104 protein-coding genes, 1 tRNA gene, 1 other RNA gene and 2 pseudogenes (2 of these 108 only partly in view) are annotated in these 113,125 nt (G+C 63.1%); 47 read left to right on the top strand and 61 right to left on the bottom strand.

What is annotated here, in order from left to right; genetic code table 11:
* On the bottom strand, window positions 1-169 hold the 5' portion of the coding sequence (locus tag NKJ91_RS08250; protein WP_023676929.1) for a Flp family type IVb pilin. It extends 2 nt beyond the left edge of the window; 169 of the gene's 171 nt are visible here — the first part of the coding sequence; its start codon is at window positions 167-169; its stop codon straddles the left edge of the window (only 1 of its three bases is visible, at window position 1).
* Between the two features lie 343 nt (window positions 170-512).
* Here NKJ91_RS08250 and NKJ91_RS08245 point away from each other — a divergent pair, with 343 nt between their 5' ends.
* The 3 genes from NKJ91_RS08245 (at window position 513) to NKJ91_RS08235 (ending at window position 2,299) form a co-directional block, all read left to right on the top strand.
* Complete coding sequence (locus NKJ91_RS08245; protein WP_352455128.1) at window positions 513-935, top strand: pilus assembly protein N-terminal domain-containing protein; 423 nt, start codon at window positions 513-515, stop codon at window positions 933-935.
* Between the two features lie 152 nt (window positions 936-1,087).
* Window positions 1,088-1,648 carry a TadE/TadG family type IV pilus assembly protein gene (locus NKJ91_RS08240; protein ID WP_352455127.1) on the top strand — a complete coding sequence of 187 codons (561 nt, stop codon included), beginning with the start codon at window positions 1,088-1,090 and terminating at the stop codon, window positions 1,646-1,648.
* 30 nt (window positions 1,649-1,678) lie between these two features.
* On the top strand, window positions 1,679-2,299 hold the full coding sequence (locus NKJ91_RS08235; RefSeq protein ID WP_023676926.1) for a TadE/TadG family type IV pilus assembly protein: 621 nt from the start codon (window positions 1,679-1,681) through the stop codon (window positions 2,297-2,299).
* Window positions 2,300-2,402: 103 nt separating this feature from the next.
* On the opposite strand, the pseudogene NKJ91_RS33795 reads toward NKJ91_RS08235, so the two are convergent.
* A pseudogene (locus NKJ91_RS33795) lies at window positions 2,403-2,531 on the bottom strand (phosphate/phosphite/phosphonate ABC transporter substrate-binding protein); the annotation flags it as partial.
* 160 nt (window positions 2,532-2,691) lie between these two features.
* Here NKJ91_RS33795 and NKJ91_RS08230 point away from each other — a divergent pair.
* The 9 genes and pseudogenes from NKJ91_RS08230 to NKJ91_RS08190 all read left to right on the top strand — a co-directional run bounded on the left by NKJ91_RS08230 (window position 2,692) and on the right by NKJ91_RS08190 (window position 12,241).
* The gene (locus tag NKJ91_RS08230; RefSeq protein ID WP_352455126.1) at window positions 2,692-3,930 is read left to right on the top strand and encodes a phosphopentomutase; all 1,239 of its coding nucleotides are present in this window, start codon (window positions 2,692-2,694) and stop codon (window positions 3,928-3,930) included.
* Window positions 3,923-4,813: a bifunctional DNA-formamidopyrimidine glycosylase/DNA-(apurinic or apyrimidinic site) lyase gene (gene mutM / locus NKJ91_RS08225; protein ID WP_023676924.1), complete on the top strand. Its 891-nt coding sequence runs from the start codon at window positions 3,923-3,925 to the stop codon at window positions 4,811-4,813. Before NKJ91_RS08230 ends, mutM begins: the two co-directional genes overlap by 8 nt.
* 24 nt (window positions 4,814-4,837) lie before the next feature.
* Entirely contained in the window at window positions 4,838-5,611 is a 774-nt protein-coding gene (locus NKJ91_RS08220) for an enoyl-CoA hydratase (RefSeq protein WP_352455125.1), read from the top strand.
* A gap of 161 nt (window positions 5,612-5,772) precedes the next feature.
* On the top strand, window positions 5,773-6,039 hold the full coding sequence (gene rpsT, locus NKJ91_RS08215; RefSeq protein ID WP_023676922.1) for a 30S ribosomal protein S20: 267 nt from the start codon (window positions 5,773-5,775) through the stop codon (window positions 6,037-6,039).
* Window positions 6,040-6,953: 914 nt separating this feature from the next.
* Window positions 6,954-8,426, top strand: a complete 1,473-nt coding sequence (gene dnaA / locus NKJ91_RS08210) for a chromosomal replication initiator protein DnaA (protein ID WP_023676921.1) — start codon at window positions 6,954-6,956, stop codon at window positions 8,424-8,426.
* Window positions 8,427-8,625: 199 nt separating this feature from the next.
* Window positions 8,626-9,744 (top strand): DNA polymerase III subunit beta, encoded by a 1,119-nt coding sequence (dnaN, locus tag NKJ91_RS08205; protein WP_023676920.1) that lies wholly within the window; start codon window positions 8,626-8,628, stop codon window positions 9,742-9,744.
* 26 nt (window positions 9,745-9,770) lie between these two features.
* Window positions 9,771-10,919, top strand: a complete 1,149-nt coding sequence (recF, locus tag NKJ91_RS08200) for a DNA replication/repair protein RecF (protein WP_352455124.1) — start codon at window positions 9,771-9,773, stop codon at window positions 10,917-10,919.
* Window positions 10,920-10,995: 76 nt separating this feature from the next.
* Window positions 10,996-11,757, top strand: a complete 762-nt coding sequence (locus NKJ91_RS08195) for a molybdopterin-synthase adenylyltransferase MoeB (protein ID WP_352455123.1) — start codon at window positions 10,996-10,998, stop codon at window positions 11,755-11,757.
* Window positions 11,754-12,241, top strand: a pseudogene (locus NKJ91_RS08190) (GNAT family N-acetyltransferase). The gene NKJ91_RS08195 and the pseudogene NKJ91_RS08190 overlap by 4 nt, the downstream one beginning before the upstream one ends.
* Window positions 12,242-12,305: 64 nt before the next feature.
* On the opposite strand, the gene NKJ91_RS08185 reads toward NKJ91_RS08190, so the two are convergent.
* Window positions 12,306-13,307 carry a 2-hydroxyacid dehydrogenase gene (locus tag NKJ91_RS08185; protein ID WP_352455122.1) on the bottom strand — a complete coding sequence of 334 codons (1,002 nt, stop codon included), beginning with the start codon at window positions 13,305-13,307 and terminating at the stop codon, window positions 12,306-12,308.
* Window positions 13,308-13,463: 156 nt separating this feature from the next.
* Here NKJ91_RS08185 and NKJ91_RS08180 point away from each other — a divergent pair, with 156 nt between their 5' ends.
* On the top strand, window positions 13,464-14,021 hold the full coding sequence (locus tag NKJ91_RS08180; RefSeq protein ID WP_023676915.1) for an SH3 domain-containing protein: 558 nt from the start codon (window positions 13,464-13,466) through the stop codon (window positions 14,019-14,021).
* 82 nt (window positions 14,022-14,103) lie between these two features.
* On the opposite strand, the gene NKJ91_RS08175 is transcribed toward NKJ91_RS08180, so the two are convergent.
* Entirely contained in the window at window positions 14,104-14,463 is a 360-nt protein-coding gene (locus tag NKJ91_RS08175) for a DUF4260 domain-containing protein (RefSeq protein WP_023676914.1), read from the bottom strand.
* A gap of 10 nt (window positions 14,464-14,473) precedes the next feature.
* Window positions 14,474-14,905, bottom strand: coding sequence for an iron response transcriptional regulator IrrA (irrA, locus tag NKJ91_RS08170; RefSeq protein WP_023676913.1), 432 nt, complete (start codon window positions 14,903-14,905; stop codon window positions 14,474-14,476).
* Between the two features lie 240 nt (window positions 14,906-15,145).
* Here irrA and fabA point away from each other — a divergent pair, with 240 nt between their 5' ends.
* From fabA to fabI, 3 genes are all read left to right on the top strand, one after another.
* The gene (gene fabA / locus NKJ91_RS08165; protein WP_023676912.1) at window positions 15,146-15,664 is read left to right on the top strand and encodes a 3-hydroxyacyl-[acyl-carrier-protein] dehydratase FabA; all 519 of its coding nucleotides are present in this window, start codon (window positions 15,146-15,148) and stop codon (window positions 15,662-15,664) included.
* A 123-nt stretch (window positions 15,665-15,787) separates the two neighbouring features.
* Window positions 15,788-17,008: a beta-ketoacyl-ACP synthase I gene (fabB, locus tag NKJ91_RS08160; RefSeq protein ID WP_023676911.1), complete on the top strand. Its 1,221-nt coding sequence runs from the start codon at window positions 15,788-15,790 to the stop codon at window positions 17,006-17,008.
* Between the two features lie 13 nt (window positions 17,009-17,021).
* Window positions 17,022-17,834 carry an enoyl-ACP reductase FabI gene (fabI, locus tag NKJ91_RS08155; protein WP_023676910.1) on the top strand — a complete coding sequence of 271 codons (813 nt, stop codon included), beginning with the start codon at window positions 17,022-17,024 and terminating at the stop codon, window positions 17,832-17,834.
* A gap of 36 nt (window positions 17,835-17,870) precedes the next feature.
* Here fabI and NKJ91_RS08150 read toward each other — a convergent pair whose 3' ends face one another.
* The 10 genes from NKJ91_RS08150 to rimP form a co-directional block, all read right to left on the bottom strand.
* Window positions 17,871-18,884: a class I SAM-dependent methyltransferase gene (locus NKJ91_RS08150; RefSeq protein ID WP_352455121.1), complete on the bottom strand. Its 1,014-nt coding sequence runs from the start codon at window positions 18,882-18,884 to the stop codon at window positions 17,871-17,873.
* Window positions 18,885-18,973: 89 nt separating this feature from the next.
* The gene (gene pnp / locus NKJ91_RS08145) at window positions 18,974-21,121 is read right to left on the bottom strand and encodes a polyribonucleotide nucleotidyltransferase (RefSeq protein WP_352455120.1); all 2,148 of its coding nucleotides are present in this window, start codon (window positions 21,119-21,121) and stop codon (window positions 18,974-18,976) included.
* A 418-nt stretch (window positions 21,122-21,539) separates the two neighbouring features.
* Window positions 21,540-21,851: a 30S ribosomal protein S15 gene (gene rpsO, locus NKJ91_RS08140; RefSeq protein ID WP_280940423.1), complete on the bottom strand. Its 312-nt coding sequence runs from the start codon at window positions 21,849-21,851 to the stop codon at window positions 21,540-21,542.
* Window positions 21,852-21,991: 140 nt separating this feature from the next.
* On the bottom strand, window positions 21,992-23,086 hold the full coding sequence (corA, locus tag NKJ91_RS08135; protein ID WP_352455119.1) for a magnesium/cobalt transporter CorA: 1,095 nt from the start codon (window positions 23,084-23,086) through the stop codon (window positions 21,992-21,994).
* 133 nt (window positions 23,087-23,219) lie between these two features.
* On the bottom strand, window positions 23,220-24,173 hold the full coding sequence (truB, locus tag NKJ91_RS08130) for a tRNA pseudouridine(55) synthase TruB (RefSeq protein ID WP_352455118.1): 954 nt from the start codon (window positions 24,171-24,173) through the stop codon (window positions 23,220-23,222).
* Entirely contained in the window at window positions 24,173-24,598 is a 426-nt protein-coding gene (rbfA, locus tag NKJ91_RS08125; protein WP_023676904.1) for a 30S ribosome-binding factor RbfA, read from the bottom strand. The genes truB and rbfA overlap by 1 nt, the downstream gene beginning before the upstream one ends.
* 123 nt (window positions 24,599-24,721) lie before the next feature.
* The gene (gene infB, locus NKJ91_RS08120; RefSeq protein ID WP_352455117.1) at window positions 24,722-27,289 is read right to left on the bottom strand and encodes a translation initiation factor IF-2; all 2,568 of its coding nucleotides are present in this window, start codon (window positions 27,287-27,289) and stop codon (window positions 24,722-24,724) included.
* Window positions 27,286-27,936: an RNA-binding protein gene (locus NKJ91_RS08115; protein ID WP_352455116.1), complete on the bottom strand. Its 651-nt coding sequence runs from the start codon at window positions 27,934-27,936 to the stop codon at window positions 27,286-27,288. The genes infB and NKJ91_RS08115 overlap by 4 nt, the downstream gene beginning before the upstream one ends.
* A 38-nt stretch (window positions 27,937-27,974) precedes the next feature.
* Window positions 27,975-29,570, bottom strand: a complete 1,596-nt coding sequence (nusA, locus tag NKJ91_RS08110) for a transcription termination factor NusA (RefSeq protein WP_023676901.1) — start codon at window positions 29,568-29,570, stop codon at window positions 27,975-27,977.
* Window positions 29,571-29,617: 47 nt separating this feature from the next.
* A complete protein-coding gene (gene rimP, locus NKJ91_RS08105) occupies window positions 29,618-30,250 on the bottom strand; it encodes a ribosome maturation factor RimP (RefSeq protein ID WP_352455115.1) in 633 nt (210 codons plus the stop codon).
* Window positions 30,251-30,497: 247 nt separating this feature from the next.
* On the opposite strand from rimP, the gene NKJ91_RS08100 reads away from it, so the two are divergent.
* A complete protein-coding gene (locus NKJ91_RS08100) occupies window positions 30,498-30,695 on the top strand; it encodes a hypothetical protein (RefSeq protein ID WP_352455155.1) in 198 nt (65 codons plus the stop codon).
* Between the two features lie 60 nt (window positions 30,696-30,755).
* Here NKJ91_RS08100 and trmB read toward each other — a convergent pair whose 3' ends face one another.
* From trmB to NKJ91_RS08010, 18 genes are all read right to left on the bottom strand, one after another.
* On the bottom strand, window positions 30,756-31,457 hold the full coding sequence (gene trmB / locus NKJ91_RS08095) for a tRNA (guanine(46)-N(7))-methyltransferase TrmB (RefSeq protein ID WP_352455114.1): 702 nt from the start codon (window positions 31,455-31,457) through the stop codon (window positions 30,756-30,758).
* 11 nt (window positions 31,458-31,468) lie between these two features.
* Entirely contained in the window at window positions 31,469-32,758 is a 1,290-nt protein-coding gene (gene metK / locus NKJ91_RS08090; RefSeq protein WP_023676896.1) for a methionine adenosyltransferase, read from the bottom strand.
* 330 nt (window positions 32,759-33,088) lie between these two features.
* Complete coding sequence (locus NKJ91_RS08085; protein WP_023676895.1) at window positions 33,089-33,508, bottom strand: helix-turn-helix domain-containing protein; 420 nt, start codon at window positions 33,506-33,508, stop codon at window positions 33,089-33,091.
* Between the two features lie 137 nt (window positions 33,509-33,645).
* Complete coding sequence (gene lnt / locus NKJ91_RS08080; RefSeq protein ID WP_352455113.1) at window positions 33,646-35,232, bottom strand: apolipoprotein N-acyltransferase; 1,587 nt, start codon at window positions 35,230-35,232, stop codon at window positions 33,646-33,648.
* Between the two features lie 110 nt (window positions 35,233-35,342).
* Window positions 35,343-35,579 (bottom strand): VOC family protein, encoded by a 237-nt coding sequence (locus NKJ91_RS08075; protein ID WP_352455112.1) that lies wholly within the window; start codon window positions 35,577-35,579, stop codon window positions 35,343-35,345.
* Between the two features lie 88 nt (window positions 35,580-35,667).
* Window positions 35,668-36,741 carry a hemolysin family protein gene (locus tag NKJ91_RS08070; protein WP_352448597.1) on the bottom strand — a complete coding sequence of 358 codons (1,074 nt, stop codon included), beginning with the start codon at window positions 36,739-36,741 and terminating at the stop codon, window positions 35,668-35,670.
* 28 nt (window positions 36,742-36,769) lie between these two features.
* The gene (gene ybeY, locus NKJ91_RS08065; RefSeq protein WP_352448596.1) at window positions 36,770-37,267 is read right to left on the bottom strand and encodes an rRNA maturation RNase YbeY; all 498 of its coding nucleotides are present in this window, start codon (window positions 37,265-37,267) and stop codon (window positions 36,770-36,772) included.
* Between the two features lie 17 nt (window positions 37,268-37,284).
* Entirely contained in the window at window positions 37,285-38,334 is a 1,050-nt protein-coding gene (locus tag NKJ91_RS08060; RefSeq protein WP_352455111.1) for a PhoH family protein, read from the bottom strand.
* A 26-nt stretch (window positions 38,335-38,360) separates the two neighbouring features.
* On the bottom strand, window positions 38,361-39,770 hold the full coding sequence (gene miaB / locus NKJ91_RS08055; RefSeq protein WP_352455110.1) for a tRNA (N6-isopentenyl adenosine(37)-C2)-methylthiotransferase MiaB: 1,410 nt from the start codon (window positions 39,768-39,770) through the stop codon (window positions 38,361-38,363).
* 63 nt (window positions 39,771-39,833) lie between these two features.
* Entirely contained in the window at window positions 39,834-40,634 is an 801-nt protein-coding gene (olsA, locus tag NKJ91_RS08050) for a lyso-ornithine lipid O-acyltransferase (RefSeq protein WP_352455109.1), read from the bottom strand.
* 21 nt (window positions 40,635-40,655) lie between these two features.
* Window positions 40,656-41,150, bottom strand: coding sequence for a ribosomal protein S18-alanine N-acetyltransferase (gene rimI / locus NKJ91_RS08045; protein WP_023676888.1), 495 nt, complete (start codon window positions 41,148-41,150; stop codon window positions 40,656-40,658).
* Window positions 41,150-41,902 carry a tRNA (adenosine(37)-N6)-threonylcarbamoyltransferase complex dimerization subunit type 1 TsaB gene (tsaB, locus tag NKJ91_RS08040; protein ID WP_352455108.1) on the bottom strand — a complete coding sequence of 251 codons (753 nt, stop codon included), beginning with the start codon at window positions 41,900-41,902 and terminating at the stop codon, window positions 41,150-41,152. Before tsaB ends, rimI begins: the two co-directional genes overlap by 1 nt.
* 160 nt (window positions 41,903-42,062) lie before the next feature.
* A complete protein-coding gene (locus NKJ91_RS08035; protein ID WP_352455107.1) occupies window positions 42,063-43,169 on the bottom strand; it encodes a DUF1513 domain-containing protein in 1,107 nt (368 codons plus the stop codon).
* Between the two features lie 2 nt (window positions 43,170-43,171).
* Window positions 43,172-44,245 (bottom strand): imelysin family protein, encoded by a 1,074-nt coding sequence (locus NKJ91_RS08030; protein WP_352455106.1) that lies wholly within the window; start codon window positions 44,243-44,245, stop codon window positions 43,172-43,174.
* On the bottom strand, window positions 44,245-45,852 hold the full coding sequence (locus NKJ91_RS08025; RefSeq protein ID WP_352455105.1) for a di-heme oxidoreductase family protein: 1,608 nt from the start codon (window positions 45,850-45,852) through the stop codon (window positions 44,245-44,247). The genes NKJ91_RS08030 and NKJ91_RS08025 overlap by 1 nt, the downstream gene beginning before the upstream one ends.
* Window positions 45,853-45,864: 12 nt before the next feature.
* On the bottom strand, window positions 45,865-46,350 hold the full coding sequence (gene bfr, locus NKJ91_RS08020) for a bacterioferritin (protein WP_023676883.1): 486 nt from the start codon (window positions 46,348-46,350) through the stop codon (window positions 45,865-45,867).
* On the bottom strand, window positions 46,316-46,627 hold the full coding sequence (locus NKJ91_RS08015; RefSeq protein WP_023676882.1) for a (2Fe-2S)-binding protein: 312 nt from the start codon (window positions 46,625-46,627) through the stop codon (window positions 46,316-46,318). The genes bfr and NKJ91_RS08015 overlap by 35 nt, the downstream gene beginning before the upstream one ends.
* A gap of 56 nt (window positions 46,628-46,683) precedes the next feature.
* Complete coding sequence (locus NKJ91_RS08010; protein ID WP_502903561.1) at window positions 46,684-47,976, bottom strand: imelysin family protein; 1,293 nt, start codon at window positions 47,974-47,976, stop codon at window positions 46,684-46,686.
* Between the two features lie 423 nt (window positions 47,977-48,399).
* Here NKJ91_RS08010 and NKJ91_RS08005 point away from each other — a divergent pair, with 423 nt between their 5' ends.
* Both NKJ91_RS08005 and NKJ91_RS08000 read left to right on the top strand, forming a co-directional pair.
* The gene (locus NKJ91_RS08005) at window positions 48,400-49,653 is read left to right on the top strand and encodes an NAD(P)/FAD-dependent oxidoreductase (RefSeq protein ID WP_352455104.1); all 1,254 of its coding nucleotides are present in this window, start codon (window positions 48,400-48,402) and stop codon (window positions 49,651-49,653) included.
* A 117-nt stretch (window positions 49,654-49,770) separates the two neighbouring features.
* On the top strand, window positions 49,771-50,373 hold the full coding sequence (locus NKJ91_RS08000; RefSeq protein WP_352455103.1) for a sulfotransferase family protein: 603 nt from the start codon (window positions 49,771-49,773) through the stop codon (window positions 50,371-50,373).
* A gap of 63 nt (window positions 50,374-50,436) precedes the next feature.
* On the opposite strand, the gene NKJ91_RS07995 is transcribed toward NKJ91_RS08000, so the two are convergent.
* A complete protein-coding gene (locus NKJ91_RS07995) occupies window positions 50,437-51,714 on the bottom strand; it encodes a 4-aminobutyrate--2-oxoglutarate transaminase (protein WP_352455102.1) in 1,278 nt (425 codons plus the stop codon).
* 343 nt (window positions 51,715-52,057) lie between these two features.
* Here NKJ91_RS07995 and NKJ91_RS07990 point away from each other — a divergent pair, with 343 nt between their 5' ends.
* Genes NKJ91_RS07990 through NKJ91_RS07980 form a run of 3 tightly spaced genes read left to right on the top strand, consistent with a single transcriptional unit; the run spans window position 52,058 to window position 57,281 of the window.
* A complete protein-coding gene (locus tag NKJ91_RS07990; protein ID WP_352455101.1) occupies window positions 52,058-53,104 on the top strand; it encodes an efflux RND transporter periplasmic adaptor subunit in 1,047 nt (348 codons plus the stop codon).
* Window positions 53,101-54,189 carry an efflux RND transporter periplasmic adaptor subunit gene (locus NKJ91_RS07985; protein WP_352455100.1) on the top strand — a complete coding sequence of 363 codons (1,089 nt, stop codon included), beginning with the start codon at window positions 53,101-53,103 and terminating at the stop codon, window positions 54,187-54,189. The genes NKJ91_RS07990 and NKJ91_RS07985 overlap by 4 nt, the downstream gene beginning before the upstream one ends.
* Window positions 54,186-57,281, top strand: coding sequence for an efflux RND transporter permease subunit (locus NKJ91_RS07980; protein WP_352455099.1), 3,096 nt, complete (start codon window positions 54,186-54,188; stop codon window positions 57,279-57,281). The genes NKJ91_RS07985 and NKJ91_RS07980 overlap by 4 nt, the downstream gene beginning before the upstream one ends.
* An 82-nt stretch (window positions 57,282-57,363) precedes the next feature.
* Here NKJ91_RS07980 and NKJ91_RS07975 read toward each other — a convergent pair whose 3' ends face one another.
* From NKJ91_RS07975 to ffs, 11 genes are all read right to left on the bottom strand, one after another.
* On the bottom strand, window positions 57,364-58,110 hold the full coding sequence (locus NKJ91_RS07975; RefSeq protein ID WP_352455098.1) for an ABC transporter ATP-binding protein: 747 nt from the start codon (window positions 58,108-58,110) through the stop codon (window positions 57,364-57,366).
* Window positions 58,107-58,940 (bottom strand): ABC transporter ATP-binding protein, encoded by an 834-nt coding sequence (locus NKJ91_RS07970; protein ID WP_352455097.1) that lies wholly within the window; start codon window positions 58,938-58,940, stop codon window positions 58,107-58,109. The genes NKJ91_RS07975 and NKJ91_RS07970 overlap by 4 nt, the downstream gene beginning before the upstream one ends.
* Before the next feature lie 10 nt (window positions 58,941-58,950).
* Window positions 58,951-59,871 (bottom strand): nickel transporter permease, encoded by a 921-nt coding sequence (nikC, locus tag NKJ91_RS07965; protein WP_352455096.1) that lies wholly within the window; start codon window positions 59,869-59,871, stop codon window positions 58,951-58,953.
* 13 nt (window positions 59,872-59,884) lie between these two features.
* Window positions 59,885-60,952, bottom strand: a complete 1,068-nt coding sequence (locus NKJ91_RS07960; protein ID WP_023676874.1) for an ABC transporter permease — start codon at window positions 60,950-60,952, stop codon at window positions 59,885-59,887.
* A gap of 31 nt (window positions 60,953-60,983) precedes the next feature.
* Window positions 60,984-62,627: an ABC transporter substrate-binding protein gene (locus NKJ91_RS07955; RefSeq protein ID WP_352455095.1), complete on the bottom strand. Its 1,644-nt coding sequence runs from the start codon at window positions 62,625-62,627 to the stop codon at window positions 60,984-60,986.
* A gap of 201 nt (window positions 62,628-62,828) precedes the next feature.
* On the bottom strand, window positions 62,829-64,094 hold the full coding sequence (locus NKJ91_RS07950; protein WP_352455094.1) for a lytic murein transglycosylase: 1,266 nt from the start codon (window positions 64,092-64,094) through the stop codon (window positions 62,829-62,831).
* Between the two features lie 178 nt (window positions 64,095-64,272).
* The gene (gene recR / locus NKJ91_RS07945) at window positions 64,273-64,878 is read right to left on the bottom strand and encodes a recombination mediator RecR (protein WP_352448580.1); all 606 of its coding nucleotides are present in this window, start codon (window positions 64,876-64,878) and stop codon (window positions 64,273-64,275) included.
* Between the two features lie 245 nt (window positions 64,879-65,123).
* Complete coding sequence (locus NKJ91_RS07940) at window positions 65,124-66,062, bottom strand: cell wall hydrolase (RefSeq protein ID WP_352455093.1); 939 nt, start codon at window positions 66,060-66,062, stop codon at window positions 65,124-65,126.
* Window positions 66,063-66,351: 289 nt separating this feature from the next.
* On the bottom strand, window positions 66,352-66,675 hold the full coding sequence (locus tag NKJ91_RS07935) for a YbaB/EbfC family nucleoid-associated protein (protein ID WP_023676870.1): 324 nt from the start codon (window positions 66,673-66,675) through the stop codon (window positions 66,352-66,354).
* Between the two features lie 32 nt (window positions 66,676-66,707).
* Window positions 66,708-68,546 (bottom strand): DNA polymerase III subunit gamma/tau, encoded by a 1,839-nt coding sequence (locus tag NKJ91_RS07930; RefSeq protein ID WP_352455092.1) that lies wholly within the window; start codon window positions 68,544-68,546, stop codon window positions 66,708-66,710.
* A 104-nt stretch (window positions 68,547-68,650) separates the two neighbouring features.
* Window positions 68,651-68,747: signal recognition particle sRNA small type (gene ffs, locus NKJ91_RS07925), an RNA gene on the bottom strand.
* Between the two features lie 358 nt (window positions 68,748-69,105).
* Here ffs and NKJ91_RS07920 point away from each other — a divergent pair.
* From NKJ91_RS07920 to NKJ91_RS07910, 3 genes are read left to right on the top strand one after another with little or no spacing between them, the layout of a single operon-like run.
* A complete protein-coding gene (locus tag NKJ91_RS07920; protein ID WP_352448577.1) occupies window positions 69,106-69,525 on the top strand; it encodes an HIT family protein in 420 nt (139 codons plus the stop codon).
* Window positions 69,526-69,563: 38 nt separating this feature from the next.
* On the top strand, window positions 69,564-70,505 hold the full coding sequence (gene nudC, locus NKJ91_RS07915; protein WP_352448576.1) for an NAD(+) diphosphatase: 942 nt from the start codon (window positions 69,564-69,566) through the stop codon (window positions 70,503-70,505).
* Between the two features lie 25 nt (window positions 70,506-70,530).
* On the top strand, window positions 70,531-70,833 hold the full coding sequence (locus tag NKJ91_RS07910; RefSeq protein WP_023676866.1) for a Dabb family protein: 303 nt from the start codon (window positions 70,531-70,533) through the stop codon (window positions 70,831-70,833).
* 25 nt (window positions 70,834-70,858) lie between these two features.
* On the opposite strand, the gene NKJ91_RS07905 is transcribed toward NKJ91_RS07910, so the two are convergent.
* From NKJ91_RS07905 to NKJ91_RS07875, 7 genes are all read right to left on the bottom strand, one after another.
* Complete coding sequence (locus tag NKJ91_RS07905) at window positions 70,859-71,800, bottom strand: 2-hydroxyacid dehydrogenase (protein ID WP_352455091.1); 942 nt, start codon at window positions 71,798-71,800, stop codon at window positions 70,859-70,861.
* A 95-nt stretch (window positions 71,801-71,895) separates the two neighbouring features.
* The gene (locus tag NKJ91_RS07900) at window positions 71,896-73,527 is read right to left on the bottom strand and encodes an ABC transporter ATP-binding protein (RefSeq protein ID WP_352455090.1); all 1,632 of its coding nucleotides are present in this window, start codon (window positions 73,525-73,527) and stop codon (window positions 71,896-71,898) included.
* The gene (locus NKJ91_RS07895; protein ID WP_352455089.1) at window positions 73,524-74,663 is read right to left on the bottom strand and encodes an ABC transporter permease; all 1,140 of its coding nucleotides are present in this window, start codon (window positions 74,661-74,663) and stop codon (window positions 73,524-73,526) included. Before NKJ91_RS07895 ends, NKJ91_RS07900 begins: the two co-directional genes overlap by 4 nt.
* Window positions 74,663-75,757: a microcin C ABC transporter permease YejB gene (locus tag NKJ91_RS07890; RefSeq protein WP_352455088.1), complete on the bottom strand. Its 1,095-nt coding sequence runs from the start codon at window positions 75,755-75,757 to the stop codon at window positions 74,663-74,665. The genes NKJ91_RS07895 and NKJ91_RS07890 overlap by 1 nt, the downstream gene beginning before the upstream one ends.
* A 30-nt stretch (window positions 75,758-75,787) precedes the next feature.
* The gene (locus tag NKJ91_RS07885; RefSeq protein WP_352455087.1) at window positions 75,788-77,656 is read right to left on the bottom strand and encodes an extracellular solute-binding protein; all 1,869 of its coding nucleotides are present in this window, start codon (window positions 77,654-77,656) and stop codon (window positions 75,788-75,790) included.
* A complete protein-coding gene (locus tag NKJ91_RS07880; RefSeq protein ID WP_352455086.1) occupies window positions 77,656-79,542 on the bottom strand; it encodes an extracellular solute-binding protein in 1,887 nt (628 codons plus the stop codon). Before NKJ91_RS07880 ends, NKJ91_RS07885 begins: the two co-directional genes overlap by 1 nt.
* 175 nt (window positions 79,543-79,717) lie before the next feature.
* Window positions 79,718-80,377, bottom strand: a complete 660-nt coding sequence (locus NKJ91_RS07875; protein WP_352455085.1) for a c-type cytochrome — start codon at window positions 80,375-80,377, stop codon at window positions 79,718-79,720.
* Window positions 80,378-80,569: 192 nt separating this feature from the next.
* Here NKJ91_RS07875 and NKJ91_RS07870 point away from each other — a divergent pair, with 192 nt between their 5' ends.
* A complete protein-coding gene (locus NKJ91_RS07870) occupies window positions 80,570-81,298 on the top strand; it encodes a 3-deoxy-manno-octulosonate cytidylyltransferase (RefSeq protein WP_352455084.1) in 729 nt (242 codons plus the stop codon).
* A gap of 33 nt (window positions 81,299-81,331) precedes the next feature.
* Window positions 81,332-82,195 (top strand): prephenate dehydratase, encoded by an 864-nt coding sequence (locus NKJ91_RS07865; RefSeq protein WP_352455083.1) that lies wholly within the window; start codon window positions 81,332-81,334, stop codon window positions 82,193-82,195.
* 7 nt (window positions 82,196-82,202) lie between these two features.
* On the opposite strand, the gene NKJ91_RS07860 is transcribed toward NKJ91_RS07865, so the two are convergent.
* Together NKJ91_RS07860 and NKJ91_RS07855 are read right to left on the bottom strand one after the other, a co-directional pair.
* A complete protein-coding gene (locus NKJ91_RS07860; RefSeq protein WP_352455082.1) occupies window positions 82,203-82,559 on the bottom strand; it encodes a hypothetical protein in 357 nt (118 codons plus the stop codon).
* A gap of 55 nt (window positions 82,560-82,614) precedes the next feature.
* Window positions 82,615-83,559: a class I SAM-dependent methyltransferase gene (locus NKJ91_RS07855; protein ID WP_352455081.1), complete on the bottom strand. Its 945-nt coding sequence runs from the start codon at window positions 83,557-83,559 to the stop codon at window positions 82,615-82,617.
* Between the two features lie 107 nt (window positions 83,560-83,666).
* Between NKJ91_RS07855 and NKJ91_RS07850 the strand changes: the two genes are divergently transcribed.
* Window positions 83,667-84,677, top strand: a complete 1,011-nt coding sequence (locus tag NKJ91_RS07850; RefSeq protein ID WP_352455080.1) for a ligase-associated DNA damage response exonuclease — start codon at window positions 83,667-83,669, stop codon at window positions 84,675-84,677.
* A gap of 238 nt (window positions 84,678-84,915) precedes the next feature.
* Window positions 84,916-86,517: a cisplatin damage response ATP-dependent DNA ligase gene (locus tag NKJ91_RS07845; RefSeq protein WP_352455079.1), complete on the top strand. Its 1,602-nt coding sequence runs from the start codon at window positions 84,916-84,918 to the stop codon at window positions 86,515-86,517.
* Between the two features lie 102 nt (window positions 86,518-86,619).
* On the opposite strand, the gene NKJ91_RS07840 is transcribed toward NKJ91_RS07845, so the two are convergent.
* Window positions 86,620-87,783 carry a hypothetical protein gene (locus tag NKJ91_RS07840; RefSeq protein ID WP_023676850.1) on the bottom strand — a complete coding sequence of 388 codons (1,164 nt, stop codon included), beginning with the start codon at window positions 87,781-87,783 and terminating at the stop codon, window positions 86,620-86,622.
* A gap of 350 nt (window positions 87,784-88,133) precedes the next feature.
* Between NKJ91_RS07840 and NKJ91_RS07835 the strand changes: the two genes are divergently transcribed.
* Window positions 88,134-88,209: transfer RNA gene (locus NKJ91_RS07835), tRNA-Thr, on the top strand.
* Between the two features lie 36 nt (window positions 88,210-88,245).
* Here NKJ91_RS07835 and NKJ91_RS07830 read toward each other — a convergent pair.
* From NKJ91_RS07830 to NKJ91_RS07810, 5 genes are all read right to left on the bottom strand, one after another.
* Window positions 88,246-89,841 carry an indolepyruvate oxidoreductase subunit beta family protein gene (locus NKJ91_RS07830; protein ID WP_352455078.1) on the bottom strand — a complete coding sequence of 532 codons (1,596 nt, stop codon included), beginning with the start codon at window positions 89,839-89,841 and terminating at the stop codon, window positions 88,246-88,248.
* Window positions 89,834-91,987 (bottom strand): thiamine pyrophosphate-dependent enzyme, encoded by a 2,154-nt coding sequence (locus NKJ91_RS07825; RefSeq protein WP_352455077.1) that lies wholly within the window; start codon window positions 91,985-91,987, stop codon window positions 89,834-89,836. The genes NKJ91_RS07830 and NKJ91_RS07825 overlap by 8 nt, the downstream gene beginning before the upstream one ends.
* 42 nt (window positions 91,988-92,029) lie before the next feature.
* Complete coding sequence (locus NKJ91_RS07820; protein ID WP_352455076.1) at window positions 92,030-92,509, bottom strand: MarR family winged helix-turn-helix transcriptional regulator; 480 nt, start codon at window positions 92,507-92,509, stop codon at window positions 92,030-92,032.
* Window positions 92,509-94,080 carry a phytoene desaturase family protein gene (locus NKJ91_RS07815; RefSeq protein WP_352455075.1) on the bottom strand — a complete coding sequence of 524 codons (1,572 nt, stop codon included), beginning with the start codon at window positions 94,078-94,080 and terminating at the stop codon, window positions 92,509-92,511. The genes NKJ91_RS07820 and NKJ91_RS07815 overlap by 1 nt, the downstream gene beginning before the upstream one ends.
* 149 nt (window positions 94,081-94,229) lie before the next feature.
* Window positions 94,230-95,021: a cyclase family protein gene (locus NKJ91_RS07810; protein WP_023676844.1), complete on the bottom strand. Its 792-nt coding sequence runs from the start codon at window positions 95,019-95,021 to the stop codon at window positions 94,230-94,232.
* A 117-nt stretch (window positions 95,022-95,138) separates the two neighbouring features.
* Between NKJ91_RS07810 and NKJ91_RS07805 the strand changes: the two genes are divergently transcribed.
* From NKJ91_RS07805 to NKJ91_RS07730, 16 genes are all read left to right on the top strand, one after another.
* Window positions 95,139-96,713 (top strand): phytoene desaturase family protein, encoded by a 1,575-nt coding sequence (locus NKJ91_RS07805; protein ID WP_352455074.1) that lies wholly within the window; start codon window positions 95,139-95,141, stop codon window positions 96,711-96,713.
* Between the two features lie 107 nt (window positions 96,714-96,820).
* On the top strand, window positions 96,821-98,347 hold the full coding sequence (locus NKJ91_RS07800) for an ABC transporter substrate-binding protein (protein WP_352455073.1): 1,527 nt from the start codon (window positions 96,821-96,823) through the stop codon (window positions 98,345-98,347).
* 206 nt (window positions 98,348-98,553) lie between these two features.
* On the top strand, window positions 98,554-99,561 hold the full coding sequence (locus NKJ91_RS07795; RefSeq protein ID WP_352455072.1) for an ABC transporter permease: 1,008 nt from the start codon (window positions 98,554-98,556) through the stop codon (window positions 99,559-99,561).
* Window positions 99,554-100,402 (top strand): ABC transporter permease, encoded by an 849-nt coding sequence (locus NKJ91_RS07790; protein ID WP_352455071.1) that lies wholly within the window; start codon window positions 99,554-99,556, stop codon window positions 100,400-100,402. The genes NKJ91_RS07795 and NKJ91_RS07790 overlap by 8 nt, the downstream gene beginning before the upstream one ends.
* Complete coding sequence (locus NKJ91_RS07785) at window positions 100,399-101,289, top strand: ABC transporter ATP-binding protein (RefSeq protein WP_352455070.1); 891 nt, start codon at window positions 100,399-100,401, stop codon at window positions 101,287-101,289. The genes NKJ91_RS07790 and NKJ91_RS07785 overlap by 4 nt, the downstream gene beginning before the upstream one ends.
* Complete coding sequence (locus NKJ91_RS07780) at window positions 101,282-102,112, top strand: ATP-binding cassette domain-containing protein (protein ID WP_352455069.1); 831 nt, start codon at window positions 101,282-101,284, stop codon at window positions 102,110-102,112. The genes NKJ91_RS07785 and NKJ91_RS07780 overlap by 8 nt, the downstream gene beginning before the upstream one ends.
* An 80-nt stretch (window positions 102,113-102,192) precedes the next feature.
* Entirely contained in the window at window positions 102,193-102,792 is a 600-nt protein-coding gene (locus NKJ91_RS07775; protein WP_352455068.1) for a VOC family protein, read from the top strand.
* Between the two features lie 143 nt (window positions 102,793-102,935).
* The gene (locus NKJ91_RS07770; RefSeq protein ID WP_352455067.1) at window positions 102,936-105,230 is read left to right on the top strand and encodes a bifunctional salicylyl-CoA 5-hydroxylase/oxidoreductase; all 2,295 of its coding nucleotides are present in this window, start codon (window positions 102,936-102,938) and stop codon (window positions 105,228-105,230) included.
* Window positions 105,227-106,000 (top strand): SDR family NAD(P)-dependent oxidoreductase, encoded by a 774-nt coding sequence (locus NKJ91_RS07765; RefSeq protein ID WP_352455066.1) that lies wholly within the window; start codon window positions 105,227-105,229, stop codon window positions 105,998-106,000. The genes NKJ91_RS07770 and NKJ91_RS07765 overlap by 4 nt, the downstream gene beginning before the upstream one ends.
* Window positions 105,994-106,464, top strand: coding sequence for a MarR family winged helix-turn-helix transcriptional regulator (locus tag NKJ91_RS07760; protein ID WP_023676834.1), 471 nt, complete (start codon window positions 105,994-105,996; stop codon window positions 106,462-106,464). Before NKJ91_RS07765 ends, NKJ91_RS07760 begins: the two co-directional genes overlap by 7 nt.
* Window positions 106,461-107,273 (top strand): enoyl-CoA hydratase family protein, encoded by an 813-nt coding sequence (locus tag NKJ91_RS07755; protein WP_352455065.1) that lies wholly within the window; start codon window positions 106,461-106,463, stop codon window positions 107,271-107,273. Before NKJ91_RS07760 ends, NKJ91_RS07755 begins: the two co-directional genes overlap by 4 nt.
* A gap of 224 nt (window positions 107,274-107,497) precedes the next feature.
* Window positions 107,498-108,646, top strand: coding sequence for an acyl-CoA dehydrogenase family protein (locus NKJ91_RS07750; RefSeq protein ID WP_352455064.1), 1,149 nt, complete (start codon window positions 107,498-107,500; stop codon window positions 108,644-108,646).
* Window positions 108,647-108,718: 72 nt separating this feature from the next.
* Window positions 108,719-109,114, top strand: coding sequence for a RidA family protein (locus NKJ91_RS07745; RefSeq protein ID WP_023676831.1), 396 nt, complete (start codon window positions 108,719-108,721; stop codon window positions 109,112-109,114).
* 178 nt (window positions 109,115-109,292) lie between these two features.
* Window positions 109,293-110,084 (top strand): ABC transporter substrate-binding protein, encoded by a 792-nt coding sequence (locus NKJ91_RS07740; RefSeq protein ID WP_352455062.1) that lies wholly within the window; start codon window positions 109,293-109,295, stop codon window positions 110,082-110,084.
* A gap of 109 nt (window positions 110,085-110,193) precedes the next feature.
* Window positions 110,194-110,868, top strand: a complete 675-nt coding sequence (locus NKJ91_RS07735) for an amino acid ABC transporter permease (RefSeq protein WP_292656040.1) — start codon at window positions 110,194-110,196, stop codon at window positions 110,866-110,868.
* Between the two features lie 30 nt (window positions 110,869-110,898).
* Window positions 110,899-112,191, top strand: coding sequence for a cysteine desulfurase-like protein (locus NKJ91_RS07730; protein WP_352455061.1), 1,293 nt, complete (start codon window positions 110,899-110,901; stop codon window positions 112,189-112,191).
* On the opposite strand, the gene NKJ91_RS07725 is transcribed toward NKJ91_RS07730, so the two are convergent.
* On the bottom strand, window positions 112,122-112,994 hold the full coding sequence (locus NKJ91_RS07725) for an NAD(P)H-dependent oxidoreductase (protein WP_352455060.1): 873 nt from the start codon (window positions 112,992-112,994) through the stop codon (window positions 112,122-112,124). The genes NKJ91_RS07730 and NKJ91_RS07725 overlap by 70 nt on opposite strands.
* A gap of 93 nt (window positions 112,995-113,087) precedes the next feature.
* Between NKJ91_RS07725 and NKJ91_RS07720 the strand changes: the two genes are divergently transcribed.
* Window positions 113,088-113,125, top strand: the beginning of a protein-coding gene (locus tag NKJ91_RS07720; RefSeq protein ID WP_352455059.1) for a LysR family transcriptional regulator. The gene runs 883 nt beyond the window's last position; 38 of the gene's 921 nt are visible here — the first part of the coding sequence; the start codon lies at window positions 113,088-113,090; the stop codon falls past the right edge of the window.

Below are 113,125 nucleotides of genomic sequence, written 5' to 3'. Positions count from 1 at the left end.
AGCTACCGTTCACCTTAGTGGAGATGGCGGTGAACTTGGCGTTCAGCGAGTTGCCGAGCTGGCCGGCGCCGACCATGATGGCGAGTGCGATAAGAGCGGCGATCAGACCGTATTCGATAGCGGTCGCGCCGGATTCGTCCTTCACAAAACGTGCGATGAGGTTAGACATTCGAGCTCCTACTCCAATTGTTACAGCACTTCCGTCAACTTCTCTTGGTGGCTGATCGGATACTGCGAATCTAAGGAGAAGCTGTTTCAATCGGCTTAATAAACAGGCTTACCGATTCCTTTCCCGCTTCGACGACATTGCGTGGTTAACCCAGAACTAAAATACCCGCCGCTAGGCCCCCGGGCTGACAAAAGGCGCAAAAGGCGCAATTCGGCAAAGACGTTCCAGCCGTGCCGGCTAGGCCCAATGCCGGTTCCGGCTTGATCCTGAACTCCAGCCGCTTAACGGTTGGTTCACCAATCTCGTTCATCTTCCGTTGAACAGTTTGCCAGGGGGCGCCTCAATGGCCGGGCCGAGATCATCATTTCCAGTTGCCGTGCTTTTTGCCGCAGCGGCTTTCGCCTTTCCAGCCAAGGCCGGCGCCGGCATCGAGGTGACGATGAACCAGGCAAAGATCATCAAATTGTCGCGCGCCGCCGATACGATTGTCGTCGGCAATCCGGCGATCGCCGACGCCTCCGTGCAGGACGCATCGACGATCGTACTGACCGGCAAGGGATTTGGCGTCACCAATCTCGTCGTCCTCGATCAGGAGGGCAATCCGATCGTCGATGAGCAAATAACCGTCGTGCGCCAGGCAGCGTCGTCGGTGCGCATCTATCGGCGTTCCGAAGTACAGACCATGTCCTGCGCGCCATATTGCGAAAGCTCGTATAAGAGCGATGCCGAGAAGGCCTCTGAAGCCGAAATGAGTGCCGGGCATTAGCTAGCCGACGTGTCCGCCTTTGGCGGGAACGTGCTTCGGTTATCGCCGGGTTAAGGCCTTCCCGTTGAATTTAACGGTCATTCCAACCGGACTTCAATCGGTTCCGACTAAGGGTGGGACCGATACAGAAGCGGCATCGGCGGGCAGAGGACATGAACAAGGCAGGACGAGCAGGCTCTCCAAGACGGTTTTTGGGCGACCGCCGCGGAAGCACGGCGATCGAATTCGCCATGCTTGCAATTCCTTTCGCGCTTCTTGTCTTCGCCATCCTGGAGAGCTGCATTTCTTTTGCCGCACAGGAAGTGATGGCAAACGCAACCGACGACATCGCGCGCCAACTGCGTACCGGCCAACTAAGACCGGCCGATGTGTCCGGCACCAAGCTGCGGGATATGATCTGCACCAAATTGGAGATCATGGTCGCCAAGACCTGTCCCGGATTGCTGGTGGACTTGCGCGAATATCCGACCTTCGCCGATGCGGCGCTGGCCGGTTTCAAGATCCAGGATGGCGACGTCGTGCTGACCAAGGGCACGAGCACACAGACCTTCACCGTCGCACCTGGCCTGGCGGAGTCGAGAAACATGCTGCGTGTTTTTTACAAATGGCCGGTGATGACCGACTTCATGGCCAAATCGATGGCCAACCTGAAGGACGGCAAAACGCTGCATTTTGCTTCGATCACTTGGCAGAACGAGCCGTTCGACAACTGAACCACGTAGTCGCTTGAAAAGGGCAAAGCCATGATTCGTGCGGGGGCACAGCTGGGCATCGCAGGGATTTGTACAAGAGCAGTCCGACTTTGCTCGGACCGCCGCGGTATTGCGGCTGTCGAGTTTGCCCTCATCGTGCCTGTCTTGTTGATCATGTACTTTATGACAATGGAGGCCTCGCAAGCCATCGAGACCAGCAAGAAGGTCAGCCGCATCGGCAGCATGGTAGCGGACCTCGTCACGCAGCAGCAGACCGTCAAGGCGGCCGATGTCGATGCCATCATGGCGATCGGCAGTTCCACGCTCCAGCCCTACAACCGCTCGAAACCGAAGATCATTATCACGGCGATACAGGTGACGAACGAGACGACGCCGAAAGTCCTGGTCGTGTGGTCGCGCAAACTGGTCGATGGCGTCTCTAGCGTCGACGCGGTCAAGGATTCCACCACAACGGTCCCGAGCGCGCTCAAGATCAAAGGCACGTTCCTCATTCGGGTCGAAAGCGATCTCGCCTACAAGCCAATCATCACCTGGTCGGCGGACGGCCAAAGCCGGTTCGGGTTGAGCTCGGTCTTCAATTCGATATCGATGGCGGAAACTTATTATCTGCGGCCGCGCAGGAGCCCGACCATTCCGTGCAGCGATTGCTGACGCCTGAAGCCCGCTAACCGGTCTGTTTGCTATTGCTTGCGACCGCGGGCCGAGACTAGACGCACGATGGCTGCAGCCAGCACATAGTCCCTCGGACCGGCAACGGTTCGGCGACGATACCGATACGGAACGTTCCGATAACATCGCGCCAATCGGCTCGCGCCAGGTTTGTGCAAGACGCATCCAGCAGCAAAGCCAGTACGGCGGCGAATGCTGTCAGGGCAAGCCTCATGCGAGCTCCGCGCCGCGCATTTCCATCCGCAGATCGACCATGCCGCGATTCGTCTCTCCGGGACCAGCACGCCAAGCCGTGCTGTTTGGGTTTCCGAATTGCCAATGGCGGCGCGGAACCCTATGTCTGAGCCAACACACAGGCAATGATGAACCTTTCGATGGCACGCGCCTTCCTTTTTGTCCTCGACTCCTTCGGCATCGGCGGCGCGGCCGATGCCGAACGTTATGGCGACACCGGCTCTAATACGTTCGCACACATCGCGCGGGCCTGCGCAGAAGGCCGCGCCGATCGCGAAGGCCTGCGTGCCGGACCCCTTCTTGTACCAAACATGCTCGCGCTCGGCCTCGGCCAGGCCGCGGCAACGGCGACGGGTTTCAGGTTCGAGAATGGCAGTGCCCCGCTTAGCGCCGCCTTTCACGGCGCGGCCCAAGAGGTTTCGAGCGGCAAGGACACGCCATCGGGCCATTGGGAAATAGCCGGCCTGCCGGTCCGTTTCGACTGGGGTTACTTCCCAGACAAGATTCCCGCCTTTCCGGCCGAGTTGACCGAAGCAATGGTGCGTGAAGGGAAGGTGCCTGGCATCCTCGGCAATTGCCATGCTCCGGGCACCGAGATTATCGAACGGTTCGGCGAAGACCATATCCGCACCGGCAAGCCGATCTGCTACACCTCGATCGACTCCGTCCTGCAGATCGCCGCGCATGAGGTTCATTTCGGCGTGGAACGGCTTTACGAGTTCTGCAAAGTGGTGCGCAGGCTCATCGATCCGCTGAATATCGGCCGCGTCATCGCGCGGCCGTTTATCGGTGAAACCGCCGCCACGTTCGAGCGAACGCATAATCGTCGCGACTATGCCGTACCGCCGCCGGAACCGACGCTGCTCGACCGGCTGACGGCGCGCGGCAGCCGGGTTATCGCGATCGGCAAGATCGGCGACATTTTCGCCCATCGGGGGATCTCGGAAGTCCGCAAGGCTGCCGGCAACATGGCGATGTTCGACAAAACGCTTGGTGCCATGGAAGACGCCCGCGACGGCGACCTCGTCTTCGCGAACTTTGTCGACTTCGACACCGAGTTCGGGCATCGGCGCGACGTTGCGGGGTATGCCGCCGCACTCGAAGCTTTCGACCGGCGCCTGCCCGAGGCATTCGCACGGCTGAGGCCAGGCGATCTGCTCATTTTGACCGCCGATCACGGCAACGATCCGACGTGGCGCGGCACCGACCACACGCGCGAGCGTATTCCGATTATCGGGACACGGCCGGGTTTCAAAGGCGCAGACATCGGACTGAGGACAACATTTGCCGACATTGGCGAAACCGTGGCCGAACATCTCGGGCTGGCGCGCGGCCGTCACGGCACCTCCTTCCATGCCACGATAGGTGGCCATGCCTGAGCTGCCGGAGGTAGAGACAGTCAGGCGCGGTCTGCAGCCGGCCCTTGAAGGTGCCCGCATTGTCGGTGTCGAGGCACGCCGGCCGGATTTGCGGTTTCCGTTCCCCGAGAGATTTTCGGAGCGGCTGACCGGCAAGACGATTGCGGCGCTCGGCCGCCGTGCCAAATATCTGACAATGCACATGGACAACGGCCCGGTTCTGATCTGCCATCTCGGCATGTCGGGTTCGTTTCGCATCGAAACGGCCGACGAGAGCGCAACGCCCGGCGCGTTCCACCACGAACGTTCGAAAAACAATGCTCACGATCACGTCGTCTTCGACATCGCATCCCCTGCCGGCGTCCGCTCTCGCGTGATCTTCAACGACCCGCGCCGCTTCGGGTTCATGCTGTTTTCGGAAGGCGAGCCCGACATGCATCCGATGCTGGCGGGATTAGGCGTCGAGCCTACAGGCAACGCACTGGACGGCGCGCTGCTCGCTTCGTTGCTGAAAGGTCGCAAGTCACCGCTGAAAGCGGCACTTCTGGACCAGAGGCTGATTGCCGGGCTAGGCAATATCTACGTCTCGGAAGCGCTTTGGCGGGCCGGCCTGTCGCCGCTGCGCGAAGCGGGCACCCTCGCGAGAGCCGGCAAGAAAGCCAAAGAGCAGAGCGAACGCCTGGCCGAAGCAATCCGCTCGGTCGTCGCCGATGCGATCGCCGCCGGCGGCTCGTCGTTGCGCGATTATATGCAGACCGATGGATCGCTGGGCTACTTCCAGCATTCCTTCGCGGTTTACGATCGCGAGGGGGAAGCCTGCTCCAAGCCTGGTTGTGGCGGCCACATCGAGCGTATCGTGCAAAGCGGTCGTTCGACTTTCCACTGCCGGGCCTGTCAGGCTTGAACCAGAAGCGAGGAGGAGCAAAGCATGGGCTATGAAACCATCATCGTCGAAACCCGCGGCAAGGTCGGGCTGATTACGCTGAACCGGCCGCAGGCGCTCAACGCGCTGAATTCACAAGTGCTGGCGGAACTGGTCGCGTCGGTGAATAGCATGGGCGCCAATGCCGACATCGGCGCCATGGTCATCACTGGTTCGGAAAAGGCTTTCGCGGCAGGTGCCGATATCAAGGAAATGCAGTCCATCTCCTATGTGGATGCCTATCTGCAGGATTTCTTCGTCGGCTGGGAAGAATTTACGCGGGCACGAAAGCCGATCATCGCGGCGGTGGCGGGCTATGCGCTGGGGGGCGGCTGCGAACTGGCGATGATGTGCGACTTCATCATCGCCGCCGACACCGCCAAATTTGGCCAACCCGAGATCACGCTGGGCGTCATGCCCGGCATGGGCGGATCGCAGCGCCTGACCCGCTTTGTCGGCAAGTCGAAGGCGATGGATATGTGCCTGACGGGTCGAATGATGGACGCAGCCGAGGCCGAGCGTTCCGGCCTTGTCTCGCGCGTGGTGCCAGCCGGCGAGTTGATCGAGGAAGCGCTTAAGGCAGCGTCCAAGATGGCTGGTTTTTCCTTGCCGTCGGTGATGATGGCAAAGGAGGCCGTCAACCGCGCCTATGAGACGACGCTCACCGAGGGTCTGCGGTTCGAGCGCCGGCTGTTTCATTCGCTGTTTGCGCTGGATGACCAGAAGGAAGGCATGGCGGCCTTCACCGGCAAGCGGAAGCCGAATTTCACGAACCGATGAGATGACGAAGGCGCCGGTCAAAAAGAAAGCGCTGCAGCGTTGACGCGCCGGAAAAGCTGAACTATAAGCCGCACCAATCGAGGCGGCCCTGTGGCTGCCCGTTTGTTTTTTTGCGCCCTGCGGTATCCCGCAAGCGCCCACCAGATCAGAAGAGAGGCACCATGGCCAATACCTCCTCGGCCAAAAAGGCAACGCGCAAGATCGCCCGTCGCGCAGCGATCAACAAGAACCGCCGCTCCCGCGTCCGGACCTACATCCGCCAGGTCGAAGAGGCGCTCGCGGCTGGCGACAAGGCGGCCGCACAGGCTGCCTTCAAGGTGGCCGAGCCGGAATTGATGCGCGCCGCGACCAAGGGCGTGGTGCACAAGAACACGGCATCGCGCAAGGTGTCGCGGTTGGCCCAACGGGTCAAGGTGCTGTCAGCCTGATATATCCATTCCTGAACTGCGCTTCTTCAAACCCGGCCAATCGCGCCGGGTTTTTTCGTTTGCCGGCAAGTACTTAAAAGAAAGCCCGCAAAATGGCGCTCCGCGAGCATTTCAACGTTCGAAATGCTTTGCCGGCATATACATGCCCGCTCATATTCGGAGCCTCCGAAACCGCCAATACGAAAATTTCCGAGCGTCACAGATTACCGTTTCTTTTCAGAAGCTTACCGATGGTGATCCACAGCTTGTTCACATCAGCTGCGGCCGATAGGCGGCAATTGGCTGTCAAGTGAATTATTTCAGAAAATTTCGCATTGTGTGGCCTTTTTCACATTCGCCGGAAAAGGGTTTGAATCACAATGGCTTTGTCAAAATCAACTGTTGCAGCATGGCGTTCGAAACGTCCCTTGCTAGTCAGATTCCTTAAAAATCCGTTAGGGGTGGCCTTGCCCTATCCACAGCGATTTCGGTAATGTCTGTCCATCGAAGGGACGGGCCCTTGGCCCTTGACCAGCCTGAAACCGGCCAGCTCAATTTGGCAGAGTTTACACCGCGGATTCAACTCCGCGGACGGGGTTGGTTTGTCTTTTCGATACGGTAGGGGACTGGCGTAATTGTACATGGCAGGTCGACGGTGCGCCGGCGGTTTTTCGCCGGACGGCATTTTGTTGCCCTGACATGACCAAAGCGGATCGGCTCTTCGGCGCCGGACCGACAACGAGGCGATTCATCAGCCGGCGGCGGCGATGGTGTCGCAGCGAAGACACGGTCGCCGGAAACATGGATGCAGGAGGCGCATCCCCGGCGGAAAACAGGTACAAGAGACAAGGAACTCGATCATGCAGAGCGGCGGCATCGAAAGGGAGCTTACAGGCGACCTCCCATTTCCTGGAACGTTAATCGGAAGGAACGACATGGCGGCTTCCAATGAAGCTGAACAGAAGTTCGATCGGGTCAAGGCCCAGTTGAAGGCGCGTCTGGGAACCGAGGTCTATTCGAGCTGGTTCGGGCGCATGAAGGTCGCTGAATCCTCTAAGGGCATTGTCCGCATCTCAGTGCCAACCGCATTCCTGCGTTCATGGATCAACGGCCACTATCTCGATCTCATCACCGAGTTGTGGAAGCACGAGGATCCGGAGATCCTCAAGATCGAGATAGTGGTTCGCACCGCCACACGGCAGGGCCGCAACAGCGTCGAGCCAGAAGTGGCCCCGGCGCGCAAGATGACCAGGCAGACGCAAACCGCGCTCTCTGCGGGCACGGCGAGCCCCAGCAGGGTCGAACGGGTCCCGGTACCCCGCCCGGGGATGCCGGCAGAAACCGAGTTCCGGCACAATGTTCTCGGTTCGCCACTCGATCCACGCTATACTTTCACCTCCTTCATCGAAGGACCATCGAACCGAGTGGCTTTTGCCGCCGCCAAGGCGGTCGCGGAATCGCAGTCGAGCGCGGTGCGTTTCAATCCGCTCTTTCTTCACGCGACGGTCGGGCTGGGCAAAACGCACCTGTTGCAGGCGATCGCCGCAGAATCGCTGAAGCAGAATCCGAAATCGCGGGTCGTCTATCTGACGGCTGAGTATTTCATGTGGCGGTTCGCCACCGCGATCCGCGACAACAACGCACTGACGCTGAAAGAACAGCTGCGCGACATCGACCTCCTCATCATCGACGACATGCAGTTCCTGCAGGGCAAGTCGATCCAGCACGAATTCTGCCATTTGATCAACATGCTGCTCGACAGCGCCAAGCAAGTGGTGGTCGCTGCCGACCGGCCGCCGTCGGAATTGGAGTCGCTGGAGCCACGCGTCCGCTCGCGCCTCAACGGCGGCGTCGCGCTGGAAATGTCAGCCCCGGATTTCGCCATGCGTATCGGTATGCTCAAGCTCAGGCTTGCCACCGCCAAGCTCGATGATGCGTCGCTCGATATTTCCGAAGAGATCCTCAACCACGTCGCCCGCACTGTGACCGGCAGCGGACGCGAGCTCGAAGGTGCCTTCAACCAGCTTTTGTTTCGTCAATCCTTCGAACCGCAGATCACCATCGACCGCATCGACGAGATCCTTGGCCACATCTATCGTTCGGGCGAACCCAAGCGGGTGCGTATCGAGGACATCCAGCGCATCGTCGCGCGCCACTACAACGTGTCGAAGACCGAACTTCTGTCCAACCGGCGCACACGCACCATCGTCAAGCCACGGCAGGTCGCCATGTATCTGTCGAAGGTGATGACGCCGCGCTCGCTGCCGGAGATCGGGCGGCGGTTCGGCGGTCGTGACCATACGACCGTGCTGCATGCGGTGCGCAAGATCGAGGATCTTTCCGGTGCCGACAACACACTGGCGCAGGAACTCGAATTGCTGAGAAGGCTGATCAACGACCAGGCCTGACGGCCCGAAAAACGCCGGCTCGCCGACTCCGGCCTTTTTATCCCCAGAAAGCCCGTGCAGCCGGTCCGAACCGGTGGCGCGGGCTTGCGTTTGCCGGGTTTTTCCTGTCAGTTTACGCAGATTCTGAGCCTGTTCAGACCTTTCGCGGGGCGCCGCTTGCCGGAGACCCGTTCATTCATTCAAGCGAGCCTGTTTCGTCATGCGTGTTATCCTGGAACGGTCAAATCTCCTGAAGTCGCTCAACCATGTTCACCGCGTGGTCGAGCGGCGCAATACCATTCCGATCCTGTCGAACGTGCTGCTCAGCGCCGAGGGGGCCAGCCTTGAAATGAAGGCGACCGACCTCGACCTGGAGGTGACCGAAGCAACGCCGGCAAAGGTCGAACGTGGCGGGGCGACGACGGTCCCGGCACATCTGCTCTACGACATCGTGCGCAAGCTTGCCGACGGCGCGGAGGTGGCGCTGAAGACCGACGAAGACGGCAACGCCATGACGGTGACGTCGGGGCGCTCGAGCTTCCGCCTGCAATGCCTGCCGCAGTCCGACTTTCCCGAGCTTTCAGCCGGGTCGTTCTCGCATATTTTCCGGCTCGATTCCGTCGGACTAAAGGGCCTCATCGAAAAGACCCAGTTCGCCATCTCGACCGAGGAGACGCGCTATTATCTGAACGGCATTTATCTGCACACGCACGAGGCCGGCGGCAAGCTGAAGCTGCGCTCTGTCGCGACCGACGGCCACCGGCTGGCGCGCGCCGAGATCGATGCGCCGGCAGGCTCTGAGGGCATGCCTGGCGTCATAATCCCGCGAAAGACGGTCAGCGAGCTGCAAAAGCTGGTCGACGATCCCGATGTTGCAGTCACTACCGAGTTGTCCGACACCAAGATCCGTTTCACCATCGGCAGCGTTATCTTGACCTCCAAGCTGATCGACGGCACTTTCCCGGACTACCAGCGCGTCATTCCGACCGGCAACGACAAGAAGCTGATTATCGATCGCCAGAGTTTCGCCGCTGCCGTCGATCGCGTTTCGACCATTTCGTCCGAACGCGGCCGGGCGGTGAAGCTTTCGATCGCCGAAGGGCAGGTCACGCTTGCGGTCAACAACCCGGATTCGGGCAGTGCCACCGAGGAACTGGCGGCCGACTATTCGTCCGATCCGATCGAAATCGGCTTCAACGCCAAATACCTGCTCGACGTTGCCGCGCAACTGACCGGCACGGAGGCGAAGTTCATGCTGGCGGATGCCGGTTCCCCGACGCTGATCCACGACATGGCCGACGAGACCGCGCTCTACGTGCTGATGCCGATGCGGGTCTAGGGCCCGAACGGGGCCATCTTGCTGTCGTGACCAGATCTGCAAAACCGCAGCAGACGCACATAAGTAAGCTCACACTTACGAATTTCCGCAACTATGCGGCGTTGGCAATAGACCTTGATCCCGGCGCTGTCGTTTTCTCCGGCGACAATGGCGCCGGCAAGACCAATCTGCTTGAAGCGATCTCGCTGCTCACGCCGGGCCGCGGCCTGCGCCGCGCACCCTATTCCGAGGTGGCGCGCGAAGGCGGCGACGGTGGGTTTGCGCTGCATGCCCGGCTTGACGGGCCGGAAGGCCAGGTCGAGATCGGTACCGGAATATCGGGCAGCGACGGCGAAGCCGGCCGGCGGGTGCGGATCAACGGCGCGACGGCACGCTCAGCCGAAGACATGCTGGAATGGCTGCGCGTGGTCTGGCTGACACCGGCCATGGACGGCCTGTTCCCCGGGCCGGCTGCCGACCGCCGGCGCTTCCTAGACCGGCTGGTGCTGGCGATCGATCCTGGCCACGGCCAGCGCGCGCTTGACTATGAAAAGGCAATGCGCGGCCGCAACAGACTGCTCGCCGACGGTTCACGCGACGGTGCCTGGTTCGATGCGATCGAGATGCAAATGGCCGAGACCGGCGTGGCGATTGCCGCGGCGCGTGCCGAACTGGTGCGCCTGCTCGCCGCCATGATCGACCGGCTGCCCGGCGACGGACCGTTTCCGCAAGCCGACATCGGCATCTCTGGCGAACTGGAAGGCGAACTCGGTATTTTGCCGGCCGTCGACGTAGAGGAACGGTTCCGTCGTGCGCTTGCCCAGGGGCGCGACCGCGACCGCACCGCCGGACGCACGCTCGACGGCCCGCACCGTTCCGACCTCGTGGTGCGCCACCGGCCCAAGGCGATGCCGGCCGAGCTCTGTTCGACCGGCGAGCAGAAGGCGCTGCTGGTCGGCATTGTCTTGTCGCATGCGCGGCTAACCGGCGAGATGTCGGGCATGACACCGATCCTGCTGCTCGACGAGATCGCCGCCCATCTCGACGGCGGTCGACGGGCGGCCTTGTTCTCGATCCTGGAGGAACTAAACTGCCAGGCCTTCATGACCGGGACCGATGCCGCGTTGTTTGACAGCCTCAAGGGACGCGCGCAATTCCTGACCGTCGATCACGGCACGGTCAGGCCGACCATTTGAACTTGGTTCATGGCGCACTTCTGAGCGGCATGCATTGATACCTGACAAGCTTTTTCCTCCGCTATATGGTCCGGCGATGATCACAGCCGCCCTCACCGATGAAGAGCTCGAACGCTACGCCCGCCACATCGTGCTGCCCGAGATCGGCGGCGCCGGCCAGCAGCGGCTGAAGCGGGCGCGGGTGCTCGTCATTGGCGCCGGCGGATTGGGTGCGCCGGTGCTCGAATATCTCGCCGCCGCAGGGATTGGCACTCTCGGTATCGTCGACGACGACATCGTTTCGCTTTCCAACCTGCAACGACAAGTGATCCACGCCACGGGCGATGTCGGGGTGGCGAAAACCGACAGCGCCAGAGCGGCGATCATCCGCATCAATCCAAACGTCGTCGTGGAAGAGCACAATTTCAGGCTGACCGTGGACAACGCCCCTACCCTCATTGCCCGTTATGACATCATCGTTGACGGCTCCGACAATTTCGAGACACGCTACGCGGTGGCCGACGCCTGCGCCGCGGAAAGCCGGCCGCTCGTGCATGCCGCCGTTGGCCGCTTCGACGGCTCGGTCACCGTACTGAAGCCATTCGAAACCGGCCCGGACGGCAAGTTGAACCCAAGCTACCGCGATCTCTTTCCCGAGGCGCCGCCGCCGGGACTGGTGCCATCCTGCGCGGTGGCCGGCATTGTCGGCGCGCTGACCGGGGTCATCGGCACGCTGCAAGCCATGGAAGCGATCAAGCTGATCACCGGGATTGGCGAGCCGCTGGTCGGACGACTGCTGCTCTACGATGCGCTGGCGGCACGCTTCGACACGATCCGCTACAAGCGAACCAGCCCGTGAGCCTGCCTGCCGACGTTTCCATCGTGCAGCTTGCGGCCGATTTCGACCGTTGGGACGAGGTGCTGGCGCTGGTCATGCGCGCCTTCGCCTTTATGGACGGGGTTATTGACCCGCCGTCCTCGGTGCATCGGCTCACCGTTGAAAATCTCAGGGCTAGAGCGCTGGAGGAAACAGCATTCCTGGCGCTGAAGGAAACGAGATCGTCGGTTGCGTCTTCATCCTGAAGCGCGCAGACGAGCTCTATGTTGGAAAGCTCGCGGTCGAGCCGGTTCTTCAGGGACAAGGCATTGGAAAACAGCTGATGCAGGCCGTCGAAGATCTTGCCCGCAGCCACAACAGGACCGCCATCGAGCTCCAGACGCGGGTCGAGCTGACCGGAAATCACGCAGCCTTTGCCCGCCTCGGTTTTCGTGAAACCGAACGGACAGCGCACAAGGGCTACGACCGGCCGACCTCAATCACCATGCGCAAGGCGTTTTCGTAAGCCAAAGCTATCCAACGACGAACGCGCGGTTGCCGCGGCAAGACCGTGCCGGCGTGACGGCAGGTCACGCCCTCAACGGCAGCACGCGGTCGGGCGGGCGATGACCATCGAAGAAGGCGCGGATATTGATGATCACCTTCTCGCCCATGTCGACACGGCCTTCGAGCGTCGCCGAACCCATATGCGGCAACAGCACGACCTTGCCTTTGTGGGCAAGCTTCAGCAGCTTGCTGTTCAGCGCCGGCTCGTGCTCGTAGACGTCGAGGCCGGCGCCAGCGATCTTGCCGTCATGGATGAGCTTGACCAGCGATTCCTCATCGATGATATCGCCGCGCGCGGTGTTGACTATGTAAGCTGACGGTTGCAGAAGCGCCAGCCGCCGTGCCGAAAGCAGGTGGAAGGTTGCCGGTGTCGATGGACAATTGACCGAGATAATGTCCATGCGGGCGAGCATCTGGTCAAGGCTTTCCCAATACGTCGCTTCCAACTCGTCCTCGATTGCCGGCAGTACGCGGTGGCGGTTGTGGTAGTGGATCGAGAGGCCAAACGCCTTGGCGCGCCTGGCGACAGCGGTGCCGATGCGACCCATGCCGACAATGCCGAGCCGTTTGCCCCAAATGCGCCGGCCGAGCATCCAGGTCGGCGACCAGCCCGCCCATTTCTTATCGCCGGTCAGCACGTTGGCGCCTTCGGCCAGCCGCCGCGGTACGGCCAGCATCAGCGCCATGGTCATGTCGGCCGTATCTTCGGTCAACACGTTCGGCGTGTTGGTGACGGTGATGCCTTTCTTGGCCGCTGCCGCAACGTCGATCTTGTCGACGCCATTACCGAAGTTGGCGATCAGCTTGAGGTTGTCGCCGGCCTGGGCAATCAGCGCCGCGTCGATATTGTCGGTCACAGTCGGCACCAGCACGTCGGCCTCCTTGACCGCCGCCACCAGTTCCGGCTGCGTCATCGGCCTGTCCTCCACATTCAAGCGGGCGTCGAACAACTCGCGCATGCGGGTCTCGACTACGTCGGGCAACTTGCGCGTGATGACGACGAGGGGCTTCTTTTTGCCTGTCATTGTTTCCTCGAACCCGATCTCGTTGAGACCTCTTTAACCAAGAACGGCGAAACTGAGAGCCGATCGCGGTACCGTCATCCATGTAACAAGCGGTTCCGCCGAAGACAAAGAAAAATGGGCGCGAAGGCCGATGGGCGGGCGCCGAAAGGAACGAAAGTGTCTGGTTTCGCGTCGCTCCGCCTGACCCTCAGTGCAGCATTCCTCGGCGCTCTCATCCATAGCCCACTGGTGATGGCGCAAAGTGCCGCCGCACCCGCCCAGAGCGTCACGCTCGGACCAAGCGGCTTGCCGCTGCCGCGCTTCGTCAGCCTGAAATCCGGCCGCGTCAACTCGCGCGTTGGGCCGGGCGTCAATTATTCCGTCGACTGGATGTATATGAAGCCAGGCCTGCCGATGGAGATCATCCAGGAGTTCGATACGTGGCGCCGTGTGCGTGATGCCGACGGCTCGGAAGGCTGGATCAATCAGTCGCTGCTTTCGGGCCGTCGCACGGCGATCGTCGCCCCCTGGCAGCGCGGCAAGGACGCTCGCGTCAACCTCCTCGACGACCCGGCAAAAGATGCAGGCGTCATTGCGATCCTCGAACCGGGGGTGATGGGCACAATCAAGTCCTGCGATGGCCAATGGTGCGAAATGACCTTCGACGGCCATACCGGCTGGCTCGCTCAGTCGCTCGTCTGGGGTGCCTATCCCGGCGAAAAGGTCAAGAACTGACCTTTCCGAACCGGAGGTCGGGCCAGCGCTGCAAGCACCGGATCCGGCATTTTGTTTCGCTGATCTTCGGTTCGGGGATGGTTTAGCGGCCGATGCGGCCGAGATGGGTATCCTGGAAACTGCTCGACAGCTTCAAACCATAGCCCAGAGCGCGGTCGATGGCGATGTGGGCGATCCAGATCAGCGCAACAGCTATCGCCATTGCATTGTCAAAGACGCTGCCGACAAGCGCCAGCAGAACGGGCAAGATCAGTATGTGCAAGGCGTTGTAGGCGACGGCCCCGACGCGCGGCCCGGCCATGTAACCCAGCATCGACAGGTCGGGCGCCAGAATGAGCACGGCAAACAGCCACCAGGAAACACCGGCGATTGCATAGAAGACAAGAGCCGCCACCGCGACGGCGACCCATTCGAGCCGGAGCGTCAAATCCAGGAATTTCATAAGGCGCCGGTCAGTCGCAGCGTTTCGGACGCAGTCTCACCACGATATCGACATTGGCGATCTCCATGCCCTCCGGCGGTTCCGGCAGGTTGGAAACCGTCACCGGGCCGCTGTCGATATCGAAGATCCTGTTTTCGCCCTCGATATAGAAATGATGGTGATCGGAGGTGTTGGTGTCGAAATAAGTCTTCGATCCCTCGACGGCAAGGATGCGGAGAAGACCGGCCTGGGTAAACTGGTGCAGAGCATTGTAGACGGTGGCCAGAGACACCGGCACGCCGGCGGCAAGCGCCTCCTCGTGCAGTTCCTCGGCCGAAAGATGGCGGTCGCCCTTGGCGAAAAGCAGATCGGCCAGCGCGATGCGCTGGCGTGTCGGCCTCAGACCGGCCTCGCGAACCCGCTTGTCCACAGCGACATTATCCTTCCGGCAACCCAGATCCATCTATCCGTCGCGCTCACAGTTCCGCCTCAGACAGGTCCAAAATGGCAGAAATTGAGCATCTGCCGAAACTGGACGTGTCCTGACATATATTCTGTCGACCGAATGCGATCAATAGCGCGCATTGACCCGGGCAGACGGGCAGGTTAAGCGCAAGCGCCGGTTTCCGGCCTGAAACAGATTGTGTTAGGAAACCACCGACAAGGGCGCCTATCGCCCGGGACGATCACGGGGACGAGATTGATGGCGGGTTCGAAATCCAGCTACGGTTACGAGGAATTGCTTGCCTGCGCCCGCGGCGAGCTGTTCGGACCGGGAAATGCGCAGCTGCCCTATCCGCCGATGCTGATGTTCGACCGCATCACCGAGATCAGCGAGACCGGCGGTGCGTTCGACAAGGGTTTCATCCGCGCGGAATTCGATATCAAGCCGGATTTGTGGTTTTTCGCCTGCCATTTCATCGGTAATCCGATCATGCCAGGATGCCTAGGCCTGGACGCCATGTGGCAGTTGACGGGGTTCTATCTCGGATGGCTCGGTGAACCCGGCAAGGGGATGGCGCTGTCGACCGGTGAGGTGAGGTTCAAAGGCATGGTCACGCCTTCGGTCAAGAAGGTGGAGTATGGCGTCGACTTCAAGCGAGTGATGCGCGGTCGGCTTGTGCTTGGCATCGCCGATGGCTGGCTGAAGGCAGATGGCGAGCCCATATACGCGGCAACGGATCTGAAGGTCGGTCTGTCCAAGCAATCGGCCGCCGTCTGAACGAAGACCCTACAGTACGACGTCTTGGACGTCTGATGAACGCTGTAGCACTTTTAATTTTGCGCATGGTTCCATTCCGGAAATTGATTTCAGGTTCGGGGTCCGCGCTGGAAGGAGTTGCGAATGAGACGGGTCGTAGTCACAGGTCTCGGCATCGTGTCGTCGATAGGCAACAATGCCAACGAGGTGCAGACCTCGCTGCACGATGCCAGGTCCGGCATCAGCTTCTCCGACTCTTTCGCCGAGCATGGCTTCCGTTGCCGGGTGTGGGGTGCGCCGACGCTGGACCCATCGGGCATGATCGACCGTCGCGCCATGCGCTTCCTGTCGCAGGGTGCTGCCTGGAACCATGTCGCAATGGACCAGGCGATCGCAGACGCCGGCCTCGACGAGGCCGACATCACCAACGAGCGCACCGGCATCGTGATGGGCTCCGGCGGACCGTCGACCCGTGCAATCGTCGAGGCGGCCGAGACCACGATCAAAAACGGCAGCCCCAAGCGGATCGGACCGTTCGCGGTGCCAAAAGCGATGTCGTCGACCGCGTCGGCGACGCTTGCCACCTGGTTCAAGATCCACGGCGTCAACTATTCGATCTCATCAGCCTGCTCGACGTCTGCGCATTGCATCGGCAATGGCTACGAGCTGATCCAGTGGGGCAAGCAGGACATCGTCTTCGCCGGCGGCCATGAGGATCTCGACTGGACGATGTCGGATCTCTTCGATGCCATGGGCGCCATGTCGTCCAAGTTCAACGACAGAGCATCGGTCGCCTCACGCGCCTACGACGTCGATCGCGACGGTTTCGTCATTGCCGGCGGCGCCGGCGTGCTGATTCTTGAAGAGCTCGAGCATGCCAAGGCACGCGGCGCCAAGATCTATGCCGAGATCGTCGGCTATGGCGCGACATCGGACGGCTACGACATGGTGGCGCCGTCGGGCGAAGGCGCGGCGCGCTGCATGAAGCAGGCGCTCGCAACGGTGTCCTCGCCGGTCGACTACATCAATACGCACGGCACCTCGACGCCGGTCGGCGACTCCAAGGAAATGGGCGCCATCCGCGAGGTGTTCGGCGAGAAGATGCCTTTCATCACGTCGACCAAATCGCTAACCGGCCATTCTCTGGGCGCCGCCGGCGTGCAGGAATCGATCTACTCGATCCTGATGATGCAAGGCGGCTTCATCGGCGAGAGCGCCCACATTGAGAACCTCGATCCGGAATTCGAGGGCATGCCGATCGTGCGCAAGCGCATCGACGATGCAAGGATCGACACCGTTTTGTCCAATTCGTTCGGTTTCGGTGGCACCAACGCAACGCTGATTTTCCAGCGCTATTCCGCATAAGGATTTGCCGACCATGGACGGATTGATGAAGGGCAAGCGCGGGCTTGTCATGGGTGTTGCCAACGATCATTCGATCGCCTGGGGTATCGCCCGCAAACTGTCCGAACATGGCGCGGACCTCGCCTTCACCTATCAGGGCGAGGCCTTCGGGCGCCGGGTCAAGCCGCTCGCCGAGAAATTGGGCGCATCCCTGGTGGTGCCTTGCGACGTCGAGGACAGCGTGTCGGTCGCCGCGACTTTCGAGACTTTGGGGAAGGCGTGGGGCGGGCTGGATTTCGTCGTCCATGCCATCGGCTTTTCCGACAAGAACGAGCTGAAAGGCCTCTACGCCGACACGAGCCGCGACAACTTCATCCGCACAATGGTGATCTCCTGCTACTCCTTCACCGAGATCGCCCGTCACGCCGCCACATTGATGAAGGATAGCGGTTCGATGATCACGCTGACCTATGCCGGTTCGGTCCGTGTCATGCCGAACTACAACGTTATGGGTGTCGCCAAGGCGGGGCTGGAGGCCAGCGTCCGCTATCTCGCCAACGACTACGGCCCGCGCGGCATCAGGGTGAACGGCATATCGGCGGGACCGGTACGGACGCTTGCGGGCGCCGGGATTTCCGACGCACGCCACATGTTCTCCTACCAGCAGCGCAACTCGCCGCTACGTCGTACAGTGACGATCGACGAAGTCGGCGGCTCCGCGCTCTATTTGCTGTCCGACCTGTCCTCCGGCGTCACCGGCGAAATCCACTATGTCGATTCCGGCTATCACATCGTTTCCATGCCGACGCTCGACGAATTGAAGCAGACCGACGGCGGGCGGGAATAGCGCGAGCGACGTATCGCCGGCTTGCCCCGCAGGATTTCAGCGTCGCGCCGATAAGACCTTGAACATGCCGTCGCGGGCGAGCTCCGCATGGCTGGAGAAGGCGGCCGCCAGCACCGGTTCGTAGGGAAGCTGACGGTTTGCCACCATGAACAGCCGGCCGCCGGGCTTCAGCGCCTTGCCTGCCGCGCGGATCATGCCGGCACCGATTTCCGGCTCAGTCGCCCGGCTGCGGTGAAAGGGCGGGTTCATGACGACCACGTCGTAGCGGCGCTCGACCGGTTCGCTCAAAAGATCTATCCAGAAGAAACGTGGCTCCACGCCTGTGTTGCCGACATTGGCCTTGGCCGCCTCCAGCGCCTCGAAATCCGCTTCGTAAAGGTCAAGCGCCGATATGCCGGGTGAGCGGGCGGCGACTTCGGCGGCGACATAGCCCCAACCGGCACAGAAATCCGCAACGCTGCCACGCAGATCGTTGGGCAGATTTTCGACCAGCAGCTTCGATCCGGCATCGATCTTGTCGAAGGAAAACATGCCTGGGGCCGTGCGGAAGCGGTCCTCGACCACCAAGTCCGGATTGGCGGCGCGAAGCGTTGCCGCGGCAACGGTATCGGCCGGCCGGCGAAACCAGAAGGCAATGCCGTGATGCTTCGGCAGGTGGCCTTCGAGCGGCACAAGGGCGCCGACATGCTTGCGCAGGCTGGCGATTCCATCGTCCTTGCTGCCGGCGACGACGATCAACCCGCCTGGTGCTGCGCGTTCGACCGCTTCGGCAACGCGCAACTCGTTTTGGCCGCGATGGCGGCCAGCGAGCACAAATGCCGCGTCGAAAGCCTCGCCTTCGACCTGCGGCGTGACCGCGAAGCCGGACGCCTGCAAGGCGCGAAAGTGCGGCCTGAAGCCTTGGACAAGATGAAGCTTGGCATCAAACCCTTCCGGCAAGCGAAAGCCGGGCTCGGCACCGAGAAAGAGTATGCGTTCATCCTTTCTTGGCAGGGAAACAGCACCGGCCTCGAACGGATGGAAAAGCGTTTTCAGCGGCTCGGCGGACATTCACCACTCTTGAACTGCAAGGCTGTTGTTGAAACGCAAACGGGCGCGACCTTCCGGCGCGCCCGCTTAGATTGCATAGTTAGATCAGCTTAGGCGGCGTTTTCTTCGCCTTCGCTCTTCTTGTCGCGCACGATTTCCTTGCCGGTGGCCTGGTCGACGACCTTCATCGACAGGCGGACCTTGCCGCGCTCGTCGAAGCCCATCAGCTTGACCCAGACCTTGTCGCCTTCCTTGACCACATCGGAGGTCTTGGCAACGCGGTCATTGGCGAGTTGCGAGATGTGGACGAGGCCGTCACGCGGACCGAAGAAATTGACGAAGGCGCCGAAGTCGGCGGTCTTGACGACCGTGCCTTCGTAGATTTCACCGACTTCCGGCTCGGCGACGATGGTGTGTATCCACTTCTTCGCCGCCTCGATCTCCTTGGCATTGGCCGAGGCGATCTTGACGGTGCCGTCGTCCTCGATGTTGATTTTGGCGCCGGTCTTTTCGACGATCTCGCGGATGACCTTGCCGCCCGAGCCGATCACGTCGCGGATCTTGTCGGTCGGGATGTGCATGACCTCGATGCGCGGCGCGAACTCGCCGAGCTCGGCACGTGCGCCGGACAGCGCGTGGGCCATTTCGCCGAGAATGTGCTGACGGCCATCCTTGGCCTGGTCGAGGGCGATCTTCATGATCTCCTCGGTGATGCCCTCGATCTTGATGTCCATCTGCAGCGAGGTGATGCCGTAGGCGGTGCCGGCAACCTTGAAGTCCATGTCGCCGAGGTGGTCCTCGTCGCCAAGGATGTCGGAGAGCACGGCGAAGCGCTCGCCTTCCTTGATCAGGCCCATCGCAATGCCGGCGACCGGCTTGGCAAGCGGCACGCCGGCATCCATCAGAGCCAGCGAGGTGCCGCAGACGGTAGCCATTGACGACGAGCCGTTGGACTCGGTGATCTCCGAAACGACGCGCAACGTATAGGGGAACTGGTCGGCGGTCGGAAGCATCGGCCGGATGGCGCGCCAGGCGAGCTTGCCATGGCCGATTTCGCGGCGGCCCGGCGAACCCATGCGGCCGGTTTCACCGACCGAATAGGGAGGGAAGTTGTAGTGCAGGAGGAACTTCTCCTTGTACATGCCGGTCAACGAATCGACATACTGCTCGTCCTCGCCGGTGCCGAGCGTGGCGACAACCAGTGCCTGGGTCTCGCCGCGAGTGAACAGCGCCGAGCCGTGCGTGCGCGGCAGGACGCCGACTTCCGAGACGATCTTGCGGACCGTCTTCAGGTCGCGGCCGTCGATGCGCGAGCCGGTGTCGAGGATGTTCCAGCGCACGACCTTGGCCTGGAGCTCCTTGAACACGGTGCCGATCTGTTCGGACGTGTATTTGGCCTCTTCGCCTTCTGCCGGCGCGAACGCGGCCTTGACCTTCGCCTTGACGGCGTCGACGGCGGCATAGCGCTTCTGCTTGTCGGTGATCTTGTAGGCGTCGCGAAGCTCGCCTTCGACGATCTTGAGCATCTCGGCTTCAAGTGCGGAATAGTCCGGCGCGGTGAAGTCGCGCGGGTCCTTGGCCGCGACTTCAGCCAGCTTGATGATCGCGTCGATCACCGGCTGGAAGCCCCTGTGGCCGAACATGACGGCGCCAAGCATACGGTCCTCGCCGAGTTCCTTGGCTTCGGACTCGACCATCAGCACGGCGTCGGCGGTGCCGGCGACGACCAGGTCGAGCTTCGATTCCTGCATCTCGTCGACATGCGGGTTGAGCACATATTCGCCGTTGATGTAGCCGACGCGGGCGCCGCCAACCGGGCCCATGAACGGCACGCCGGACAAGGTCAGGGCGGCGGAGGTGGCGACGATCGACAGGATGTCCGGGTCATTTTCGAGATCGTGCTGGACGACGGTGACGACGATCTGGGTGTCGTTCTTGTAGCCTTCGGCGAAGAGCGGGCGGATCGGGCGGTCGATCAGGCGGGAAACCAGCGTTTCCTTCTCGCTCGGACGGCCTTCACGCTTGAAATAGCCACCCGGGATCTTGCCGGCGGCGTAAGTCTTCTCCTGGTAGTTGACCGTCAGCGGGAAGAAATCGAGGCCGGGTTTCGGCTCTTTCATCGAGACGACGGTGGCGAGAACCTTGGTTTCGCCGTAGGTGGCCAGCACCGCGCCATCAGCCTGACGCGCGATCTTGCCGGTTTCGAGAATGAGCGGGCGGCCGCCCCATTCGATTTCCACTTTGTGGTAATTGAACATGTCTTGTCCTTCGTATGCGGAAAGGGCCGCGCCGTTTCAGCGTGCGCGGATGCCCCTTTCCCTTGGCTTCCTTTCTCGGGCAGCCACGGGCAAGACAACGGGAGGCTCGGCTTATTCGGCGCGGTGCCGCACGAGCGTCCTGCAATCCTGCCCCATGACCGTCCATGGGCGGTTTCGAGCGGCCCTCTGCTGTTTCGAAACCGGGTTGGCCAATCGATCCGAGTGGCCTTGCGCGTGAACCCGAAAACCAGGTTTTCGGAAAATATCCTGCGCAAATCTAAACTTCAGAGCGTCCTTTGCGCATCCAAACCGATGCGCGGCGCTCTACTTCCTTCCTACTTCCTTCATGGAGCCTTGGATGACCCGATGCTCCAATGCGCGACCGGCGGGCTCTCGAAAGAACCCGCCGGTTAATTCGTCAACGGCGCAGACCGAGCTTCTCGATCAGCGTCTGATAGCGCGCGTCGTCCTTGCGCTTGAGATAATCAAGCAGGCTGCGGCGCTGGGAAACGAGAGCGAGCAGACCACGGCGGGAATGGTTATCCTTCTTGTGGTCCTTGAAATGGTCGGTCAGGTTCTTGATGCGCTCCGAAAGGATGGCCACCTGGACTTCCGGAGACCCGGTATCGCCCTTGGCGGTTGCGAATTCGCCCATCAATTCCTTCTTGCGTTCGGCAGTAATCGACATCGTGTTTTTCCTTGTCTGTTTGAGGAAACGGGACGCCCTCAGCCGGGATGTCGTCCAGCAGGGGCCGGTGCAAGCAACGCGTCAAAGCGCGAGGCTGGGGCGCATATAGTGCAATTCCGACAAAAAGGCCAGCCTAATTCACAAGCCGGCTTTTTGCTGCATAAACGGGCACTTCCGCCTAGTCAGAGCCATTTCTTCCATTTGAAGTACGCAAAGAGCCCGACCGCAACAAGCGCCATGAAGACGAGCGACAGGGGATAGCCGTAATAGGCTTTCAGCTCCGGCATGTTCCAGGGCGAGGTGTCGGGGTCGAAATTCATGCCCCATACGCCGACGAGAAAGGTAAGCGGCATGAAGATCACCGAGACGATCGTCAGATAGCTGATGACGTCGTTGGTGCGCGCCTGGCTGAGCGACAAGTGCATCTCGATCAGGCCGGTCAGCATGTCGCGCTGGGTTTCGACCAGTTCGATCAATCGCAGCGAATGATCGAGCGTGTCGTTCAGAAATATCTTGGTTTCGGCCTTCACATAAGAGACGTCGTTGCGGATCATGGTCGCCACCGCGTCGCGCATCGGCCAAAGCACGCCCTTCAGCACATTGGCATCGCGCCGCAATTCGTGAAGCTGCCGCATCTGATGCTTGTGCGCCTGGTTCAGCATCTGGTCCTCAATGCTGTCGACCAATTCGCCGGCAGCCTCGATCGGCGGGAAATAGCTGTCGACGATGGCGTCGATCAAAGCATAGGCGAGATAGTCGGCGCCGCGCGAGCGCAAGCGGTTGGGCACCGAGCTTGCGATCCGCTTGCGCACGGGATCGAACGGGTCGCCTTCGCGCTCCTGGAAGGTGACGACGAAGTTCCTGCCGAAGAAGACGGCGATCTGTTCGTAGCGATGCGCGGTGACATCGTCGATCATCCTGACGACGACAAAGGCATGGTCCTCGAAGAAATCCACCTTCGGCCGCTGGCCGGTGTTGACGACATCTTCCAGCGCCAACGGATGCAGGTTGAAGATCCGGCCGATCTCCTCGATCAGCTGGATGTTGGCGAGGCCTGTGCAATCGAGCCAGATAACCGGCCAATTGTGGCAATGGGTGTTGACGTCGTCGATGCTGGCATTGTCGATGGTCTTGAACTTTTCGGGCGAGATCAATGTCAGCCTAAGCTCGGAACGGCGTGCCGCCGGGTCGGCGATCAGCGTGCCGGGCGAAGCCCCGACGGGCGGCCGCCGTGTGTTGAGCACCGCCCGCTTCCTGCCCGTCTCAGCCTTTGCCATGTGCCCCCTCGAATGCAGCGTCGGTGCCGCGCATCCCTTCGGACGGCAAACGACGCCGTCGCCCTGTTGATTTAGCGCATGATCCTTTCCCAAAATAGAATCCGGTTGGAGATCATGCGCCGAGAGACAGCTGTTACCCGATAAAGACCCGCTTTGGCTTGAACATGCCTTGCTCGATGGCGCCGATGGCGACCAGCTTGCCGCGCGCGGTGGCGCAGGCCTCCTCCGCTTCTACCGGCGCGTCACGGCCGCGAATGATGACCGGATTGCCGAGGCGGATTTTGGTTGCCGCATCATCGCTGATCGCGACCTGCGGCAGGCATTCGAGCGCGGCGGCGGTGTCGACCAGAAGTGCATCGATGGCACCGAAGTCGATCGGGGCGTCTGCTTCTTGCGGCTCGCCCTGCTCGCCGAAGCGGGCGGCTTCCAGCTCGGCCAGGGTAACGAAATCTTCCTGCGTGAACGGCTCGACCTCGACCCGCCGCAGCTCGGCGATGTGACCAAAGCAGCCAAGGTCGCGGCCCATGTCGCGCGCCAGCGAGCGGACATAGGTGCCCTTGCCGCATTCGACCTCGAAGATCGTGCGATCGGCCATGTGCTCGACCAGATCGAGCCGGCCGATCTCGACCTCGCGTGCCGGAATGTCGATCGTCTCGCCATCGCGGGCAAGGTCGTAGGCGCGCTCGCCGGCGATCTTGATCGCCGAAAATTGCGGCGGCGTCTGCATGATGACGCCGGTATATTTCGAAAGCAGCGCCCGTACGTCGGCTTCCGCCGGACGGCGGTCCGAGCTTTTGGTCGCCGGGCCTTCGAGGTCGTCGGTCGAACGCTCCTCGCCCCAGGCAACCGTGAAGCGGTAGACCTTGGCGCCGTCCTGGACGTATGGCACGGTCTTGGTCGCTTCGCCGAGCGCGATCGGCAGCATGCCGGACGCCAGCGGGTCGAGCGTGCCGGCATGGCCGGCCTTTTCCGCCTGGAACAGCCATTTGATCTTGGAGACGGCTTCAGTCGAGCCCATGCCGACCGGCTTGTCCAGTACCAGCCAGCCCGAGATCGGCCGGCCCTTCTTCTTGCCGCGACGCGCCACTATTCGCTGTCCTTCCGGTCGTCTTTGTCTTTGTCGTCGGCGCTGAGATCGCGCGCCACTTCGGGCGAGTGCAGCAACTCGTTTATCTTCTGGAAATTGTCGTAGCTGGTGTCGAGCCGGAAGCGGAATTCCGGCATGTACTTCATCTGGCGCAGCGCGCCGGAGACGCGGCCGCGCACGAACTTCGCATGCTTGTTGAGCGCCTCGATCACCGCCCCGGCATCCTTGGCGCCGAGCGGCGAAACGAAGGCGGTGGCGATCTTGAGATCGGGCGACATGCGCACTTCCGAGACCGAAACCACCGTGTTCTCGATCAGCGGATCGAGGATCTCGCCGCGCTGCAAGGTTTCCGACAGAGCATGGCGCACCTGCTCGCCTACGCGAAGCATGCGCTGGGATGGGCCTGATGTGATTGAACGGGGCATTTTTCTCTATCCTGAAATCGTGGGGCGCGGGATAGGACCGCACCACATGTCTCATATGGTTTGGGCGGCGGTCTTTCGACCACCGCCCGGTCTCGATGGATGCCCGAACTCGAACGTTCGAGCTCAGAGCGTCCTGGTCACCATCTCGACGCGGAAGCACTCGATGACGTCACCGACGCGCATGTCCTCGTAGTTCTGGAAGGCCATGCCGCATTCCTGGCCGCCCGGAACTTCCGAAACCTCGTCCTTGAAGCGCTTCAGGGTCTTCAGCGTGCCTTCGTGGATGACGACGTTGTCGCGGATCAGGCGCACGCCCGCACCACGCTCGACCTTGCCTTCGGTGACACGGCAGCCGGCGATCTTGCCGACCTTGGTGATGTCGAAGATCTCGAGGATCTCGGCATTGCCGATGAAGGTCTCGCGACGCTCCGGCGAGAGCAGGCCGGAGAGCGCCGCCTTCACGTCATCCACGAGATTGTAGATGATGGAGTAGTAGCGGATCTCGATGCCTGCCGCGGCCGCTGCCGCACGCGCCTGCACATTGGCGCGAACGTTGAAGCCGATGATCGCGGCCCCCGAGGTCTCCGCCAGCGACACGTCGCTTTCGGTGATACCGCCGGCTCCCGCATGGACGATGCGCGCACGCACCTCGTCGGTGCCGAGATTGTCCAGCGCCGCGTTGATCGCCTCGATCGAACCCTGCACGTCGCCCTTGATAACCAGCGGGAATTCTTTCAGTCCGCTGGTCTGCAACTGCGACATCATCTGCTCCAGCGAACCGCGCTGGCCGGCATGCCTGGCAACCGCCTTCTCGCGTGCCAGACGCTGGCGGTATTCGGTGATCTCGCGGGCGCGGGCCTCGTTGTTGACCACGGCGAAGCGGTCGCCGGCCTGCGGCGTGCCTTGCAGGCCGAGCACCTCCACCGGTATTGCCGGCGGCGCTTCCTTGACCTGCTCGCCGCGATCATTGACGAGCGCGCGTACCCGGCCCCATTCGTTGCCGGCGACGAGAATGTCGCCCGGCATCAACGTGCCGGTCTGCACCAGCACGGTAGCGACTGGGCCGCGGCCCTTGTCGAGCTGGGCTTCGATGACCACGCCTTCGGCGGTGCGGTCCGGATTGGCCTTCAGGTCGAGGATTTCGGCCTGCAGCAGGATCGCTTCGAGCAACTTGTCGAGATTGATGCCCTTGGTCGCCGACACCTCGACATCCAGCACCTCACCGCCCATGGATTCGACGAACACCTCGTGGCGCAGCAGTTCCGAACGCACCTTCTGCGGGTCGGCGTCATGCTTGTCGATCTTGTTGATCGCCACAATGATCGGAACGCCGGCCGCCTTGGCGTGATTGATCGATTCGATCGTCTGCGGCATGACGCTGTCGTCAGCTGCCACCACGAGGATGGCGATATCGGTCGCCTGGGCACCGCGGGCACGCATCGCCGTGAAGGCGGCGTGGCCGGGCGTGTCGATGAAGGTAACCTTGTGACCGTTCTTCTCGACCTGATAGGCGCCGATATGCTGGGTAATGCCGCCGGCCTCGCCGGAGACGACGTTGGCATTGCGGATGGCATCGAGCAACGAGGTCTTGCCGTGATCGACATGGCCCATGATCGTTACCACCGGCGGACGCGGCTGCAGGTCCTCGGGACGATCGGCGATGTTGAACAAGCCCTCTTCGATGTCGGACTCGGCGACGCGGCGGACCGTGTGGCCAAATTCGGTGGCGACGAGTTCGGCCGTGTCGGCGTCGATGACGTCACCAGGCTTCAGGATCTGGCCCTGCTTCATGAAGAACTTGACCACGTCGACAGCGCGCTCGGACATGCGCTGCGCCAGCTCCTGGATGGTGATGGTTTCGGGCAGGATCACTTCACGCATGACTTTCTCGCGTGGCTCGTTATGCAACGCGCGCTTGAATTTCTCCTGACGGCGGCGCATCGACGAGAGCGAGCGGGCGCGCGCATCCTCGTCGGAAAGCGCCGAATTCAGCGTCAGCTTGCCGCGGCGGCGGTCTTCCTCGCCCTTGGTCGGTTTGGCCGGACGCGCCACTTCCGGCGTGACCAGACGGCGCACTGGTGCGCCGGCACCGGTCCGCTTCGGTTTGACCTCTTCCTCGTCATCGACTGTTGCCAGTTCGGCGGCGAGCGGCGCACGGCGGCGCGCCTCTTCCTCGGCACGGCGGCGGGATTCGGCCTCGGCTTGCAGCCGTGCCTCTTCCTCGGCCTGACGGCGAGCCGATTCCTCGCGCTCGCGGCGGCGGCGCTCTTCGTCCTCGCTGCGGCGCTTGGCTTCCTCGATGGCGCGCTGGCGATCCTCGACATCGCGGACCTTCGAGCCCTCGAGAGCCCGGCGGCGTGCTTCCATTTCCTGGCGCGACAACTCGTTCAGCACCATGCCGCCGCGTTCGACCGGCGGCGGAGGGGGAGGCGCCTTGGGAGCTTCCTGCACGGCAGGCGCTGCCGCGACCGGCTTCGGCGTGAAGATGGACACAGGCGCTGCCGCCGGCTCCGGCTTGTCGCCGGGCAGCGAGAACTTGCGCTTCTTGGTCTCGACGACCACCGACTTGGTGCGGCCGTGCGAGAAGTTCTGGCGCACCGTGCCCTGTTCCATACCGGGGCGCTTCAGCGTCAAGGTCTTCTTCGGCGTAACACTCAGCGTCTTGTCGTCGCCCGATTTCGTATCGCTCATTCCATATCCTCTGCGGCATCATCTTCGTCAGCAACGGCCGCAAGCATTGCCAGATCGTCCGGGGAACCGCCCCGATATCGGTCGAGCGCAACCATGCGCTTCTGGACCGCCCTGCCCGCGTCTCCCGCGAGAACGGCAGCATGTATCACATTTGTACCCCCCAATGCCAAGCTCAACTCGGCCTCGGAGAAAAGTTTGTAAGCGCGGATCGCAGGCCCGCCGAGGTGGACGGTTGCCCGTCGCGCCTGGCTTATCTTGCGGACGCCATCGTCGGAAGCCTCGGTCGCGTGGAGCACGAAAAGTGCAAGTCCGCCGCGCACGGCGCTCTCGACCTTGGTCGCTCCGAGTGCTATGGCGCCCGCCTTGCGGGCCAGGCCAAGCATGCCCAGAGCGGACCTGGAAAGCAGCGCGTCGACCATGCCGCCAAGATCGGCCGGCACGCTCACCTGCGCCTTAAAAGCACGGGCAAACAGGTTTTTGGCCGCTGCCTTTTCTATATGTAGGCGGTCGGCCGTCACCCAGCAACCGCGGCCGGGCAGGTTTCTCTTGATGTCCGGAACGACGGCCGAATCCGGGCCGACGACGAAACGGATCAGTTCATCCGGTTCGGCTTGCCTGCGGGTGACGATGCAGGTGCGATCGTTCATCTCGTCCAAGGGCGGGTTCGGTGCGATGCGGTTTCACCTCACGCACCGACGGTTTCGTCAGCCGGCACGCCCTCGGCGGCAAGCTCGTCTTCGGTGATCCAGCCAGCCTTCAGGCGAGCGGCCAGGACCATCTGCTCGGCATCGGCGCGTGATACGCCGTGGTTGGCGAGCACACCCGGGAATACCTTCGTCTCGCCGTCCTTGCGTTCCTTCCAACCGGTCAGGTCGTCGGCGGCGTAGCCGGCGAAATCCTCGATCGTCTTCACGCCGTCCTCGCCGAGCGTCACCATCATGGCGGTTGTGATGCCGGGAATCTCGCGCAGCTCGTCCTTGACGCCGAGCGCCTTGCGCTTCTCGTCATGCTCGGCCTCGATCTTCTCCAGATATTCGCGGGCGCGGGTCTGGATTTCCGAAGCCGTGTCCTCGTCGAAGCCGTCGATCGACGCGATTTCGCCGGAGTCGACATACGCGACCTCCTCGACGCTGGTGAAGCCTTCGGAAGCGAGCACCTGGCCGACCATCTCGTCGACGTCGAGGGCTTCCATGAACAGCGACGACCGTTCGACGAATTCCTTCTGGCGGCGTTCGCTCTCTTCCTGCTCGGTCAGGATGTCGATATCCCAGCCGGTGAGCTGCGAGGCAAGACGGACGTTCTGGCCGCGGCGGCCGATGGCCAGCGACAGCTGATCGTCGGGAACGACGACCTCGATGCGCTCGGCATCCTCGTCGAGCACGACCTTGGCGACTTCCGCCGGCTGCAATGCATTGACAATGAAGGACGCCGCCGAAGGCGACCACGGAATGATGTCGATCTTCTCGCCCTGCAATTCACCGACGACCGCCTGGACGCGGCTGCCGCGCATACCGACGCAGGCACCGACCGGATCGATGGAGCTGTCGCGCGAGATGACAGCGATCTTGGCGCGCGAACCCGGATCGCGGGCGACCGACTTGATCTCGATGATGCCGTCGTAGATTTCCGGCACTTCCATGGTGAACAGCTTCGCCATGAACTGCGGATGGGTGCGCGACAGGAAGATCTGCGGGCCGCGCTGTTCGCGGCGCACGTCATAGACATAGGCGCGGACGCGATCGCCATACTTGTAGTTTTCGCGCGGAATCAGCTCGTCGCGGCGGATGATCGCCTCGCCGCGGCCGAGATCGACGATGACGTTGCCGTATTCGACGCGCTTGACGGTACCGTTGACGATCTCGCCGATACGGTCCTTGTATTCGTCATATTGCCGGTCGCGCTCGGCCTCGCGCACCTTCTGCACGATGACCTGCTTGGCCGACTGGGCGGCGATGCGGCCAAAATCCATCGGCGGTAGCTGTTCGGCAATGAAATCGCCGAGCTGGGCGTCCGGATTGCGCTCGCGCGCCGAGGAAATGGCAATCTGCGTCGCGTAGTCATCGACCTTCTCGACCACTTCCATCAGCCGCTGCAGCTTCATCTCGCCGGTGTTGGCATTGATGTCGGCGCGGATATTGGTTTCCTGGCCGTAGCGCGAGCGCGCGGCCTTCTGGATCGCATCGGCCATGGCGGCGATGACGATCGACTTGTCGATCGACTTTTCACGCGCGACCGCATCGGCGATCTGCAGCAGTTCAAGCCTGTTGGCGCTTACAACCATCTTCTTTCTCCCGAGCTTGTTGCCGACCTTTACGGCCGGCAGCCCAATCACATTTCCTGTTCGGTTTCGTCTTCCGCACCCTCTGGTGCGTCTTCGGGTTCGCCGCGGCGTTTCCTGGCTTCCTTGCGCGCCCGATTGTCCTTCGACAGCGCATCGCGGATAAGGTCGTCGGTCAGAATCAGCCGCGCTTCGGCAATCGCATCGTAGGGAACACGTACCGTCGGCTCCTCGCCGTAAGCGGCCTTGTCACGCTCGATCAGCACACCGTCCGCGTTGCTTTCGGCGATCTTGCCCTTGAAGCGCTTACGGTCGGCGACGAGAACCGACGTTTCCATCTTCACCAGATGGCCGGTCCAGGCTGCAAAGTCCGATTTGCGGACCAGCGGCCGGTCGATGCCCGGCGACGACACTTCGAGATGATAAGCCTTCTCGATCGGATCATCGACATCGAGCGCCGGCGACACCGCCCGGCTGACCTCTTCACAATCCTCGACCGTCATCGTGCCGTCCTCGCGCTCGGCCATGATCTGCAGCGTCAGCCCGTTCTGGCCCGACAGGTGCACACGTACCAAGCGGAAGCCAATGGCGCGCAGTACCGGCTGAACGATCAGCGCGATGCGCGCATCGATGCCGCTTTCGCGGATGATGCGGTCGTCGCCTTCGCTTGCCGTCACTGTCATTCGGTCCTGTCACTCGATTTCTGTTGGTCGGCAGGTAATAAAAAAGAGCGGGACCGGGTGGACCCACTCTTCGTCATAGCGACCAAGAATTTGAAGCTGATATAGACGATCGTGGTCCTCATTTCAAGCCCGTCCTGCATGACGGCAAGGCTCCGAGTCCGCAGCGCTGCGCCAAATGCATGGCGCCCATGCAGTGATCCCTCTTTGAGCACCGGCCACGCACGACTATCTATGTTGCATTGCACAATTGGAGCGCTCACTGCGCTCGAAAGGGTACCATCATGAACAATCGTGGATTTTTTCAGCCATAGGCGATGTCTTTAGCGTGTTCGGCAGCGCCGTAGCCGCGTCGCGGGCTGTGGAAAGCGGTCGCAAGCCGCGTGCGCATGATCTGCGCAATCTCGGCATGGAGCCGGCAGCCTTCGACAAAATCCGTCGCTTCTGAGCCAAGTGAGCGCCGAGAGCCTTCGGCCCGCTCGCCTTGTGCTCAGCTCTAATTTCCCGCTTATTTGCGCACGAATGTGAGATAGGCGGGCCGTCGGCCTTCGCGAATGGCCTTGGCCTCATAGCGCGTCCCCGGCCAGCCATCATAGGGCCGGTGCCAGTCGGCTGCTTCGCTTGCCTGCCACGTGAAGGCGTCGTGCGCCCGGCAATGCAGGAGCGTCCAGTTCACATAGCTGTCGATATCGGACGCAAAGTGGAACTTTCCGCCGTGCCTCAGGACGCGCGCGAAGCGGTCGAGATTGACCGGGCTGACGAAGCGCCGCTTCCAGTGCTTCTTCTTCGGCCACGGATCCGGATAGAGAAGGTCAATGCCGTCAAGCGAAGCCTGCGGCAGCCAGTCCAGCAGACGTGTGGCGTCGTCGTCATAGACGCGCAGATTGGCAAGCGGCCGCTCCCGGACCGCCATCATCATCTTGGCCATGCCGTTGACGAAAGGCTCGACGCCGATAAAGCCGGTCGCCTGGCTGGCCGTAGCACGGTGCAGAAGATGTTCGCCGCCGCCAAAACCGATTTCGAGCTGGACAGCCGAAACTTCGGCTTCGAAAAGGCTGCGCAAGTCGGCCGGCGGTTCAACCGTCAGATCGAGCCTGTAGGCGGCGAAGCCGCTCTCCAGCGCCGCTGCCTGTTGTGGTCGAATGGTCTTGCCGCGCCGGCGACCGAAAAAGGCCTCGGTCGCACGGCTTGGCCGGTCCTTCGGATCCATAGGCGCCGCGGTTAGGCGGCGACTGCTTCGGCGACCGGTTCGGCGAGAGCGTCCTTGAGCGCCTTGGCGAGATCGGTCTTCTCCCAGGAGAAGGATCCGTCGCGGCCGGCCTTGCGGCCAAAATGGCCGTAGGACGACGTCTTGGCATAGATCGGCTTGTTGAGATCGAGGTGGCGGCGGATGCCGGACGGCGACAGGTCCATCACTGCGCGCAGTGCACGCTCGAGTTTTGCCTCGTCGACCTTGCCGGTGCCGTGCAGGTCGACGTAGATCGACAGCGGCTGGGCGACACCGATCGCATAGGAAAGCTGGATGGTGCAGCGATCGGCGAGCTTTGCGGCAACCACGTTCTTGGCGAGATAACGCGCCGCATAGGCCGCCGAGCGGTCGACCTTGGTGGTGTCCTTGCCAGAAAAAGCGCCGCCGCCATGAGGCGCAGCCCCACCATAAGTGTCGACGATGATCTTGCGGCCGGTCAGGCCGGCGTCGCCATCAGGCCCGCCGATGACGAACTTGCCGGTCGGATTGATGTACCAGTTGCAATTGTCGGCAATCTTCAGGTCGCCCAGTGCTTCGCGAATATAGGGCTCGACGACGTTGCGCACCTTCTTCGAATCCCACGTCTCATCGAGATGCTGGGTCGACAGCACGATCTGCGTCACTTCCGCCGCTTTGCCGTCGACATAGCGGACGGTGACCTGGCTCTTGGCATCCGGCCCGAGCCTGCCGGCATCACCGCTGCCTTCGTGGCGCGCAGCCGCCAGCAATTCGAGGATCTTGTGGCTGTAATAGATCGGCGCCGGCATCAGGTCCGGGGTTTCGCGGCAGGCATAGCCAAACATGATGCCCTGGTCGCCGGCTCCCTCCTCGCCTTGCCGGTCGGAGGCGTTGTCGACGCCTTGGCCGATATCCGGCGACTGGCCGTGCAGCAGGACCTCGATCTTGGCTGTCTTCCAGTGGAAGCCGGCCTGCTCGTAGCCGATTTCGCGGATCGCCTTGCGAGCGACCGACTTGAACTTGGCCGGGTTGACAATCGGATGGCCGGCCGCATCCTTCAGGACGTTGCCCTCCTTGTCCTTCTTGAGCAGCGTCTCGGGGACGCGCACCTCGCCGGCGATGACAACGCGATTGGTCGTCGCAAGCGTCTCGCAGGCAACGCGGACCTTCCACGGGTCCATGCCGGTCTTTCTGGCTTCGCGATAGACGAGATCGACAATCTCGTCGGAGATGCGGTCGCAGACCTTGTCGGGATGGCCCTCGGCAACGGATTCCGAGGTGAAGAAGTAATTGTGCCGCGTCACGGGTGTCCCCTCTTGAAAAAAATATCGGCAGGCCGCCGATTTTGGCGCGCCAGTTGTTAACGGTGCCGGGCGTCGCTCGTCAAGCCATGCAGCCGTTCTGGCATGAATTTTGACGTTATTATCTTTGCACCCCGAGACGGCGGCAGGGCGCACTGCGATCAGCCCTTGCACCAACAGACTGAGGAAAACGGCTTCGAGAAAGCGTGTCGAGCGAAATCGATCTGCGCTTTAGCGCATCTGCGGAATGAACATCCCTCAATGCGCGCAGCCGCGAGAAATTGCATGCCCAGCTACGACGACCCCTTCCTTGTTGAACTCTTCACGGGCCAGTCAATCGACTTCGTCGGTGGAAAGCGACTTCACCAGCTCAATGATCTTGCGGCGCACTTTCACGTCGGCGATCTTGACGAAGGCGCGATTCAGCTGGAGGCCTTCCGGGCTGCCGCAGAATTCGACGGCGGAGGTCATCGAAGCATCCTCGGCAAATCCACGGTTGCCCACGGGCTCCTGACCGGGCGCATCCTCGAAAAAGAAGGCGACGGGGACGCCGAGTATGGAGGCGATTGCCTGCAAACGGCTGGCGCCGACGCGATTGGTGCCCTTTTCGTACTTTTGGATCTGCTGGAACGTTATGCCGAGGTTTTCACCCAGTTTTTCCTGGCTCATTCCCAGCATATTGCGGCGAAGCCGGATGCGGCTTCCGACGTGGATGTCGATCGGATTCGGCTTTTTCTTGTTTTCTTCTGTCATTTTTTCCTCGCCGAATTTTTCCGGCTTTTTCTATTTTGCTGCCCAAACGACGCCGCGGCCCGTGCCCCAACAGAACGACCTTATCGACTTCGAAAATTTTCAGGCGCTTACAGTATGAGTTTCTAATGTGTCGGCTGTCAATTCGCCCGTAGCCTTTGCCTTACGTTCAAAATGCATGCCGCAACGGCAAGCAAAAACATGATCAGCATTCCGTTAATGCGTCGTTGGCCGGAGGAAACGATGGCTTGGTCGGAGATCGGCACACGCACATCGATCGCGCCGCGTGCATCGATTGCCAGCGCGTCGACGATGCGACCGCGCGGGTCGACAACGGCCGAAATGCCGTTATTAGCCGCGCGCAACAGGGGCACCCCATTCTCCACCGCCCGGATCTGCGCCTGCCTGAAGTGCTGGTACGGCCCCGGCGTGTCGCCGAACCAGGCGTCATTGGTGACGTTCACAATAAGCTCGGCTGACGTTGCGTCAACTGCGACCAGATCGGGAAAGATGACCTCATAGCAAATAAACGGCAGCGCCCGGATACCGCCGGGCAGCGCGATCGGATGCCGCTCATTGCCCGCCGCGAAGGTCATTGGACCGGCAACAAGCTGCTCAAGCCCGAAGCGGCCGAGCAGATCGGCGAAAGGCAGGTATTCGCCGAAGGGTACCAGGTGGACCTTGTCGACGGCATCGACGATTTCGCCCCTTTCGTCGATGGCCACCACAGAGTTGTAGTAACGGCTGCCGGCCGCCGAGCCGCCTTCCTCGCGAACGACGCCGGCGACCAGCATCTGGCCATCGCCAAGCATCTCTCCGATCGCAGGCAGGGCATCCGCACGTTCGGTGAACAGAAACGGCACGGACGTCTCCGGCCACAGGATCAATTGCGGCCTGTCATGGCCGGGTTCCGGCGCCTTGGCCGAAAGCCCCATCATGGTGGCGAAGATACGGTCACGCACCGAGGTATCCCATTTTTCCGTAAGGTCGACGGCAGGCTGCACGATACGGACTTCAAGGCTGCGGGCGGCCGGCTTTTCGGGGGCGGCGAGCCGGATATAGCCGAAGCCGGCATGGGCGGCGACGAGAACGACAAGCAATGCCGCGCCGAGGCGGAGATGCCGGCGCGCCGCAAGCAGCGCCGGCAGCGCAAAGACGAAGACCGCAAGCGCGTCCATGCCGACCATGCCGGTCACCGATACGCTCTGCATCAGCAAAGGCACCGGCATCGCCGCATAGCCGACGGCATTCCAGGGAAAGCCGGTGAACAGGAAGCCGCGCAGCCATTCCGCCAAGGCAAAGCCGAAGGCGAGCGCGGCGATGCGGCCGATGTCGTTGCTCCACAACAGCCGGGCGACCACGGCGGCGAAGCCATAGAAGAAGGCGAGCGCGAGGGGGATGCCGACCACCGCGAACGGCAAGGCCCAGGCGAAGCTGTCGGCCTCGACCAGAAGCGCCGAGCCGACCCACCAGAGACCGGCAAGAAAGTAGCCGAAACCGAACCACCAGCCGATGGCGAAAGCCGGCAGCAAGCGTCGCGGAAAACCGTCCGAGGCTTCGCCGGTCGCGCCGTCGAGTAGCCACACCAGCAGGGGAAACGAAACGAAACAGACGGCGAAGAAATCGTACGGCGCCTGGGCAAGAACCGACAGCGCCCCGGCAAGAAACGCCACCAGCGCGCGCCGCCAGCCCCAAAGCAGAATTATCCGGCCGGCCTGGCGCTCCATCTATGCTTCCGAGTCGTGCGAATCAGGAAGCAAGATTTATCAGGCCGCGGGCTTGGCTCCAAACCGGGCGACCTAGTCCGCTCATAGCTATCGATGCCAGCCTTGTATCTTCAGCCCGCCCAGCCGCTCAGCCTCTTCGCGTGGGACAGAGCCGACAGTCTGGGAAAAGGTCCAGACATGGCCTTCAGGATCGCGCGCGTGTTCTTGCCTGCAACTGAAGCCGGGCTGGCTATACGGTCGGCCCATTCGGAATCGACGAACCGCATCTCGGAATGGACGAGCCTGCCATCGGCATCGCTGCCAACCATGCTCGGCTCGAAGCCGAACGCCTTTTCAAGCCAGGTCAATGCGGCCTGCGGATCCTGGTAGAAGACGCCGGAGCCTAAGTCGAGTGCTTGAACGGGTCCTCAACCGGCATCGGGCAAGCCGCGTCTTTCAAGCCTGCTCGGTGCGGACGGCGCGGCGGCGGCGCTCGCCCTTCAGGGTCTCGACGATGCGCACGCGCTTGACGCGGCGCGGATCGGCGTCGAGCACATGGAACTCGAAGCCGGGTATGGCCTGCACCACTTCGCCGCGCGCCGGCACCCGGCCAAGCGTGTTGAAGATCATGCCGCCGATCGTGTCGACATATTCGCCGTGCTCGCCGGCGGCGAAATCCTCGCCGATCATCTTGGCGACGTCGTCGATCTCGGCCTTGCCGTCGACGATGAAGACGCCTTCGCCGGCCTGGGTAATCATCGGCTCGTCCTCGTCATGCTCGTCCTCGATGTCGCCGACCACCATCTCGACGATATCCTCGAGCGAGACGAGACCGTCAGTGCCGCCATATTCGTCGATGACCAGCGCCATCTGGGTCCGCGTCGTCTGCATCCGCCCCATCAGGTCGGAGGCGAGCATCGACGGCGGCACGAACAGCACCGGTCGGATCAGGTTGAGATCGCCGATGGTGCGCGCCAGATCGACCTGGGCGAGATCGAGAACAGTCGCGACCGGGGTTTTCCTGGTCGTCCTGCCCTTTCTGACGCGGGCGACCTTGGTGATGTGCGCCAGCACGTCGCGGATATGGACCATGCCGCGCGGGTCGTCGAGCGTCTCCGAATAGACCGGCATACGGGAATGGCCGGACTGCTCGAACAGCCCCAGAAGATCGCCGAGCTTCGTCGTGATCTCGACCGCCTCGATGTCGGCGCGCGGCACCATGACGTCCTCGACGCGCACTTCGCGCAGGCGCAGGATGTTGTTGAGCATGGCGCGTTCGCCGGGCGAGAAGGATTCTGCATCGCTCGCCGTTTCGGCAAGCGCACCGGCAATCTCCTCGCGCAGGCTGGTGCCGTTGCGGTGCCTGAAAAGCCCGAGCACGCGATCGAACAGGGAAGGACCGGCAGGCGATGCCTCGCTGGCGAAGCTGCCGGTCGTGGTACTCGGACTCGAGCCCTCTTCCGTCGTTTCGGAAGGCTTGATCACACTGCCGGCGTCGGAGCGGGCGGCAGTCTCTGGTTTGTCGTTCATCATCGTCCGGTCAATTGGTCTTTTGTAATTACGTGTAGGGATCGGGAATGGCAAGCCTCGCAAGTGCTGCGCGCTCTGTCGCTTCCATCAGTTCCGCTTCGGCATCGGTTTCGTGATCATAGCCCAGCAAATGCAGCAGGCCATGGATGACGAGATGGGAGATATGGTCCTCGATGGGCTTGTCTTCCAGTGCCGCCTCGCGCGCGACAGTCTCGGCGGCCAGCACGATGTCGCCGAGCATCGGCGGCAGAGGCCCGCCCCTGGCAAACGGAAAAGCCGGAAAAGACAGGACGTTGGTCGGCTTGTCCTTGCCGCGCCAGCCGGCATTGAGCGTGCGGATACGGGCATCGTCGGAAAAGACGATGCTGAGCTCGGAACGCCCGTCGGCACCGGTTTCGGCAAAGGCGGCCGAGACGGCGTGGTCGACCAGCCGCGTCAGCGTCGTCTCGTCGGGCCAGTCGCCCGCCTCGATCGCGATATCGATCTCGACGGGAAGCGGCCCCCCCGCCTTTTGCTCCTCAGCCATGCGGCCGCATAATCATATCAGCTTTCGACACCCAGGCCCCTGGCTAGCTTGCCGTCGCGGTCATAGGCCTTGACGATCTCGGCGACCAGCGGATGCCTGACGACGTCGCCTTCGTTGAAGCGGACCGTCACCATGCCGGTGACGCCGTCGAGGATTCTCAGCGCCTCGACCAGGCCGGACTTGGTGTTTGGCGGCAGATCGATCTGGGTCGGATCACCGGTGACGATCATGCGCGAGTTCTCGCCGAGCCGGGTCAGGAACATCTTCATCTGCATCGGCGTGGTGTTCTGCGCCTCGTCGAGTATGACGGCAGCGTGCGCCAGCGTACGGCCGCGCATGAACGCCAGCGGCGCGATCTCGATGACCTCGGCGGCAATCGCCCGCTCGACCTTGTCGGCCGGCATCATGTCGTAGAGCGCGTCATAGAGCGGCCGCAGATAGGGATCGACCTTCTCCTTCATATCACCCGGCAGAAAGCCAAGCCGTTCACCGGCCTCGACCGCGGGGCGCGACAGCACGATGCGTTCGACCATGCCGCGTTCGAGCAGCATTGCCGCATGCGCCACCGCCAGATAGGTCTTTCCGGTGCCGGCCGGGCCGATGCCGAAGACGAGTTCCGACCGCTCCAGCGCGCGCATGTAGGCGTCTTGGTTCAGCGAGCGGGCATAGATCGTCTTCTTGCGCGTCGATATCTGGGCGGCGGACATCTTGCCCTTGCGCTCCAGCGTCGGCAGCGTCAGCTGGTCGTCGCTGGCGATCGCCATGCGCACGGCGCCGTCGACATCGGACTGGCCGATGTCGGTGCCTTTCTGCAGAATGCCGTAAAGATTGTCCAAGGCGCGGCGTGCCTGCTCGGCGGCCGAGGAAGAGCCCTTGATGGTCAATTGATTGCCGCGCGAGCGGATATCGACGCCGAGCTTCTGCTCGAGTCGGGCCAGATTCTCGTCGAACTGGCCGTAAAGGGCGCTGGCAAGCTTGTTATTGTCGAAAGTCAGTACGATGTGCGCGATATCCGACGCCCCGGAGGGTAGATTCTGGGGCAGGTTCTTGACTTCAGCAGCGCTCAACCGTCTCTCCTCATCTGCCGAGACCTTCAGGCCAATTCGGCGAACAGGCTGTTGTAGCCCGTCTTCGTGATTCGTACCTGGATAATGTCACCGATTTCGCCGGCCTTTTCATCAACAATAACCGGCTGCAGCCAGGGCGAGCGGCCAACCTTCTGGCCGGCCTGGCGGCCCGGCTTTTCGATCAGCGTGTCGATGGTCCTGCCGACCAGGCTTGCGCCGAAATGCTGCTGCTGTTTCAGCAGCAGCGCCTGCAGCCGCTGCAGGCGCTCGTCCTTGACGGCCTCCGGCACGTGATCGCTCATCTCGGCGCCCGGCGTGCCGGGGCGCGGCGAATATTTGAACGAAAAGGCCGAGGCATAGTTGACGTCTTCGACCAACTGCATGGTCGCCTCGAAATCGGCTTCCGTCTCGCCGGGAAAGCCGACGATAAAGTCGCCCGACAGTGCAATATCGCTCCGCGCGGCACGGATGCGGTCGATCAACGTCAGATAGTCCTTGGCCATATGCCTGCGGTTCATCGCCTTGAGTATGCGGTCGGAGCCGGACTGCACCGGTAAATGTAGATAGGGCATCAGCGTCGGCAAATCACGATGGGCGGCGATCAATTCATCGTCCATGTCGCGCGGATGACTGGTTGTGTAGCGCAGCCGCGCCAGACCTGGAATCTCTGCCAGCCTGAACAGTAGCCGGCCAAGGCCCCATTCCTCGCCGTCTTCACCTCTTCCGTGCCAGGCGTTGACGTTCTGGCCGAGCAGCGTCACCTCGCGCACGCCGGCATCTGCCAGGCGCTCGGCCTCGGCGACGATCTGTGCCACCGGCCGCGAGACTTCCGAGCCGCGCGTATAGGGCACGACACAGAAGGTGCAGAACTTGTCGCAGCCTTCCTGAACGGTCAAGAACGCCGTCACGCCGCGCCTGATCAGTTCGGCGCGCTTCGGCTGCGGCAGATGCTCGAACTTGTCCTCGACGGCATAGTCGGTCTCGACGATCTTTTCGCCGCCACGCGCCCTCGCCAGCACACCGGGCAGCCGGTGGTAGGTCTGCGGGCCGATGACCAGGTCGACGGCCGGCGAGCGGCGGATGATCTCGGCACCCTCGGCCTGCGCCACGCAGCCGGCGACGCCGACCAGCATTTCGCGCCCGGCCTTTGCACGCTCGGCCTTCAACTCACGGATGCGCCCAAGTTCGGAATAGACTTTTTCCGCCGCTTTCTCGCGGATGTGGCAGGTGTTGAGCAGCACCAGATCGGCCTCGCCGATAGCGTCTGTCGCGGCATAGCCGTCGGCCGCCAGCGCATCGGTCATGCGCTGCGAATCGTAAACGTTCATCTGGCAGCCATAGGTCTTGACGAAGACCTTTCTGGTCGCGGCAGGCGGAACGACCAGGTCTTCGGCGGCAGCGCCGATGTCGTCGCGTTCTATCGTGTTCAATTCCATTTCGCGGCTTCTAGCGCCTTTCCCCGACAAAAAACAGACGAATCTGGCCGGAACCTGCGCAGCCTACCGGCTCGGACGCGGTTCGGCGAGCGCCGCCTGCACCATCTCGCGCACCTGGCGTTCCATCTGCTTTGCTGTCTCCTTGCGGCTGGAGCCCTTGGAGAAAGCAATCGCCTCGCCAAAATGCACCTCGACGTCGAGGGCGCCCTCGGCCATCAGCACCTTGAGGTGCGGCATCAGCTCCTCGTCGCCGATCCAGGCGGCAACCGGCCGATGCCGGCGGCCGAGCGGCACGCCATGCAGGCGCGTATAGACGATCGCCACCGGCTGGATGAAGACCTGTTCGGCCGCCCCTTCCGCAATCGCCATTGTAGCGGCGCCGAACAGCGTGCTCTTGAACGGCAGGATCATGTTGCCGTCGCCGGTCGAGCCTTCGGCAAACAGCACCATGGCGTCGCCCTTGGCCATGCGGCCGGCGATCTCGCTCGCCTGGTCGCCCGACGAACGCTTACGCTCACGTTCGATGAATACCGTGCGCTGCAGCTTCGACAGCATGCCGATCAACGGCCAGCCGGCCATATCGGCCCTGGCGATGAACGTCACGTCGACCATCGACCCCAGCACCATGATGTCGGTCCAGGAGATGTGGTTGGCAGCAATCAGCAATGGGCGCTGGCCGGACAGCGCTCCCTTGACATGGATGCGCAGCCCCAGCGTCCTGACAATCATCCTGTGCCAGATTTTCAGGATGAAGGTCTCGCGCCAGAGCCCGGTCCGCATCGACAAGATCTGCAGCGGCACAAGCACCAGCGAGCCGACGACAACCAGCCCCAGCGCCAGGAAAATCCTGATTTTTCCGATCATCCGCACCACCCCGGCGTTTGGCTAACGAAGATCGCGGCGCATGACAAGCGCGCCGGTCGGGCCGTGCTCCGGCGACTTGTAATAGTTGGCACGCTTGCCGACCTCGCGGAAGCCGAACCGCCGGTAGAGCGCGATCGCGGCGACATTGGTCTCGTCGACCTCAAGGAAAAGCGCCTCGGCGCGCTGTGCGTGCAGTTCACGCAGCACCGCATCCATCAATTGCCAGCCGAGCCCCCGGCGCCGATGCGAGCGTGCCACCGCGACCGTCAGGATCTCCCCCTCGCCGGCCGCCAGCCGCGCCAGCACGAAGCCGACCGGCGGCTTGGCACCCTGTCCGGTCTCGCGCGCGGCATAGCCGAACACCGTGTCCTGCTCGAGCAGCGCGGCGAATTCGTCGTCGGTCCACGGCCGCGCGAAATCCTCGCGATGCAGCACCGACATGGCCGCGCTATCGGCAACCGTCAACGGCTCGAGCGCATAGTCCCTGCGGCGCGACTGGAGGAAGGGAATGCGCATCAGGACTTGTTTCCGTTTGGACCATGATCTTTTCCCAAAAACGGTTTCCACTTTTTGGGATCATGGTCTTGCCTCGATAGAATAAAGCCTCCCTGAGGCTTTGCGTCGGCGCCGCGCAGATAGAGCGGTTTCGGCTTTTCGCCCTTGCCCTTTTTACCGGCACGTTGCGCGGCGGCCAGCCGGGCATAGACGGCGATGTCGGCGGTGGCCGCTGTCGCGCCGACGTCGAAGGCGCGCCCGGCCGAGGCGGCAATTTGCGTTGCCGCCGTACCGGCCAGAACCGCGGAGCTGTCAACCGCGATGGCGGCGGCTTGCGAGAGCGTGGTCACCGAGGGACCGTAAATCAAAGCGGATGCTTCATCGTAGAGTGCCGCATGGATTTCCTCGCGCCCTGCATCGAGCGCGGCGAGCGCGGCGCGGCCGGGAAACGTCGCTCTTGCTTGCGCCGCCAATGCTTCAAGAGTCGTCACGCCGATCGCCGGTATTTTCAGCGCCAGCGCAAGGCCGCGCGCCGCCGAGACGCCGACGCGCAGACCGGTGAAGGAGCCCGGACCGGTGGAAACGGCAATGGCGCCGAGGCTGGCATAATCGGTTCCAGCCGCCTTCAATGCTCCCTCGATCACGGCCATCAAATGTTCCGCATGGCCCTTGCCAAGATCGATCACCGAACGGCCGAGTTCCTTCCCGGCCGCCGCGTCGTAGACGCAGGCGGCGCAGAGATTGGCGGCACAGTCGATGGCAAGCAACTTCATGAAGCGGCCGGTTGAGACAGTTTCGAAAACAGCTTCCCTCTGCCCGCCAGGGCTCATCACCGCAAGGGCATAATGGATAAATCGTCAGGCGACTTTGCTTCGGCTCAGGTTCAAGACGGTAAGTTTCGACGAACGTAACTGCCACAAACCGGTGCCAGGACTAGCCGATCTGCTCGATACGCAGCACGTGATTGTCCCAGACATAGTCCGGCTCGGAACGGGTCGCGCCCCCGGCTTCGATGATTTCGCCGGCGCCGGTCGTCGCCATGAAGCTTTCCCCATCGGCTGCAACGCCGCAAACCTCGACCAGCGCCTTGGTGGCGACGATGCGGCCGCTGGCCGCGTCGATCACGGCAAGCGAATTGCCCTCAGGCGAAGACACGGCGATGGTGCCGGCGGCAGGGTTGGCGGCGACCGAGCCGATATAGTTCCTGAAGCCGGAGAGCACATCCTGCGACATATCGAGCAATTGCAAGTCCTTGCCGCGCGGCGCGCGGCCAACCAGCGGGGGACGATCGGTACCCGGCCCCCTGTACTGGCAGCCGAACCAGACGGTGCCGGACCGGTCGGCATCCATATGGCGGATCGACAATTGGTGCAGCGCCGGCGGCAATTCGTGCTTTTCGGTGAGATCGCCGGTAAGGCGGTCGACCAGAACATAGGAAGGCTTCATCGTTGCGATGTTGAGCTCGGCGCGGCCATAATCCGGATGCGTCTCGATGCCGCCATTGGCCACAGCAATCGTCCTGCCATCGGAAAGCAGCAAAAGCTCGTGTGGGCCCATGCCGTAGGTTGGAAACTCGCCGATGCGCTTGAATTTCGCATGTGCGTCATAGACGCCGACGACGCCGGCGGCATTGTCGAAATCGTTCTCGGTTGCGTAGAGCAGCGTGCCATCGGCCGAGAACACGCCATGGCCGAAGAAATGCCGGCCGGCAACGCTGGCAATGGTGCGCGGTTCATTGCGGCCGGTATGGTCGAAGACGACAGCAAAGGTGCCCGGCTGCCTGGCAAACACCACCGAACGCTTGGACACCGGGTCGAAGGTAACGTCATGGCCCCGATCGGGCAGATCGATCGTGTGCAACAACTTGCCCGCCTCGGACAGGACGGCCGCGCCATAGCTGCCGTCGCGCTTGACGAAAGCGGTGGCGAAGACCGCGTCGGCGTCGAGTGTCTTTGCCCAGGCCGACGGCGCCATCGCCGCTACGAAACCAGCGCCTGCGGCCCTCAGGAAATCGCGCCGATCGATCAGCGGCGTCCTCATGATCAGTCGCCATCCAATGACGAGAACCCGGCGGTCAGGCCGAATTCGGCGGTCAGCCTGGTGCCGATCAGGGTCGTCAGGCTGGATGTCACCAGCGAGAAATAATCGAGCTTCTGGCGCTGCGCCGGATCGGCAAGTGCCTTGTCGATCGGTCCCCTGATCGCCTTGGCCGCCTCGATCCCGTTGGTGAGCTGGATGTGGACCGATTCTGCCATCCAGCGCGCATCGGGCGGCAGCGCGTCGCCAAGCTGCGAGGCCTGGAACAGCGTGTCCATGCCCGCCAGATTCCCGGTCAGCGAGCGGGCGGTGTTTTGCGAGCGCCAATAGATCGCCTGTTTCGGTTTGTCGGCCTCCGGCTTGGCGCCCAGGAAGCCTTTCAGGCGTACGTCGCGGACCATTTCCAGCTCGTTGATGAAGACGCCGACCAGTTCGGTCACCGCTTCAGTTCCGTCGTGGTAGAGCGCGTTCTGCGGACCCGGATTGGCCCAGAGCGCGGCAAAGCCGTTGGGCTCGTTCCAGGCATCGCCAACCTGGCCGGCAATCGTCTCGACATTGCCGGCAATGGCCGCACCGTAGGCGCAGCGATAGGCGTCGTCCCTGCCGACCAATTGACCGGCTCCGTCGCCGTAGAGGACGAATTCCAGTGCGCCGAGCCCTTGCATGGCGACGCTCTTTGCAGCCAGCTGGGCCGGATCGGCGGCTGTCGGATCCTTGCCGGCAAGTGCTGCCTGCACCTGCTTCAGGCCGATGCTCTTGCGGTCCGGCCAAAACAGCATGCGCTCAAGCCGGTTGTTTTCCGCGATCGGCCCGAAACGGATGATTTCCACCACCGACCAGGCATCCACGACACCCGAGAATTCGGCGCGTGCCGCATGGAGATTGTCTCGCGAGGGCGCTTGGCAAAGCGCGTGCATGGTCTTGGCCAAGCTGTCCGCATGGTCATGCAGTCTGGCATAGGCCGGGCGGACGAAGCCGTCGATCGCCCGCTGGATCACATCCGAAGCCTTCACCGCCGCGGATGCCGGCAGCGCACCGGCGAGGACCAGCATCAGAGCGAATGCAAGACGCTTCCGCATCAGAGCGACTCCAGAAACTTGATCAGCGCGGCGCGGTCGGCCGCATCGGCAGCGGCAAAGCGGTCACGCGCCTTCTGGCCCTCGCCGCCATGCCACAGAATCGCCTCGGCCAGGCTTCGTGCGCGCCCGTCATGCAGGAAGAAGGTGTTGCCGCTGACGGTCTGGGTGAGCCCGATGCCCCACAGTGGCGGCGTGCGCCATTCGCTTCCCGTGGCCTCGCCCACCGCCTGTCCGTCGGCAAGACCGGGTCCCATGTCATGCAGCAGGAAATCGGAATACGGCCAGATCAGCTGGAAGGCCTGCGCCTTGTTCGGGGTGCCGCGACGGGTGACGAATTTCGGCGTATGGCAGGAGATACAGCCCATATCGTAGAACAGTTTTTTGCCGGCGAGCACGTCCGGTCTGTCGAGATCGCGCCGGGCCGGCACGGCAAGGTTTTGCGAATAGAAGGTCACGAGGTCCATGACCGGCGGCGGCGCTTCGACCGGACCGAGGCGCTCCTGTACACCGTTAGGTTGGGCAAGGCAGGTCTTTTCCGCGGCGCTGCAATCGCCCCAGTGCTTCGGCACCTCAGGCGTCGAAATGCCGATATCGCCGGTAAAAGCGTCCGCCGATTGCTGGCGGATCGATGCCGCCTGCGCCTTCCAGCCGAAACGGCCGAGCGTCAGTTCACCGCTGCTGGCGTCGCGTATTATGTTTGGCCTGCCGGAAATCCCGTCACCATCGCGGTCGGCCGCATCGGCACGCGTAAGGATGTCGGCAGGAGCGATCTGCTCGACCAGGCCAAGGCCGATCATCGGCGGCGTCATGCGCGGCGACAGCGTGGTGTGTGGATCGAGCGCCCCGTAGGCGAGACCGTCGACCGAATAGCTCGGCTTGCGCAGCGACACCGTGCTGCCGTCCGCCAATTTCACCTTCTCGTCCTGATAGTCGACATGCATCCTGCCTTCGCCCTGCAGGCCGGGAACGGCTAATTCCTGCAGCTGCGTGCCATAGACCGGGTCGGGAAAGTTGAGCACCTTGTGATCGGCGAGCGCGGCTTTCTCCTCCTCGGTACTGGCTTCCCTTGCCAGGCGCAGGAACATCGAGGTGGTGCCGCTGTCGCCTTCGGGCGGATGGCCGCGGCCGTCCTTCAGATGACAGTTCTGGCAGGCGCGCTCGTTGAACAACGGACCGAGCCCATCCGAGGCTTGTGTCGAGGATGGCGAGGACACCCAGTTCTTGCGGAAAATGGCGTTGCCGAGCTTGAAGGTACCCTCTTCCTCGAAGCTGATGTTGGCAGAGGATTGCGAGAAGGCGTCCTTGTTGACGTCCTTCTTCGAGGTGCCGGCGCCGCCCTGCATCAGCTCGAATTGCTCGGGCTTGGAGAAATCGCTGGTCGGCCTGGTAATGGCGATGACGCGCGCCAGATCCTTCGGCGTCAGATCCGTGCGGCTGGTGGCAAGCCCCGCCGGTTGCGGCGCCCCGGCCAGCGCCGAGGCTGTGAGCGTCGCCACCACGGCAAGAAAGGCGCCGCGAAGGATACCGTATCGCGGCTTCTTCTGAGGCGGCAGGCCACAATGCTCGGCCGGCCGCAAGCGGCGCATGAAATCTAGGGGGCGCCGCATTCCGGCATGTCCTTATTCCGCCTCGTCGGCCGACGCTGCGTTGAGTTGGCCGTACTTTTCTTCGCCGATCGAGGCGAGCAGGTCGAGTTGCGTCTCGAGGAAGTCGATGTGACCTTCCTCGTCAGCCAGCAATTCCTCGAACAGCTTCATCGTCACGTAGTCGCCTGCTTCGTTACAAACCTCGCGCGAACGCTTGTAGGCGGTGCGCGCGTCATATTCGCCGGCAAGATCGGATTCGAGCACTTCCTTGACATTCTGCCCGATGCGCAGCGGAGCCACGGACTGCAGGTTCGGATGGCCCTCGAGGAAGATGATGCGCGCCACGAGCCGGTCGGCATGGTGCATTTCCTCGATCGATTCAGCGCGTTCCTTCTTCGCTAGCTTGGCGTATCCCCAGTCTTCCAGCAGCCGGAAATGCACCCAGTATTGATTGACCGCCCCAAGTTCCAGAAACAGAGCCTCGTTAAGCCGCTCTATGATCTGCTGTTCGCCTTTCATGGGTTCTGCTCCCGTATTGGACGCGTAGGCCTCTGACGCGATCCAGGTGTGAAACGATGTCCACGCCACTCGCCGCCGAGCGGGCATGGTAATTTTCGGTGACCCGAATGATCGTTTCGACCACATTTGGGAAGCAGCCGCAACAGCGACCGCGCTTGTGCATGGCGTGATAGACCTTCGCCGGCACGATCAGCTGCCAGGGGTCCTCATCCAGCAGTCCGACGATCGTCTGCTCTATCTCCTTTTCGGTGATGATGTTGCAATGGCAGATCAGCATTTGTCGCTCTGGCTAACGGCGCTTCGTTGCGTCGCGTGGCTGGTGGTTTCGATAGTCTATTGGAACACCTTGTCCGGTGAATCGAGGCTGTCCGAGCCCTCGAAGGCTATCGCATTGAGCTTCAGGGTACCGACGGCGCGTTCGACCGACTTGGTCTGATCGACCAGCGCGTCGATCGCCGCCTGCACAGTGGCATTGCCTTCCGTGTTGCCTTCTCCGATCTGCTGGTCATAGGCCTCGCCGGCAAGCGCCCGCGCCTTGATGGCCTCCATCTTGGCGACGGTGACGTCCAGTTTGTCCGACAATTCCTTGTCAACCGCCGGGTCGGCCGCCTTGACCATGTCGGCCACCGACGACCCCTCGACGACAGTGCCGTCGAGCCGCTTGTAGCTGCCGTGATAGGCGGCACGGATGCCGATCGCATCGTAAAGATGGGAGTTGTAGGTATTGTCGGAGAAGCAATCGTGCTCCTCTTCCGGATCGTGCAACAAGAGGCCGAGCTTCATCCGCTCTCCGGCGAGCTCGCCATAGGACAGCGAGCCCATGCCGGTGAAGATGGTCGAAATGGCGGCGTTCGGCTCGCCATCGACAAGGTTCTTGCGGGCGGCGCCGCCTTCCTTCCAGTCGTCGACCATATCCTTTAGATCGGAAACCAGAAGGTCGCTCGCCGATTTCAGATACTGTCCGCGACGGTCGCAATTGCCGCCGGTGCAATTGGCGAGGTCGTAGTCGGTGTAGGGCCGTTCGCCGGCGCCCGGACCGGTGCCGTGCAGGTCCTGACCCCAAAGCAGGAATTCGATGGCGTGATAGCCGGTCGCCACATTGGCCTCGATACCGCCGGCCTCCTGCAGGGTGCCGGAGAGGAACTCCGGCGTCAGGTCGGTGGCGTCGACCTTCTTGCCGTTGATCTCGATCGACTTGTTGGCGATCACATTGGCGGTGTAGAGCACGTTGGCGTCCGACTCGGTGCCGTAGCTCTTGGCGACATAGTCGATCAAGCCTTCGTCGAGCGGCCAGGAGTTCACCTTGCCTTCCCAGTCGTCGACGATGGCATTACCGAAGCGATAGACCTCGGTCTGCTGATAGGGAACGCGCGATGCCTTCCAGGCCTCGCGGGCGGCGTTCAGCGTTTCGGCAGATGGCTTGGCGAGCAGCGCATCGACAGCCTTGTCGAGCGCCTCGGCCGTGATCAGCGAATCCTCGTATTTGGCGAGCGCAATGTCGGAATAGGTCTTGATGACCGCCTTGGCATCGGTTTGCGCCTTGGCCGGCAGCACGAACACGGCCGCCGTCAGCATCGCGGTGGCGCCGATCGCCGCAAGCCTGCCGCCATACCGCGCCGTGATCATCGTTCTCATGATTGTCTCTCCTCGGGAATCAATGAAATGCCGGCGCCGCGGCGGGCAGTTGCCAGCGGGCAAAGAAGGGTCGCGCCATCGCGCGGTTCGCGGAAGAAAGACACCGAAATGCCTCCAATCGAAAGGGTTCAAGGCCCAGACATCAAAGGGATGCGCTGACGCGCGAGCTTCCATAAAACGGCGAAGACGCCGGATGTCAACTGGTGGCATAGAAAAAATTCAATTGAAACAACAGTTTAGAATTATTCTAAACTAGAACGGTCAACTTTAACACCGACGTATGAGGAATGCCGGCGCATGACGCAGTTGACAGGCGGCCGTTCCGGGTGCGACCCGGATCGGCGCTCTTGCGGCGGCGCCGGACAATCGCCACCTGGCGAGACGTCCTAGATTTGGATGAGGAATCGGGCTGTTATGAAGAACGGGGTCGTCATTGTCGGTGGGGGTCATGCGGGCGTGCAAGCGGCCGCCAGCCTGCGCGAAGAAGGCTATGACGGCCCGGTGATCCTGGTCGGCGACGAAAACGAATTGCCCTACCACAAGCCGCCGCTGTCGAAGACCTTCATCAAGGATCAGCAAGCAAAGCCGCAGCCGTTGCGCGGCGAGGCTTTTTATACCGGCAGCGCCATCGACTTCCGGCCAGGCATCCGGGTCGAGCGGATCGACATAGGCGGCCGCAGGCTGGAGATATCGGGCGGCGGTGTGTTGCCGTTTGACCGGCTGATCCTCGCCACCGGCGCGCGGCCGCGCCTGCTGCCGCTGCCGGGTTCGGAGCTTTCCGGCGTTGTGTCGCTGCGCTCGCTCGGCGATGCCCGCCTGATCCGCGAATTGAGCGCGCAAAGCGAGGAGGTCGTCATCCTCGGCGGCGGCTTCATCGGCCTGGAGATTGCCGCGACGCTCACCGCGGCAGGCCGCAAGGTTACGGTGGTCGAGGCGGTCGACCGGCTGCTCGGCCGCGCCGTGGCACCGGCCATCGCCGGCCATGTGCGGCAGCGGCTGGAGGCCACCGGTGTGCGCATCCTTACCGGCACCACCATCGAACGGCTGGAGGACGAGAACGGCCGTGTTTCGGCTGCAATCACCTCATCCGGCCAAAGATTGCCGGCGCAGATGGTCGTCATCGGTATCGGCGTCGTGCCGAATGTCGAATTGGCCGAAGCCGCCGGCATTGCCATCGCCAACGGCATCCGCGTCGACCAGCAGATGCGCACGTCGGTGCCGGAAATCCTCGCCATCGGCGACGCGGCGTCTTACCGGCACTGGTTCACCGGCGGCGATGTGCGGCTGGAATCGGTACAGAACGCCACTGACCAGGCGCGGCTCGCCGCGCGCACCGTCGTCGGCCACACCGACAATTACTCGGCGGTGCCGTGGTTCTGGTCCGATATCGGCGACATGAAGCTGCAGATGGTCGGCCTGATTGCGGGTGGCGACGGCCATGTCGTGCTGGGCGACGTGGCCGAGAACAAATTCTCCATCTACCACTATGCCGGAAGCCGGCTGCTCGGCATCGAATCGGTCAACCGGCCCGGCGACCACATGCTTGGCCGCAAGATGCTCGGCGCCGGCTTTTCGCCGTCGCCGCAGATTGTCGCGACCGGGCCGGATGGACTGAAGGCGGCGCTCGCCGCCTTCCAGGAAGGAGAGCCTGTCCGCGCTGCGGGATAAGATCAAACCCAATCACCCTGAATGACCGAGTTCGACCGGGAGCTGACCTGCAAAACATATAGCGAAGTAAAGGAAACAGCGGTATTTTGACCAATTGAAATTCGTCGGGGGGTGCTCATGGCTCTATATGTCATTGGCGCAGGCATGGGTCGCACTGGAACATATTCGCTGAAGCTCGCGTTGGAGCATCTTGGGTTCGGGCCGTGTCATCACATGGCAGATGTCCGCGCCAATCCCGAGCAGAAGGCGCTGTGGCGCGCCGCCGGACAGGGACAACTCCCGACCTGGGATGCGGCATATGCCGGCTATCTTTCCGCGGTCGATTGGCCAACGGCGCATTTTTGGCGCGAAGTGAGTGACCACTACCCTCATGCAAAGGTTATCCTGACAGTTCGTGACCCGGAAGCCTGGTATGACAGCATGGCGCAAACAATAGGGCTCACGATGGATGCTGCTACCAATGATCCACAGTCCTTTGGTGTGGCGGTGGTTGGAAACACTGTCTTTGGCGGTCGATTTGATAACCGTGATCACGCAATCGCTGTCTATGAAGCACATAACGCTTCCGTGAAATCAACGCTGCCACCTGAACGCCTTCTTACTTATCAGGCCTCCGAAGGGTGGGAGCCGCTTTGTGCCTTTCTCGGTGTACAGTTGCCTTCCGAACCGTTTCCACGCACCAATTCGACTGCCGAATTTCGTGCTCGCATAGGGCGTTGAACGGCGGCTTGCCACCTATCTCGGCCTTCGCCGCAGTTGAATCCTAGGCGATATCCTCGCCGCTCAGGCGGCGCGGGCCTCGCGGATCGAACTTTCCAGGATGTCGAGCGCCTCGTTCATGACTCCGTCCTGGATGGTGATCGGCGCGAGGAAGCGGATGACGTTGCCGTAGACGCCGCAGGTGAGCAGGATCAGGCCCTTGTCGAGCGCCTTCAGCCGGACCGCATTGGCGAGTTCCGGCGACGGCAGCCCCTTCGTCACATCGTTGAACTCGACCGCGTTCATGAAGCCGGGGCCTCTGATATCGACGATTTCCGGGGCTTCGTCGCGGATCGCTTGCAGGCGCTGCTTCAGACGGTTGCCCAGCGTGTTGGCCCGGTCGCAGAGCTTCTCCTCGTCGATGACGTCGAGCACGGCATGCGCCGCGGCGACGCCGATCGGGCTGCCGCCATAGGTGCCGCCGAGTCCGCCGGGGTTCGGCGCATCCATGACCTCGGCACGCCCGGTGACCGCCGCCAACGGGAAGCCGCCGGCCAGGCTCTTGGCCATGGTGGTGATGTCGGCCGCCACCTCGTGGTGGTCCATGGCAAACATCTTGCCGGTGCGGGCAAAGCCGGTCTGCACCTCGTCGGCGATCAGCAGCATGCCGTGCTGATCGCAGATCTTGCGCAATGCGGTCATGAAATCGCGCGGCGCCTCGTAGAAGCCGCCCTCGCCCTGCACCGGCTCGACGATGATCGCGGCGACGCGGGCCGGATCGACATCGGCCTTGAACAGCCGGTCGAGCGCAGCCAGCGAATCGGCGACCGACACGCCGTGCAGCGCAACCGGGAACGGCGCATGGAAGACATCCGCTGGCATGGCGCCGAAGCCGACCTTGTAGGGCACGACCTTGCCGGTCAGTGCCATGCCCATGAAGGTGCGGCCGTGAAAGCCGCCGGAAAAAGCGATGACCGCCGGCCGGCCGGTGGCGTTGCGCGCAATCTTGATCGCGTTCTCGACCGCCTCGGCGCCGGTGGTGACAAAAATCGTCTTCTTGTCGAACTTGCCGGGCAGCATGCCATTCAGCCGTTCGGCCAGCCTGATATAGCTCTCATAGGGCACGACCTGATAGCAGGTGTGGGTGAAGCGGTCGAGCTGCGCCTTGACCGCTTCGATCACCCTGGGGTGACGGTGGCCGGTGTTGACGACGGCGATGCCGGACGAGAAATCGATGTAGCGGCGGCCTTCCACATCCCAGATCTCCGAGTTTTCGGCGCGATCGGCATAGATCTGAGTGGTCATGCCGACGCCGCGCGAAATCGACTGGCTCTTGCGTTCGGAAATGGCTGAATTTGTCATCGTATCCCTCACCGGGCCGGCGCCCGCTCTCGTTTGATGGCTGTTGAGACTCTTCTGGGCTTATTTCAGGTTTTCCTCAAGTTGGCACTGGCGGCGGGTGATTGGGCCTGTCGCCGATGCGTTAACTGGCTAGCTTACCCAACCGCCTATACGCGTACGAGAAGAGGTTTCCTTTTTGCGGGGATCAATTATCCTCGCCATTGTCCGCGCCGTCTTGCTACAGGGGGCGGTCCGCGCGGTTGAGGGAGCTATGAGCAGGAACGCGACATCGTCCGTCTCGCCGCCGCCGGTCAAAACCCATTTGTCTTTTCCTGCCTCCACAATTCTAGCCTGCGCAATGGCAATGCTGCCTTTGCTTTTGGCCGGTTGCCAGAAGCAGGAGGCCGCCGCGAAGAAACTGCCTGTGATGGTCCTCACCGAGACCGTGGCGATCGCCAACTATGCGCCAAGGACTTCGCTCACCGGTGTGATCGCGGCGCGCACGCTAAACAATCTTTCGTTCCGGGTCGGCGGCCGCGTCGCCGAACGGCTTGTCGACGTCGGGCAGCATGTCGATCAAGGTACCGTGCTCGCCCGCATCGATCCGCAGGAACAGGAATTCGACTTGCGCTCGGCGCAGGCTGATCTCGACGCCGCGCAGGCGCAATTGACCCAGGCCGCCGCCGCCTTCGAACGGCAAAAGACACTGCTTGCCCAGGGCTACACCACGAGGCGCGACTATGATGCGGCCGAACAGGCGTCGAAGGTGGCGCGAGGCAGCGTCGATGCCGCTCAGAGCGCGCTCGCCAATGCTAAAGAGGACCTTTCCTTCACCGAACTCAAGGCGGGTGCGGCAGGCGTGATCACAGTGCGCCAGGTCGAAGCCGGGCAGGTGGTGCAGGCGGCGCAGACCGTCTTCACCCTTGCCGAGGATGGCGACCGCGATGCGGTCTTCAACGTAGAGGAAACGATGGTAGCAAAGACGCCGGCAGCACCCGCGGTGACAATCACGCTGTTGTCGGATCCGCAGATCAAGGCGATGGGCAAGGTGCGTGAAATCTCGCCGGCGGTCGATCCGGCTTCAGGCTCGATCCGGGTCAAGGTCGCCATTCCCGACACGCCCGCGGGCATGCCGCTCGGCGCGGCCATCATCGGCTCGGTCAGCGCCCAGCCGTCGAAGGCCGTCATCGTGCCGTGGCAGGCATTGACCTCGAGCGCGGGCAAGCCGGCCGTCTGGGTCGTCGATCAAGCGACCAAGGCGGTGGCAGCGAGACAGGTGGAGGTGCTGGCCTTCGGATCCGGCTCGGTCATCATCGACAAGGGGCTCGAGGCAGGCCAAACCGTCGTCACCGCCGGCGGCCAGTTGCTCAGCCCCGGCCAGACCGTCGAGATAGCGGGAGCGGAGCAATGAACCGGCTCCTGCGCAGCCCTGCCCCGCTTGTTCCTGCCCTGTTTGGGCTCGTGCTCGGCGCCTGCTCGCAATCGGAAGAGAAGCCGCTCGAGATCATCCGGCCTGTGCTGTCGGTGGTGGTCGAGCCCCGCACCGTAGAGACCTTCGGATTCGCCGGATCTGTCGAACCGCAGTTCAGCGCCGACCTTGCCTTCCGCCTGCTTGGCCGGGTCGTCGTCCGCGATGTCAGGGTCGGCGATATCGTCACCAGGGGCACGACGATCGCGGCGCTCGATCCGACGGCGCTGGAGCTTGCCGTGCAGGCGGCGAAGGCAGAACTCTCCAACGCGCAGGCGCAATTTGCCAATGCCGCCGCCAGCGAGGAGCGCCAGCGCCAGTTGCTTGTCGCCGCTAACACCTCGCAGGCCGTCTTCGACGCCGCGCGGCAAGCCAGGCAGGCCGCCGCGGCCGGTGTCGAGCGGGCCAATGCGGCGCTGGCCAAATCGCAGGAACAGCTTGGCTATACCAGGTTGTTCTCGGACTTCGATGGCGTTGTCACCGCCGTCGGCGCCGAGGTCGGCCAGACGGTCTCGCCCGGCCAGACCGTCGTCACGGTGGCGCGCTCTGATCCGCGCGAAGCAGTCGTCGACATTCCCGACCAGTTGACCGGCGATCTCGCCTTCGGCACGCCCTTCCAGATCATCCTGCAATCGCTGCAGACGATACGCAGAGACGCCAAGCTGCGCGAGATCGCACCGCAGGCCGAAGGTTCGACCCGCACGCGCCGCGTCCGGCTGACGCTCATCGATCCGCCGCCGGCATTCAGGCTTGGTTCGACGGTGACGGCGACCCGCATTGCCAAGATCACGCCGACGATCGAGTTGCCGCTGTCGGCGCTACTGGAGAAGAACGGCAGAGAAAAGGTCTGGATCGTCGACCAGCAGACGTCGAGCGTGAGTGCCCGCGACATCAAAATTGCCGCCAAGGGTGCCGCCACTTTCACCGTCGCCGAGGGCCTCAATGCAGGCATGCGCGTCGTCACCGCCGGCGTCCACAGCCTGACCGAGGGACAGAAGGTCAAGATCTCTGAGGGAGAGGCCATATGAAAGGCTTCAACCTCTCCGACTGGGCGCTGAGCCATCGCTCGTTGGTGTGGTATTTCATGCTGGTCTTCGTCGTGGCCGGCGTCTTTGCCTATCTCAATCTCGGCCGCGAGGAAGACCCCGCCTTCACCATCAAGACCATGGTCATCCAGGCCAACTGGCCGGGCGCATCGGTCAACGAGACGGTGCGGCAAGTGACCGATCGCATCGAGAAGAAGCTCGAAGAGCTCGACAGTCTCGACTATACCAAATCCGTCACCTCTGCCGGCAAGACCGTCATCTTCGTCAACCTGAAGCCGACGACCAAGGCGCGCGACGTCGTGCCGACCTGGCTGCAGGTGCGCAACATGGTCAACGACATCTGGGCGCAGTTTCCGCAAGGCGTGCAGGGACCATTCTTCAACGACCGCTTCGGCGACGTCTACGGCAACATCTATGCCTTCACCGCCGACGGGCTGACCCCGCGTCAGTTGCGCGACTATGTCGAGGATGTCAGGACAAAGATCCTGACCGTGCCGAACGCCGGCAAGGTCGATCTGGTCGGTGCCCAGGACGAAGCGATCTACCTCGAATTCTCGACCCGCCAGATCGCGGCACTAGGCCTCAACCAGCAAGCGATCGTGGCCAGCCTGCAGGCCCAGAACGCAATCACGCCTTCCGGCGTCATTCAGTCCGGGCCGGAGCGCATCAGCGTGCGCGTCGGCGGCCAGTTCACCTCGGAAGAGAGCCTTCGCGCCATCAATTTGCGCGTCAACGATCGCTTCTTCCGGCTGAGCGACGTGGCGACGATTTCGCGCGGCTATGTCGACCCGCCGACGGCCTTGTTCCGCTTCAACGCACAGGACGCGATCGGCCTTGCCATCGGCATGAAGCCCAATGCCAATCTGCTGGAGTTCGGCGAGGCCCTGCACGAGGAGATGAACAAGGTGCTGGCCGACCTGCCGGTCGGCGTCGGCGTGCATCTGGTCGCCGACCAGCCTGTCATCGTCGAGGAGGCGGTTTCCGGTTTCACGCGCGCCCTGTTCGAGGCGGTCGCCATCGTGCTTGCCGTGTCCTTCATCAGCCTCGGCATGCGCGCCGGCTTCGTGGTGGCGCTGTCGATCCCGCTGGTGCTGGCCATCACCTTCACGGTCATGGCCTATCTCGGCATATCGCTGCAGCGCATTTCGCTCGGCGCGCTGATCATCTCGCTCGGCCTTCTGGTCGATGACGCCATGATCGCGGTGGAGATGATGGTGGCTCGGCTGGAGGTCGGTGACAATCTGCGCAAGGCGGCGACCTATGTCTACACCTCGACCGCCTTTCCGATGCTGACCGGCACGCTGGTGACGGTCGCGGGCTTCATCCCGATCGGCCTCAACAACAGCGCCGCCGGCGAATACACTTTCACGCTGTTCGTCGTCATCGCCGTTTCGCTCCTGGTGTCATGGATCGTCGCGGTGCTGTTTGCGCCGCTGCTCGGCGTCACCATCCTGCCGGCGACGATGAAACAGCACCATGAAAATCCCGGCCGCTTCACCGCGCTGTTCCGGCGCGTCCTCGTCGGATCGGTGCGCCATCACTGGCTGACCATCATCGCCACGGTGCTGTTGTTCGCGGCGTCGCTGGGCGGCTTTGGCCTCGTCCAGCAGCAGTTCTTTCCACCATCCGACCGTCCCGAACTGATCGTCGACTGGAATCTGCCGCAGAACTCCTCAATTGCCGAGACCCGGGACCAGATGGAGCGGTTCGAACAGCGGGCGCTGGTCGGCAATCCCGATATCGACCACTTCAGCTCCTATATCGGCCAGGGCGCGGTTCGCTTCGTGCTGGCCTATGACGTGCAACCGGCCAATCCCTATTTCGGCCAGACCGTCATCGTCACCAAGAGCATCGAGGCGCGCAATCGGGTCAAGCCGGCGCTCGAAAAGCTGCTGCGCGACGAGTTCGTTGGCACCGACGCCTTCGTCAAGCCGCTCGAACTCGGGCCGCCGGTCGGGCGGCCGGTGCAGTACCGCGTCGGCGGTCCTGACGTCCAGACGGTACGGACACTGGCGCAAGAATTCGCCGGCATCATTTCCGCCAATCCGCAGCTGGCCGCACCCACTTTCGACTGGAACGAGCCCGAGCGCGTGCTGAGGGTCGACGTGCTGCAGGACAAGGCACGGCAACTCGGCATCACTTCTTCGGACATCGCCAGCGCGCTGAACAGCACGGTCGGCGGCTCCACCATCACCCAGGTGCGAGACGCGACCTATCTGATCAATGTGGTGGCCCGTTCGCGCGAGGCCGAACGGGGTTCGATCGGCACACTGCAGAACATGCAATTGCCAACCGGAACCGGCGAGGCGATCCCGCTGGCCGCTGTGGCGAACTTCCGCTACGAGCTCGAACAGCCGACAGTGTGGCGCCGCGACCGCATCCCGACCATCACCGTGCGGGCCGGGCTGGTCGGCGACGTGCTGCCCGCCACCGTGGTCAACGAGGTGAAACCGTCGGTCGACGCCTTCATCGCCAAATTGCCACCGGGCTATTCGATCGCCACCGCCGGCTCAGTCGAGGAAAGCGCCAACAGCCAGGGGCCGATAGCCGCCGTGGTGCCGCTGATGCTGTTCATCATGGCGACCATCCTGATGGTGCAGTTGCAGAGCTTCCAGCGCCTGTTCCTGGTCGTGGCGGTGGCGCCGCTCGGCCTGATCGGCGTGGTGGCCGCGCTGGTGCCGAGCGGGGCACCGCTCGGCTTCGTTGCCATCCTCGGCGTGCTGGCGCTGATCGGCATCCTGATCCGCAATTCTGTCATCCTGATCGTCCAGATCGAGGATCTTGTGAATGAGGGCAAGGACCGCTGGGCCGCCGTCATCGAGGCGACCGAGCATCGCATGCGGCCGATCGCGCTGACGGCGGCGGCCGCGAGCCTAGCGCTGATCCCGATCGCACGCGAAGTGTTCTGGGGGCCGATGGCCTATGCCATGATGGGCGGCATCATCGCCGGCACGGCGATCACACTTCTGTTCCTGCCAGCGCTCTATGTGACGTGGTTTCGGATCAAGGAGCCGAAAGAGACGGAGGGCGAGGCGGGAGATAGCAGTGCCATTGTGGAGGGTAGCGGGGCCTAAGGCGCAAGTTGAGTTCCTTCGCGCCCCCCTCTGTCCTGCCGGACAGAGGGGGGCGCGACAGAGCGCGACCTGGAATGTTAAACTACGTCCTCACGAACCCTTCGCTGGCCCTCAGCAAATTGCGCGTATAATCCTTGGTGACACGGCGTTCGACAAGATCGTCCGCGGTCAGATTCTCCATCGCCTCGCCGTTCTGCATCACCATCAGCCGTTCGCACATGTGGGTGATGATGGCTAGGTCGTGGCTGACCATCAGGAAGGTCAGCTTGCGGCGGCGCCTGATCTCTTCCAGCAGGTTCAGCACCTCCGCCTGCACCGAAGCGTCGAGCGCCGAGGTCGGCTCGTCGAGCAGCAGGATCGACGGTTCCAGAATCAGGGCGCGGGCGATCGCCACGCGCTGGCGCTGACCGCCGGACAATTGATGCGAATAGCGAAAACGGAACCCGGTGCCGAGGCCGACCTCGTCGAGTGCCCGCTGGATGCGCTTTTCGCCGTCGGCGAAGCCGTGAATGGCGAGCGGCTCCTGCAGCAGGCGGTCGACAGTCTGGCGCGGGTGCAGCGAACCGTACGGGTCCTGGAAGACCATCTGCACCTCGCGGTAAAACGCCTTGTCGCGACGCGCGCCGAGCGTTTTGCCGTTGACCGCGATGGTGCCTGATGCGGCCGGCGCCAGGCCGGCGATTGCCCTGAGTAACGTCGACTTGCCGGAGCCGGACTCGCCGACCAGGCCGAAGGATTCACCGGATTCGACCTCGAGGCTGACGCCTTTCAACGCGCGGAAGCGGTCGAAGACCACCTCCAGCCTGTCGACGGAAAGGGCTGCCGTCATGCTGCCCACTCCGGCTTGCGGTCGAGCACCGGCAGCGGGTGACGGTCGGCGCCGATCTTGGGCATGCAGTTGAGCAGGCCGCGCGTATAGGGATGCTGGGCGCGGCCGAGCTCCGAGGCTTTGAGCTGTTCGACCACCTTGCCGGCATACATGACGATGACACGATCACAGAAGGACGAGACCAGGCGCAGATCGTGCGAGATGAAGATCAGCCCCATGCCGCGCTCGCTGACCAGCCGGTCGAGGATGCCGAGCACGTCGAGTTGGACAGTGACGTCGAGTGCCGAGGTCGGCTCGTCGGCGATCATCATTTCCGGCCCGGCGATCAGCATCATGGCGATCATGGCGCGCTGGCCCATGCCGCCGGAAACCTCGTGCGGATGCAGGTCGAAGACACGGGCCGGATCGCGGATCTGCACAGCCTCCAGCATGGCCAGCGCGCGGTCGCGGGCTTCGGCCTTAGAGACCTTCTCATGCGTGCGCAGCGTCTCGACGATCTGGCGGCCGATGCTCATCACCGGGTCGAGCGAATATTTCGGATCCTGCAGGATCATGGCGATACGCTTGCCGCGCAGCGCGCGGCGCTCGCGCGGCGAGGCGGCCAGCAGGTCGATGCCGTCAAAAGCGAGCGTCTTCGCGGTCACCTCGGCCTGCGGCGGGGTGACGCCCATGATGGCGCGGCCGGTCTGCGACTTGCCCGAACCGCTCTCGCCAACAATGCCGAGCCGCTCGCGGCCGAGCGAGAAGGAGACGCCGCGCACCGCCTCGATCAGGCCGGTGCGCGTCGGAAAGGTAACGCGCAGGTCGTTGATTTCGAGAAGCGTGCTCATTGGTCGCCACTCATTGGTCGCCACTTCGGGGATCGAGCGCGTCGCGCAGTCCGTCGCCGAGCAGGTTGAAGCCGAGGCTGACGATGAGGATGGCAAAGCCCGGAGCACCCGCCACCCACCACTGGTCGAGCACGAAGCGGCGGCCCGACGCGATCATCGCGCCCCATTCGGGCAGCGGCGGCTGCGCGCCGAGGCCGAGGAAGCCGAGGCCGGCCGCGGTCAGGATGATTCCGGCCATGTCGAGCGTCACCCTGATGATCAGCGAGGAGATGCAGAGCGGCATGATGTGGCGAAGCACGATGCGAAACGGCGAGGCGCCCATCAATTGCACCGCCTTGATATAATCGGAATTGCGCACCGTCAGCGTTTCGGCGCGGGCAATGCGGGCATAGGGCGGCCACGAGGTGATGGCGATGGCAAGCACGGCGTTTTCGATGCCGGGGCCGAGCGCCGCGACAAAGGCCAGCGCCAGGATCAGCTTCGGAAAGGCGAGAAAGATGTCGGTGATGCGCATCAGGATCGCATCGGTCCAGCCGCCGGCATAGCCGGCGACGGTGCCGACCAGCAAGCCGATGGGCGCGGCGATAATGGCAACCAGAACGACGACGTAGAGTGTCCAGCGCGAGCCGAAGATGATGCGCGAATAGATATCGCGGCCGAGATCGTCGGTGCCGAACCAGTGCGCCGCACTCGGCGCCAGGAGCCGCGAGCCCTTGAGGTCGCCGAATGTCGGCGAATAGGGCGCCAGCACATCGGCGAATGCCGCGACCACCAGTAGGGCGACGATGATGAGCAGGCCGGCAAACGCCAGCCGGTTGGCGGAAAAGCGCCGCCACGCCACATAGGCGCGGCCGAGCCTCGCCTGCACGCGCGACGCCGGCCGCTCGCTGAGCAGCCAGTCGCGGCGGGTTTGAATCGCTTCCGTGCTCATCCTGCCTTGGTCCTCATCCTGCCTTGGTCCTTGGATCGAGCAGCCGGTAGAGCAGGTCGGAGAATAGATTGATGGCGATGAAGACCGAGCCGATGATGATCGTGCCGCCAAGCACGGCATTCATGTCGGCGTTCTGCAGCGAGTTGGTGATGTAGAGGCCGATGCCCGGCCACGAAAACACTGTCTCGGTCAGCACCGAGCCTTCGAGCAGCCCGGCATAGGACAGAGCGATCACCGTGACCATCGGCACCGCGGCGTTGCGCAGCGCGTGACCCCAAATGATGCGCGTTTCCGACAGGCCCTTGGCGCGCGCTGCGACGATGTATTCCTGGGTGAGTTCGTTTAGCATGAACGAGCGCGTCATGCGGCTGATGTAGGCGAGCGAGAAATAGCCGAGTAGCGAGGCCGGCAGGATGATGTGGCGGAAGGCATCGGCAAATACGTCCCACTGCCGCTGCCAGAGCGCATCCAGCAGGTAAAAGCCGGTAATCGGCGTGAAGGTGTATTCGTAGACGACGTCGAGCCGGCCGGGAAAGGCGACCCATTGCAGCTTGGCGTAGAACAGCACCAGCGCCAGCAGCCCCAGCCAGAAGATCGGCACGGAATAGCCGACAAGGCCGATGATGCGCACGATCTGGTCGATGACGCTGCCGCGCCGCACGGCGGCCAGCACGCCAAGCGGCACGCCGATCACCGAACCGATCAATGTTCCCAACGTCGCCAGTTCGAGCGTCGCCGGAAAGGCGCGGCGGATATCGGTCATCACCGGATTGGTGGTCAGCACCGAGGTGCCGAAATCACCGTTCAGGGCATGTTTGACATAGATGTAGAACTGCTCGACCAGCGGCAGGTCGAGGCCCATCTCGCGGCGCGTTCGTTCGACGACGTTGGCCGGCGCCCGGTCGCCGAGCACCGCCAACACCGGGTCGATCGGGATCACGCGGCCGATGAAGAAGGTCACCGCGAGCAAACCGAGATAGGTCGTTATCGCGATGACCAGGAACCGGGCGATAGATGAGGCCACGGCAACGGCGCGGGCGCCGCCGCGCCCTGCCGTCACCTCGCTTTCAGCCACACTCATACGGCGCGTCCGCCGGCGTCGCTCCCCGGCATCACTCTTTCGAGACGGGGCCGACGAAGTTGGTGTCGAAGCTCGGGCCGAGCGCAAAACCCTTGAGGTTCTTGCGCAGGCCGGCCACTTCCAGCTGCTGGTGGATGATGACGAAGGGGCTGGTATCGAGGATCTTCTTCTCGAGATCCTGGTACATTGCGGCGCGCTTGGCCGCGTCCTTCTCGAGCAGGGCGGCTTCGGTCTGCTTGGTCAAGTCCGGGATCTCCCAGGCGTTGCGCCAGGCCAGCGTCTTGGTCTTGCCTTCATCCGAATTGTCGGGGTTGCTGGCGAAGGTCTGGGCGTTGGAGTTCGGATCGAAATAATCCTGGCCCCACTGGCCGATATAGATGTCGTGGTTGCGGGCGCGGTATTTGGTCAGCGTCTGCTTGCCGTCGCCGGGGATGATCTCCAGCTTGATGCCGGCCTGTCCCAGCGTCTGCTGGATCGATTCCGCCATGCCCGTCGTCGGCTGCCCGGTACGCACGTCCATGGTGACGCTGAAGCCGTCGGCGAGGCCGGCCTTGGCGAGCAGTTCCTTGGCCTTGGCGACGTCGAACTTGAACGGGTTCTCGTCCAGTTCGCCGAGCACGCCCTTGGGCAGGAAGGTCTGGTGGATCTCGCCGATGCCCTTGAGGATGGTCGAACTCAGGGCGTCGTAGTCGACGAGATATTTGAACGCCTGGCGAACCTCGGGCTTGGCGAGGTTCGGGTTCTTCTGGTTGAGGCTGATGTAATAGACCGTGCCCTTCGGCGCGCTGGTGGTGGTGAGGTCGGCATTCTTGGCAATGGCATCAAGGTCGTTCGGCTCAAGATTGCGGGCGACGTCGATGTCGCCGGCTTCCAGCGCCAGGCGCTGGCCCGAGCTTTCCTTCATATTGCGATAGATGACGCGGGCAAGCTTGGCTTTTTCGCCGTAGTAATTGTCGTTGCGCTCCAGCACGACGGCCTCGTTGGCCCGCCATTCGCGCATTTTGAAGGCACCGGAGCCGGCATAGCCGGTCTTCAGCCAGGCGTTGCCGAAATCATTGTCCCATTTGTAGTCGGCGCTCGGCGTGACCGCAGCGACATGCTCCTTGACCAGCTTGGCGTCGACGACCGAAGCGACGGTCGCCGAAAGGCAGTTCAAGACGAAGCTCGGCGCATAGGCCTTGTCGACGGTGAACTGGAACGTCGTGTCATCAACGGCCTTGGCCTTCTCGGTGACGTTGCCGCCATCGATACCGAACTGGCCGATAATAAAGGCCGGGCTCTTGTCGAGCTTGATGGCGCGCTCGAACGAATAGGCGACGTCGGCCGCCGTGATCGGATTGCCGGAGGCGAATTTGAGGCCGGGCTTGAGCTTGAATGTGTAGGTCAGGCCGTCGTCGGAGACGCTCCAGCTTTCGGCGAGATCGCCCTTGACCTTGGATGTGTCGCTGAGGTCGAGGCGTACCAGAAGATCATAGGTGTTGCCGGTGACCTCTGCGGTCGACAATTCGAATGCTTCGCCCGGATCCATGGTGATGATGTCGTCGATGGCGAAACCCTCGACCAGCGTGTCGGCGGGCGTGACCGCGAAGGCAGGCGCACCGGCCAGAAGCAGCGCGGACATGGCCGCGCCCGCGAGCAAGAAGCGGGAGCGTAGAGCAAACTTTTCCATCATCATTTTAACTGTTCCCTGTTTTTGTTGACCTGAGTTCCCGGCTCAGGGTTGTGGCATTTCTTGCCGCGTCGAACGGTGATCCCCGGACCGTTGTCTTGGCAATTTTTTGTGCGGTTCCGGTTCACCATATCCGGCGGTTTCGAGCGCGGCAACGAGCATTTGCAGAACGGTCGATTGGGCCAGACCGGCGGTGCGAAAATCCGGCTATTTCAGCGCGGTAACCAGGTCGGCGTCGGGAAAGCAGGTAGCGGAACGGCCGTTGCTGGCCTGCCATTTGCCGATCGAGCGGCGCGTCTTGAAGCCAGGCAGGCCGTCGGCGCTGCCGACATCGTAGCCCTTAGCTTCCAGCGCCCGCTGCAGGGCGGCGATGTCGGAGCGGTAGAGCCCGCCGACCGCGCCCCAATTGCCCGAGAAATTGCTGTCGCCATGGGCGATGCGATCGGCGCCATGGCCGATGAACAGGGCATAGAGATCGCTGGTGTTATACTGCTTCAGCACATAGAAATTGGGGGTGACGATGAAGGCCGGGCCGCTACGCCCGGCCGGCATCAAAAGAAAGCCCTCGGCTTTCAGTTCGCTCGCCGGGAACGGTTTACCCGACACACGCCTGATGCCCATATCAGCCCATTGGGAAATCTTCTTGCCCTGGTCCGGACCTTCGAGCGAGCACGAGACGCTGTCCGGCACAGTCACCTCGAAGCCCCAGCCGCGGCCCCTGACCCAGCCATAATGGACGAGATAATTGGCGATCGATGCCAGTATATCGGGCGTCGAAGTCCAGATGTCGGTGCGGCCGTCGCCGTCGAAATCGACGGCATGCTTGAGGAACGATGTCGGCATGAACTGCGGCTGGCCAAGCGCGCCTGCCCAAGACGATTTCATCGCGCCGACCGGGGCAAGCCCGCGCTCGACGATCTCGAGCGCAGCCAAGAGCTCGGTGCGGAAGAATTCCTTCTTGGTCGACATGAACGCCTTGGTGCCCAGCACCTCGAAGGCGTCATAAGGCATTTTCGCCGCGCCGAAGCCGCTCTCGCGGCCCCAGATCGCCAGCAGCACTTCGCCAGGCACGCCGTAGCGTTTCTCGATCGCGGCAAGAGTCCTAGCGTTGGTCGCCTCGCGGGTGCGGCCGCCGGCGGTCACCGCTCGGACTATCTTTTCAGCGAAATAGGCGCCCGGCGAACCGAACTCGGCCTGATGCTGCTTCTGCGGCGTCGTCGCCTTCTCGCCCGGCTTCACCAGGTCGGGCAGCTTCAGGTTCGGCTTGACGCCTTCGAAGGCGGCATCGAAGGTTTTCCTGGAGATGCCTTTGGCATTGGCTTCGGGCCAGAGGTCGTTGCCAAGCCAGGCGCGGAACTGGTCGTCGATCTTTGCCGCCGAGGCGGGGTTGGCGAGGAGGAAGGCGAGAAAAAACGCGACGGCCAGCCTGCGAAGTCGGCGTCCTGTCGCGCCCCCCTCTGTCCTGCCGGACATCTCCCCCTCCAGGGGGGAGATTGGCTGTCGCGTCTGTTTTCGCCAATCTTCAACGTCGCAAGCTTGGCGGGGATGTCGAGGCTGCCGATCTCCCCCCTGGAGGGGGAGATGTCCGGCAGGACAGAGGGGGGCGCGACGGAACGCAATCATCTCGGAAGCACTCTCCCCGCAACTCGCCTCAAAACACCGTCCGCGAGCGCAGTGCGGCGGCCAGCGTGCCTTCGTCGAGATAATCGAGTTCGCCGCCGACCGGAACACCGTGCGCCAGGCGCGTCACCTTGATGTCGAAGCCGGAAAGCTGGTCGGTGAGGTAGTGCGCGGTGGTCTGGCCCTCGACCGTGGCGTTGACGGCGAGGATCACTTCCTTGACTTCGCCGCCGGCGACGCGATCGACCAGCGAACGGATGTTTAGCTCATCAGGACCAATGCCGTCGAGCGGCGACAGCGTACCGCCGAGCACATGGTAGCGCACGTTCATGGCTGTCGCCCGCTCCAGCGCCCAAAGGTCGGCCACGTCCTCGACGACGATGAGCGTAGTGGGGTCGCGGCGGGGGTCGGTGCAGATCATGCATGGATCCGAGGTATCGACATTGCCGCAGGTCGAGCAGATGCGCACCTTGTCGACCGCCTCGCCCATGGCGGCGGCGAGCGGCGCCAGCAGCTGTTCCTTCTTCTTGATGAGGTGGAGCGCGGCGCGGCGTGCCGAACGCGGACCGAGCCCCGGCACCTTGGCCAGCAGCTGGATCAGGCGTTCGATCTCGGGACCGGCGATTCGCTTAGACATCGCACCGGTTTAGGATTTTTCCGCACGCTTTGGAACAGTTGAGCGGCCAGGGGCTCCGCTCTTCCCTTCTCCCCTTGTTGTGGGAGAAGGTGGATTGGCGCGCAGCGCCAAGACGGTTGAGGGGTGTTGGCCGAAGCGCCGTCGATGCCAAGCTGGAGCACCCCTCATCCGACCTCGCTCCGCGAGGCCACCTTCTCCCACAAGGGGAGAAGGGAAGGCCGACGTCGCGGCCAGTGCTGCCGTCCTCAGTTTTCTTCCAGTGGCCGGGTCTGGCCGGCGATCATCGCGCCGATGGCGTCGGTGTTCTCGGGCGTCGCCTCGAACGACATTGTCGGCTCTGCCGGCGCGGCCTGGAAGGAGGTGACAGGCCGCTCGCTCACGGTTCCGCCAAAACGGGCCGCATCCGGCTCCTGCATTGGTTCCTGCAGCGCAACAAGCATCGGCTTCTCCGCCGTCGCCTTCTCCGGGGTCGCCATTCCGGCGGTCACCCTTGTCTGCTTTGCCGGCAGCGATGCAGCGGCGGTCACATAGGTTGCCTTGGCGAATGTCGGCTTGACCTCGCGAGCCGGCTCCGCCGAGGCGACAAGTATGGCCTGAGCGGCAGGCGCTTGCGGCTTGGCCTGGGCCATGGCGACCACCGGTTCGTCCGGCAGCGGCTGCCAGTTGCGGCCGCGCTTTTCATAGAAGGCATTGCCGCCGGCGACCATGGTGTAGTGCATGTTCTTGTAGGGGAAGCGCAGGCCGGCGGTGTGGAAGAACATGGTGTTCTTCAGCTTGGCTTTGCGCTCGCCCTTGAGCACCGCCTCGGCGGCCTCCTCGACGTCGGGCATCGCCTTCGAATTCATCGGCCGTGTCATGACGCCCGGCGCGAACTGGCCGCGCTCGCCAACCACTTCGCAGATGGTGCTGCCGTGCTTGCCGGACCGCAGCCGGTTCATCACCACCGTGCCGACCGCAATCATGCCGTCACGGCTCGACCGGTTGGACTCGAAGAACATCGCCCGCTCCAGGCACTCCTTTTCCTTCGGCGTGGAATTGTAGGAGCGCGAGCTCAGGAAACTCGGCGTAATAGCATCGGTCAGGCTGGACATGCCGTGCGAGGCGGTCTGACTGCAAGCGGCCAAAAACAGCGGCGAGATAACGACGCCGAGCCGCAACGGCGTCTTCCATCGGGTAGAGACCAACAGGTGTCCCCTCAATTCTGCTGCCAGCCCGCCCCTGGTTGCGGCAAGAATGAGACACTTTCAGGCAAAAAGATGGCTAAAGCGTTATTAAGTGTGGGGAGTTGCCTAATAGACACAGCTGGCGGTAGAGCGAGCACTGGGCCGCTGCACTCTTCGGCCACTGTAACGGCATACCGATTGACTAGCGCGTCGCGTTCGACCGGCCTCATGCGACGCGCTTTAGGTTCTTGTTTTGATGCATGTCGTTATCGCAAAACCGCTGCACACTTTTGCGCGACATGCACTAGCCTTAGAACGGCAGTTTCATTCCCGGCGGGATCGGTAGGCCCGCGGTCAGCGCCCTGGTCTTCTCCTGCATGATCTGCTCGACCTTGGTCCTGGCGTCGTTGTGGGCAGCGAGAAGCAGGTCCTCGAGAATCTCGACCTCGTCTTCCTTGAACAGCGACGGGTCGATCTTCAGCGACTTCATCTCGAATTTGCCGGTCAGCGTGACGCTGACCAGGCCGCCGCCGGCCTGCCCGGTGGCTTCCAGCGTAGCGATCTCATCCTGCATGGCCTGGAACTTGGCCTGCATTTCCTTTGCCTTGCCCATCATGCCGAGAAGGTCTTTCATCGCACGGTCCTTTGCAGTTGGTGCTGGTTGTTTCAGGTTTCGTCGTCGTCGGCCGGCGGCTCGACCGGCACTTCGGCCTCGTCGGCTTCCGGCGCGTCGGGAATGCGCACGTCGATGATCTTGGCACCGGGAAAGCGCGCCAGGATGGCGGCGACCGTCGGGTCGCTCTTGGCATCGAGGAAGGCGTTTTCGCGCTTTGTCGATTCCAGCTCGGCCAAGGTCTGGCCGCCCTCGTCCTTCGACAGCGACACCAGCCAGTTGCGGCCCGTCCAGGCGCGCAGCTTGGCGGTCAAATCATTGAGCAACATCTTCGGCGCATCGTCGGTCAGGCTGACGTCGATACGACCGGGCTCGACGCGCACCAGGCGCACGCAACGCTTCACCAGCACCTTGAAGGCCATGTCGCGCTGGGCGTCGGCAAGGGCGACAATGTCGGCCAGCGATTTCACCGGCACCGGCGGCGCCTCGACCACCGGCTCCGGCGGAGCAACGAAGTTGGTCGGCACGGGCTCGGCCTCGACCAGGTGCATCGTCTCGACCAGGCGCATCGTCTGCGCGCCGCCATTGGCCGTCGGCATCCGCGCCTGCGCCACGGCGCCGGCACCACCGCTTGCAGGCGCATGGTTTGCGGGGCCGGGGCTTGCCGGCGTGCCATTCACGCGCGGCGCAGTGCCCGGCAGGGTACCGCCGTTCTCCAGCGATTTCAGCGCCTCGTCCAGCGTCGGCAGGTCGGCGGCATGGGCCAGCCGGATCAGCACCATCTCGGCGGCGCTGACCGGGCGGTTGGAGGTCTGCACCTCGGGAATACCTTTCAAGAGCATCTGCCACGTCCGCGACAGCACCTTGACCGACAGCATGCTGGCGAAATCGGCGCCGCGCCGGCGCTCGTCCTCGGACAGCGAGGCGTCGTCGATGGCAGCCGGCACGAAACGCAGACGGGTGACCAGATGGTTGAACTCGGCAAGGTCGGTCAGCACCGCGGCAGGATCGGCGCCGGTATCGTACTGGGCACGGAATTCGGCAAGTGCGGCGGCGACGTCGCCCTTCATGACATGTTCGAACAGGTCGACGATGCGGGCACGGTCGGCAAGGCCGAGCATAGCACGCACCGCTTCGGCGCTGACCGCGCCGCCGCCATGGGCGATCGCCTGGTCGAGGATCGACTGCGCATCGCGCATCGAGCCTTCGGCCGCGCGCGCGATCATCGCCAGCGCATCGTCTTCGACTTCGATGCCCTCCAGACCGGCTATCCTGGCAAGGTCGGCCTTGATCATTGCCGCATCGATGCGCCTGAGGTCGAAACGCTGGCAGCGCGACAGGACGGTGATCGGCACCTTGCGGATTTCGGTGGTGGCGAAGATGAACTTGACGTGCGGCGGCGGCTCTTCCAGCGTCTTCAGCAGGCCGTTGAAGGCCTGGTTGGAAAGCATGTGCACTTCGTCGATGATGTAGACTTTGTAGCGCGCCGATACCGGGGCGTAGCGCACGCGCTCGATGATGTCCCTGATGTCGTCGATGCCGGTATGCGAGGCGGCGTCCATCTCGATGACGTCGACATGCCGGCCTTCCATGATCGCCTGGCAATGCTCGCCGAGCACGGCAAGGTCGACGGACGGCTGGTCGACGGTCGATGTTTTGTAGTTCAGGGCCCGCGCGAGTATGCGCGCGGTCGTCGTCTTGCCGACGCCACGCACGCCGGTCAGCATCCAGGCCTGGGCGATGCGGCCGGTGGCAAAGGCATTGGTCAACGTGCGGACCATCGGCTCCTGGCCGATCAGTTCGGAGAAATTCGACGGTCGGTATTTGCGCGCCAGCACGCGGTAGGCGGCAGGCTTGTCCAATTTCCCGGCCTCGTTTCCGGCTTCGCTCATTCGCCCGTTAAGCTCCAAGGGCTGCCATTGGAGGCGGCCGATTCCTGCGCATAGTTTCGCCCGCACGGCTTGGCGCCGTCAATGTCGGGGCAAAAGGCGAAGAGGCGGGAGGCTGGAACAATGACCCGTTCCGGGCTCGTTAGGGCTGCTTCCTTCCGGACCTGACCCGGTTGGCGAGTGGACCGTCCACCACCAACCTCCCAGCCTCCATATCGGCAATCCGGCGATGAAATGCAAGTGCGGATGATAGGGCCTTGAGCGACGGCGAAAGCTGAAACCAAAAACCCGCCTCGGCGGGCGGGTCGTTGGTGCGAAATAATCACCATAGCGAGATTAGTAGCATAGCTGCCGGCACAAAGCAAGAACAAAATGTGGCCGCGATCAAAATCGTTGACCTCGGCGGGGCAGCGCCAACCTGATGCAATTTGCCCGGGCCCTCACTTCTTCGCGCACAATCAGCGCCGCGACGGCCAATGTTGCTTGCTGCCCCTTGCGGCCCTTCGGAAGCCGCTCTAGCGTCGATGGAGTTCAAAAAACATCAAAAGTGAGGGAAACGCCGATGTTGCCGGGCCTCAAGGCCGGATTCACGCTTGACGCCCAGCTGGAAGCCGACAGCGAACAGCTGATGTGGCTCGGCCTGTGCGAATTGCGCGTCATGAACGACCGCCGCTGGCCATGGCTGCTGCTGGTGCCGCAGCGGCCGGGCATTGAGGAAATCCACGACATGACGCCGCTCGACCAGGCGATGCTGACCTTCGAGACCAACATGGTGGCGCTGGCGCTGAAGCGGGTGACCGGCTGCACCAAGATCAACACCGGCGCACTCGGCAACATCGTGCGCCAGTTGCATGTGCACGTCGTTGCGCGCTCGGAAGGCGATCCCGGCTGGCCCGGCCCGGTGTGGGGGCACGGCCTGCGCGAGCCCTACCAGCGCTCCGACCTTCGCAAGTTTGCGGAAAAGATCAAGGCAGCGCTATAAGCCTCTCCCGTGTCCACCTTGAACCTTCCCGAGTCCGCATGAGCTTTCGCCTGTTTGACGCGCCCTTGCGCGAGCCGAGCCAGTTCGTCGGCTTCGCCGGCAACATTATCGACCGGCAGTCCGAAAACCGCGCCGACGATTCCGTCGAAAACGCACTCGCCGATCCCTCGGCGCGGCTTTTGCTGATGCGTGGCGGCCGGCTCTATCTGAAGCTTGCGCAAGGCGCATTCGACCCCTGGTTCGGCGTGGCCGAATGCCGGCCGCTCGAAGCATCGCTCGAAAACGGCGTCCTGCTCGGTTTTTCCGAAAGCGGCCCGGTGCTGGCGCTGCCGGCCGGGGTCGAGCCCGAGCAGCTTCCCGAGACGATCAAGGCGATCGACTATCGCTCGGTCTATATGCAGGGGCTGATCGACGAAGCGGCGGCCGGCGCGCTGGCGCAAGGGGCGGCGCTGCTCGCCTGGCATGCCAGCCATCGCTTCTGCAGCAAATGCGGCACCGAGGCCGAGATGCGGGCGGGCGGCTACAAGCGGCATTGCCCGGCCTGCGGTACGGAGCACTTTCCGCGCACCGACCCGGTGGCGATCATGCTGACGGCAACACGCGAAAAATGCCTGCTCGGCCGCGGCCGGCATTTCGGGCCCGGCATGTATTCGGCGCTCGCCGGTTTCATCGAGCCGGGCGAGACGATCGAGGCGGCGGTGCGCCGCGAAACGCTGGAGGAAGCCGGCATCAGGCTCGGCCGCGTTGTTTACCACGCCAGCCAGCCCTGGCCGTTTCCCTATTCGCTGATGATCGGCTGCTTCGGCGAACCGCTCAACGACGATATCCAGCCCGACCTCAACGAGCTGGAAGATTGCCGCTGGTTCTTTCGCGACGAGGTGCTCTCGATGCTGGCCCGCGAGCATCCGGGCGGCCTGGTGACACCGCCGAAGGGGGCGATCGCCTATAACCTCATCCGCGCCTGGGCTGACAGCGCGTGACACGAAGACATCGCAGGAGCAAAAAATGATCCGTCACACCGTCGTGTTCACGCTGAAACACCCGCCGCATTCGCTCGAGGAAAAACGGTTCCTCGCCGACGCCAAGAGGATTCTCACGGCGATAAAGGGCGTCACGCATTTCGAGCAGTTGCGGCAGGTCAGTCCCAAGAACGACTACCGCTTCGGCTTCTCGATGGAGTTCGCCGATCAGCGGGCCTATTCCGGCTACAACGACCATCCCGACCACGTCGCCTTCGTCCGCGACCGCTGGATCCCGGAAGTCGAGGCGTTTATGGAGATCGACTACGTGCCGCTCGGCTGGGGCTGAGACTGGAAAGCGGCGCTCTAAAAAATTAATACCCGGCGTCGCGATCCACCACATTTTCCAGCGCTTCGCCGCGCTCGAAAGCATCCATCTGACGCAGCATGATCGGCGCCAGGTGGACCGGATCGGAGGTTGCCGCCGCATGCGGCGTCACGAACACTTTCGGATGGCTCCATAGCGGGCTGGTCTTCGGCAGCGGCTCGACCTCGAAAACGTCGAGGCTGGCTTCCTTCAGCGTGCCGTCGTCCAGCGCGCGCAAAATGTCGGCGTCCTTCTGCAGCCTGCCGCGCCCGGCATTGATCAGCACTGAGCCGCCGAGGCCGTTGCGCTTCCGCAGCTCCTTCAGCACGCCGTGGTTGATGATACCGTGCGTCTGTGGCGTCAGCGGCAGCAGCACCACCAGGATGTCGGTGGCGTTTAGGAACGGGATCAGGCCGGCCTCGCCCGCGTAAGTCGAGACACCTTGCATCGGCCGATCGCTGCGCGACCAGCCATTGACGGGAAAGCCGAGCGACAACAGCACCGATGCCGCCGCGCGGCCAAGCGTGCCGAGCCCCATAATGCCGACCGAGATGTCGCTGGCCGGCCGCTGCTGCGGTTCATGCCAGATCTTCTTCTGCTGCTGGGCGCGGTAGAGCATGCCTTGGCGATGGTGGTCGAGCACCCGCCAGACGACGTATTCGGTCATGTACTGGGTCAGGTTGTCGGCCACCACCTTAACGACCGGTACGTCGGGCAAGGTGGGATCGGCGAAGATGTGGTCGACGCCGGCGCCGATCGAGAAGATGGCGCGCAGATTGGGCAGCGACGACAACAGGTTCGGCCGCTGTTTCCACACCACAGCATAGGTAATCGAGGGATCGCCGGCGCCATTCGGCTCGAGCACCACCTCGCGCTCCGCCGACAGCAGTTCGCGCCAGCGCAGCGGATGAATACCGGTGAGGGCAAGCAGGATGCGGCCTTTTTCCATTGTGGATTGTTTTTCCCTTTTTACCAACAGCGTTCGCGTTCCGACGCGCAAGGCGCGGCAGCGTTTTGATTTTGTGCATGATCTCTGGCGAAAATCTACTCGCTGACGATGCCGACCGGCGCCGTTTCGATCTTGAAGGCGGCCGAGATCAACGCCTTTGTATAGTCGGTCCGCGGGTTGCCGAAAATCTGTTCGGAAGGACCGGCCTCGACGATCCTGCCGTTGCGCATGACGATGACTTCGTTGGCGAGCGCGCGGATGACCCTCAGATCGTGGCTGATGAAGAGGTAGGCGAGGTCGTGCTTGGCCTGCAGGCTGCGCAAGAGGTCGACGACCTGCGCCTGCACGCTCATGTCGAGCGCCGAGGTCGGCTCGTCCAGCATGACGAAACGCGGGTTGAGCACCATTGCGCGCGCGATGGCGACGCGCTGGCGCTGGCCGCCGGAGAATTCGTGCGGATAGCGGTTGCGCGTCGCCGGATCGAGGCCGACTTCCCCGAGCACGTCGACGATACGCTCGTCGCGCGCATCAGGAGACAGCTTCGGCTCATGGATCTTCAACCCTTCCTCGATGATCTCGGCGACCGACATGCGCGGACTGAGCGAACCGAACGGATCCTGGAAGACGATCTGCAACTCGCGCCGCAACGGCCGCATTTCGTTGAAGGACAGCTGATCGATGCCGCGTCCGTCGAACTGGATGTTTCCGGTCGACGAGATCATCCTGGCCAGCGCCAGGCCGAGCGTCGTCTTGCCTGAGCCGGATTCGCCGACGACGCCAAGCGTCTGGCCGGCCCGCACGGTGACGTCAATGCCGTCGACCGCCTTCACATTGTCGACGGTGCGCCGGAAGAAGCCCTTCTTGATCGGAAACCAGACCTTGACGTCCTTGCCGACCATCACCGGCTTGGCGGCCTGGTTGGCCGCCGGCGGCTTGCCTTTCGGCTCGGCGGCAAGCAGATGCCGCGTGTAGGCGTGCTGCGGATTGGCGAATATCTCCTTGGTCGGGCCGGTCTCGACGATCTTGCCCTTGGTCATCACGCAGACCCGGTCGGCGATCTTCCTGACGATGCCGAGATCGTGGGTGATGAACAGCATCGACATGTTCTTGCGGCTTTTCAGGCCGGCCAGCAATTCGAGGATCTGCGCCTGGACGGTGACGTCGAGCGCCGTCGTCGGCTCGTCGGCGATCAAAAGTTCAGGCTCGTTGGCCAGCGACATGGCGATCATGACGCGCTGGCGCTGGCCGCCGGAAAGCTGGTGCGGATAGGCGTCGAGCCGCTTCTCCGGCTCGCGGATGCCGACCTCGTGCAGAAGTTCCAGCGTGCGCGCCTTGGCTTTGCGATCCCCCAGGCCCTGGTGCAGCTTCAATACCTCGACGATCTGCTGCTCGATCGTGTGCAGCGGGTTGAGCGAGGTCATCGGCTCCTGGAAGATCATGGTGATCTTGTTGCCGCGCACGCGGCGCAAGTCTCTCTCGTCCGTGGCAAGCAGGTCGGCGCCGAGGAACAGGATCTTTCCCGACGGGTGGCTGGCGGTCGGATAGGGCAGCAGCTTCAGAACCGACAGCGCGGTGACCGACTTGCCGGAGCCGGATTCGCCGACCAGCGCCACCGTCTCGCCCTTGGCAAGGTCGAAGGAAATATGGTCGACGGCCATCGACTGGTCGCCGGCTTGCGTGAAGGCGACGCTGAGATCCTGGACCGAAAGCAGCGGGGTGTCGCTCATCTGAACGTCTTGCGCGGATCGAAGGCGTCGCGGGTGGCCTCGCCGACGAAGACAAGCAGCGACAGCATCAGCGAGATGACGACGAAGCCGGAAATGCCGAGCCATGGCGCGTTGAGATTGCGCTGCGCCTGCTTCAACAGCTCACCCAGCGACGCGGCGCCGGGCGGCAGGCCGAAGCCGAGATAGTCGAGCGAGGTCAGCGTCGAAATCGAGCCACTGAGCAGGAAGGGCAGGAAGGTCAGCGTCGCCACCATGGCGTTGGGCAGCAGATGCCGGAACATGATGGTGACATTGGACACGCCGAGCGCGCGCGCCGCATTGACATATTCGAAATTGCGGGCGCGCAGGAACTCGGCCCGCACCACGCCGACCAGTGCCACCCAGGAGAACAGCAGCATCAATCCGAGCAGGATGAAGAAGCCGGGCGGCAGGATGGCGGCGACGATCAGGAGCAGGTACAGCACCGGGATGGCCGACCAGATCTCGATGAAGCGCTGGAAAAGAAGGTCGGTCCAGCCGCCGAAATAGCCCTGCAGAGCGCCGGCCGCCACGCCGATCAGCGCCGAGCCGGCGGTCAGGATCAGGCCAAACAGCACCGATATCCTGAAGCCGTAGATGACGCGCGCCAGCACGTCGCGGGCCTGGTCATCGGTGCCCAGCCAGTTCCAGTTGCCGACGTTGCAATTGGGGTCTGCCTCGCCTTTCGGATACTGGTTGCAGCGCGTCTTCTTGTCGTAGAGCCAGGACGGCTTGGTCGGTGCTGCTTCGGGAATAGCGTTGTTGACGGTCTGGTAGGAGTAGCGCACCGGCGGCCAGATCATCCAGCCATTGGCGTTGATCTCGTCCTGGATCACCGGATCGCGGTAGTCGGTGACCGCATAGAAGCCGCCGAACTTCTCCTCGGGATAGGCGACCAGGACCGGAAACAGGATCTCGCCTTTGTAGGAGGCGATGATCGGCCTGTCGTTGGCGACCAATTCCGAAACCAGCGACAGCACAAACAGGAACAGGAATATCCACAACGACCAGTAGCCGCGCCGGTTGGACTTGAAGTTCTGCAGGCGCCGCTGGTTGAGCGGCGACAGAAAGGGCCGCGCGATCCGAGCCGGCGCCGTTTCGGCTGAGGCCTGCGCCATCAGACGTCTCTCCGCTCGAAATCGATGCGCGGGTCGACCCAGGTGTAGATCAGGTCGGACAGCAGCCCGACGAACAGGCCAAGCAGCGAGAAGATGAAGAGATTGGCGAACACCACCGGATAGTCGCGCTGCACCACCGAGTTGAAGCCGAGCAGGCCGAGGCCGTCGAGCGAAAATATGTTCTCGATCAGCAGCGAGCCGGTGAAGAAGGCCGAGATGAAAGCACCGGGAAAACCGGCGATGACGATCAGCATGGCGTTGCGGAAGACGTGGCCATAAAGCACCTGCCGCTCCGACAGGCCCTTGGCGCGGGCGGTGACCACATATTGCTTGCGGATTTCCTCGAGGAAGGAATTCTTGGTGAGCAGCGTCGTCGTGGCGAAGGCCGACAGCACCAGCGCGGTCAGCGGCAAGGTCATGTGCCAGAAATAGTCGACGATCCGCTGCGGCCAGGACAGCTGGTCCCAATTGTCGGAGGTGATGCCGCGCAGCGGAAACCAGTCCCAGAACGAGCCGCCGGCAAACAGCACCATCAGCAAGATGCCGAACAGGAAGCCCGGAATGGCGTAGCCGACAATGACGACGCCGCTGGTCCAGACGTCGAAACTGGACCCGTCCTTGACCGCCTTGCGGATGCCGAGCGGGATCGAGATCAGGTAGGATAAAAGCGTGATCCACAGCCCGATCGAGATCGACACCGGCATCTTTTCCAGGATCAGGTCGAGCACCGAGATGTCGCGGAAATAGCTGTCGCCGAAATCGAAGCGGAGATAGTTCCACAGCATCATGCCGAAGCGCTCGAGCGGCGGCTTGTCGAAGCCGAACTGCTTCTCCAGCTTCTTGATGAATTCCGGATCGAGCCCTTGCGCGCCGCGGTATTTCGAGCCGACGTCGCCGGCGACATCGAAATTGGCGCCGCCGGCATCACCGCCGCCGCCGCCGAGGCGATCGCTGCCGCCCTGGTTGGTCAGCCTGGCGATGACCTGCTCGACCGGCCCGCCCGGCGCGAACTGGATGACGGCAAATGACACCGCCATGATGCCGAACAGGGTCGGGATCATCAGCAGGATACGGCGCAGTATATAGGCGCCCATCAGGCTCTCTGCCTCGCTTGTGCGAAAATCTCAGGCTTTGCCAATTTTTGCCGCCTTGTCTTTGTCGAACCACCACGACGTCTCGACCGGAAAGTCGTAATCCGGCTTTTGAGCGGGAAAGCCGAACATATCCCAGAAGGCAGCCCGGTGATTCGCCAGATGGTATGTTGGAATCCAGTCTAGCCGCGCGCGCAAGACCCGATCGAGCGCGTTGAGCGCTGTGACGAGTTCGATCCGGCTCTGCGCCTTGCCGGCTGCCTCGATCAGCGCGTCGATGGCTTTGCTTTCCGTGCCCGGATAGTTGCGCATCCCCGGCGTTTTCGCCATCCGGGAATTGTAGAGGATTTCCAGGCCGTCGGCAGTGGGCGTCGCCCCGATCAACCAATGTAGCATGTTGAAATCGAAATCGTAGTTGCTTTGCCGCGCTTCAAATTGCGTCGAATCGACCTGCCGGATCGAAGCGTCGATGCCAATCGCCTTCATATTCTCGGACCACGGCGCGAAAATGCGAACGAGACCCTCGTCCTCGGCCAGCATTTCCACCCGCAGTCGCTCGCCCTTCTCATTGACGACGAAATTGCCCGCTCGCTTCCAGCCGGCTTCGGCAAGCAGTCTCGAAGCTTCGCGCAGCAGCTTACGGTCGTGACCGGAACGGTCCGAGACGGGTTGCACCACCGGTTCGCCGAAGGTTTCCGGCGGCAACTCGGCTCTGAACGGCTCAAGCAGTTTCAATTCCTGAGGCGAGGGCAGGCCCTCGGCCTTGTAGTCCGATCGTTCGAAGTTCGATTGCGAGCGCTCGTAGGAGCCGAAAAACAGTACCCGCTTGGTCCATTCGAAATCGAAGCAATAGGCGATCGCCTGTCTCACGCGCACATCGCGGAATTGCGGCCGGCGCTGGTTCAGCGCGACAGCCTGCATGTCGGGCGATTTCTCGCCGGGAAATTCCCGTTTGACGACCCTGCCGTCCTTCAGGGCCGGAAAGTCGTAACCGGTCGCCCATACCCGCGCGGTGAATTCCTCGCGAAAATGCGTATCGCCTTTCTTGAACGCTTCAAACGCTGCCTGGCGATCAAGATAGAAATCGATACGGATACAGTCGAAATTATTAAGCCCGCGGTTCACGGCGAGATCGCGCCCCCAATAATCGGCGACACGTTCATATTCGATAGTCTGCCCGGCCACGACCCGTCCCATCTTGTACGGCCCGGAGCTGAGCGGCGGGGTCATCGTCGAGGCGTCGAAATCATTGGCCGTATAGAAGGCTTTGGACACGATCGGCATTACGGCGATCGCGAGGATATTCTGCGCCGACTGTTTGCCGTTGAAGGTAAGGCTGACAGTAAGCGGATCGATTGCGACCGCATCCGTCATATGCCGCAGCGCTTGGGAAAGGTTCGGGTGTCCCCGGTCTTTGTAGAGGTTCAAGGCGAAGGCAACGTCCTCAGCCGTCAGCGGCGAGCCGTCATGGAAGCGTGCTTGTGGCCGCAGGCTGAAGCGGAAGCCGTTGCGGTCCTGCGACAAGGTAACGGATTCGGCAAGCACGCCGTAGATCGCATCCGGCTCATCGAGCGCCCTTGCCATCAGCGAATCGAAACAGAGCTCGGTGCGCGGCGGCGAATCCCCCTTCAACACCAGCGAGTTCAACGTGTTGAAAGTCAGAAAGCTCTGATTGAGGGTGGAGTTCGGCGGGCCGAAATTCATCCGGCCGCCCTTGGGAGCGTCTGGATTGACATAGTCAAAATGCGTGAAATCCGGCCCGTATTTGAGATCGCCAAAAGCTGACAACCCGTGCAGTTTCACGCCGGTCGGAATGGCCGCGAAAGCTCGGCCTGGCAGCAGTGCCGCAGCGGCGGCAGCACCGCCCAGGGCGAGGAAGTCGCGACGAGGCAGCGCTGCCATCAATTGCCGCTCTTGTATTTGGCCGCCAGCGCCTTTTCCTTGTCCGGGTCGATCCACCAGGAATTCTGGTCGACGCCTAGGTAGCTTGGCTGCTTTGCCGGAATGCCGAACTTGTTCCAGTAGGCGACACGAATTTTTCCCAGGTGCCATTGTGGGATCATGTAATAATTCCAGAGCAACACTCGGTCCAGCGCATGGGTGGCCACCATGAGATCGTCCCGATCGGTGGCAAAGATCACTCGGTCGATAAGCGCGTCGACGACCGGGTTCTTGATCCCCGCCAAATTGCGTGACCCGGAGGTATCGGCTGCAGTGGAGCTGAAAAAATGGCGCTGTTCGTTGCCCGGCGAGTTGGATTGCTGGAAGCCTGCAAGCGCCAGCATATCGAAATCGAAGGCGCGGGTCCGGTTTGTGTACTGGCTGTCGTCAACAATACGCAGCGTCGCGTCGATGCCGAGGCGTTTGAGATTATCGATCAAAGGCGCGGCAACGCGTTCGTCCACGGGATCGTTGCCCAGAAACTCGATCCTGAACGGTTCGCCGGTCTTTTCATTGACCAGCTTGCCGCCTCGGTTGATCCACCCCGCTTGCTTCAAAAGCTCATAGGCTTTCCGAAGATTTTCACGCCCCGACTGCGGCGTGTTGTAGACGGGCAGCTTGAACTCCTGGGTGAATAGTTCGGGCGGCAGCTTGTCGCGATATTGTTGCAGGATTTCCAATTCCTTCCCCTGCGGCAGGCCGCTTGAGGCCAAATCACCACCTTCGAAGTAACTGTCCGTGCGCGTATAGGCGCCGAAGAAGATGGTGCGGTTCATGCTCTCGAAATCGTAGGCGTGGGTCAGAGCCTCGCGCACGCGCACGTCCTGAAAAAGCGGCCGGCGCGTATTCATGACATAGGCCTGCATGGGTTCCGGCGACGTCGTAGGATATTCCGCTTTTATGACGTCCCCCGCCTTGATGGCCGGGAAATTATACTCGACTGCCCATCGCTGGGCACGTGACTCAGGGCGAAGATCCTGGAATCCGCCCTTGGTGAAGGCCTGCCAGGAGGCATTGTCGTCGAGAAAATAGGTAAAACGCTGCCTGTCGAAATTCTCGCGGCCGATCTTCACCGGCAGTTTGGCCGCCCAGTAATCCGGCACGCGCTGCCAGACGATTTCCGAGCCCGGCTTGAAGCTGGCGATCTTGTAAGCTGCGGAGCCGAGCGGCGGCTCCTGCGTCGGCCTTGTGATATCGCGCTTCTTGCCTTTGGCATCGGTGCCTTCCCACCAATGCTTGGGCAGCACGACGAGATCGCCGAGGATCTTCGGCAGTTCGCGGTTGCCCTTCTGGCTGAAATGGAACTCGACCTCGCGATCGGAGATCGCGACCGCGTCGGTGACGTTCTCGAAATAGCGGCTGTACATCGGGCTGTTGGCCTTCAGCACCTGGAACGACCAGATCACGTCCTCGGTGGTGATCGGCTGGCCGTCATGCCATTTGGCCCGCGGATCGAGCCGGTAGGTCGCCGAGGAATAGTCGGCCGGATATTTGTAGGCGTCGGCGATCAGCGTATGGCTGGTGCTGCCCTCGTCGGTCGCCTGCTCCATCAGCGTGTCGTAGAGCAGGCCGCCGCCGAATTGGGCGAAGCCGGCGGCGAACGAACCCTGCACAATATAGGGATTGAAGCTGTCGAACGTGCCGAGCACCACCGAATTCAGCGTGCCGCCCTTCGGTGCATCCGGATTGACGTAGTCGTAGTGCTGGAAGTTGTCGCCGTATTTGGATTCGCCAATCAGCGAGGAGGTCGTGCGCCATTCGTCCGCAAAGGCGGCCTGCAGGCCGCCGGCAAAAGCAGCCAGCATCAGCACTGATTTCAGAAGCGTCCGCGCTCGGCCAACCGTCATGCGTTCTCCTCTCTGCGATATAGCGCCGTCACGATATAGCGTTGGGGCCCAATCTAGATCATTTGGCGGCGCTGAAAACCGCAACCGAGCGGCTTTGTCGTCGCATATGCATTTTTCCTAACGAAAAAGCCGGGCTGAACCCGGCTTTTTCAAGGATAATGTCATTACAGTTTTGTTATTTTGCGGGCGCAGCCGGCGCCGGGGCGGCTGGCGCGGCGCCTTCTGCCGGTTTGGCCGGAGCTGCACCTTCGGCCGGCTTGGCGGGCTCATTTTCGGCCGAGGCGCCGGGCGCCGGCAGCGGCTTCGGATTGTCCGACAGCGTGCGCAGATAGGCGATGACGTTGGCGCGGTCCTCATCCTTCGGCAGGCCGGCGAAGCCCATCGCGGTGCCCTTCACGAACTTCTTCGGCGAGGTGATGAAGTGGTTGAGATTGTCGTAGGTCCACTTCTCGCTGCCGCCCTTGGAGAACTCCTTCATGCCGGCCGAATAGGCAAAGCCCTCATGCTCGGCGACCGGACGGTCGATGATGTCCCAGAGATCGGGGCCGACCTTGTTGGGGCCACCCTTTTCGCCGGAGTGGCAAGCCTGGCATTTCTTGAAGATGGCGGCGCCCGCTTCGGCGTTGGCAGTGGTCAGCAGCTCGGCAATCGGCTTCACGGCTGCGGCGGGAGCGGCCGGGCCGCCTTCGGCGGGCTCGGTCGCCTCGATGGCGAAGCCGGGCTTTTCCGGCGCCGGCGAGGCAAACAGCGCGTCGGACACGATGCCAACGGAAAAGACGATGAACACGGTTCCGAGGAGACCGGCGAGCAGCTTGTTGACTTCGTTGGAATCCATACGCCCCATGCTCCCTTTCCGGCGGACCGATCCGTCCACTCCGTCCGTCGGTATCGTGATCCACCCGGTGGAACCGGCCAAATCGCGCGGAAACTAGGTCTTTTGCTCCGGCGTTGCAACACCTATAAGGGCGCTGCCAGTGAGACCTTTTGCCACTTTGTCCTCCTCTTTTTCGAGCCCTTTGCCCGCCTCATGTCCACGCTCATCCTGATCCCGGCCCGCATGGCCTCGACGCGCCTGCCGGGCAAGCCGCTGGCCGACATTGCCGGCACTCCGATGATCGTCCACGTCGCCCGCCGCGCCGCCGAAGCCGGGCTCGGCCGGGTGGTCGTCGCCACCGATACGCAAGGCGTTGCGGAGGCGGTGCGCACGCACGGTTTCGAGGCGGTGCTGACGCGGGCGGACCACGAAACCGGCTCCGACCGCATCTTCGAAGCGCTGGCCATTCTCGACCCTGGCAACAGCGTCGAGACGATCGTCAATGTGCAGGGCGATCTGCCGACCATCGACCCCCTTGTTATCGGCGCCGCGCTGAAGCCTTTCGAGAACGCAGCGGTCGATATCGCCACGCTCTGCGTCGAGATCGTCCGCGACGAGGAAAAGACCAATCCGAACGTCGTCAAGCTGGTCGGCTCGCCACTCTCGGCGACACGGCTCAGGGCGCTCTATTTCACCCGCGCCACCGCGCCCTGGGGCGAAGGTCCGCTCTACCATCACATCGGCCTCTATGCCTATCGCCGCGCCGCACTCGAACGCTTCGTTGCGCTAAGGCCGTCGCCGCTGGAGCGCCGCGAGCGGCTGGAGCAGTTGCGGGCGCTGGAGGCCGGCATGCGCATCGATGCGGAGATCGTGCAGTCGGTGCCGCTTGGCGTCGATACGCCGGGCGATCTCGAACGCGCCAGGGCGCTCCTTTCCAACTAAAAAATTCTTCCCCCAATCCCCGAGACTCTGCGCATGGCTGAAAAGACCAACAAAATATCCTTCCAGGGCGAGCCGGGCGCCAATTCCGACACCGCCTGCCGCAACATGTTCCCGTCGATGGAGCCGTTGCCGTGCCCGACCTTCGAGGACGCCTTCAATGCGGTCGAGACCGGCAAAGCCGATCTGGCGATGATCCCGATCGAGAACACCATTGCCGGCCGCGTCGCCGACATCCATCACCTCTTGCCGGAATCGAAGCTGCACATCATCGGCGAATACTTTCTGCCGATCCACTTCCAGCTGATGGTGCTGCCCGGCGTCAGGCGCGACGAGATCAGGACCGTGCACAGCCACATCCACGCGCTCGGCCAATGCCGCAAATACATCCGCAAGAACGGCTGGAAGGCGACGGTTGCCGGCGACACCGCGGGCGCCGCCAAGATGGTCGCCGCGATGAAGGACCGCACCATGGCCGCGCTGGCGCCGGCGCTGGCCTCGACCCTCTACGGACTCGACATCATCGAGGAGAATGTCGAGGACACCGACAGCAACGTCACCCGCTTCGTTGTGCTGACCAAGAACAAGCAATGGGCCGAACGTCCCTCGGCCGACGCCAGGATGATGACGACCTTCATCTTCCGCGTCCGCAACGTGCCGGCGGCGCTCTACAAGGCGATGGGCGGGTTTGCCACCAACGGCATCAACATGACCAAGCTGGAAAGCTACCAGCTCGGCGCGTTTACGGCGACGCTGTTCTACGCCGACATAGAGGGCCATCCCGACGATCCGCTGGTCAAGCTGGCACTCGACGAGTTGCGCTTTTTCTCGCGCGAAATGCGCATTCTCGGCGTCTATCCCGCCAGCGCCTCGCGCGAGCAATGGAAGGTGGCGGATTAGGATCCGGTCAGGTCAGGCCGAGCTTGTTCTGCTTGGCCGGCTTGCCGCATTCGCGCCGGCTGATCGACCGGTTCATGGCGTCGATCTTGCCGCTTGCCTGGTCGGCGTCGCGTTTGGCTTTCGAGCGCATGTCCGGCGTGAACGGGCCAAAGCCCGTCGCCGGGTTGGAGAAGGACGGCTTGGCGTCCACCGGCAAATGATATTGCTGCGCCAGGCCGTTTCGTTGCGCCAGCAATTGATCGCAAGGCACCTTGTCATATTGCAGCGAGGACTGGACGTTTTCGTCCTGCCGTTCGGACATCGAATTGCCGACGCAGCCGGCCATCGCCAGGCAAGATGCCAAGACCGTCATGTTCCAGCGCATGAACGTGCTCCTTGTCTTTCGCGGCTGCGGCTTCTCATGCGCAGCGGCAGAAGTCTTAGCCAGATTTTACGCTGCCGGAAAGCAAGCTTGCCACTACGGCCAGCCCTTCGACCGGTTGGCGGCGATCCTGCCGGATGATTGTTGCCTGCAGCGACAGGATCGAAAAGCCGTCGGCATCCAGAACCCGCTCTACATAGCCTTGCGAATGCGCGTAGCGGCGCGACGGCTGCAGGGCGAAGCCGGCGCTGTCAGACGATTCTCCGCCCGGGAGCGTCTCGACGGAGAACGCAAACAGACCGCCGCCGGCAAGCATTCCGGCAATCTTGTTCACCACCTTGTCGAGTGCGCCGAGATAGATGAACACATCGGCCGCCGTCACCAGATCGGCTTTCGGGCCAGAATAGCAAAAATCCTGCAGGTCCGTCTTGACGAGCAGATCGTAGACGCCTTTGGCGCGCGCCTGCCTCAGCATGCCGGTCGAGATGTCGTAACCCTCCAGCCGGTCGGCGATCGGCCGCAGCTTCTGGCCCATGAGGCCGGTGCCGCAGCCGAGATCGAGCACCAGCGAAAACCGGCCCGGCCGTGCCGCCCGGATGGCGCGGTCGAGACATTCGGGCAGGCGATAGCCGAGCCTGTCGACCAGCTCAGCCTCGAAACTCCCGGCATAGTGGTCGTACAGCGTCTCGACGAAGGCGCTGGGCGGCGCCTGTGCCGCCGCCGCCCTGCCGATCAATTGCAGCTTGAGCACCGCGCCGAGCCTGTCCGCCGGGTCGAGCCGCAGTGCCGTCGTCCAGGCCTGCGCGGCACGATCGGGCGCGCCCGCCGCCTCCTGCATCTCGCCGAGGCGGAACCAGCCGGCTGGCCATTGCGGCGCCAGTTCGAGCGCGCCGAGCAGCAATTCCGCCGCTGCCGCATGATCGCCGGATGCATAGAGCATTTCGGCATAGTCGGCGCGGCGGTCGGCGGTCAAATCGCCGGACGAGGTCTGGAGCGGTTTCATGCGATCGGGTTCCGCCGGGTGTTTGCAGCCGGCTTGCGCTCTATGCTGGAGTCAGCAGTGACTTACAACAGGCTTCCCGCGCCGGAATTAGCGCCTATCTTGGGGCCATGCGCGCCAGCGACCTGCTTCATCCCCGGCCGGAAGGGCTGTATTGCCCGCCCGGCGATTTCTTCATCGACCCGGTGCGGCCGGTCAACCGGGCGCTGATCACACATGGCCATTCCGACCATGCCCGCTCCGGCCACCGCTCGGTGATGGCGACGCAGCAGACGCTCGATATCATGGGGCTGCGCTACGGCGACAGTTTTGCCGGAACGACGCAAGTCGCCGTGCTCGGCGAGACGATTGCGCTTGGCGGTGTGGCCGTCAGCTTTCACCCGGCTGGTCATGTGCTTGGCTCGGCCCAGATCAAGGTCGCGCATCAGGGCACATGCATCGTCGCGTCCGGCGACTATAAGCGCCAGAAGGACGCGACCTGCGAGCCGTTCGAGCCGCTCAAATGCGACGTCTTCATCACCGAGGCGACGTTCGGTCTGCCGGTGTTTCGGCATCCGCCCGATACCGAAGAGATCGCCCGGCTGCTGAAATCGACCGAGCAGTTTCCCGAGCGAACGCATCTGGTCGGCGCCTATGCGCTGGGCAAGGCGCAGCGCGTCATGCGGCTGCTGCGCGATGCCGGCTACGAAAAGCCGATCTACATCCACGGCGCGCTGGCCAAGCTCAGCGAGTATTACCAGAGCCAGAATATCGATCTCGGCACATTGGAACCGGCGACCGTCGAGACCGGCCAAAAAAGCGACTTTGCCGGCGCCCTCGTCGTCGGCCCGCCATCCGCCTTCGCCGATCGCTGGGCGCGGCGTTTTCCCGATCCGATGTCGTGCTTCGCCTCAGGCTGGATGCGCATCCGCCAGCGCGCCAAGCAGGGCGGCGTCGAGCTGCCGCTGATCATTTCCGATCACTCCGACTGGGACGAACTGACGGCGACGATCAAGGAGACCGGCGCCGAAGAAATCTGGGTAACGCATGGCCGCGAGGAGGCGCTGGTGCGCTGGTGCGAGCTCGAAGGCATTGCCGCCCGGCCGCTGCATCTCGTCGGCTATGAGGACGAGGGCGATTGATGGTGTTTTTGGATCCAGCAATCGCCGGTACGGCGCTCTACGGCGCCCCCCTCTGGCCTGCCGGCCATCTCCCCCTCAACGGGGGAGATCGGCAGCTTTGGTTTTGCCGCTCATCCTGCAACGTTGGAAATTGGCGAAAGCAGTCGCGACAGCAAATCTCTCCCCTTGAGGGGGAGATGTCCGGCAGGACAGAGGGGGGCGCGACAGAACGCAAGCCTTTCCCATTGGCGCGCCGCTCATGAACCGCTTCGCCGAGCTTCTCGACCGGCTGGTGCTGACGCCGTCGCGCAACGGCAAGCTGACGCTCTTGACCGATTATTTCCGCAGCGTCGAGGATCCGGACCGCGGGCTGGCGCTGGCTGCCATCACCGGCGATCTGTCCATCGCCGCGGTCAAGCCGGCGATGCTGCGCACACTGGTGATCGAGCGCATGGATCCGGTGCTGTTCGGCTATTCCTACGACTATGTCGGCGACCTGGCCGAGACCGTGTCGCTGGTCTGGCCGCAGGCGCCGGTCGACATTGCGAACCACGAGCCGACGCTGGCCGAGGTGGTGGCGAAGCTGCAGGCGGCGAGCCGTTCCGACGGGCCGCAGGTGCTGGCCCGGCTGCTCGACAGCGCCAGCACTTCGGCGCGCTTCGCCATCATAAAGCTGGTCACCGGCGGCCTGCGCATCGGCGTCTCGGCGCGGCTGGCCAAGCAGGCGCTGGCCGATTTCGGCAAGGTCGAAATCGCCGAGATCGAGGAACTCTGGCAGGGGCTGACGCCGCCCTATATCGGGCTGTTCGCCTGGCTGGAGGGTAAAGCGGAAAAACCCAGGAAGACGGCGCTGGCGCTGTTCAGGCCGGTGATGCTGTCGAATGCCGTCGGCGACGGCGACCTCGAAAAGCTCGACCCGGCCGACTACGCGGCCGAATGGAAATGGGACGGCATCCGCGTCCAGGCGGTTTGCGAAGGCGGCATTCGCCGGCTCTATTCCCGCACCGGTGACGACGTCTCCGGCGCCTTTCCGGATCTTGCCGAGGCTATGGATTTTTCAGGAGCCCTCGACGGCGAGCTTCTGGTCGGTGACCCCAGGCAGGCGACGGGCACGTTCTCGGACCTGCAGCAGCGGCTGAACCGGAAGAGCGTGTCACCCAAGATCCAGCAGCAATACCCCGCCTTCATGCGCTGCTACGATGCGCTGCAGATTGGTAACGAGGATTTGCGCGGACTTCCCTTCCGCGAACGGCGCGGCCGGCTCGAGGCCTTCGTCAGGACACTCGATCCGAGCCGCTTCGATCTGTCGCCGCTGGTCGAATTCAGCAACTGGCAGGCACTCGAGGAATTGCGCCGCAAGCCGCTGCATCCGGTTATCGAAGGCGTCATGCTGAAGCGCTGGGATTCGCCCTATGTGGCCGGGCGGCCGAAGGGCCCGTGGTTCAAATGGAAGCGCGATCCGCACACGGTCGACGCGGTGCTGATGTATGCCCAGCGCGGCCACGGCAAGCGTTCGAGCTTCTATTCCGACTACACATTCGGCGTCTGGTCCGGGCCGGAAGGATCGGAGGAGCTGGTGCCGGTGGGAAAGGCCTATTTCGGCTTCACCGACGAGGAACTGAGGCAGATCGACAAATATGTCCGCGACAACACGATCGAGCGCTTTGGCCCGGTCCGCTCGGTGCGTGCCGACCGCAGGAACGGGCTGGTGCTTGAGGTAGCCTTCGAAGGGCTCAACCGCTCGACGCGGCACAAATCCGGCGTCGCCATGCGCTTTCCGCGCATTTCGCGGCTGCGCTGGGACAAGCCGGCGGCGGAAGCCGACCGCATCGAGACGCTGCAGGCGCTGCTCGATAGTTAACGCATGTCGCGCAAAAAGTGTGCAGCGGTTTTGCGGTAACGACATGCATCAAAACAAGAACCTGAAGTGCGTCGCATGAGGCCGGTCCGAACGCGACGTGCTTTAGGGAACGACTGAAACGCGGATCTCGTAGATGTCGACCGACTTGCCCTGCTTGTCGAAGTCGGAATTGATGGCGATGGTGCCGGCAGCGCCCGGACGCTTGTCGGGAAAGCGCACGTCGAACAGATATTCATTGCGCTCGCGACCGACGGCATAGCGCTTGCGGCCGCAGTCGCCGAGTTCGCCGAAATTGCAATCGACGGAAATCTGCGTCTCCTGGCCCTCCTCGGAGCGCGCGATGATGTCGAATGTGGCATGCTTGCCGGCCAGTTTTTCCAGCACGCCTTGTCCGACGTCGAAGCTGATGGCCGAGCCGGATGCGCCCGAGCGGATGCGCAGGAAGGAACCGCTTTCGTCCTGGATAACGTCGGCCTTGGCGTCCGACGGTGCATTGACCTGCGTCGGGTCACCCGGCGAAAAAACGTTGATCCAGTCGCGCGCCTCGTCCTGCTCGCCCTGCTTCGGCGGCGAAGCGGTGTCGTCCGGCGTGAAATCTTCGCCATCGACCGTTGGCGGCGCTTCCGGTGGCGCTGTGTCGAGCTCGGTCGCCGATTTGAAGACGCCGGTCTGGTTGGCGAAATAAAGGCCGATGCCGGCGGCTGCGAGCAGCGTCACACCGAAGAAGATCGCGGTCAAGGGCAGGCGCCGCCGCCTCGCCCGCCGGTCGTCGCGGTCGGGCGTCACTTCCGCATCGTCGGTTTCGACGTCGGCTTCGGTCGGAACCGAGGCCCCCATGTCGATCACCGGCGCCTCGGGAACAGGCGCATCGGGCATGATGTCGGGAACGACCGGCAGGACGCGCGACCGCGGCGCATCGGATTCGGGCGGCTGCGCTGGACCGTCAACGACGACATCGGGCGACGGCGCGGGCTCGGCTTCGGTTTCAGTTTCAGCCGGAGGCTCCACCGCCGGTGCTGCCTGCAAACTGTCGGTCGGCGCGGCGACGTCGGCAACCGCCGGCAGGAATTCCGATTCGATTTCGGTGATCTTCGCCTGGACCGCCTTGCGGCGCTTGATGGCGACCTCCACCGTGACGTTTGGATTGGCCTGCAGGGCACGGTCGAGTGCCGCGAAAGCCGATCGATAGACCCGCTCGCGAAACGCCCGGTCGTCGGCATTGCCTTTCTCGAAGGCATTGCGGATCGCTTTTTCGATCGCGTCCAAGCGAATTCCCTCTGCAATTTCACTCACTTTGTCATGATCGTTAGCCGCAGGCGACCAATCAATCAACAAGCGAGCGGCCGCATTCTGCCTTGCCGAGGGGCACAAAGCTCATTTCGGTGATTTTCGGTAAAGGAATCAACATTTTTCGCTGATTTTCCGGTCACCGCGGCGTGCCGCCTGCCGGCGCGGCATCGCACGACCTATGCCGGATCGATGCGGCGGCTGCCCTTGCGCGCCCGGTCGCGACAGAGACGAATTGCCAAACCTCGTCCTGAATTCGCGACTGCCATCTTGAATTCGCGGCCGGTTGCGTCTATCACGCAGCCCATCTTGGAAGCTCGGCTTCCCGGGCCGCTTTAGCTCAGTTGGTAGAGCACATCATTCGTAATGATGGGGTCAGGTGTTCGAGTCACCTAAGCGGCACCAAAATTCTCGATGAATTAAACGGGACCATTTCACAGATCAACTTGATGGAACGTCGCCGTCGCCCAGCGACGCCACGGTCTTCAGCGCGCCGTCGAGCATGTCGCCCTTCTCGTCCTTCAGTGCTGCTTCGCGCAGGCGCCGGATCCAGTCGGCGGCGTCCGGACGGCCCTTAAGCAGGTCGAGCGCCGACAGCACCCGGTCGAATTTCGACTGGGCGCGGGCGTGGGTGTCGCTGTAGCCCTTGATCAGCCGGCGGCAGTTGAGGATCTCCGTGCCAAGCGCGTAGTCCTGGCCGACATGGCCGAGCGCCAGCGCATACCAGCGCTCGAGATGGGCGGTCTCGACCTTGTGGCGCAGCAGCCGGCGGCGCCAGCGGCGCAGGCCGCCGATGAACCACAATGCGGCAAAGCCGGCAAAACTGTCGGTGCGGATATGGCGGCCGCGGTTGATGCGGCGGTCGAGGAAGGCGGCGAGCTTCGGCCGCGCCTCGATGTAGCTGCCGAGCCCAGCCGGCAGCGTGCCGCAGAATTCCTCGATGCGCGGATGGAAATATTCGGTCACCTGCAGGACCGAGCCGTCCTTGACGCCAACCTCACGGCGTACGCGTCGGTCGCGGCTAGAGCGCGTCTTCAGGTCGGCGACGCGGATCATGTCGTCGTAGCACATCGCGTTGGCCAGATGCTTGGCGGCGGCGATCGACAGCGCGTAGGCGTGTTCGGCATCGTCCAGAGCGACGGCCCGGTCGAGCCTATCGAGATACTCGCCGCCACAAGCAACGTCCTGATAGTCGACCACTTTTTTCAGGCCGCGAAGCGCCATGTCGCGCACGGGTACAGGCAGCGTGGCGACGCGCGCCGCCAATTGTTGCCAGCCCTTCAACAGGCTTTCCGGGCCGCTGACTTCTGTCGCGGCGCCCGAGCCGGTTTCAGCGGCCGCCGGCTGTGCAGTCTTGTCGCCCGAAGGCGCACTCGCGATGCCGCGCGCCCGATCGTAGGCGGCGCCGAAGGCGGCGAGGCTGGCCTTGACACCACGGCCGCCGGCACTGACCTCCTGCTCATAGCTTTCGCGACTGAACGGCAAGGCGTCGGAGCCGGCCAGCGCGCCGAGCAGGCTGGCCGAGATCATCGAGCCATTGTCGGCGGCGATCTTCTCCATGTCGAAGGCAATGAAGCGCTTGGCCGCGGCTTCCGCCGTGGCATGCACCTTGGAGGACGAGGCGCGGCCGTCGCCGGGCTCGATCTTCTCCGAGACCGCGGCGATGCGGTGCGACGAGGCGATCAGCGTGGTGCGCTCGGGCGTGACGAAGCCGCGGATGATGGCGCGGCCGGCCTCCATCAGTTCGGCGGCAATCAGGATGTCGACGTCGCCCTGCGACGGCGACAGCGCGAAGACCGGCAGGCGGCCGGTGTCGCGGCACATTTCGACATAATAGATGGTGGCGCCGGTGCGCTGGGCGACGCCGGCGACCGAGGTCGATTGCGCGACGTAGCCGTTGCGCTCGGCGACGTCGGTGATCCAGTCGGCCAGCACGCCACCGCCCTGGCCGCCGACCGCCAGCACGGCGAGCTTGATGACGCGCTCGTCTTCGGGGGCGCCGGCTTTCGAGCGCGATGAGGGCACGGCGTCAAGCATCGGCGAATATCAGGCGCCGGCTTTCACGGCGCCGCTGCAAGAGACTGATCGCGGCGCGACGCGCGGCTTCAAGGAAACGGTCCCAGCGGCTCGGATTGTGCACGACATCGGCGCGGTAGAAGGACGGGCAGAGCACCGCCGCATCGGCGACCTCGCCGCAATTGCCGCAACCGACGCAGCTTTGGTCGATATGCGCCACCGGATCGTCGCGCAACGGATCGTTGAGCGACTTCACCGAAAGCGACGGACAGCCGGACAGCCGCATGCAGGCATGGTCGCCGGTGCAGATATCTTCGTCGACACCGAATTTCGGCTTGACTATGCGCGTCCCGCCCTTGATCGCCTTGTCGACCAGCGGCTTTTCGCGGCGCTGCCGGTTGAGCATGCATTCGGACGAGGCGACAATGACTTTCGGGCCCTTCTCGTCCGTCGTCAGCGCCTCGCGCAGCGTGTCTTGCATCTTGGTTACGTCGTAGGTGCGGTCGATGTGGCGCAGCCATTTGACGCCCATGCCCTTCACCGCCTCGGTGATCGGGTGCTTGGTCGACTTGGTCTTGTTGCCGGCGCGGGACGACAGAATGTCCTGCCCTCCGGTCGCGGCCGAATAGAAATTGTCGACGATGACGATGACGCCGTCGTTCTTGTTGAACACGGCATTGCCGACCGAGGAGGTCAGGCCGTTGTGCCAGAAGCCGCCGTCGCCGACGAAGGAGATCGAGCGGCGCTTGGCATCGGGCGAATTGAACGCCGAAGCCGAGGCCGGCCCCAGCCCGTAGCCCATGGTAGTGGCACCTAGCTCGAAAGGCGGCATGATCGAGAACAGGTGGCAGCCAATGTCGGAGGCGATGTGGTGCTTGCCCAGCTCCTGCTCGACCAGCTTGGTGGCGGTGAAGATCGGCCGCTCCGGGCAGCCGACGCAGAAGCCGGGCGGCCGGCCCGGGACGACGTTGATCAGGTCGGCGGTGTCGAGCCCGTCGCCGATCTTGTTCGGCGCGCGGACCTCGCTTGGCAGCAGATGCGGGATGGTGGAACGCAGGAACGATCCGATGCCGTCGAGCATCACCTGGCCGGTATATTCGCCGGCCATAGGCAGATGTTCCTTGCCGACGAGCTTGGTGCCGCGGCCGGCCTTGTGCAGCATCGCGGCAAAGGCCTGTTCGATGTAGTTGGGCTGGCCTTCCTCGACGACGAGGACGGCGTCCTTGCCTTCGCAGAAAGACAGGAACTCGTCGTCGACTAAGGGATAGACGGCGTTGAGCACATAGAGCGGCACGTCGGTGTCGCCATAAGTGTCGGCGAGGCCGAGCCGCTGCAGCGCCCGGATGACCGAATTGTACATGCCGCCCTGCATGACGATGCCGACCGAGCCGTGCTCCGGGCCGAAAAACTCGTTGATCTTGTTGGTGCGGATGAAATCCACCGCCGCCGGCCAGCGTTTCTGCACCTTTTCCTTCTCGTGCAGGAAGGACGCGGGCGGCAGCACGATGCGGCCGGTGTCGCGGCGCGGCGCCTCGAGCGCATCGGCCACAGTCATTGCCGGGCGCTTGTTGTCCTTGGCGATGAAATGGCCGTGGACATGGCAGCAGCGAATACGGACCTGCAGCATGACTGGCGTGTTGGAAACCTCGGACAGCTCGAAGCCGTCCTCCACCGCCTTGACGATCGACGGCAGGTTCGGTCGCGGGTCGAGCAGCCAGACCTGGCTCTTCATGGCAAAGGCGTGGCTGCGCTCCTGCATGATCGAGGAGCCTTCGCCGTAATCCTCGCCGACGATGATCAATGCACCGCCGGTGACGCCGCCGGAAGCGAGATTGGCGAGCGCGTCGGAGGCGACATTGGTGCCGACCGTCGACTTGAAGGTGGCCGCGCCACGGATCGGATAGTGCACCGATGCCGCCAGCATGGCGGTGGCGGTCGCTTCCGAGGCGCTGGCCTCGAAATGCACGCCGAGCTCGCCCAGGATATCCTGCGCGTCGGCCAGCACGTCCATCAAATGGCTGATCGGCGCGCCCTGATAGCCGCCGACATAGCCGACGCCGCATTGCAGCAGCGCCTTGGTGATGGCGAGAATGCCTTCGCCGGAAAACTCCTCGCCGGCGCCGAGCCTGAGCTTTTCGACTTCCTTGGCAAAAGACCGTTCGGCCATTTTGGGCTCCTTCCGTTACCGCCCCGATGGCGGCGCGTAAGATCAGATGTCGTGCTTGCGAATGTTCTTCAGCATCTTCTGCAATGTCGCGATCAGCGCCGCGTATTCGGCATCGTCGACATCGTCGAACATTGCCTCGAAAGCGTCGTGCATGGCCGGCCAGGCGCGCGCGAACTCGGCGCGGCCATCGTCGGTCAGGAACACATGGCGGATACGGCTGTCGGTGACCCCCTGCTCGCGCCGCACAAACCCTTGCCCCTCCAGCGTGTCGAGCGTCCGGCTCAAGGTCGACTGCTCGATGACGGTATAGACCGAGAGATCGTTGACGGTGACGCCATCGGTGACCGACAACACGGCCAGCGTGCGCACCTGCGGAATGGTCAGGCCCTGCTTGCGGAAATTGTCACGCAGGGTGGCGTTGTAGCGGCCCATGATGCGGTTCATCAGATAGGGCGCGAATTGCTGCAGGCCGATCTGGCCCAAAGTCGAGATGCGCTGGCGCTTTTCAACCTTCTGTTCCATCACAGCCTCCCCGCCAGGAGAAAGCCGGAGCCGCCGCCCAAGCCAGCACCCGGATGGGTCGAGGCACCGATGTGGTAGAGACCCCTGACCCCGGTGGCGTGATTGCGGCTCGTCTTGAACGGCCGCCACAGAAACGACTGGTCGATGGCCGAGGAACCGCCATACGGGTCGCCGCCAACCAGATTGATGTTCATCGCTTCCAGGTCGGCCGGCGAACAGGCGCGGCGTGCGATGACGCTGTCCTTGAACCCATCGATATGGCTGGCGAGGATCGCTTCGGCACGGTCGGCATAGGCTTCGCGCAGCGCCTCGGTCCAGCGACCGTCTGCCGGTGTTTGCAGTTTGCCGGCGGCATCGCCCTTGATATGCCGTGGCGCCTCGGGCAGTTGCAGCCACAGGACCGCCTTGCCGTCCGGGCAGCGCGATGGGTCGAGCGCGTGCGGCTGGCCGACGCACATGGTCGGCACCTCCGGCAGCATGCCGCGCACGGCTTCGTTGCAGGCCTTCGAGACGCCGTCGAGTCCCGGCGTCAGATGCAGCAGCGCGACCTTGTCCAGGCCCTCGCCGCGCCATGCCGGCGGCTTGTCCAAGGCATAGTGGATCTGGAAATTGCCCTTGCCGTAGCGGTATTTTTGCGCTGCCTCGACGTCGGCTTTCGGCGCCGCGTCGCCGAGCAGCCGCTCGTAGAGCTGGGTCGGCGTGACCGAGCAGATGACGCTCTTATTCACGTTGATCGTTTCGCCCGAAGCCAGCCGCACGCCGGCGGCGCGGCCTCCGCTTTGGACAATAGCCGCGACGTCGGCGCCGGTGCGGATTTCGCCGCCACGTTCCCTGATCAGGGCTTCGAAGGCGGCCAGCAGATTCCTGGCACCGCCCTTGACGATCGGCGCGCCGGCCGCCTCAAGCGCGAAGGCGATGACCTTGGCGATCTGGCCGGAGAACGCGTCCTCAGGCCCGAGGCCGGCATGCAGCACCCAGGGCGCCCACAGCGCGCGCATGGTTTCCGACTGGTAGGTGCTTTCCAGCCAACCGCGCGCCGGCACCAGCGCGCTGCCGAGAAAGGCGGCAAGGCCACGCGGGCCGCGCCGCCAGGCTTCACCCGCCAGCAACCTGGCCGTCGGGTAGGACCACAGGCTGCCACCGAGCAGTCCGAACAGCAGACCGGCGTTGCGCTCGATCTCGCCGACATCGTTTGCGTGCCGGTCGCCGTCGGCCGCGGCAAGCGCATTGATCGCCGCTACATTGGCGATACGATCGGTGCGCAGGACGGCATGGCTGCCGTCCGGGCGCAGCACACCGGTCGGCGTGGAGGTGTTGCAAAACTCCAGGCCGTGCCGCGCCAGATCCTTGCCCAGCGCCGCATAGGCCGGCGAGGTGATGAACAGGACAAAGGTCGTCGCCATCACGTCGTGGATGAAGCCGGGCGCGGTGATTTCTTCGGTGCGCATGCAGCCGCCGATGCGGTCGTTGCGCTCGAGCACCAGCACCTTCGCCCCCTTGCCGCCAAGCATCGCCGAACAGACCAGCGCGTTGATGCCGCTGCCGACGACGATGTGATCGGGAGCGCTCATCGATGCGTGCTCCTAGCCGGCAGGAGCTCAATTGCAGAGATTGGCGCTCTACGGCGCCGTAGAGCCGCAGCTTTGCAAGGCTGCCGCTCCCACTCCGTCACCACAGTGCCACTTCCACACATGATCTTCTCCCGAAGACCGCAGCTATCCTATTGCCTTGGCACCAACGCCAACGCGCGGATCGGGCTGCCGGTGCCGTGCTCGATCTTGAGCGGCGCCGCGATGAGGATCGCGCCTTTCGGCGGCAGCCGGTCGAGGTTGCAAAGGCTGGCGAGGCCGTAGCGGTTAGCCTTGTGCATCAGGCTATGCGCCGGGAATGGCGGCTCCATGCCGCCGGCCTTGCCGGCATCGGTGCCGATGGTCTCGCTGCCCCAGCCCTTGATGTCCTTGCTAATCAGATACTGGATGGCTTCGGCGGTCGGGCCAGGCGTGTGCGGTCCGGTCTCATTGGCGTTGAGGAACTCGGCTTCCGAGCCGTTGCGCTTATACCAGTCGGTGCGCATCACCACCCACTCGCCGGGGTTGATAGCGCCATGTTCGGCTTCCCATGCCTTGATGTGATCGACGGTGAGCAGGAAATCGTGATCGGCTGCCGCTTGCTTCGAACAGTCGATGACGTTGACCGGGCCGACGAAGTTCTGCGCCGGAATGGTGTCGGTGGCGCCGTCCGGATAATCCTTGCCGGTGATCCAGTGGTTGGGTGCGTCGAAATGCGTGCCCGAATGCTCGCCGAGCTTGAGCCAGTTCCACGCCCACCACGGGCCATTCTTGTCATAGGCGGAGATGGCGTGGATCTCGATCTTCGGCGTGTCGACCGCCAGTTCCGGCGGCAGCTTGATCAGTGGCGTGTTGGGCCCGAGCGGCGCCGTCAGGTCGACCACCTGGATGGCGCCTGAAAGCAGCTGGCCGGCGACTTCGCCTAGAAGTTGTTGTGTGTCCATGGTCTCTGTTCCCTCTTTCTCGATGGTGCTGAAGGCTCTCGCGGCCCTTAATATCCTACTAGACGAAAACATATGCATCTGCAATTATCTTTAAGCATAAAGGAAATGGGACGGGGCGTGAGCGAGTTCGACGCCATATTTGTCGGGGCAGGCCACAACAGTCTGGCATGCGCCGCGCATCTGGCGCTCAAAGGCTGGAAAACGGCAGTTTTCGAGCGTAATGCAACGATCGGCGGCGCCGTCCAGACGCGCGAATTGACGCTTCCGGGCTTCCGGCACGATTTCGGCGCGATGAATCTCAGCCTGTTCGCCGGCTCGGCCTTTCACAAGAAATATGCAAATGAATTGAAAACCCACGGGCTGGAATTCGTGCCGATGGCCGACTGTTTTGCCAGCGCCTTCCCCGACGGTCGCTGGTTCGGCGTCAGCAGCGACCTGGAAAAGACCGCCTCGAGCATGGCCGCTTTTTCCGACGCCGACGCACAGACATGGCGCCGTCTGGTTGCGGCATTCCCGGCGGAGGCCGAGCATCTGTTCCGGCTGCTGGGCTCGCCGATGAGCGGCCGTGCGCTCGCCGGCACCGCCTGGAACCTCTGGCGCAAGAAGGGTTTTGCCGGCGCGCTCGATACTGGTCGGTTGCTGCTTTCGTCACCCCGCGCCTGGCTCGAGGAGACTTTCCAGTCACCGCATGTCAGGGCGACGCTCGCCACCTGGGGCATGCATCTCGACTTCGCCCCCGATATCGCCGGCGGCGCGGTGTTCCCTTACCTCGAATCCATGGCCAACCAGTGCTTCGGTATGGTGCTCGGCAGAGGCGGCGCCGACACCATCATCCGCGCTCTGTCGGGCATGCTCACGGCCGCCGACGGCAAGATCGTCACCGGGGCTGATGTCGCCGAGATCACGGTTTCGGCCGGCAAAGCGACCGGCGTGCGGCTCGCTTCCGGCGAGACCCACACAGCCACCAAGGCCGTCATCGCCGGTGTCGCGCCCAAGGCGCTGACCGGGAAACTGTTGCCTAACGGATCGGGCGACACCGGCTTCGACACGGCCGTGAAAAAATTCCGCCACGCGCCGGGGACGTTGATGATCCATCTGGCGCTCGACAATCTGCCGGACTGGCGCGCCGGCGCCGAGCTTCGGCAGTTCGCCTATGTGCACCTTTCGCCGTCGCTCGACGCCATGTCGCTGACCTACCAGCAGGCGATGGCAGGCATGCTGCCGGATGAACCGGTGCTGGTCGTCGGCCAGCCGACGGCCGTCGATCCCTCGCGCGCGCCGGACGGCAAGCACGTACTTTGGGTGCAGGTGCGCATGCTGCCAGCCGAGATTGCAGGCGATGCAGCGGGCACGATCGCGGCGGCTCACTGGGACGAGGCTAGGGAGCACTACGCCGAGCGCGTCCTCGACATTATCGAGCGTTATGCGCCCGGCCTTCGTCGGAAGATCCTCGGCCGCGCCGTGTTCTCGCCCATCGACCTCGAACGCGAGAACCCGAACCTTGTCGGCGGCGACCAGATCTGCGGCAGCCATCATCTGGCGCAGAATTTCCTGTTCCGGCCGGCGCGCGGTTACGCCGGCTGGAACACGCCGGTCGGCAATCTGCACCTGACCGGGGCGGCAACATGGCCCGGCGCCGGCACCGGGGCGGGGTCGGGCTTCATGCTCGCGCAACAACTTGGCGGGAGGTAGGCTCCATTTTTCATCTAGGGTGAAGGAGGACAAGGCGCGGTTGCCCAAGGAGCCTGAACCCACCGATTGACAACGACACCGCGCATAAAAGCAACAGGGGAACGACCATGACAATCAACAGACGAGAATTGCTCGGATATGGCGCGGCCGCACTTGGCGCCACGGCGCTCGGCCTGCCGCAAGTCGCCAAGGCTGCCGGCGAACTGACCATCGCCTACAATGTCAATTTGCCGTCCTGGGACCCGACCACCGGGCCTTCGGCGGTCAACCCGACCATCCAGGGTCTCTACCAGTCGGTGTTCGACCTGTTCATCCCGCAGAAGCCGGATCTTTCTTTCGCGCCCGGCCTGCTCACCGAATGGGGCTGGAACGAGGATCGCAGCAAGATCATGATGACGGTGCGCGAGGGCGTCACCTGGCATGACGGCTCGCCATTCACGGCCGAAGACGTGGTCTGGTCGCTGCAGCGGGCGGGCGATGAAAAGACCGGCAACCCGATCCAGTTCGTCTGGAAGAACGTCAACAACTTCAAGATCGACGGCAACAAGATCACCGGCGACGTCGTGCAATTCGACCCGGTGTATTTCAAGTGGATGTCGTTCCTGACCGGCTACATCATGCCGAAGGCCTATTACGAAAAGGTCGGCGCCGAGGGTTTTGAGAAAGCCCCGATCGGCACCGGGCCCTATATGGTCGACAAATTCGAGCGCAACGCCTTCCTGCGGCTCAAGACCAACCCGAACTACTGGGGCGGCAAGCCGGCCTTCGAAAACGTAACCATCAAGTTCGTCACCGATGCGGCGAGCCGCGTCGCCGAGATCGAGTCCGGTTCCTCGCAGGTGACGCTGGAAATCCCCTATGAGGAATATGACCGCCTGATCGCCAAGGATGGACTTGCCGGCTCATGCAAGAACGTCTCCGACATCGGCATGATCTTCTTCAACGACATCGACGTGATGCTGGACAAGAACGTGCGCCAGGCGGCGGTGATGGCGGTCGACAAAAAGCTTTTGGTCGACCGGCTGCTGCGCGGTTACGGCCAGCCCATCGATACGCTGGAGACGCCGGAATACGAGGCCTACGATGCGTCGATCAAGGTGGAGCACAATCCGGACAAGGCCAAGGAACTGCTGGCCGCCTCCGGCTATTCGCCGGAAAAGCCGGTCAAGTTCACGATACAGACGACCAAGGGCTTCAAGCCCAAGGACTACGAGATGATCCAGGCAATCGTCGGCATGTGGCGCAAGGTCGGCATCGAGGCAACGATCGAGGTCTACGAGATCGCCAAGCACTACGAGCTGCGCGCCGCCGACAAGCTGGCGCCGGCGGCCTTCTACAATTGGGGCAATGCCATCGGCGATCCCACCACGTCGACCGGCTTTGCCATGTATGGCCCAAGCCCGCATTCGGTATGGGACAGCCAGGACCTGATCGACATGATCAATCCACTATGGGGCGAGAAGGACGAGGCCAAGCGCATTGCCGGCTGGAAGGCCGTCGACAAATACATCGCCGAACAGGCCTATGTGCTGCCGCTGATCCAGTATGCGCAGCCGATCGTGCATGCCAAGGGCGTCAATGTCGTGCAGCATGTGTCGGGCGCACTTCTGCCGGCGCTGATGAGCCCGGCCTGACATCGTGTGGAGGCACCCTGCCACAAGACGGTGTGCCTTCTTCTGCTACGCAGGCCCCCTCATCCGGCCGCTTCGCGGCCACCTTCTCCCCCGGGGGGAGAAGAGACTGGCTCAGCCGTTCGCGACTCTTCTCCCCTCGGGGAGAAGGTGGCCCGAAAGGGCCGGATGAGGGGGAGTACCTCAAATAAAAACGCATCAGGCCGGAAATGCTGCTGCAAAGATTCCTGATCCGTCTTCTGACGATGGCGATCACGCTGTTCGGCGTGGCCGTCGTCGTCTTCGTCGTCATCCGTGTCGCGCCAGGCGATCCGATCGCGATGATGCTGCCGCCCGGTGCAACCGATGCCGACATCGCGCGTCTGCGCGCGCTTTACGGGCTGGACAAGACCATCGTCCAGCAATTTTTCATCTGGCTGGCAGGTGTCATCAGGGGCGATTTCGGCACTTCGATTTCGCTCCGGCAGGATGTTCTGGGCCTGGTCTTCAACCGCCTGCCGGCGACGCTGGAACTCGCGATCGTCGCGCTTGTGATGGCGCTGGCGATCGGCGGCACGACGGCGACCCTCGGCGCGCGCGAACGCGGCACCGCGGTCGAAGCTGGCATCGACATCGCCAGCGGTGCGGCGCTCTCGATTCCCGATTTCCTGTGGGGTTTGGTGCTGATCCTTTTGTTCGGCGTGCTGGTGCCGGTTTTCGACATTTCCGGCCGGGTGTCGCCGCAACTCGATCTGCCCTTCGTCACGCAATTCTATCTGTTCGAAAGCATCGTACGGCTGCGCTTCGACCTGACCAGGGACCTGCTGGCACACATGCTGATGCCGGCGATTGCGCTGGCGCTGCCACTGGCCGCGATCATCTCGCAGCTGCTGAAACAGTCGCTGAAGGAAGTGCTCGACCTCGACTACGTCGTGCTGGCGCGGGTAAAGGGCTTTTCGGAAACGCAGGTCATCCTGCGCGAGGCGCTGAAGAACGCGGCCCTGCCGACGCTGACGCTGGTCGGCGTGCAGTTCACCTTCCTGATCGGCGGCACGGTCATCGTCGAACGACTGTTTTCCTATGAAGGTCTCGGCAACATGGCGATCGATGCCGTCATCAACCGCGACCTGCCGCTGATCCAGGGCATCGTGCTGGTCTTCGCGCTGCTGTTTGTGCTGATCAACCTTGCCGTCGACATGATGTACGCCCTGCTCAATCCGAGGCTGCGCCATGGATGAGGCCCGCATTTCGAGACATGGCTCGCGGGCACGCCTGTGGCTGGCCGGCGGCTGGTTGCTGATTGCGCTGCTGGCCGCAATTTTTGCGCCGCTGGTCGCACCGCAGGACCCGCTGGCGCAGGATTTGATGCTGGAGCGCCTGCCGCCGTTCTGGCTCGATGGAGCCGAGCCCGGCTACTGGCTCGGCACCGATAGTCTCGGCCGCGATCTCCTGTCACGGCTGATCTTCGGCGCCCGCATCGCCTTCATCGTCGCCTTCGCCGCCGCCATCGCGGCCTGCCTGGTCGGCTCGACGCTCGGCCTGATCGCTGGTTATTTCGGCGGCTGGGCCGACCGCATCATCTCGCGCGTTGTCGATGTCTGGATGGCGTTTCCGCCGGTGCTGTTTGCCATCCTTTTGGTCGCCGTGCTCGGCACCGGCTTGAGCTCGGTCATCATTGCCATTGCCGTCATCGACTGGACGCGCTTCTGCCGGGTGATCCGCGCCGAGACGATGGGCCAGTCGCGCATGGATTATGTCGAGAACGCCCGCATCGCCGGCTACGGCCGCATCGGCATCATGCTGTGCGAGGTGCTGCCCAATGTGGTGCCATCGATCGTCGCGCTGCTGTCGCTGGAGATGGGCATTGCCGTCATCGTCGAGGCGATCCTGTCCTTCGTCAATCTGTCGATCTCGACCGACGACCCAACCTGGGGCGGCATCATCGCCGAGGGCCGCCTGTCGATCCATCAGGCCTGGTGGGTGCTGGTGTTCCCGCTGGTCACGCTGATCCTGACGGTGCTGTCGTTCAGCCAGTTTGGCGAGGGCCTCAGGGCACGTTTCGATCCGGTGCTGCGATGAACGCGCTGGCGAAACCCTGCCTCGATATCCGCAGTCTTAGCGCGGTGCTGCCTAATGGCTTGCGCGTGCTGCGCTCGGTGTCGCTCGCCGTCGAGCCCGGCGAGGTGCGCGCGCTGGTCGGCGAGAGCGGCGCCGGCAAGACGATGATCGGCAAGGCGGTGCTTGGCGTGCTGCCTTCGAGCGTGCGCATCGTCGAAGGCGACATGCTGCTTGAGGGCGAGGACCTCGGCAAACTGCAGGCCAAGGCACGGCGCACCCTGATCGGCGCGCGCACGGCGCTGATCCCGCAAGATCCGCTGACCGCACTCAACCCGTCACGCCGCATCGGCCCGCAGATGACCGACCGGCTGGTGCGCATCCTCGGCTGGAGCGGCGAGAAGGCCGATGCACGCATCCGCCAATTGCTGGACGAGGTGCAAATCCGCGACCCCGAGCGTGTCCTCAAATGCTATCCGCACGAGCTGTCCGGCGGCATGCGCCAGCGCGTGCTGATCGCCGCGGCGTTTGCGGCCGAACCAAGGCTGATCGTCGCCGACGAGCCGACCACAGCGCTCGACGTGACTGTGCAGAAGCAGATCCTGCGGCTGATCGCGCAACTGCAGCGCGAGCACGGCACGGCGATCCTGTTCGTTACCCATGATCTCGGCGTCGTCGCCAAGATCAGCCAGAAGGTCTCGGTGCTCTATGCTGGCAAGGTGGTCGAGGAGGCCGAAACGGCCGCTCTCTTCGCCGCTCCGCAGCACCCCTACACGCGAGCTCTGATGGCCGCGACGCCACGCTACACCGACCCCTTCGCCTCGCTGAAGCCGGTGGACGAGGCGGTACTGGCCGGGCTTGCTTCGGAGATCGCCGCCGCCGATCAGGCCTGGAGGCGCCCGCATGGCTGAGCCGCTGTTTTCCGTGCGTGGGCTGAAGGTCGCGCTGCCCGACATGACGCGCAAGCCGCTGATCGGCCGCGCGCCCTTGGCCGAGATCCTGAAAGGGCTGGATTTCGACCTGCCAAAGGGATCGGTGACCGGCATCGTCGGCGAATCCGGCTCCGGCAAATCGACGCTTGGCCGCGCCTTAGTGCGGCTTCTGGAGCCGAGCGCCGGCAAGGTCATCTTCGACGGCCGCGACATCACGCATCTGGCTGAGGCCGAACTCCGGCCGCTGCGCCGCAATCTGCAGATGATCTTCCAGGACCCGATGTCGTCGCTTAACCCACGCCGCACCATCGCCAGCATCATCGCCGCACCACTCAAACAGAATGGCCTCGGCGACAATCTGAAAGCCCGAGTTGCTGAAGCGCTTCAGCGCGTCGGCCTGCCGCAAGGCTTCGCCAGCCGCTATCGTCATGAATTGTCGGGCGGCCAGCGCCAGCGCGGCGGAATTGCCCGCGCGCGGGCGCTGTCGCCGAAATTCGTGCTGGCCGACGAAATCGTCTCAGGCCTCGACGTGTCGACGCAGGCACAGATCCTGACGCTGCTGGAAAAACTCGCCGCCGAAATGGGCCTGACCGTTGCCTTCATCAGCCATGACCTGTCGGTGATCCGGCGGCTCTGCCGGCAAGTGATCGTCATGCGCGAAGGCGCGATCGTCGAAGCCAGCGCGACCGACGCTTTGTTCGAGCAGCCGCAGCAGGGCTACACGCGCGATCTGCTCGCCGCCATTCCGCTGCCCGAGATCGATGATGCCTGGCTACTTCCCGCCGCAAAGGCGCCGGCATGAAACACAATCCTATTCGCACGCTAAAGAGCGGGCCTCAGGCGTGCACCCGGCAAAATGCCCCGCGATGGAGGATGACTGACATGAAGAATGCAATCCGCTACGCAGTGCTCACCGCCACCGTGCTGGGAGGCATCGGCACGGCTTACGCCAGTTCCATTCCCGGCATGCGTGGCCACGACCACACCGGCGTCACCGTCCCCGACATGCAGCAGGCGGTCGATTTCTTCACCGAGGTGGTTGGCTGCAAGAAGGCGATGTCGTTCGGCCCGTTCGCCGACGACAAGGGCACATTCATGCAGGATCTGCTGGGCGTCGATCCCAAGGCGGTGATCGAGGAGATCACCCTGGTCCGCTGCGGACACGGGTCGAACATCGAGCTGTTCAAATACACCGCGCCGGACCAGAAGGACCTGACGCCTCGCAACAGCGACATAGGCGGCTTCCATATCGCCTTCTATGTCGACGACATCGCCGCCGCAAAAGCCTATCTTGACGGCAAGGGCGTCAAGACGCGGATGGGACCGCTGCCGGTTACCGAAGGCCCGGCCGCCGGCCAGACCATCCTCTACTTCCAGGCGCCCTGGGGCTTGCAGTTGGAAGCGATCAGCTATCCCAATGGCATGGCCTATGAAAAAGATGCGGAGACGGTGCTGTGGAGCCCGAAGAACCCGGAAAAATAGCCCGGGGCGTCCCTTGCCTGCGCAAGCCGACTGCCGGCAAGCTGGGTTTCTGGGGCGGATTGTTTCAATCCTGAAACTTCAAGCTTGAATTAATCCGTCTCAGGCGTAAACTCGACAAACAGAAGCGAAGAGGAGATCGCACGATGAAAGTTGCGGTTCTCGGCGGCGGACCAGCCGGGCTCTACTTTGCAATCTCGCTGAAGCTCAGGGATGCCGCGCATGAGGTCACGGTGTTCGAGCGCAACCGTGCCGATGACACGTTTGGCTGGGGCGTCGTGCTGTCGGCCGAAACGCTGGAGAACCTGACCAAAAACGACCCGGTCAGCGCCGTCTGGATCCGCAAGCATTTCGCCTATTGGGACGATATCGCCGTCATCCATGACGGCGTGCGCACGGTCTCGACCGGTCACGGCTTTTGCGGCATTGGCCGCAAGCGGCTGCTCACGTTGCTGCAGCGGCGCGCGCGCGAACTCGGCGTCAAGCTGGTCTTCGAAACCGACATCGCCGATCCCAAGCCATATATGGAGACGCACGACCTGGTTGTCGCCGCCGACGGGTTGAACTCGAAAGCGCGGAGCGCCTTCGTCGACGTGTTCAAGCCCGATATCGACATTCGTAGATGCAAGTTCGTCTGGCTCGGCACCCACCAGAAATTCGACGACGCCTTCACCTTCATCTTCGAAAAGACCGAGCATGGCTGGGTGTGGGCGCATGCCTACCAGTTCGACAGCGATACCGCGACCTTCATCGTCGAATGCAGCGAGCAGACCTGGCAGCGCTTCGGCTTCGGCGCGATGTCGCAGCAGGAATCGATTGCCGTCTGCGAGCGCATCTTTGCCCGTCATCTCGGCGGCCACGCGCTGATGACCAACGCCAATCATATCCGCGGCTCGGCGTGGATCAATTTCCCGCGCGTCTTGTGCGAACGCTGGTCCTACAAGAACCTGGCGCTGATGGGCGACGCGGCGGCGAGCGCGCATTTCTCGATCGGTTCCGGCACCAAGCTGGCGCTGGAAAGCGCGGTGGCGCTGGCCGACTATCTCGAGTCCGAGCCAGACCTCGAGGCCGCCTTTAGCAAATATGAGGACGCCCGCCGCACCGAAGTGCTGAAGCTGCAGTCGGCGGCGCGCAATTCGCTCGAATGGTTCGAGGAGGTCGAGCGCTATCTCGGCCTCGATCCGGTGCAGTTCAACTATTCGCTGCTGACGCGTTCGCAACGCATCAGTCACGAGAATTTGCGGCTGCGCGATGCCGAATGGCTGGCCGGCGCCGAGGAGTGGTTCCAGCGCCAGGCCGGCGCCGGGGGCAACAATCTGCGTCGCGCGCCGATGTTCGCGCCGTTCCGGCTGCGCGGCATGGCGCTGCAGAACCGCGTCGTCGTCTCGCCGATGGCGCAGTACAAAGCGGTCGACGGCTGTCCGACCGATTGGCATTTCGCCCATTACGCCGAACGGGCCAAAGGCGGCGCCGGTCTCCTCTACATCGAGATGACGTGCGTCAGCGCGGAGGGCCGCATCACGCCTGGCTGCCCCGGTTTCTATGCGCCCGAGCATGAGGTCGCCTGGAAGCGGCTGGTCGAGTTCGTCCATGCCGAAACCGAGGCCAAGATCTGCGCCCAGATCGGCCATTCCGGTGCCAAGGGGTCGACCAGGCTCGGCTGGCAGGGAACCGACGTGCCGCTGCCCTTAGGCAATTGGCCCGTCATGGCAGCGTCTTCCGTGCCGTGGTCGCGGGAAAACCAGGTGCCTAAGGCGATGGACCGCGCCGACATGGATATGGTGCGCGACCAGTTTGTCGCTTCGGCCGAGATGGCGGCGCGCTGCGGCTTCGACATGCTCGAAATCCACGCCGCGCACGGCTATCTCCTGTCCTCCTTCATCACGCCCTTGACCAACCGGCGCACCGACTCCTATGGCGGCTCGCTGGAAAACCGCATGCGCTACCCCTTGGAAATCTTTCATGCGGTGCGCGCCGCGTGGCCGGCCGAGAAGCCGATCTCGATGCGCATCTCCGCCAATGACTGGCTGGGCATCGAAGGCGTGACGCCGGCCGATGCCGTAGAGATCGCGCGGCTGCTGCATGAGGCCGGCGTAGACATCTGCGACGTATCGGCCGGCCAGACTTCGGCCGTGGCAAGACCGGTCTATGGCCGCATGTTCCAGACGCCGTTTTCCGATCGCATCCGCAACGAGGTCGGCATGGCGACGATGGCGGTCGGCAATATCTATGAGCCGGACCACGTCAACTCGATCCTGATGGCGGGCCGCGCCGATCTCGTCGCACTGGCTAGGCCGCATCTTGCCGATCCGTATTGGACGCTGCACGCGGCCGTCACGCTTGGCGATCGCGGCGTCAAATGGCCGGATCCCTACCTGCCCGGCCGCGACCAGCTCTACCGGCTGGCCGAACGCGAAGCGGCAGCGGGGTTGAAAGTATGAGTGCCGCGGCGACGATTTCGCGGCGTCATGCGCTGGTCACCGGCGGCGGCTCCGGCGTCGGCCGCGCGATCGCGCTGGCGCTGGCCGGCGCGGGCGTTGACGTGACCATCTGCGGCCGGCGCGTGGAGCCGCTTGCCGAGGTCGCCGCGGAGAACAAGTCCATCTTCGCCATTGCCGCCGACGTCACCGACGAGACGTCGATGGCGTCGCTCTACGAGGCCGCGGAAGCGGCACGCGGAGCGTTCGACATCGTCGTTGCCAATGCCGGCATGTCCGGCAGTGCCCCGGCGCAGCGGACCTCGCTGGCAGACTGGCAGCGCACGCTCGACGTCAACTTGACCGGTGCGTTCCTGACGGTGAAGCCGGCGTTGGCCGGCATGGCAGTGCGCAAGACTGGCCGTATCATCTTCGTCGCTTCCACCGCCGGACTGAAAGGCTATCCCTATGTCGCAGCTTACGTTGCCGCCAAGCATGGCGTCGTCGGCCTGATGCGGGCACTCGCCGTCGAGACCGCCAAGTCCGGCATAACAGTGAATGCCGTGTGCCCAGGGTTTGTCGAAACCGAGATGCTGGAGAGCACCGTCCAGCGCATCGTCCAAACGACCGGCCGCTCGTCCGAGCAGGCACGGACAAGCCTAGCCGCGACCAACCCGCAAGGCCGCTTCATCCAGCCGGAAGAAATTGCGGCCGCGGTACTTTATCTGTGTGGCGACGCCGCCCGGTCGATTACCGGGCAGACGATTTCGATCTCCGGAGGTGAGACATGGTAGCCGGTCCCCTGCCCGCCCCGTCCGGACCCGGCAAGGACCGCCTGCGGCTGTGGATACGCCTGCTGCGCGCCTCGCGCACCATCGAGGCCGAGCTGCGCGAACGACTGCGGCAAGAGTTCAACACAACGCTGCCACGCTTCGACGTGATGGCCGCGCTCTACCGCGCGCCGGAGGGCATGCTGATGAGCGATCTTTCGCGCTTCCTGCTGGTGTCCAACGGCAATGTCACCGGCATCATCGACCGGCTGGTCTCGGAAGGGTTGGTGATGCGGGCCCGACGCAATGGCGACCGCCGCACCTCGATGGTGCGGCTGACGGAAGAGGGATCGAAGATTTTCGCCGTGATCGCCGCCGCGCATGAGAAATGGGTCGGCGAGTTGCTGGGCAATGTGAGCGAGGATGAGGCGCGCCGGCTGACCGGCATGCTGACCTCCTTCCGCAGCAATTGGGAGGGACGGGAATGACGAAGCTGGCCGGCCGCAAGCCGAAGCATTTCCTCTGGCAGGTCGAAGGCAAGATCGCAAAGATCCGGCTCGATCGACCGGAGCGCAAGAACCCGCTGACCTTCGACAGCTATGCCGAATTGCGCGACACTTTTCGCGATCTCGTCTATGCCGACGATGTCGATGCGGTGGTGTTCCTTCCCAACGGCGGCAATTTCTGCTCGGGCGGCGATGTCCACGAAATCATCGGCCCACTGGTCAAGATGGACATGAAGGCGCTGCTCGCCTTCACCCGCATGACGGGCGATTTCGTCAAGGCGATGCTGAATTGCGGCAAGCCGATTATTGCTGCGGTCGACGGCGTGGCGGTCGGCGCCGGCGCGATTATCGCCATGGCCTGCGATATCCGCATCGCCACGCCCCAGGCCAAGACAGCATTCCTGTTCACCCGCGTCGGCCTTGCCGGCTGCGACATGGGGGCCTGCGCGATCCTGCCGCGCATCATTGGCCAGGGCCGCGCCGCCGAGCTGCTCTATACCGGCCGCACGATGAGTGCCGAGGAAGGCGAGCGCTGGGGCTTCTACAACCGGCTGGTGGATGCCGCGGCGCTCGAGGCCGACGCGCTCGACATGGCCGCGCGCATCGTTTCCGGCCCGACCTTCGCCCATGGCATGACCAAGACGCAGCTGAACCAGGAATGGTCGATGGGTCTCGACCAGGCGATCGAAGCGGAAGCGCAGGCGCAGGCGATCTGCATGCAGACCCGCGATTTCGAGCGGGCGTACACGGCTTTCGTGGCTAAGGAGAAGCCGGTGTTCGAGGGAAATTGAGATGATCGCTTCCACGCTGGCGGGACAGCACCCCCCTCTGGCCTGCCGGCCATCTCCCCCTCAAGGGGGGAGATTGGATATCAGGCCCGCTTTCGCCAATCTCCAACATCGCAGGGAGAGCCGTGGCAGCGAAGCCGCCAATCTCCCCCCTAGAGGGGGAGATGTCCAGCAGGACAGAGGGGGGCGCCGTGGAGCGCCAGGGCCGGAGAATTGTGGAGGCAGCAATGCCTGACCGTTCCTTCCTCTCCTGGCCGTTCTTCGAGGATCGCCACCGCGATCTGGCGGAGCGGCTGGAGGCATGGTGCGCCAAGAACCTGCCGGTCGCGCATGACGATGTCGACGCCGCCTGTCGCGAGCTGGTGGCCAAGCTCGGTAAGGACGGCTGGCTAAAGCCGACGGCGTTCGATGTGGACAATCCGGGACCGCTCGACGTGCGCACCCTGTGCCTCACGCGCGAAACGCTGGCCCGGCATGACGGGCTGGCCGATTTCGCCTTCGCCATGCAAGGGCTCGGCACCGGCGCACTCAGCCTGTTCGGCACGCCCGACCAGCAGCACTGGCTGGCGAAGACACGGGCCGGCAAGGCGATTTCGGCTTTCGCGCTGTCGGAGCCGCGCTCGGGCTCGGACGTCGCCAATATGGAAATGACGGCCACGCGTGACCGCGACAGCTATCTCTTGTCCGGCGAAAAGACCTGGATCTCCAACGGCGGTATCGCTGACTTTTATGCTGTCTTTGCCCGCACCGGCGAAGCGCCCGGCGCCAAGGGGCTTTCCGCCTTTGTCGTGCCTTCCGAAACCGAGGGGCTGATCGTTGCCGAGCGGCTGGAGGTGATCGCGCCGCACCCGCTCGCCCGGCTGTCCTTCGACAATGCACGCATTCCAGCCTCGGCGCTGATCGGCAAACCCGGTGACGGTTTTCGCATCGCCATGTCCGTGCTCGACGTGTTCCGTTCGACCGTCGGCGCAGCGGCGCTCGGCTTTGCCCGGCGCGCGCTGGACGAAAGCATCACAAGAGTGGCCGAGCGCAGGCTGTTCGGTGCGCCAATGGCCGAGCTGCAGATGGTGCAGGGCCACATCGCCGACATGGCGCTGGATGTCGATGCCGCCGCGTTGCTGGTCTATCGTGCCGCCTGGACCAAGGACATGGGCGCGGCTCGGGTTACCCGCGAAGCCGCCATGGCCAAGCTGTTCGCTACCGACAAAGCGCAGGAGGTGATCGACAAGGCTGTGCAGCTGCATGGCGGCGACGGCGTCCGCAAGGGCCATATCGTCGAAAGCCTGTATCGCGAGATCCGGGCGCTGCGCATCTACGAGGGAGCGTCCGACGTGCAGAAGGTGGTGATTGCACGGCAAGTGATGGGAGCGGCCTGAGACAGGAGTTTGCGTGAAAATTATTGTCTTCGAGTTTTGAGCGACCGATTTTGAGCATTGGGAGGTTTTGACATGCACACCATCCTGCAGCCGGAAGGCTGGGCGAAACCCGTCGGCTACGCCAATGGCGTCGCCGCGCGTGGGCAGCTTGTCTTCGTCGGCGGGCAGGTCGGCTGGAACGGACAGGGCCGCTTCGAGACCGATGATCTTGTCGGCCAGGTGCGGCAGACGCTGGCCAATATTGTTGCTGTGCTCGCCGAGGCCGACGCCAAGCCGGAACATATCACCTCGATGACCTGGTACTTTACCGACAAGGCGGAATATTTGGCCAATCTCAAGGGGATCGGAGAGGTCTATCGCGAGGTGATCGGCCGGCATTTTCCGGCGATGGCCGCCATGCAGGTGATGGCGCTGGTCGAGGATCGCGCCAAGGTTGAGATCCAGGCCACGGCGGTTATTCCGGAGTGACGGCAACACGTGGCAATTTTTTAAGCTTAAAACTTTCGCCTTGAAAAGCGCGGTACTTTGGATAGCATCCAATGTCTTGCGACTGCCGTGCCGGGAGGGCTTTCCGGCAGTCCCGTCACTTGGCGCATCAAAACCGTGCGGGGCCAAACCCGTCCGATCACAACCAGAGGGAACGAAAATGAACTTCACCCGTCGCAACCTGCTGCTTCTTGCTGCTGCCATCGGTATCGCCGGCGGCCCGGCCTACGCCGAAGGCACGCTGAATGTCGGCGCCTATCCGACCAATCCGCCTTTTGAATACAAGAACGAGAGCGGCACGTTCGAGGGTTTCGAAGTCGACATCATCAATGAGGCGGCAAAGCGTATCGGCATGACCACTGATATCGCCGATCTCGGTTTCCAGGCGCTGTTCGCCGCCACCACCTCGAAGCGCATCGACGTCGCCATCTCGTCGATCACCATCACGCCGGAGCGGCTGAAGTCTCAGTCGTTCACGCAGCCCTACTATGATTCCGACATGGGCATCGCCGCGAAGGCCGACAGCCCGATCAACGCCGAGGCCGACCTCAAGGGCAAGATCGTCGGCGTGCTGTCCGGCTCGACCGGCGAAGCCTGGGTCAAGGCCCACCAGGAAGCGGACGGGTTCAGTGACGTCAAGGGCTACGACACGCAGCAGAATTTGCTGCTCGATCTCAGCTCCGGCCGCGTCGATGCGGCGGTCAGCGATATTCCGGGCCTGGAATATTCTTTCACCAGGATGAAGGATCTCGCCGTAAAAGAGCGCATCAAGACCGGCGAGCAGTACGGTCTGATGATGACCAAGGACCACCCGCTGCTCGGCAAGCTGAACGACGCGGTGACCGCGATGAAGAAGGACGGCACGCTGGCCGCGATCCACAAGAAGTGGTTCGGCAGCGACGCACCTGCCGATTCCTCGACCGTCAAGGAAATGCCTATGCCGAAGGCCTGAGCGGCAGTTCGCGCTTAAATGTCGTGCCGGCTTTCGATGCCGGCACGATTTCGGATTTCGGGCTCGGGCTCGAGCGTCGCGGGACGCCAAACGTTTCGGAAATGCTGCGATGTCGCTGCTGGACACCTTCTTCAACGCCGACGTCATGGTCTCCAGCCTGCCGGCGCTGCTGCGCGGTTTCCTGAACACCCTGCTGCTCGGAATCATGAGCATCGGCATCGGTATTCCCGTCGGCCTCGCGATCAGCCTGGTGCGGCTCTATGCGCCAAAGCCGCTTCGGCTGCTGGCTGTCGGCTACATTGACATTTTCCGGGCGATGCCGGTGCTGGTCGTGCTGATCCTGATCTACTATGCGCTGCCGTTCCTCGGTATTCGCCTGTCATCGTGGACGTCCGCGGTGATGGCCTTCGCCATCATCATGGCGGCCTATTCGGCCGAGGTGTTCCGCTCCGGTATAGAGAGCATTCCGCGCGGCCAGTTCGAGGCGGCGCAGGCGCTCGGCCTGCCGTTCTTGCTGACCTTGCGCAAGGTAGTGCTGCCGCAGGCGATCCGCGTCGTCATTCCGCCAATGACCAGCAATTGCGTTTCGATGTTCAAGGATACTTCGCTCGCTTCCACCGTGGCGCTGCCCGAACTGCTGAAGGAAGCGACCAACGCGCAATCGCTCTATGCCAATCCTTCACCGCTGATCGGCGCGGCGCTGGTCTATCTCATCTTTCTCTGGCCGATGGTCCGTCTCGTCAGCCTCCTTGAACGCCGCTTTCAAACCGAAAAGACCCGCTGAATCTGTCAGCGCACTTCGCAGGAGACGACCTTGAACCAGCATCAGATTTCGAAAACCGGCGATGCCGCAGCTTTCCCGGTCGAGACGATCCGCGCCATGTTTCCCGCCTTGCAGCAAGCCGGGGACTTCGTCTTCATGGACAATGCCGCCGGCGCGCAGATCCCGCAAAGCGTGCTCGATGCGGTCACCAACCATTTGGTCGCGCATAATGTGCAGCGCGGCGGCCGCTATGGCCGCAGCGTCACCGTCGACCAGGCCGTCGCCGGCGCTCGCGAAAGCGTGGCCTTGCTGATCAACGCCACCAACCCGGCGGAGATCTGTTTCGGCATGAACGCCACTTCGTTCATCCGCCTGGTCAGCCTCGGCATCGGCCAGATGCTTTCCGAGCGCCCAAACGGGGAGCGTGACGAGATCGTCATCACCGACATGGATCACGACGCCAATATCGCGACGTGGCTGGCGCTGGCGCCCGCCGGCGCCAAGTTCAAATGGTGGCGGATGCGCGAGGACGGCAATCTGCATGTCGACGATTTGCGCCCGCTGGTCTCAGAGCGCACCCGGCTCGTCGCCTGCACGGTAACGGCGCATTCGATCGGCTCAATTGTCGACGTTGCCTCCGTGGCTGGGATTGCGCATGCGGCAGGCGCCGAAGTGTTCCTCGACTGCGTGCATTACGGGCCGCACGGGCTGATCGATGTGCAGGCCTGGGATTGCGATTATCTGGTCTGCTCCGGCTACAAGAATTTCTCGCCGCATATGGGCTTCCTGTGGGGCCGTTTCGAAACTCTGAAGCGCCTGCCGACCTTCCGCGAAGATTTCATCCCCGACGAGCCGCCCTACAAGATCGAGGCCGGTACCTTCATTTACGAGAACGTCTCCGGCATGGATGCCGCGGTGCGCTACCTCGAATCGATCGGCCGCAATTTCTTGTCAGAGAATAACCGGTCGCGCCGCGACAACATCGTCGCCGGCATGAATGCCATCCGCGACTACGAACAGGTGCTGGCGCGCGAAATGCTGGCGGTGCTCAAAGATTGCGGCGCGACGATCTACGGCGTGGCCGAAGAGGCACGCCTCAGCGAGCGCGTGCCGACCTTCTGCTTCAATGTCGGCACGCTGTCGCCGCAGAGGATCGTCGAGGAAATGGCCGAGATGCAGATCGGCATTCGCGACGGCCACATGTATGCGCCGCGTCTGATGAAGCGGCTCAACCTCAGCATGGACAGCGGCGCCGTGCGCGCCTCGCTGGTGCATTACAATACGATCGAGGAAGTCCGGCGCTTCGGCGAGGCGCTGCGCACCATCATCGCCCGGCTGTCCTGATCGGACTGGGCGGCGGCGCCGGCGCGATCCTCGTGAAGCGCAAAGGCGGTCGCACCCGGGTTCTCCAAGCCGGGGCGCAATTGCATGCTTGGGATCAAGTAATCGCCGCCATTCTGCTGCCGATAACGAATGGGCCGCATTGTCTCGAGCGTTCGCATCCTTTCGCGCAGTCGCTCCGCAACAGGCTCGAAATCCGCCTCCCCGAAACGGTCCACCCTGTAAACCACGAACGGCGGAAGCACGTCGTAGCCCGGATAGTATAGAATCCCGTGATTGATCGGGAACAGCAGGTCGTCGATCGGGCCGTTGACGCCGCGGGCGGAATAATGCTCCTCCCAGCCGCCGGTGGTCACGATCAGCATTGCGCGCTTGCCGGCGAGCGTTCCCTCACCAAAGCGGTCACCCCACCGCTTGTCGCTGTGCTCGCCAACGCCATAGGCGAAGCCGTAGGCGTACACGCGATCGACCCAGCCCTTGAGGATCGCCGGCATGGCGTACCACCACAGCGGGAACTGGAGGATCAGGGTGTCGGCCCATAGCAGCTTGTCGATCTCGGCTTTGACGTCATCGGTCAGAGTGTTGGTCGCAAAAGCCTTTTTGGAGGCGCCGGCCGGCAGGAAGCGTGCTTCGGGCGGCCACGACGGAAAGTCGGCACGGTCCACCTCGGCTTTCCACCCATCGGCGTAGAGGTCAGACACCCGCACCTCGTGGCCCTGGGCCTCGAGTTCCCTGATGGCGACGTCACGCAGCGCGCCGTTGAGCGAACGCGGTTCAGGATGAGCAAAAACAAGCAGGACTTTCATGGGTCTACTCCGAAGAAGGACGATAGACACCAAAGGTAGCCAGCCGTGGGCTGATCCACTATATGTAGGAAATGTATAAGATAATGCCGAATAATGGATAGATCGGACGTCACCCTTGAGCGCATGCGCAC

Origin of the sequence: Mesorhizobium sp. M0040, assembly GCF_040323505.1 — a bacterium.
In the GTDB taxonomy this organism is placed as follows: Bacteria; Pseudomonadota; Alphaproteobacteria; order Rhizobiales; family Rhizobiaceae; genus Mesorhizobium.
Note: the sequence above shows the minus strand (reverse complement) of the source record. Positions and strands in the feature narration are given on the sequence as shown.

Bases quoted from the DNA above. Each gene is read 5' to 3' on its own strand.
- NKJ91_RS08245 (WP_352455128.1), top strand. From the start codon at position 513: ATGGCCGGGCCGAGATCATCATTTCCAGTTGCCGTGCTTTTTGCCGCA.
- NKJ91_RS08240 (WP_352455127.1), top strand. From the start codon at position 1,088: ATGAACAAGGCAGGACGAGCAGGCTCTCCAAGACGGTTTTTGGGCGAC.
- NKJ91_RS08235 (WP_023676926.1), top strand. From the start codon at position 1,679: ATGATTCGTGCGGGGGCACAGCTGGGCATCGCAGGGATTTGTACAAGA.
- NKJ91_RS08230 (WP_352455126.1), top strand. From the start codon at position 2,692: ATGGCACGCGCCTTCCTTTTTGTCCTCGACTCCTTCGGCATCGGCGGC.
- mutM (WP_023676924.1), top strand. From the start codon at position 3,923: ATGCCTGAGCTGCCGGAGGTAGAGACAGTCAGGCGCGGTCTGCAGCCG.
- NKJ91_RS08220 (WP_352455125.1), top strand. From the start codon at position 4,838: ATGGGCTATGAAACCATCATCGTCGAAACCCGCGGCAAGGTCGGGCTG.
- rpsT (WP_023676922.1), top strand. From the start codon at position 5,773: ATGGCCAATACCTCCTCGGCCAAAAAGGCAACGCGCAAGATCGCCCGT.
- dnaA (WP_023676921.1), top strand. From the start codon at position 6,954: ATGGCGGCTTCCAATGAAGCTGAACAGAAGTTCGATCGGGTCAAGGCC.
- dnaN (WP_023676920.1), top strand. From the start codon at position 8,626: ATGCGTGTTATCCTGGAACGGTCAAATCTCCTGAAGTCGCTCAACCAT.
- NKJ91_RS08195 (WP_352455123.1), top strand. From the start codon at position 10,996: ATGATCACAGCCGCCCTCACCGATGAAGAGCTCGAACGCTACGCCCGC.
- NKJ91_RS08185 (WP_352455122.1), bottom strand. From the start codon at position 13,307: ATGACAGGCAAAAAGAAGCCCCTCGTCGTCATCACGCGCAAGTTGCCC.
- NKJ91_RS08175 (WP_023676914.1), bottom strand. From the start codon at position 14,463: ATGAAATTCCTGGATTTGACGCTCCGGCTCGAATGGGTCGCCGTCGCG.
- irrA (WP_023676913.1), bottom strand. From the start codon at position 14,905: ATGGATCTGGGTTGCCGGAAGGATAATGTCGCTGTGGACAAGCGGGTT.
- fabA (WP_023676912.1), top strand. From the start codon at position 15,146: ATGGCGGGTTCGAAATCCAGCTACGGTTACGAGGAATTGCTTGCCTGC.
- fabB (WP_023676911.1), top strand. From the start codon at position 15,788: ATGAGACGGGTCGTAGTCACAGGTCTCGGCATCGTGTCGTCGATAGGC.
- fabI (WP_023676910.1), top strand. From the start codon at position 17,022: ATGGACGGATTGATGAAGGGCAAGCGCGGGCTTGTCATGGGTGTTGCC.
- NKJ91_RS08150 (WP_352455121.1), bottom strand. From the start codon at position 18,884: ATGTCCGCCGAGCCGCTGAAAACGCTTTTCCATCCGTTCGAGGCCGGT.
- pnp (WP_352455120.1), bottom strand. From the start codon at position 21,121: ATGTTCAATTACCACAAAGTGGAAATCGAATGGGGCGGCCGCCCGCTC.
- corA (WP_352455119.1), bottom strand. From the start codon at position 23,086: ATGGCAAAGGCTGAGACGGGCAGGAAGCGGGCGGTGCTCAACACACGG.
- rbfA (WP_023676904.1), bottom strand. From the start codon at position 24,598: ATGCCCCGTTCAATCACATCAGGCCCATCCCAGCGCATGCTTCGCGTA.
- infB (WP_352455117.1), bottom strand. From the start codon at position 27,289: ATGAGCGATACGAAATCGGGCGACGACAAGACGCTGAGTGTTACGCCG.
- NKJ91_RS08115 (WP_352455116.1), bottom strand. From the start codon at position 27,936: ATGAACGATCGCACCTGCATCGTCACCCGCAGGCAAGCCGAACCGGAT.
- nusA (WP_023676901.1), bottom strand. From the start codon at position 29,570: ATGGTTGTAAGCGCCAACAGGCTTGAACTGCTGCAGATCGCCGATGCG.
- rimP (WP_352455115.1), bottom strand. From the start codon at position 30,250: ATGACAGTGACGGCAAGCGAAGGCGACGACCGCATCATCCGCGAAAGC.
- trmB (WP_352455114.1), bottom strand. From the start codon at position 31,457: ATGGATCCGAAGGACCGGCCAAGCCGTGCGACCGAGGCCTTTTTCGGT.
- NKJ91_RS08085 (WP_023676895.1), bottom strand. From the start codon at position 33,508: ATGACAGAAGAAAACAAGAAAAAGCCGAATCCGATCGACATCCACGTC.
- lnt (WP_352455113.1), bottom strand. From the start codon at position 35,232: ATGGAGCGCCAGGCCGGCCGGATAATTCTGCTTTGGGGCTGGCGGCGC.
- NKJ91_RS08070 (WP_352448597.1), bottom strand. From the start codon at position 36,741: ATGAACGACAAACCAGAGACTGCCGCCCGCTCCGACGCCGGCAGTGTG.
- ybeY (WP_352448596.1), bottom strand. From the start codon at position 37,267: ATGGCTGAGGAGCAAAAGGCGGGGGGGCCGCTTCCCGTCGAGATCGAT.
- miaB (WP_352455110.1), bottom strand. From the start codon at position 39,770: ATGGAATTGAACACGATAGAACGCGACGACATCGGCGCTGCCGCCGAA.
- olsA (WP_352455109.1), bottom strand. From the start codon at position 40,634: ATGATCGGAAAAATCAGGATTTTCCTGGCGCTGGGGCTGGTTGTCGTC.
- rimI (WP_023676888.1), bottom strand. From the start codon at position 41,150: ATGCGCATTCCCTTCCTCCAGTCGCGCCGCAGGGACTATGCGCTCGAG.
- tsaB (WP_352455108.1), bottom strand. From the start codon at position 41,902: ATGAAGTTGCTTGCCATCGACTGTGCCGCCAATCTCTGCGCCGCCTGC.
- NKJ91_RS08035 (WP_352455107.1), bottom strand. From the start codon at position 43,169: ATGAGGACGCCGCTGATCGATCGGCGCGATTTCCTGAGGGCCGCAGGC.
- NKJ91_RS08030 (WP_352455106.1), bottom strand. From the start codon at position 44,245: ATGCGGAAGCGTCTTGCATTCGCTCTGATGCTGGTCCTCGCCGGTGCG.
- NKJ91_RS08025 (WP_352455105.1), bottom strand. From the start codon at position 45,852: ATGCGGCGCCCCCTAGATTTCATGCGCCGCTTGCGGCCGGCCGAGCAT.
- bfr (WP_023676883.1), bottom strand. From the start codon at position 46,350: ATGAAAGGCGAACAGCAGATCATAGAGCGGCTTAACGAGGCTCTGTTT.
- NKJ91_RS08015 (WP_023676882.1), bottom strand. From the start codon at position 46,627: ATGCTGATCTGCCATTGCAACATCATCACCGAAAAGGAGATAGAGCAG.
- NKJ91_RS08010 (WP_502903561.1), bottom strand. From the start codon at position 47,976: ATGATCACGGCGCGGTATGGCGGCAGGCTTGCGGCGATCGGCGCCACC.
- NKJ91_RS08005 (WP_352455104.1), top strand. From the start codon at position 48,400: ATGAAGAACGGGGTCGTCATTGTCGGTGGGGGTCATGCGGGCGTGCAA.
- NKJ91_RS08000 (WP_352455103.1), top strand. From the start codon at position 49,771: ATGGCTCTATATGTCATTGGCGCAGGCATGGGTCGCACTGGAACATAT.
- NKJ91_RS07995 (WP_352455102.1), bottom strand. From the start codon at position 51,714: ATGACAAATTCAGCCATTTCCGAACGCAAGAGCCAGTCGATTTCGCGC.
- NKJ91_RS07990 (WP_352455101.1), top strand. From the start codon at position 52,058: ATGCTGCCTTTGCTTTTGGCCGGTTGCCAGAAGCAGGAGGCCGCCGCG.
- NKJ91_RS07985 (WP_352455100.1), top strand. From the start codon at position 53,101: ATGAACCGGCTCCTGCGCAGCCCTGCCCCGCTTGTTCCTGCCCTGTTT.
- NKJ91_RS07980 (WP_352455099.1), top strand. From the start codon at position 54,186: ATGAAAGGCTTCAACCTCTCCGACTGGGCGCTGAGCCATCGCTCGTTG.
- NKJ91_RS07975 (WP_352455098.1), bottom strand. From the start codon at position 58,110: ATGACGGCAGCCCTTTCCGTCGACAGGCTGGAGGTGGTCTTCGACCGC.
- NKJ91_RS07970 (WP_352455097.1), bottom strand. From the start codon at position 58,940: ATGAGCACGCTTCTCGAAATCAACGACCTGCGCGTTACCTTTCCGACG.
- nikC (WP_352455096.1), bottom strand. From the start codon at position 59,871: ATGAGCACGGAAGCGATTCAAACCCGCCGCGACTGGCTGCTCAGCGAG.
- NKJ91_RS07960 (WP_023676874.1), bottom strand. From the start codon at position 60,952: ATGAGTGTGGCTGAAAGCGAGGTGACGGCAGGGCGCGGCGGCGCCCGC.
- NKJ91_RS07955 (WP_352455095.1), bottom strand. From the start codon at position 62,627: ATGATGATGGAAAAGTTTGCTCTACGCTCCCGCTTCTTGCTCGCGGGC.
- NKJ91_RS07950 (WP_352455094.1), bottom strand. From the start codon at position 64,094: ATGTCCGGCAGGACAGAGGGGGGCGCGACAGGACGCCGACTTCGCAGG.
- recR (WP_352448580.1), bottom strand. From the start codon at position 64,878: ATGTCTAAGCGAATCGCCGGTCCCGAGATCGAACGCCTGATCCAGCTG.
- NKJ91_RS07935 (WP_023676870.1), bottom strand. From the start codon at position 66,675: ATGAAAGACCTTCTCGGCATGATGGGCAAGGCAAAGGAAATGCAGGCC.
- NKJ91_RS07930 (WP_352455092.1), bottom strand. From the start codon at position 68,546: ATGAGCGAAGCCGGAAACGAGGCCGGGAAATTGGACAAGCCTGCCGCC.
- NKJ91_RS07920 (WP_352448577.1), top strand. From the start codon at position 69,106: ATGTTGCCGGGCCTCAAGGCCGGATTCACGCTTGACGCCCAGCTGGAA.
- nudC (WP_352448576.1), top strand. From the start codon at position 69,564: ATGAGCTTTCGCCTGTTTGACGCGCCCTTGCGCGAGCCGAGCCAGTTC.
- NKJ91_RS07910 (WP_023676866.1), top strand. From the start codon at position 70,531: ATGATCCGTCACACCGTCGTGTTCACGCTGAAACACCCGCCGCATTCG.
- NKJ91_RS07905 (WP_352455091.1), bottom strand. From the start codon at position 71,800: ATGGAAAAAGGCCGCATCCTGCTTGCCCTCACCGGTATTCATCCGCTG.
- NKJ91_RS07900 (WP_352455090.1), bottom strand. From the start codon at position 73,527: ATGAGCGACACCCCGCTGCTTTCGGTCCAGGATCTCAGCGTCGCCTTC.
- NKJ91_RS07895 (WP_352455089.1), bottom strand. From the start codon at position 74,663: ATGGCGCAGGCCTCAGCCGAAACGGCGCCGGCTCGGATCGCGCGGCCC.
- NKJ91_RS07890 (WP_352455088.1), bottom strand. From the start codon at position 75,757: ATGGGCGCCTATATACTGCGCCGTATCCTGCTGATGATCCCGACCCTG.
- NKJ91_RS07885 (WP_352455087.1), bottom strand. From the start codon at position 77,656: ATGGCAGCGCTGCCTCGTCGCGACTTCCTCGCCCTGGGCGGTGCTGCC.
- NKJ91_RS07880 (WP_352455086.1), bottom strand. From the start codon at position 79,542: ATGACGGTTGGCCGAGCGCGGACGCTTCTGAAATCAGTGCTGATGCTG.
- NKJ91_RS07875 (WP_352455085.1), bottom strand. From the start codon at position 80,377: ATGGATTCCAACGAAGTCAACAAGCTGCTCGCCGGTCTCCTCGGAACC.
- NKJ91_RS07870 (WP_352455084.1), top strand. From the start codon at position 80,570: ATGTCCACGCTCATCCTGATCCCGGCCCGCATGGCCTCGACGCGCCTG.
- NKJ91_RS07865 (WP_352455083.1), top strand. From the start codon at position 81,332: ATGGCTGAAAAGACCAACAAAATATCCTTCCAGGGCGAGCCGGGCGCC.
- NKJ91_RS07860 (WP_352455082.1), bottom strand. From the start codon at position 82,559: ATGCGCTGGAACATGACGGTCTTGGCATCTTGCCTGGCGATGGCCGGC.
- NKJ91_RS07855 (WP_352455081.1), bottom strand. From the start codon at position 83,559: ATGAAACCGCTCCAGACCTCGTCCGGCGATTTGACCGCCGACCGCCGC.
- NKJ91_RS07850 (WP_352455080.1), top strand. From the start codon at position 83,667: ATGCGCGCCAGCGACCTGCTTCATCCCCGGCCGGAAGGGCTGTATTGC.
- NKJ91_RS07845 (WP_352455079.1), top strand. From the start codon at position 84,916: ATGAACCGCTTCGCCGAGCTTCTCGACCGGCTGGTGCTGACGCCGTCG.
- NKJ91_RS07830 (WP_352455078.1), bottom strand. From the start codon at position 89,841: ATGCTTGACGCCGTGCCCTCATCGCGCTCGAAAGCCGGCGCCCCCGAA.
- NKJ91_RS07825 (WP_352455077.1), bottom strand. From the start codon at position 91,987: ATGGCCGAACGGTCTTTTGCCAAGGAAGTCGAAAAGCTCAGGCTCGGC.
- NKJ91_RS07820 (WP_352455076.1), bottom strand. From the start codon at position 92,509: ATGGAACAGAAGGTTGAAAAGCGCCAGCGCATCTCGACTTTGGGCCAG.
- NKJ91_RS07815 (WP_352455075.1), bottom strand. From the start codon at position 94,080: ATGAGCGCTCCCGATCACATCGTCGTCGGCAGCGGCATCAACGCGCTG.
- NKJ91_RS07810 (WP_023676844.1), bottom strand. From the start codon at position 95,021: ATGGACACACAACAACTTCTAGGCGAAGTCGCCGGCCAGCTGCTTTCA.
- NKJ91_RS07800 (WP_352455073.1), top strand. From the start codon at position 96,821: ATGACAATCAACAGACGAGAATTGCTCGGATATGGCGCGGCCGCACTT.
- NKJ91_RS07795 (WP_352455072.1), top strand. From the start codon at position 98,554: ATGCTGCTGCAAAGATTCCTGATCCGTCTTCTGACGATGGCGATCACG.
- NKJ91_RS07790 (WP_352455071.1), top strand. From the start codon at position 99,554: ATGGATGAGGCCCGCATTTCGAGACATGGCTCGCGGGCACGCCTGTGG.
- NKJ91_RS07785 (WP_352455070.1), top strand. From the start codon at position 100,399: ATGAACGCGCTGGCGAAACCCTGCCTCGATATCCGCAGTCTTAGCGCG.
- NKJ91_RS07780 (WP_352455069.1), top strand. From the start codon at position 101,282: ATGGCTGAGCCGCTGTTTTCCGTGCGTGGGCTGAAGGTCGCGCTGCCC.
- NKJ91_RS07775 (WP_352455068.1), top strand. From the start codon at position 102,193: ATGAAGAATGCAATCCGCTACGCAGTGCTCACCGCCACCGTGCTGGGA.
- NKJ91_RS07770 (WP_352455067.1), top strand. From the start codon at position 102,936: ATGAAAGTTGCGGTTCTCGGCGGCGGACCAGCCGGGCTCTACTTTGCA.
- NKJ91_RS07765 (WP_352455066.1), top strand. From the start codon at position 105,227: ATGAGTGCCGCGGCGACGATTTCGCGGCGTCATGCGCTGGTCACCGGC.
- NKJ91_RS07760 (WP_023676834.1), top strand. From the start codon at position 105,994: ATGGTAGCCGGTCCCCTGCCCGCCCCGTCCGGACCCGGCAAGGACCGC.
- NKJ91_RS07755 (WP_352455065.1), top strand. From the start codon at position 106,461: ATGACGAAGCTGGCCGGCCGCAAGCCGAAGCATTTCCTCTGGCAGGTC.
- NKJ91_RS07750 (WP_352455064.1), top strand. From the start codon at position 107,498: ATGCCTGACCGTTCCTTCCTCTCCTGGCCGTTCTTCGAGGATCGCCAC.
- NKJ91_RS07745 (WP_023676831.1), top strand. From the start codon at position 108,719: ATGCACACCATCCTGCAGCCGGAAGGCTGGGCGAAACCCGTCGGCTAC.
- NKJ91_RS07740 (WP_352455062.1), top strand. From the start codon at position 109,293: ATGAACTTCACCCGTCGCAACCTGCTGCTTCTTGCTGCTGCCATCGGT.
- NKJ91_RS07735 (WP_292656040.1), top strand. From the start codon at position 110,194: ATGTCGCTGCTGGACACCTTCTTCAACGCCGACGTCATGGTCTCCAGC.
- NKJ91_RS07725 (WP_352455060.1), bottom strand. From the start codon at position 112,994: ATGAAAGTCCTGCTTGTTTTTGCTCATCCTGAACCGCGTTCGCTCAAC.